The following is a 112585-nucleotide window of genomic DNA, read 5'->3' as shown; positions in this document are numbered from 1 at the left end:
CAGCACCGGGATCAGCGCCAGGATTTCATTCGATTCGCCAGAGTTTGATAGCGCGATGACAATATCCTGGGCCGAAACCATTCCAAGGTCACCGTGCGCCGCTTCGCCAGGGTGAACGAAAAAGGCGGTGGTGCCAGTACTGGCGAAGGTGGCCGCCATTTTACGGCCAATGTGCCCGGATTTGCCCATTCCCATCACCACGACTTTGCCGGTGCAGTGGAAAAGCTTCTCACATGCGAGGCTAAAGTCCTGATTAATATATTGATCTAACTGCGCCAGACCTTCACGTTCTATCTCCAGAACTTGTATTCCTGCTTTCTGAAAGTCAAAACCCGGCTGCAATTCTATTTGCGACATAATACGTTTCCGTTACCCAGAGAGAAGAGGCGAGAGCCAGTACAGCATCGCCATCCATACGATAAATCCCACCGTCAGCAGCGCGCCAGCACCCTGACCAATCTGTCTTTTACGCCGCCAGCAGAGGAGTGCGAAGATGGCGCTGACTAACACCATCACCCCATAATCCCGGCTGAACGCCAGCGGATTAAACGCGCCGGGGGCGATCAGAGCCGGCAGGCCCAGCACAATGGCGATATTGAAAATATTGGAACCGATGATATTGCCAATCGCCATGTCATCTTCGCCTTTACGCGCGCCAGCAATCGCCGTGGCCAGCTCAGGCAGACTGGTGCCGATGGCAATCACCGTCAGGCCGATGGTTAATTCGCTCATGGCGAAGTAATTGGCCAGCACCGTGGCATTATCAACAATCATCTGCGTCGCCATCGGCATGATGATTAACGCCACGCCCAGCCAGAGCAGCGCAACGGGTAAATTCCCCTCGCGCGGCAGTTCGGCAACCTGCTCGAGGGTTAATGTATCATTGCCCTGCTTTTCCGCCGCCCGGGCCAGCTTCACGATGTAAAACAGCCAGATGACCGCCAGCGCCAGCAGAAAAATGCCGTCGCTGAGGGTTAACTCCCCGTCATATAACACGTAACCGGCCAGCAGACTGACAATTAACATTAGCGGCAATTCGCGCCGTAGAACATCAGAATGCACGCGAAATGGATGCAGCAGTGCAGCAAGCCCCAGGATGAGTAAGATATTGACGATGTTGGAGCCAATGGCTGTCCCGACGGCGAGATCAACCTGACCGTGCAGCGAGGCGGCGACGGAGACAATTATCTCCGGCAGGGAGGTACCAACGCTGACCACCGTCATCCCAATAATTAAGGGGGGAATACCTAATAAACGACACAGGATTGATGCGGAGAACACCAGACGGTCGGCACTGTAGACCACCAAAAGTAAACCAATTATTAACAGTGCCGTTGCAAGAAGCATCAAAAGTCCTTTCTTCAGGTATACTCGCCGGTCCACCGAGAAAAAATCTCTGCCGCTGCATACTGTCTGTAGACGTAACGTATTCCTAATTTTGACTTTATGCGTTGTAAAAGTAAAACAAATGCCAGCTTTCGCTTACCTGCAGAGGTAATATTCTGTAAAAATGTTGGGTTTGCGGCGAAATCAGGCATCAAGCTGATCCTGAACCGGCAATAGAAAGGAAATGTACATGAGCCTGAATGGGGCGAATATAGTCGATGTCCGTGGCGTCAGCTTCACGCGCAGCAGCCGGGTCATTTTTGACAACATCTCTCTCACCGTGCCTCGCGGTAAAATCACCGCCATCATGGGGCCCTCCGGCATTGGTAAAACGACGTTGCTGCGCCTGATTGGCGGGCAGATCCCCCCAAGCCAGGGCGAGATCCTCTTTGACGGTGAAAATATCCCGGCGATGTCCCGCTCGCGCCTCTATACCGTGCGTAAACGCATGAGCATGCTTTTTCAGTCCGGGGCGCTGTTTACTGACATGAATGTCTTCGATAATGTCGCCTATCCGCTGCGTGAGCACACTCACCTGCCGCCGGAACTGTTGAAAAGTACCGTAATGATGAAGCTCGAGGCCGTCGGCCTGCGTGGCGCAGCTAAACTGATGCCTTCCGAACTCTCTGGCGGGATGGCCCGTCGTGCGGCCCTGGCGCGCGCGATCGCGCTGGAACCCGACCTGATCATGTTCGATGAGCCGTTTGTCGGCCAGGATCCCATCACCATGGGCGTGCTGGTCAAACTGATCTCGGAACTGAACAGCGCGCTGGGCGTGACCTGTATCGTGGTTACCCACGACGTACCCGAAGTGCTGAGCATTGCCGATTACGCCTATATCGTGGCGGATAAAAAAATTGTGGCGCACGGCAGCGCACAATCATTACAGAGCAACAGCGATGCGCGTGTCCGTCAGTTCCTCGACGGCATTGCAGATGGCCCCGTGCCGTTCCGTTATCCGGCGGGCGATTATCATAAAGATTTATTGGGAATAGGGAGTTAAGCCACTCATGCTGTTAAATGCGTTGGCCGCTCTCGGACACCGTGGCATAAAAACCATCAGGACGTTCGGGCGTGCCGGGTTGATGTTATTCAATGCGCTGGTCGGGAAACCGGAATTCCGCAAACATGCCCCTCTGCTGGTTCGCCAGCTGTATAATGTCGGCGTGCTGTCGATGCTCATTATCATCGTTTCCGGCGTCTTCATCGGAATGGTGCTGGGGCTGCAGGGATATCTGGTCCTCACCACCTACAGTGCGGAAACCAGCCTGGGTATGCTGGTGGCGCTCTCCCTGTTGCGTGAGCTGGGCCCGGTGGTCGCTGCGCTGTTGTTCGCCGGGCGTGCCGGTTCGGCGCTGACGGCGGAAATTGGCCTGATGCGCGCTACCGAGCAGCTCTCCAGTATGGAAATGATGGCCGTGGATCCGCTGCGTCGGGTGATCGCCCCGCGCTTCTGGGCGGGCATGATCTCGCTGCCGTTGCTGACTATCCTGTTTGTTGCGGTCGGGATCTGGGGCGGATCGATGGTTGGCGTGCACTGGAAAGGGATCGATGCCGGTTTCTTCTGGTCAGCGATGCAAGGTGCGGTTGACTGGCGTCTGGATCTGGTTAACTGCCTGATTAAAAGCGCGGTATTTGCCGTGACGATCACCTGGATTGCGCTGTTCAACGGCTACGATGCCATCCCGACGTCTGCCGGTATCAGCCGGGCAACCACCCGCACTGTTGTTCATTCGTCGCTGGCCATACTGGCTCTGGATTTTGTGCTCACCGCACTGATGTTTGGGAAATGAGTTCATGCAAACGAAAAAAGTAGAAATTTGGGTAGGCGTATTTGTCTTGCTGGCACTGCTGGCCGCACTGTTTTTAAGCTTCAAAGTGGCGGATGTCACGACGATCCGCACCGAGCCGACATACCGCGTTTATGCCACCTTCGATAATATCGGTGGCCTGAAAAGCCGTTCTCCGGTGCGCATTGGCGGGGTAGTGGTTGGGCGTGTGGCTGATATCACCCTCGATGAGAAAACCTATCTGCCGCGCGTCGCGCTGGATATTGAAGAGCGTTACAACAACATCCCGGATACCAGCTCCCTGTCTATCCGTACCTCCGGCCTGTTAGGTGAACAATACCTGGCGCTGAACATCGGTTTTGAAGATCCCGAACTGGGAACGACTATCCTTAAGGACGGTGGCGTAATTCAGGATACGAAGTCAGCCATGGTGCTGGAAGATATGATTGGTCAGTTCCTTTACAACAGCAACAGTAAAGGGGGTGACGAGAATCAAGCTGCTCAGACACCTGCGCAGAGTGACATTACGCCGCCTGTTGGCACGACGAATTCATCTCAGGAGAAGTAATTCATGATTAAACGACTGTTAATGGTTGCCATGCTGATGATTGCCCCTTTGACTGCCGCTAACGCAGCCGATCAGAGCAATCCTTATCAACAGATGAATGAGGCAGCTAAGAAAACCTTCGATCGTCTTAAAAACGAGCAGCCGAAAATTCGCTCCAATCCCGACTACCTGCGCGATGTGGTCGATCAGGAGCTGCTGCCGTATGTGCAGGTAAAATATGCCGGGGCCCTGGTGCTGGGGCGTTACTACAAAGACGCAACGCCAGCGCAGCGTGATGCCTATTTTGCTGCGTTCCGTGAATACCTGAAGCAGGCTTACGGTCAGGCGCTGGCGATGTACCACGGCCAGACGTATCAGATTGCCCCGGAACAGCCGCTGGGCTCAGCCACCATCCTGCCTATTCGCGTCACCATCGTCGACCCGAACGGTCGTCCGCCAGTGCGTCTGGATTTCCAGTGGCGTAAGAACAGCCAGAACGGTAACTGGCAGGCTTACGACATGATTGCCGAAGGCGTCAGCATGATTACCACCAAGCAGAACGAATGGAGCGACCTGCTGCGTACCAAGGGCATTGATGGCCTGACGGCTCAGCTGAACAGCATCTCGCGTCAGAAAATCACCCTGGATGAGAAAAAATAATGACGTCGCAGCTCAGCTGGACCCGTGAGGGTGAGACATTGTTACTCACTGGCGAGCTGGATCAGGATTATCTGAATCCGCTGTGGGATGCGCGTCATGAAGCCATGCAGGGGATCGCCTGTATCGACCTCAGTGGCATTTCTCGCGTGGACACGGCGGGCGTCGCGCTGCTGGTGCATCTGGTGGCGGCAGGCAAAGGGCAGGGCAAGCAGGTTACGCTTGCAGGCGTCAGCGACAACGTCGTCACTTTAGCTCAGCTCTATAATCTGCCGGAAGACGTATTGCCTCGCTAATTTTTTCAGTACGTTACTATCAAAAGCCCCGACTGTTTCATCGTCGGGGCTTTTTGCTTGTTTAAGACCGCGCTACTTTGCTCTAAGATGTTGGGCTTGTTTTCACTACCAGATGATATAGATCCCATGGAAAATCATGAAATCCAGACCGTGCTGATGAACGCACTCGCCCTTCAGGAAGCCCACGTCTCCGGCGACGGCAGCCACTTTCAGGTTATTGCTGTGGGAGAGATCTTTGACGGCATGAGCCGGGTGAAAAAACAGCAGGCTGTCTATGCGCCGCTGATGGAATATATCGCGGATAATCGCATCCATGCCCTGTCGATCAAAGCGTTCACCCCAACAGAGTGGGCACGCGATCGCAAACTAAACGGTTTTTGAGCTGAGGGTGATTTGCCCGCAGCACGGTTGAATTCATACAGAGAGTAAATCATGGACAAATTTCGTGTTCAGGGGCCTACGCGTCTCCAGGGCGAAGTCACAATTTCCGGCGCCAAAAACGCCGCGCTGCCGATCCTCTTCGCCGCACTGCTTGCGGAAGAGCCGGTAGAGATCCAGAACGTCCCGAAACTGAAAGACATTGATACCACCATGAAGCTGCTCGGCCAGCTGGGTACCAAGGTTGAGCGTAACGGATCCGTGTGGATCGACGCCAGCAACGTGAATAACTTCTCCGCACCGTACGATCTGGTGAAAACCATGCGTGCTTCCATCTGGGCGCTGGGTCCGCTGGTGGCCCGTTTTGGCCAGGGTCAGGTCTCTCTGCCGGGCGGCTGCGCTATTGGCGCGCGTCCGGTCGATCTGCATATTTTCGGCCTTGAGAAGCTGGGTGCCGAAATCAAGCTGGAAGAGGGTTACGTCAAAGCCTCCGTCAATGGCCGCCTGAAGGGCGCGCATATCGTGATGGATAAGGTGAGCGTCGGCGCAACCGTCACCATCATGTCTGCGGCAACGCTGGCAGAAGGTACCACCATCATCGAGAACGCCGCGCGCGAGCCGGAGATTGTGGATACCGCGAACTTCCTGAATACGCTGGGGGCGAAGATCACCGGCCAGGGTACTGACCGTATCACCATCGAAGGCGTTGAGCGCCTGGGCGGCGGTGTGTATCGCGTCCTGCCTGACCGTATCGAAACCGGGACCTTCCTGGTCGCGGCGGCTATCTCTGGCGGTAAGATCGTCTGCCGTAACGCCCAGCCTGATACCCTGGATGCGGTACTGGCTAAGCTGCGTGATGCCGGTGCGGACATCGAAATCGGTGAAGACTGGATCAGCCTGGATATGCACGGTAAGCGCCCTAAGGCTGTGAACGTGCGTACTGCTCCGCATCCGGCATTCCCGACCGATATGCAGGCGCAGTTCACGCTGCTGAACCTGGTGGCAGAAGGGACTGGCTTCATTACCGAAACCATTTTCGAAAACCGCTTTATGCACGTACCGGAACTGATCCGTATGGGCGCGCACGCTGAGATCGAAAGCAACACCGTAATCTGTCATGGCGTGGAAAAACTGTCCGGTGCGCAGGTGATGGCGACGGATCTGCGTGCATCTGCGAGCCTGGTGCTGGCGGGCTGTATTGCGGAAGGTACGACGCTGGTGGATCGTATTTATCACATCGATCGCGGCTATGAACGCATCGAAGATAAACTGCGTGCACTGGGTGCAAATATTGAGCGTGTGAAAGGCGAGTAATCGTTAAGGCAGCCCCCTGCCATTTCGACCGGGGGGTTGCTATTCCCGTTTAGAGGAGCGTCATTGTTGGCGCTCTTTTTGTTGTCTTCTCTGGCGCATCATGCGCGTTCTGTCGACAAACTCATGGGTTATCGGGTCATGGTAACGTGATGGCCAAATCACCCAGGGATCGGTACCTATCGCCGTCGCAATGATGAGTTCTCCCTTTGGCCAGGGGCGCGTCAGCGCGTTTGCAAGGGTGGATGAACTCAGTCCATTACGGCGGGATTCTGCAGCCAGTGATGTTCCCTTTTTGCGCAGCGCGGCAATAATATCGGCCGAGTGCCAGTCGATAAATTTCTTATCCATTCAGCGGTCCCTCTGTTCTGGTACGTTCACGTCATTTCAGTTAAATGACGTAATTACTATACCTTCTTCGAACAGCGGTTCTAAAAAGTTCGCGTTACTGGAAGCAACATTCAGATTTTGCCAGGGCTTTAATCATGCGGCCTGTAAGCGGATTCTTTAACAACGTTATGGATATTTTTTGGAACTTAAAGGAACTCTATTTTCATGAAAAAAAGAGTTCCCCCGGTCCTTATCGATCGCGCTGAACAGCAATGTGCGCGAGGCCGATCAGGGCATCTCGCCATGGGCTGTCAGGAATGACCTGAAGTGCGACTATGGCTTTATCGGCTTCTTCCTCTGCACGCTGACGCGTCCATTCCAGAGAACCGCAGGTTGCCATTGCTTCCAGTACGGGTTCCAGAAGGTGTCGGCCGTTTCCTTGCTCAATCGCTTCACGGATCAGATTTGCCTGCTCAGGGGTGCCGTTACGCATGGCATGCAGCAGTGGAAGCGTCGGTTTGCCCTCATTGAGGTCGTCACCAACGTTTTTGCCCAGCGTTTCGCCATCGGCACTGTAATCGAGCAGATCGTCGATGAGCTGGAAGGCGGTGCCAAGGTAGCGGCCGTAATCCTGCAGGCCACGTTCCTGCTCCTCAGAACAGCCAGCCAGAATACCGGAGCACTGGGCAGCCGCTTCAAACAGACGTGCGGTTTTGCTGTAAATCACCCGCATGTAGTTCTCTTCGGTGATATCCGGATCATTGACGTTCATGAGCTGCAGAACTTCGCCTTCCGCGATAACGTTCACTGCTTTGGACATCACTTCCAGTACCTTCAGCGAGCCGAGGCTGGTCATCATCTGGAAGGCGCGCGTATAGATAAAGTCCCCTACCAGCACGCTGGCAGCATTGCCAAACGCCGCATTGGCGGTGGCTTTGCCACGACGCATATCAGACTCATCGACAACGTCATCGTGCAGCAACGTGGCGGTATGGATAAATTCGATCAGCGCCGCGATCGTGACGTGCGCATTACCCTCATAACCTACCGCGCGCGCGGCCAGCACCGCGATCATCGGACGGATGCGTTTGCCCCCGCCGCTGACGATGTAGTAACCCAACTGATTGATTAGGGAAACGTCAGAGTCGAGCTGTTCCAGGATCGCTGCATTTACACCCGCCATATCTTGCGCGGTTAACTCATTGATTTTTTCTAAATTCATCGCAAAAGCCGGGCTTGTAGTCCTGTTTTCCACATTTCAAATGGGCTAACGAAGGGTTCGGTTTATCAATAGTAGCGCTGATTGTACTGAAAAAACGGCTCAGATAAACGTTACCGTACGTGTTGTGTTTTTTTTCTTCATGTATTGACGGTAGCACTTGTCAAAGGCTCGCGTTTTGCGTAATATTCGCGCCCTATTGTGAATATTTATAGCGCACTCTGAATCACACGAGGATGTGCGCGGAAGCGGAGTTTATATGTACGCGGTTTTCCAAAGTGGTGGTAAACAACACCGAGTAAGCGAAGGTCAGACCGTTCGCCTGGAAAAGCTGGACATCGCAACTGGCGAAGCTGTTGAGTTCGCTGAAGTTCTGATGATCGCAAACGGTGAAGAAGTCAAAATCGGCGTTCCTTTCGTTGATGGCGGCGTTATCAAAGCTGAAGTTGTTGCTCATGGTCGTGGCGAGAAAATTAAGATCGTTAAGTTTCGTCGTCGTAAACACTACCGTAAGCAGCAGGGCCACCGTCAGTGGTTCACTGATGTGAAAATTACTGGCATCAGCGCCTAAGACCTGAGGAGAGATTTAAATGGCACATAAAAAGGCTGGCGGCTCCACACGTAACGGTCGCGATTCAGAAGCTAAACGCCTCGGCGTTAAGCGTTTCGGTGGCGAAACCGTTCTGGCGGGTAGCATCATCGTTCGTCAGCGTGGCACCAAATTCCACGCGGGCAACAACGTAGGTTGCGGTCGTGACCACACTCTGTTTGCTAAAGCAGACGGTAAAGTGAAATTTGAAGTTAAAGGCCCGAACAACCGTAAATACATCAGCATTGTTGCTGAGTAAGGTTTTCTCGGTCCGGTAACGGATTAAAGCCCCGCAACGTGTTGCGGGGCTTTTTACATTGGAAACCCGGTAATTTTTTCTGTAGGGAAAACGGGCATGAAGCAGCAGGCCGGCATTGGTATTCTTTTGGCGCTCACCACCGCTATGTGCTGGGGTGCTCTGCCAATTGCAATGAAGCAGGTACTGGAAGTGATGGAGCCGCCGACGGTGGTGTTCTACCGCTTCCTGATGGCCGGTATAGGGCTGGGGACGATCCTTGCGATAAAAGGTAAGCTTCCCCCTCTGCGTATCTTTCGTAAACCGCGCTGGCTGGTGATGCTGGCGATTGCGACAGGTGGCCTGTTCGGCAACTTCATTCTGTTTAGTTCTTCTCTGCAGTACCTCAGTCCTACGGCCTCGCAGGTTATCGGCCAGCTCTCACCGGTCGGCATGATGGTGGCCAGCGTCTTTATCCTCAAAGAGAAGATGCGTGGCACGCAGATTATCGGGGCACTGATGCTGCTTTGCGGTCTGGTGTTGTTCTTCAATACCAGCCTGATAGAGATATTTACTCGCCTGACGGATTACACCTGGGGTGTGATTTTCGGCGTGAGTGCAGCGGCGGTGTGGGTGAGTTATGGCGTCGCGCAAAAGGTGTTATTGCGCCGTCTGGCCTCACAGCAGATCCTGTTTTTGCTGTACACTTTATGTACTATTGCACTGCTGCCGTTGGCGAAGCCGGGAGTGATTACCCAGTTAAGCGACTGGCAGCTGGCGTGTCTGATCTTTTGTGGTCTGAATACGCTAGTCGGTTATGGCGCGCTGGCAGAAGCGATGGCGCGCTGGCAGGCAGCTCAGGTAAGCGCACTGATTACGCTGACCCCGCTGTTTACGCTGTTATTTTCAGATTTATTATCAATGGCCTGGCCCGATTTCTTCGTCAAACCGATGTTAAACCTGTTGGCTTATCTCGGTGCGTTTGTCGTGGTTGCGGGCGCGATGTATTCCGCCATTGGTCATCGTCTTTGGGGACGCTGGCGCAAAAATGAAGCGGTTGTAGTGATCCCCCGCTCAGGCGAATGATTTACGGAGAGTAAAATGAAGTTTGTTGATGAAGCAACGATCCTGGTCGTGGCAGGTGATGGCGGTAATGGTTGCGTAAGCTTCCGCCGTGAAAAATATATTCCGCGTGGCGGCCCTGACGGCGGCGACGGCGGTGACGGCGGTGACGTATGGCTTGAAGCCGACGAGAACCTTAACACGCTGATCGACTATCGTTTCGAGAAAGCTTTCCGCGCAGAGCGTGGCCAGAACGGCCAGAGCCGCGACTGTACCGGCAAACGCGGTAAAGATGTCAGCGTGAAAGTGCCGGTCGGGACGCGCGTTATCGATCAGGGTACGGGCGAAACCATGGGCGATATGACCAAACACGGTCAGCGCCTGATGGTGGCAAAAGGCGGCTGGCACGGTCTGGGCAACACCCGTTTCAAATCCTCTGTGAACCGTTCCCCGCGTCAAAAAACGATGGGTACACCGGGCGACAAACGCGATCTGCAGCTTGAGCTGATGCTGCTGGCTGACGTTGGGATGCTGGGGATGCCGAACGCCGGTAAATCTACCTTCATCCGCGCGGTCTCTGCGGCCAAACCGAAAGTGGCTGATTATCCGTTTACCACCCTGGTGCCAAGCCTCGGTGTGGTGCGTATGGATACCGAGAAAAGCTTCGTCGTGGCGGATATCCCGGGTCTGATCGAAGGCGCCGCGGAAGGGGCTGGTTTAGGGATCCGCTTCCTGAAACACCTTGAGCGCTGCCGTGTTCTGCTGCACCTCATCGATATCGATCCGATCGACGGTTCCGATCCGGTGGAAAACGCCCGTATCATTATTGGCGAGCTGGAAAAATACAGCGACAAGCTGGCTGCGAAGCCGCGCTGGCTGGTCTTCAACAAGATCGACCTGATGGACAAAGAAGAAGCCGAAGCGAAGGCGAAAGCCATTGCTGAAGCGATGGGCTGGGAAGATAAATACTATCTCATCTCCGCTGCAAGCCAGATGGGCGTGAAAGATCTGTGCTGGGACGTGATGACCTTTATCATCGAGAACCCGGTTACTCAGGCAGAAGAAGCGAAACAGCCTGAAAAAGTCGAATTCATGTGGGATGACTACCACCGTCAGCAGCTTGAAGAGCAGACGGAAGAAGAAGACGACGAAGACTGGGATGATGACTGGGACGAAGACGACGAAGAAGGCGTCGAATTCATCTACAAGCGTTAAGACCGTCGAAGGCCCCCTTAATAAGGGGGCTTTTTTTAATTCAGTTTTGTCGGTATCCAGCAGCCGACCGTCAGCCCGCCTTCGGGACGGTTTTCGAGCGTCAGTGTGCCGCGGTGTAGCTGCACGATACGCTGCACAATGCTTAACCCCAGCCCGCTGCCGCCATAGCGCTGATCGATACGGCGAAACGGCTCGGTAATGGACTGGCGATGGGCCTCATCAATGCCAGGTCCCTGATCGCAGACGCTCACCAGCGTGCCATCGTCGACTTCCTGCATCCGGACTTCAATGGTGGTTCCCGCCGGGCTATAACGCACCGCGTTCTCCAGCAAATTACGCAGCATAAGACGTAGCAGGGTCGCATCACCCTGGACGCTCTGAGGGCCCGTCTGCGGCCAGATCAGGGTGTGATCCCTGGGCTCATTCTCCAGCGCCAGCGGCGCAAAAATGGATTCGCTCCAGTTAACGGTATCGTAATGGCCGCTGGCCAGAGCCTGACCCGCACGGGCCAACATCAAAAGCTGTTCCACGGTATGCATCAGCTGGTCGATACGGGCAATCAGCGTCGTCGCCTGAGGCGAACCTGACTGCGCCATCAGCTCCAGGTGCAGGCGAATGCCAGCCAGCGGCGTACGCAGCTCGTGAGCGGCGTCAGCGGTGAACAGGCGCTCCTGCTGAATGGTTTGATCCAGCCGGGCAAGAAGCTGATTCAGCGAGGTGGTGACGGCGCCAATTTCTTCCATGTCGGAATACATCGGCAGCGGGGAGAGGTTATCCGCAGAACGGTTTGCCAGACTGGAGCGGAGCTGGTTGAGCGGACGGGTGATCCAGGTGACCGCCCAGAAGGAGAACAGCAGCGTAAAACCGACCATCACCAGCGAAGGCACCAGTAACGAGGCGATCGCCTCGCGGATCTCTTTCTCTACATGCTGGTTGCGCGCTTTGGCGGAAAGGGTCTCGCTGACCAGAAAACTGATCTGCTCCCGACTTTCATGCCAGAGCCAGATAACGCTGACCAGTTGAAAAAACAGTAAAATGACTGCCAACAGCACCATCAGACGACGGCGCATGCTGTTCATTTTTGACTCTCCAGACGATAGCCTACGCCGCGCACGGTTTTGATCCGATCTTTGCCCAGCTTACGCCGCAGGTTATGGATATGGACCTCCAGGGTGTTCGAGCCGGGATCGTCCTGCCAGGAGTAGATATCCTGCTGTAAGGTCTCGCGGTGAACGGTCTGCCCGGTGCGCATGATCAGCCGCGTCAGCAGGGCGAACTCTTTCGGCGTGACCTCTACCGGCTGGGACTGCTGTAACACCTGCTGTGTTTGCAGATTCAGCGTCAGATCCCCGTCGCTGAGCAGGTTATCACTGTGCCCCTGGTAGCGGCGGATCAAGGCTCTGACCCGTGCCTGCAGTTCCGCCAGGGCGAAGGGTTTCACCAGATAGTCATCGGCGCCGGAGTCCAGGCCGTTGATCCTGTCTTCCAGCGCATCGCGCGCCGTCAGGATCAGTACTGGATTATCTACTCCGCGACGACGCCACTGGCTGAGCAAGGTGGCTCCGTCTTTATCCGGCAGACCAAGATCGAGGATTACCAGGCTATATTCGCCGCTCTGGATAAGGCCATCAGCCTCGGCGGCAGTGCCTGCACAATCGAGTGTATAGCCCTCGGCAGAGAGTGCCAGGGCCAGTCCTTCCTGCAGCAGCAGATCGTCTTCGACAATGAGTAATTTCATCGCTAGTTATTCTGATAGATGTCCTTGTAAAGCCGGCTCTCAAAGCGCACCAGCGGGATACGGCGATTGCGTTGGTCTGCAGGTTCAACCGCGTAGCCTGAAAGATACTGCACAAATGCCATCCGCTGCCCGCTGGCAGTGGTGATAAACCCGGCAAGGTTATACACCCCCTGCAGTGAGCCTGTTTTAGCGGAGACTTTGCCATCCACGCCCGCGGCATGCAGGCCGGCCCGGTACTGCAGGGAGCCGTCATAACCGGCGAGCGGCAGCATCGAGATAAAGTTTAGTTCAGTGTCATGCTGAGCAATGTACTGAAGGACCTGCATCATGGTAGCAGGCGAGATCAGGTTGTGGCGCGAAAGACCGGATCCATCCACTGCGATGGTATTCCCGAGTTCGATACCCGCCTGCTGACGCAAAATCTGCCGAACCGCATCCGACCCGGCACGCCAGGTGCCGGGTACGCCGAAGCGGGCGTGGCCAATCATGCGAAACACGGTGTCAGCGATCATGTTGTCTGATTTTTTCAGCATGATCTTCAGCAGATCGTGCAGCGGCGCAGACTGCTTACTGGCAATCACGTTGCCCGGCTCGTTGCTCTGCGTCTGGCGTAAAAGCGTGCCGCTGTAGGTGATATTGGCCTGCTTCAGTTCGTCTTTCAGGATCGCACCGGCATAACCTGCGCCATCCTGAATGGCGAAGGCCAGCGGCAGCGGATCGGCGCGTTGCGTCAGGCAACCGGTCAGCGTAAAGCGGTTGAGATCGCCCGGTACCACATCCAGCTCGCAGTACTGCGCTTCCGGCGATCCTTTTGCCAGAGTACGCACCTGGCTAAACATGGTGACCGGATAGTAGGACGCCACCCGGATAAAGGCTAAATCATTGGGCTTTGGCGCGCTGTACAACGAGATGGAGAAGCAGTTGCGATCGACAATCGCGGCCGCAGGCGGCGCGCTAAAGCACTGGGTCATGTCGTTCCACGGCCAGCCTGGGGCTTTATCGTGGCTGGCGAAGATGGACGTGTCGATAAGCACATTGCCTTCAATGCGCTGCACGCCTGACTTCTTTAGCACAGCGACCATATTGCGGATATCCTGACGCTTAAATGTCGGATCGCCGCCAAAACGAGCGATAAGATCGCCTTTCAGCACGCCGCTCTCTACGTTGCCTTTACTCTCAAGTGTGGTGGTGAAACGAAAATCGGGCCCCAGCTGCAGCAGGGCGGCGAGCGCCGTGATCACCTTTTGCGTACTGGCGGGCAGGGCCATCTGTTGGCTGTGATAATCAATTTCAGGCGCCTGGGCACCAACCTTCTGCACGATCAGGGCAAGGTTGGCACCATCGGGCAGCTGATTAATATACTCGTCAACGTTCGCTGCCTGGACAGTGAACGCAATCGTGGTGGTCAATCCGATGATAAATCTGGAAAATCGCATAATCTCGCGCTAACAACCCGGAAACAAACCGCCATACTACGGCCCAACGCCCTGTAAAGTAAACGATGACCCATACTGAACTTCGCGTTAAAATGCGTATCAAATTGAAAAATTGCTGCTGTCCTGGAACTTTGCTTCCGGGTCAGTTTTCTTTTGCTTCTGACCTGTGCCAGGCTGTGATGCCTGCGGGGCCAGTCGTCGGGTCGGTTACCCGTACCCAACAGGAATGTCAAAGAGGTATAACAAATGCAAGCTATTCCGATGACCTTACGTGGGGCTGAAAAACTGCGCGAAGAACTGGATTTTCTTAAATCTGTTCGCCGCCCTGAAATCATTGCCGCTATCGCGGATGCGCGTGAGCATGGCGATCTGAAAGAGAACGCCGAGTACCACGCTGCGCGTGAGCAGCAGGGTTTCTGCGAAGGGCGTATCAAAGATATCGAAGCCAAGCTGTCGAATGCTCAGGTGATTGATATTACAAAAATGCCAAACAACGGGCGCGTCATTTTTGGCTGCACCGTTACGGTGATCAATCTGGATAACGATGAAGAGGTTTCTTACCGCATCGTGGGTGATGACGAGGCCGATTTTAAGCAGAATCTGATCTCGGTAAATTCACCGATTGCTCGCGGCCTGATTGGCAAAGAGCAGGACGATGTGGTCACCATTCGTACCCCGGGTGGGGAAGTGGAGTTCGAAATTATTAAGGTTGATTACCTGTAATTCGCATCTCCCGCCAGATGTTGATACATTGTAAAGATAGGAAAAAGGCCGCATAGCGGCCTTTTATCAACTCAAGGAGCATGGCATTTTGCTCACCTGCTTAAGAAAAAACCCTCGTTTTACACAGAAAATGTGTTCAATTCAGGATAATCTTAGCGTGGCAGCGAGATTTTACGCTCTTTAGATGGGCGGTAGAGCACCAGCGTTTTACCGATGACCTGTACGTTACAGGCGCCGGTTTCGCGCACGATTGCTTCCACGATCAAAGTCTTGGTCTCTCTGTCTTCAGAGGCGATTTTCACTTTGATTAATTCGTGGTGCTCCAGCGCTTGTTCAATCTCGGCCAGTACCCCTTCGGTCAAACCATTGTTGCCAAGCATAACTACAGGCTTGAGCGGATGTGCCAGACCTTTAAGGTGCTGTTTTTGTTTAGTACTCAGATTCATCGTATATTTTTGCTTACGTTGGGATTGAAAACGGTTCATTCTACCGCCATCTCCCTAATATCGCCAAATTGCTGAGTGGAAATTTACACCACAGGCTACGATGAACCAGGACGGAAAGTTAAATGACAGGTAAAAAGCGTTCTGCAAGCTCGAGCCGCTGGCTCCAGGAACACTTTAGCGATAAATATGTTCTACAGGCACAGAAAAAGGGGTTACGTTCCCGTGCCTGGTTTAAACTTGATGAAATACAGCAAAGTGACAAACTCTTTAAGCCGGGGATGACGGTAGTCGACCTCGGTGCAGCGCCCGGTGGATGGTCGCAATATGCGGTGACACAAATCGGCGGAACCGGCCGAATCATCGCCTGCGATCTTTTGCCTATGGATCCCATCGTTGGTGTGGACTTCCTTCAGGGCGATTTTCGTGATGAATTAGTACTGAAAGCGTTACTTGAACGTGTAGGTGACAGTAAAGTTCAGGTTGTCATGTCCGATATGGCGCCAAATATGTGCGGAACACCGGCGGTGGATATCCCTCGCTCCATGTATCTGGTAGAACTGGCGTTAGAAATGTCCCGTGATGTATTAGCGCCGGGTGGTAGTTTTTTAGTGAAGGTGTTCCAGGGCGAAGGTTTCGAGGAGTATCTGAAGGAAATTCGCTCCCTGTTTGCGAAGGTCAAAGTTCGTAAGCCGGACTCTTCACGTGCGCGTTCACGTGAAGTGTATATTGTAGCGACCGGGCGAAAATGATAGCCGGTGGATTTCAGGCGAAAGTTTGAAATAAATCGGATACAGAGTATCCTGACGCTGTTTTTAACACAGTTGTAATAAGAGGTTAATCCCTTGAGTGACATGGCGAAAAACCTAATACTCTGGCTGGTCATTGCCGTTGTGCTGATGTCAGTATTCCAGAGCTTTGGGCCCAGCGAGTCTAATGGCCGTAAGGTGGACTACTCTACCTTCCTGCAAGAGGTCAACCAGGATCAGGTTCGCGAAGCGCGTATCAACGGACGTGAGATCAACGTTACCAAGAAAGATAGTAACCGTTACACGACTTACATTCCGGTGAACGATCCTAAGCTGCTTGATAACCTTCTGACTAAAAACGTCAAGGTGGTAGGTGAGCCGCCGGAAGAGCCAAGCCTGCTGGCTTCTATCTTCATTTCCTGGTTCCCGATGCTGCTGCTTATCGGCGTCTGGATCTTCTTTATGCGTCAAATGCAGGGCGGCGGTGGCAAAGGTGCCATGTCGTTCGGCAAGAGTAAGGCGCGTATGTTGACGGAAGACCAGATCAAAACCACTTTTGCTGACGTGGCAGGTTGCGACGAAGCAAAAGAAGAGGTGGGTGAGCTGGTTGAATACCTGCGTGAGCCGAGCCGCTTCCAGAAACTGGGCGGTAAGATCCCGAAAGGCGTCCTGATGGTCGGCCCTCCGGGTACCGGTAAAACCCTGCTGGCGAAAGCCATCGCCGGTGAAGCGAAGGTACCGTTCTTTACCATTTCCGGTTCTGACTTCGTGGAAATGTTCGTTGGTGTCGGTGCATCCCGTGTGCGTGACATGTTCGAACAAGCCAAGAAAGCGGCACCGTGCATCATCTTCATCGATGAAATCGACGCCGTGGGCCGCCAGCGTGGCGCAGGCCTGGGCGGTGGTCACGATGAACGTGAGCAGACCCTGAACCAGATGCTGGTTGAGATGGACGGCTTCGAAGGTAACGAAGGTATTATCGTTATCGCGGCAACTAACCGTCCGGACGTTCTTGACCCTGCACTGCTGCGTCCAGGCCGTTTCGACCGTCAGGTTGTGGTCGGTCTGCCAGATGTTCGTGGTCGTGAGCAGATCCTGAAAGTGCATATGCGTCGCGTACCGCTGTCTCCGGACATCGATGCGGCAATTATTGCGCGCGGTACCCCGGGCTTCTCGGGCGCGGATCTGGCTAACCTGGTGAACGAAGCTGCACTGTTTGCTGCTCGCGGCAACAAGCGTGTGGTTTCGATGGTGGAGTTCGAGAAAGCGAAAGACAAAATCATGATGGGTGCGGAACGTCGCTCCATGGTGATGACGGAAGCGCAGAAAGAGTCCACGGCTTACCACGAAGCAGGCCATGCGATTATTGGTCGTCTGGTACCGGAACACGATCCGGTGCATAAAGTGACGATTATTCCGCGCGGTCGTGCGCTGGGTGTGACGTTCTTCCTGCCGGAAGGCGATGCCATCAGTGCCAGCCGCCAGAAACTGGAAAGTCAGATTTCAACCCTCTACGGTGGTCGTCTGGCAGAAGAGATAATCTACGGTGTGGAACATGTTTCGACCGGTGCGTCCAACGACATTAAAGTCGCGACCAACCTGGCACGTAACATGGTGACCCAGTGGGGCTTCTCCGACAAACTCGGTCCGCTGCTGTATGCAGAAGAAGAGGGTGAAGTGTTCCTGGGCCGTTCTGTGGCGAAAGCGAAACATATGTCCGATGAGACGGCACGTATCATCGATCAGGAAGTAAAATCTTTGGTTGAGCGTAACTATGCACGTGCTCGCCAGATCCTGAACGACAATATGGACATCCTGCATTCGATGAAAGATGCACTCATGAAATATGAAACCATCGATGCACCGCAGATCGACGACCTGATGGCACGCCGCGAAGTGCGTCCGCCAGCGGGTTGGGAAGATCCAGGTACCTCCAACAACTCTGACAACAATGGCACGCCACGTGCGCCGCGTCCGGTCGATGAACCGCGTACGCCAAACCCGGGCAACACCATGTCAGAACAGTTGGGCGACAAATAAGTCACCGCTGTCGATGATGTTTTCTTTACCTGAAACCCTGGGGCTTGCCCCGGGGTTTTTCTTGTCTGCTTAACCAAAAAACCAGGGATTTGCTATGAAACTCTTCGCCCAGGATTCTTATCTCGATCTGACTCATCCACATGTGATGGGGATCCTGAACGTCACGCCAGACTCCTTCTCCGACGGCGGCACGCATAACACGCTGATTGAGGCGGTCAGGCATGCGAATCTGATGATTAACGCCGGGGCGACTATCATTGATGTCGGTGGGGAGTCGACGCGACCGGGCGCGGCGGATGTCAGTGTTGACGAAGAGTTGTCCCGGGTGATCCCGGTGGTCGAAGCCCTTGCGCAGCGTTTCGAGGTCTGGATTTCGGTGGATACTTCTAAACCAGAGGTAATTCGCGAATCAGCGAGAGTGGGCGCTCACATTATTAATGACATCCGCTCCCTCACCGAGCCGGGGGCACTTGAGGCGGCGGCTGAGACCGGGTTGCCGGTCTGCCTGATGCACATGCAGGGTCAGCCGAAAACCATGCAGGATGCGCCGAAATATGATGACGTGTTTGCTGATGTGAACCACTATTTTGTTGAGCATATTGCGCGTTGTGAACGTGCCGGTATCGCAAAAGAGAAATTGCTGCTCGACCCGGGATTCGGTTTCGGTAAAAATCTCTCTCATAACTTCGAGCTTCTTGCGCGCTTATCAGAGTTTCACCATTTTGGCCTGCCGCTGTTGGTCGGAATGTCACGAAAATCAATGGTAGGTCAGCTGCTTAACGTTGGGCCCTCAGACCGCCTGAACGGAAGTCTGGCCTGCGCGGTGATTGCAGCAATGCAGGGAGCGCATATTATTCGCGTCCATGACGTAAAAGAGACAGCAGAAGCCATGCGAGTGGTGGAAGCCACACTGGCAGCTAAGGAAAACAACCGCTATGAGTAATCGTAAATTTTTTGGTACCGACGGCATTCGTGGGCGCGTGGGCGATGCGCCAATCACACCTGAGTTTGTGCTGAAGTTAGGCTGGGCGGCAGGCAAAGTGCTGGCCAGCCACGGTTCGCGTAAAATCATCATTGGCAAAGATACGCGTATCTCTGGCTATATGCTCGAATCGGCGCTGGAAGCGGGTCTTTCCGCTGCGGGCCTCTCTGCCTCCTTTACCGGTCCAATGCCGACGCCAGCTGTAGCCTACCTCACTCGTACGTTCCGTGCAGAAGCGGGGATTGTTATCTCTGCCTCGCATAACCCGTTCTACGATAACGGCATCAAATTCTTCTCTATCGATGGCACCAAACTGCCGGATGAAGTGGAAGAAGCCATCGAAGCGGAAATGGAAAAAGAGCTGACCTGCGTTGACTCCGCTGAGCTGGGTAAAGCCAGCCGTATCGTCGATGCTGCAGGTCGCTACATTGAATTCTGTAAAGGCACCTTCCCGAACGAGCTGAGCCTGAGCCATCTGAAAATTGTGGTCGACTGCGCGAACGGTGCAACTTACCACATCGCCCCAAACGTGTTCCGCGAACTGGGTGCGCAGGTAGTGGCTATTGGCTGTGAGCCTAACGGGCTGAACATTAACGCCGAAGTGGGCGCTACCGATGTTCGTGCTCTGCAGGCGCGCGTGCTGGCAGAGAAGGCCGATCTGGGCATCGCCTATGACGGCGACGGCGACCGCGTAATCATGGTTGACCACGAAGGCAATAAGGTCGATGGGGATCAGATCCTCTATATCATTGCCCGGGAAGGTCTGCGCCAGGGTCAGCTGCGCGGCGGTGCTGTCGGTACGCTGATGAGCAACATGGGCCTGGAGCTGGCGCTCAAACAGCTGGGTATCCCGTTTGTGCGCGCGAAAGTGGGCGATCGCTACGTGCTGGAAAAACTGCAGGAGAAAGGCTGGCGCATCGGCGCGGAAAACTCCGGCCACGTGATCCTGCTCGACAAAACCACTACCGGTGACGGCATTGTGGCAAGTCTGCAGGTGGTGGCAGCGATGGTGCGTAACCATATGTCCCTGCACGATCTGTGCAGCGGCATGAAGATGTTCCCCCAGATCCTGGTTAACGTCCGCTTCACGGCCGGCAAAGGCGATCCGCTGGAAAATGAGAACGTAAAAGCGGTGATGGCTGAGGTAGAAGCGGCGCTGGGCTCCCGTGGCCGCGTCCTGCTGCGTAAGTCTGGCACCGAGCCGCTGATCCGCGTGATGGTAGAAGGGGAAAACGAAGCGCAAGTGACTGAGTTTGCGCATCGCATTGCGGATGCCGTTAAAGCGGCGTAACTGCCGTTAAGTGTCTAAAAAGGCGGCGCTTGCCGCCTTTATTTTGCTCAATGGCTGCGGTTTTGCTGTTTTTTTCCGCACTTGATACAATGAGCTGAAATTGCCCTTGCGAAGGTCATTCGCTTTGGTTAGTATTCACACCCGCTTCAGTGGGAAAGAAAAACTCCTGCTTATTGGTCGAAGCATTGGTATGCGGCAAATCCGCAAGGAACAGGTTGATTATGTACGAAGCTCTTTTAGTAGTTTTCCTTATTGTAGCCATCGCTCTGGTAGCGCTGATCATGCTGCAGCAAGGTAAAGGCGCTGATATGGGGGCCTCTTTTGGAGCAGGCGCTTCTGGTACGCTGTTCGGTTCAAGTGGTTCTGGTAACTTCATGACCCGCGCAACGGCGATTCTGGCAACGCTGTTTTTCATCATCAGTCTGGCGCTTGGCAATATCAACAGCAACAAGACCAGTAAAGGAAGCGAGTGGGAAAATCTGAGCGCACCGGCGAAATCCGAGCAGACTCAGCCAGCTGCACCGGCTAAGCCGACCAGCGATATCCCGCAGTAAGAGTTGTATCAGTGCTGAGGTGGTGGAATTGGTAGACACGCTACCTTGAGGTGGTAGTGCCCTAACGGGCTTGTGGGTTCGAGTCCCATCCTCAGTACCAATATTCCGAAGAAAAGACGTCGCAAGACGTCTTTTTTTTCGTCTGCACTTTTTCTTTTTCGTAGGCCCACAAGCGTCGTGCCGCCGGGCGAAAAGACAGCGGGGGCGCTGCGTTTGTCTGCCCCACATGCTACAGCCATTAAAAAAGGCGCCCTCAGGCGCCTTTTGCATTTCTTATTCGCGATTACTGCTTATCGCTGCTTTCCAGATTCTCGACCTGCGGCAGGCCATTACCTGTTGATACGGAGAGCAGACCGTTCTCAGTATAGGTGAACAACTTGGCACGAGTATCGGTGATATCCAGATTGCGCATGGTCAGCTGACCAATACGATCGTCAGGAGAGAAGACGGACTCGCCTTTTTCCATGGTCAGACGCTCTGCCTGGTAGGTCAGGTTGTCAGACACAGTATTCAGAATCGAATAGTCGTTACCGCGACGCAGTTCCAGGGTCACTTCACCTGTAATCGCGCTTGCCACCCAACGCTGCAGAGCATCACGCAGCATCAGCGCCTGCGGATCGAACCAGCGGCCCTGATACAGCAGTTTACCTAACTGACGGCCATGAGAGTGATACTGCTCGATGGTGTCTTCGTTGTGAATACCGGTCAGCAGACGCTCGTAAGCGATGTGCAGCAGCGCCATCCCCGGGGCTTCGTAGATGCCACGGCTTTTCGCTTCGATGATACGGTTTTCGATCTGATCGCTCATGCCCAGACCGTGACGGCCGCCGATGCGGTTGGCTTCCAGCATCAGTTCCACATCATCAGTAAAAGTCTGACCGTTCAGTGCAACCGGGTGGCCGCGTTCAAAACGCACGGTCACTTCTTCTGCCTGAATTTTGACGTTTTCATCCCAGAACTTCACGCCCATGATCGGGTTGACGATCTTCACGCTGGAGTTCAGGAATTCCAGGTCTTTGGCTTCGTGCGTCGCACCCAGCATGTTGGAGTCGGTGGAGTAGGCTTTCTCGACCGACATTTTGTAGTCAAAGCCACAGGCGATCATAAATTCGGACATTTCGTGACGGCCACCGAGTTCGTCGATGAAGTCAGTATCCAGCCACGGCTTGTAGATCTGCAGTTCGGCGTTGGTCAGCAGGCCGTAACGGTAGAAACGCTCGATGTCGTTGCCTTTATAGGTGCTGCCATCACCCCAGATGTTGACGCCATCGTCTTTCATGGCGGCAACCAGCATGGTGCCGGTAACAGCACGGCCCAGCGGGGTGGTGTTGAAATAGGTCAGGCCACCGGTGGTGTTATGAAATGCGCCACACTGAATGGCAGCGATACCTTCGGCAACCAGCTGCTTACGGCAGTCAATCAGACGTGCGTTCTCTGCACCGTACTCCATGGCACGACGAGGGATCGCATCATAATCGTCCTCATCCGGCTGACCCAGGTTCGCAGTATATGCATAAGGAACCGCTCCCTTCTGGCGCATCCACAGCAGTGCAGCGCTGGTATCCAGGCCGCCTGAAAAAGCGATGCCAATACGTTGTCCTTGCGGAAGATGCTTGAGAATCGTCGTCATAAAATAAAACCCTGCTTGATTGACTGATGAGTGATCGCTTTCACCCTAAATGCATTTTTATGCAGAATAAGTGAGTTTTCATTTAATCATCTTTTGGCTAGTACCGAAAGTGATTCGTGTATTTTTTGTAAAAATTTCCCGCCTGAATCGCTGCGGTTCACAGGCTTGACAGGCGGCGTCCACTATCAATATACTGTACGCCGATTTTACGTCCCGTCCTCGGTACCAAATCCCAGCATTATTTGCATTTTTTACCCACAGCGAGTAGAATTTGCCACGTTTCAGGCGCGGGGTGGAGCAGCCTGGTAGCTCGTCGGGCTCATAACCCGAAGGTCGTCGGTTCAAATCCGGCCCCCGCAACCACTTTCCTATAAAGTCCTTTTTCAAATATACTGTGAAGACTTAGCGCCTTCGTAGCTGGATTTGAAAAAATTCTTTTTGAAAGTGCTCCAGGCCACTGTTGTGGCTATAGGGTTCAGTTATCTAAAGCCCCGATTTATCGGGGTTTTTTGTTATCTGACTACAGAATAACTGGGCTTTATGCCCTTTTTTTACGTCTTGGGGGTGGGCTTGTCCACATTAGACCAAAAATTAACAGAGATGATTAAAGCACCAGTCGAAGCACTGGGCTACGAACTGGTCGGCATCGAATTCATTCGCAGCCGTACATCCACGCTGCGCATCTATATTGATAGTGAAGATGGCATCAATGTTGATGATTGTGCTGATGTTAGCCACCAGGTGAGTGCGGTTCTTGATGTTGAAGATCCTATTACCGTCGCCTATAACCTGGAAGTTTCCTCGCCTGGTCTGCATCGCCCACTGTTCACTGCTGAACACTACACGCACTACATTGGTGAAGAAGCGGCTCTCGTTCTGCGTATGGCTGTACAAAACCGCCGTAAATGGCAGGGCGTTATTAAGGCCGTTGATGGTGAGATGATCACAGTAACAGTCGAAGGCAAAGATGAAGTGTTCGCGCTGAGTAATATCCAGAAGGCGAACCTGGTTCCCCACTTTTAACAGTCTGGATGAGGTGAAAAGCCCGCGATGAACAAAGAAATTTTGGCTGTTGTCGAAGCCGTTTCCAACGAAAAATCACTGCCGCGCGAGAAGATTTTCGAAGCGCTGGAAAGTGCACTGGCTACGGCAACCAAGAAAAAATACGAACAAGAGATCGATGTCCGCGTTGAAATCGATCGCAAAAGCGGCGACTTCGATACTTTCCGTCGTTGGGTTATCGTTGAAGAAGTAACCCAGCCAACAAAAGAGATCACTCTGGAAGCGGCGCGTTACGAAGACGAAAGCCTGAACCTCGACGACTACGTTGAAGATCAGATCGAATCCGTGACCTTCGACCGTATCACCACCCAGACTGCTAAACAGGTTATCGTCCAGAAAGTACGTGAAGCTGAGCGCGCCATGGTTGTTGACCAGTTCCGCGAGCACGAAGGTGAGATCATTACCGGCGTGGTGAAGAAAGTTAACCGCGACAACATCTCCCTGGATCTGGGTAGCAACGCCGAAGCTGTCATTCTGCGTGAAGATATGCTGCCGCGTGAAAACTTCCGTCCGGGTGACCGCATTCGTGGCGTACTGTATTCAGTGCGTCCAGAAGCGCGTGGCGCACAGCTGTTCGTAACCCGTTCTAAACCTGAGATGCTGATCGAACTGTTCCGCATTGAAGTGCCAGAAATTGGCGAAGAAGTGATCGAGATTAAAGCCGCTGCCCGCGATCCGGGTTCCCGTGCGAAAATCGCGGTGAAAACCAACGACAAGCGTATCGACCCGGTCGGTGCATGCGTCGGTATGCGTGGCGCACGCGTTCAGGCGGTTTCGACTGAACTGGGCGGCGAGCGTATTGATATCGTACTGTGGGACGATAACCCGGCGCAGTTCGTGATTAACGCGATGGCACCGGCTGATGTTGCGTCTATCGTAGTAGACGAAGACAAGCACACCATGGATATCGCCGTTGAAGCAGGTAACCTGGCACAGGCTATCGGCCGTAACGGTCAGAACGTCCGTCTGGCTTCGCAGCTGAGCGGTTGGGAACTCAACGTGATGACCGTTGACGACCTGCAGGCTAAGCATCAGGCAGAAGCCCATGCAGCCATTGATACCTTCACTAAGTACCTGGACATTGACGAAGACTTCGCCACCGTTCTGGTTGAAGAAGGTTTCTCAACGCTGGAAGAACTGGCCTACGTGCCAATGAAAGAACTGCTGGAAATTGACGGCCTGGATGAAGCCACCGTTGAAGCCCTGCGTGACCGCGCTAAAAACGCACTGACCACCCTGGCACTGGCTCAGGAAGAAAGCCTTGGTGATAACAAGCCGGCTGATGACCTGCTGAATCTGGAAGGTCTTGATCGTGCGATTGCGTTCAAGCTGGCTGCCCGTGGTGTTTGTACGCTGGAAGATCTCGCTGAACAAGGCGTTGATGACCTGGCTGATATCGAAGGTTTAACCGACGAGAAAGCCGGCGAGCTCATCATGGCCGCACGTAATATTTGCTGGTTCGGCGACGAAGCGTAATAAACTGTAGCAGGAAGGAACAGCATGACTGATGTAACTGTAAAAACGCTGGCTGCTGAGATTCAGACTTCCGTGGACCGCCTGGTACAGCAATTTGCTGATGCAGGGATCCCGAAGTCCGCTGATGACTCAGTGACCGCGCAAGAGAAACAAACCTTATTATCGCACCTGAACCGCGAACACGGTTCAGCGCCTGATAAACTGACGTTACAGCGTAAAACGCGCAGTACGTTAAATGTTCCAGGTACCGGTGGCAAAAGCAAATCGGTACAAATCGAAGTCCGCAAGACGCGCACCTTTGTAAAACGTGATCCGCAAGAGGCAGAACGCCTTGCTGCGGAAGAGCAGGCACAGCGTGAAGCGGAAGAACAAGCTCAGCGTGAGGCAGAAGCAACTGCCAAACGTGAGGCAGAATTAAAAGCTGAACGTGAGGCCGCAGAAAAAGCGAAGCGCGATGCCAGTGATAAAGCGAAGCGTGACGCGGCGGAAAAAGACAAAGTGAGCAATCAACAGACTGACGAAATGACCAAAACAGCCCAGACGGAAAAAGCCCGTCGTGAAAATGAAGCTGCTGAACTGAAGCGTAAAGCCGAAGAAGAAGCACGCCGTAAGCTGGAAGAAGACGCACGTCGTGTTGCTGAAGAAGCGCGCCGTATGGCAGAAGAAAACGAGAAGAACGGTGTTAATCCTGTCGAGCAGACAGAAGACACCAGTGATTACCACGTAACGACTTCTCAGCACGCGCGCCAGGCAGAAGACGAAAACGACCGCGAAGTTGAAGGCGGCCGTGGCCGTACCCGCACCGCGTCGAAAACGGCTCGTCCTCAGAAGAAAGGCAACAAGCACGCTGAATCCAAAGCCGATCGCGAAGAAGCTCGCGCAGCGGGCCGCGGTGGTAAAGGTGGCAAGCGTAAAGGTTCCGCGCTGCAGCAGGGCTTCCAGAAGCCAGCTCAGGCCGTTAACCGTGACGTTATCATTGGCGAAACCATCACCGTTGGCGATCTGGCGAACAAGATGGCCGTTAAAGGTTCTCAGGTCATCAAAGCGATGATGAAGCTGGGTGCCATGGCGACCATCAACCAGGTTATCGATCAGGAAACCGCACAGCTGGTTGCCGAAGAGATGGGCCACAAAGTTATCCTGCGTCGTGAAAACGAGCTGGAAGAAGCAGTAATGAGCGACCGTGACACCGGCGCTGCGGCAGAGCCGCGTGCACCGGTTGTGACCATCATGGGTCACGTTGACCACGGCAAAACCTCTCTGCTCGATTACATTCGTTCTACTAAGGTTGCATCTGGCGAAGCGGGTGGTATTACCCAGCACATCGGTGCCTACCACGTAGAAACCGACAACGGCATGATCACCTTCCTGGATACCCCGGGCCACGCCGCATTTACCTCCATGCGTGCTCGTGGTGCGCAGGCAACGGATATCGTTGTTCTGGTGGTGGCAGCAGACGATGGCGTGATGCCGCAGACAATCGAAGCTATCCAGCACGCGAAAGCAGCGCAGGTGCCTCTGGTTGTTGCAGTGAACAAAATCGATAAGCCAGAAGCGGATATGGATCGCGTTAAAAACGAACTGTCCCAGTACGGTGTTATGCCGGAAGAGTGGGGCGGTGAGTCTCAGTTCATCCCGGTTTCTGCAAAAGTGGGTACCGGTATCGATGACCTGCTGAACGCTATCCTGCTGCAGGCTGAAGTTCTGGAACTGAAAGCGGTTCGCAATGGTATGGCGAGCGGCGCGGTGATCGAATCCTTCCTGGACAAAGGTCGTGGCCCGGTTGCTACCGTTCTGGTACGTGAAGGTACCCTGAACAAAGGCGACATCGTGCTGTGTGGCTTCGAATATGGCCGTGTTCGTGCAATGCGTGACGAACTGGGTCGTGAAGTGCTGGAAGCAGGTCCATCCATTCCTGTGGAAATCCTGGGTCTGTCCGGCGTTCCGGCTGCCGGTGATGAAGTGACCGTTGTGCGTGACGAGAAGAAAGCGCGTGAAGTTGCGCTGTACCGTCAGGGCAAATTCCGTGAAGTTAAACTGGCTCGCCAGCAGAAATCTAAACTCGAGAACATGTTTGCCAACATGACCGAAGGCGAAGTTCACGAAGTGAACGTCGTTCTGAAGGCAGACGTTCAGGGTTCTGTGGAAGCGATCTCCGACTCTTTACTGAAACTGTCTACCGACGAAGTGAAAGTGAAGATCATCGGTTCTGGCGTAGGTGGTATCACCGAAACCGACGCAACCCTGGCTGCAGCGTCCAACGCGATTCTGGTTGGCTTCAACGTTCGTGCCGATGCTTCTGCGCGTCGCGTGATCGAATCTGAAAGCCTGGATCTGCGTTACTACTCCGTCATCTATCACCTGATCGACGAAGTGAAAGCGGCGATGAGCGGTATGCTGTCTCCGGAACTGAAACAGCAGATCATCGGTCTGGCTGAAGTACGTGACGTATTCAAATCACCGAAATTCGGCGCTATCGCGGGCTGTATGGTTACCGAAGGTAACATCAAGCGTCACAACCCAATCCGCGTCCTGCGTGACAACGTGGTTATCTATGAAGGCGAGCTGGAATCCCTGCGCCGCTTCAAAGATGACGTTAACGAAGTCCGTAACGGCATGGAATGTGGTATCGGCGTGAAGAACTACAACGACGTTCGCGTTGGCGATATGATCGAAGTGTTCGAAATCATCGAGATCCAACGCAGCATCGACTAATCCCCACGGATTGGTCCACATGTAAGCCGGGATCGCCTCGCGCCACCCGGCAAGAATTATCAAAAGGGGCTAAGAGCCCCTTTTTTGTCTGGAGAATTTATTATGGCGAAAGAATTTGGTCGCCCACAGCGCGTTGCTCAGGAGATGCAAAAAGAGATCGCAATCATCCTGCAGCGCGAAATTAAAGATCCTCGCCTGGGCATGATGACGACGGTATCCGGTGTTGAAGTGTCCCGCGATCTGGCCTATGCCAAAGTATTCGTGACCTTCCTGAACGATCAGGATGAAGCCGCGGTTAAGCTGGGCATCAAAGCCCTGCAGGATGCCTCCGGTTTTATCCGCTCTCTGCTGGGCAAAGCTATGCGCCTGCGTATCGTGCCGGAACTGACCTTCTTCTACGACAACTCACTGGTTGAAGGGATGCGCATGTCCAACCTGGTCACCAGCGTGGTGAAGCAGGATGATGAGCGTCGTGTGAACCCGGACGATAAAAAGGAGGACTGATGAGTCGTCCTCGTCGTCGCGGCCGCGACGTGCACGGCGTGCTGCTGCTGGATAAGCACCAGGGTGCTTCCAGCAACGACGTGCTGCAAAAAGTTAAGCGTCTCTACAATGCTAACCGTGCCGGTCATACCGGTGCGCTGGATCCGCTGGCGACCGGCATGCTGCCGGTTTGCCTGGGTGAAGCGACGAAGTTTTCCCAGTATCTGCTGGACTCTGACAAGCGCTATCGCGTGATTGCGAAGCTGGGCCAGCGCACGGATACCTCCGATGCGGATGGTCAGGTAGTGGAAGAGCGCCCGGTCACGTTCAGCGCTGAACAGCTTGAGTCGGCACTGGAGAGTTTCCGCGGCGACACCGAGCAGGTGCCATCAATGTATTCCGCACTGAAATACCAGGGCAAAAAACTCTACGAGTATGCGCGCCAGGGTATCGAGGTGCCGCGCGAAGCCCGCCCGATTACGGTGTATGAGCTGCTGTTCATTCGTCACGAAGGTGATGAGCTGGAGCTGGAAGTTCACTGCTCAAAAGGCACTTACATCCGTACCATCATTGACGATCTGGGTGAGAAGCTGGGCTGTGGCGCGCACGTGATTTATCTGCGTCGTCTGGCGGTGAGTAAGTACCCGGCAGAACGAATGGTGACGCTGGAGCAGCTGCAGGCGCTGGTTGAGCAGGCACAGGAGCAGGGTATTGAGGCTGCCGACCTGCTGGACCCGCTGCTAATGCCGATGGACAGTCCAGCTTCGGACTATCCGGTGGTCAATCTGCCGTTAACCTCGTCCGTTTACTTTAAAAACGGTAATCCGGTGCGCACCACTGACGTCCCTCATCAGGGGCTGGTTCGCGTTACGGAAGGCGATGACAACACCTTCATCGGCATGGGTGAAATTGACGACGAAGGTCGTGTTGCACCGCGCCGTCTGGTGGTCGAATATCCGGCATAAGCTGACGCCTTACCTTGCGATAAGCAGGGGAGGCGGGTAGAATATTGCCGCTTAACGTCTGGTGAATTGTTTAACAATTGGCAAGCGTTATACATGGGATAGCTGAATTAGAGATCGGCATCCTTTCATTCTTTATACTTTGGAGTTTTAAAATGTCTCTAAGCGTTGAAGCTAAAGCTAAAATCGTTTCTGAGTTTGGTCGTGATGCTAACGACAGCGGTTCTACCGAAGTTCAGGTTGCACTGCTGACTGCACAGATTAACCACCTGCAGGGTCACTTTGCAGAGCACAAAAAAGATCACCACAGCCGTCGTGGTCTGCTGCGCATGGTTTCTCAGCGTCGTAAACTGCTCGACTACCTGAAACGTAAAGATGTTGCACGCTACACCGCGCTGATCGAGCGTCTGGGCCTGCGTCGCTAAGTCTTGCGAGTTTCAGAAAAGGGGGCCTTATGGCCCCTTTTTTCAACCAGACCGCAGCAATTCACTGGAAACTAATGTATTGTTGCTATAAATGATCTTCATTGCAGAGGTTCGCGCGGCTAATGAGAGGCTTCACCCATGGGGGTGTCGGTTGTCATTAGTCGCGAGGATGCGAAGAAGGTCCGGTTAAACGTCAGCACGCCTCTGGTGTGCTGTCATTCATTTAAGAAAGGACAGAATCTTGCTGAATCCGATCGTTCGTAAATTCCAGTACGGTCAGCACACCGTTACGCTGGAAACCGGCATGATGGCGCGTCAGGCCACTGCTGCCGTTATGGTAAGCATGGATGACACCGCGGTATTCGTAACCGTGGTTGGCCAGAAAAAAGCAAAACCAGGTCAGGACTTCTTCCCTCTGACCGTTAACTACCAAGAGCGTACCTACGCTGCCGGTAAAATCCCGGGTGGCTTCTTCCGTCGTGAAGGCCGTCCAAGCGAAGGCGAAACTCTGATTGCGCGTCTGATTGACCGCCCGGTTCGCCCGCTGTTCCCGGAAGGCTTCGTTAACGAAGTTCAGGTTATCGCGACCGTTGTTTCCGTTAACCCACAGGTTAACCCGGACATCGTGGCGATGATCGGCGCATCTGCAGCCCTTTCCCTGTCTGGTATTCCATTCAATGGTCCAATCGGTTCTGCACGCGTAGGTTACATCAACGACCAGTACGTTCTGAACCCGACTCAGGACGAGCTGAAAGAGAGCAAGCTGGACCTGGTTGTTGCCGGTACCGAAGCGGCAGTACTGATGGTTGAATCCGAAGCAGAACTGCTGAGCGAAGACCAGATGCTGGGTGCAGTGGTATTTGGCCACGAGCAGCAGCAGATCGTTATCCAGAACATCAACGACCTGGTGAAAGAAGCCGGTAAACCACGTTGGGACTGGCAGCCAGAAGCCGTGAACGAAGCCCTCAACGCACGCGTTGCTGCCCAGGCTGAAGCACGTCTGAGCGATGCTTACCGCATCACCGACAAGCAAGAGCGTTATGCTCAGGTTGACGTCATCAAATCTGAAACCATCGCTACGCTGGTTGCAGAAGATGAGTCCCTGGACGCGAACGAGCTGAGCGAAATTCTGCACGCTATCGAGAAAAACGTTGTTCGTAGCCGCGTTCTGGCAGGCGAGCCGCGTATCGATGGCCGTGAAAAAGACATGATCCGTGGTCTGGATGTGCGTACTGGCGTTCTGCCACGTACTCACGGTTCCGCACTGTTCACCCGTGGTGAAACTCAGGCGCTGGTTACCGCGACCCTGGGTACTGCCCGTGACGCACAGAACATCGACGAACTGATGGGCGAGCGCACTGACAGCTTCCTGTTCCACTACAACTTCCCTCCGTACTCCGTAGGTGAAACCGGTATGGTTGGTTCGCCTAAGCGTCGTGAAATTGGTCACGGTCGTCTGGCGAAGCGCGGCGTTCTGGCTGTTATGCCAGATGCTGATAAATTCCCGTACACCGTTCGCGTGGTTTCTGAAATCACCGAATCTAACGGTTCTTCATCCATGGCGTCCGTGTGTGGTGCCTCTCTGGCACTGATGGATGCAGGTGTTCCGGTGAAAGCTGCCGTTGCGGGTATCGCGATGGGTCTGGTGAAAGAAGGCGACAACTACGTTGTGCTGTCTGACATCCTGGGCGACGAAGATCACCTGGGTGATATGGACTTCAAAGTTGCGGGTTCCCGCGAAGGTATCTCTGCGCTGCAGATGGATATCAAAATTGAAGGCATCACCAAAGAGATCATGCATGCTGCGCTGAATCAGGCGAAAGGTGCACGTCTGCACATCCTGAGCGTGATGGAACAGGCGATTAACGCGCCACGTGGCGACATTTCTCAGTTCGCTCCACGTATCCACACCATCAAGATCAGCCCGGACAAGATCAAAGACGTTATCGGTAAAGGCGGTTCTGTTATCCGTGCTCTGACCGAAGAGACCGGCACCACCATCGAAATCGAAGATGACGGTACTGTGAAGATCGCAGCGACCGACGGTGAGAAAGCGAAATTCGCTATCCGTCGTATCGAAGAGATCACCGCAGAGATCGAAGTGGGCCGCATCTACAGCGGTAAAGTGACCCGTATCGTTGACTTTGGCGCATTCGTTGCCATCGGTGGCGGTAAAGAAGGTCTGGTTCACATCTCTCAGATCGCTGACAAGCGCGTTGAGAAAGTGACCGATTACCTGCAGATGGGTCAGGAAGTTCCGGTTAAAGTTCTGGAAGTTGATCGCCAGGGCCGTATCCGTCTGAGCATCAAAGAAGCGACCGAGCAGTCCTCTGCCGCTGCACCGGAAGCTCCGGCAGCAGAACAGGGCGAGTAAGGTTGCCGTTTGCCCTCCGCGTCAGCGGGGGGCTTATTATCAGGCAGGACGCCTTGTTAAGCCGCCGGGGGACAGGACGTTCATCCAATTGTTGTCTTCGGGAGTGGGAAATGAAGCCTTTTCTGCGCTGGTGTTTCGTTGCGACAGCTTTGACGCTGGCAGGATGCAGCAACTCTGCCTGGCGTAAAAGTGAAGTCCTCGCAGTGCCACTGCAACCGACTTTGCAGCAGGAAGTGATTCTGGCACGCATGGAACAAATTCTTGCCAGTCGGGCTTTAACCGATGACGAACGCGCACAGCTTTTATATGAGCGCGGAGTGTTGTATGATAGTCTCGGTCTGAGGGCACTGGCGCGAAATGATTTTTCACAAGCGTTGGCGATCCGACCGGATATGCCTGAAGTATTCAACTACTTAGGCATTTATTTAACGCAGGCAGGCAATTTTGATGCTGCCTATGAAGCGTTTGATTCTGTACTTGAGCTTGATCCAACTTACAACTACGCGCACTTGAATCGCGGAATCGCCCTGTATTACGGCGGTCGTGACAAGTTAGCGCAAGATGATCTGCTGGCGTTTTATCAAGACGATCCTAACGACCCTTTCCGTAGCCTGTGGCTTTACCTTGTCGAGCAGAAGCTCGATGCGAAGCAGGCCAAAGACGCGTTAAAGCAACGCTTCGACAAATCGGACAAGGCACAGTGGGGATGGAATATTGTCGAGTTCTACCTGGGCGACATCAGCGAAGCAACGCTGATGGAAAGGCTTAAGGCAGACGCAACGGATAACACCTCGCTCGCTGAGCATCTCAGTGAAACCAACTTCTATTTAGGTAAGTACTACCTAAGTCTGGGGGATATGGACAGCGCCACGGCACTGTTCAAATTAGCGGTTGCTAATAACGTTCACAACTACGTTGAGCACCGTTATGCATTGTTGGAATTATCGCTCTTGGGCCAGGAGCATGACGACCTGGCAGAATCGGACCAGCAATAGCTGACGACATAACATCAGCCCGTAATCTTTTTGATTGCCATCATCTTAACGGGTGAGGGCGTTGTTGTTCGTCAATACACCTACTTTGAGCCGGTTCACACTTTCAATGAAAATTACCGAAAATTTTCACGATGAGTTATGTAGACTGGCCGCCATTAATATCGAGGCACTTGTACTACATGGCTGAATTCGAAACCACTTTTGCAGATCTGGGCCTGAAGGCTCCTATCCTTGAATCCCTTAACGATCTGGGTTACGAAAAACCATCTCCGATCCAGGCAGAATGTATCCCACATCTGCTCGCGGGTCGTGACGTGCTGGGCATGGCCCAGACTGGTAGCGGTAAAACTGCAGCGTTCTCGCTGCCGCTGCTGAACAACATCGATCCGGACCTGCGTGCACCGCAGATCCTCGTCCTCGCTCCGACCCGTGAACTGGCTGTTCAGGTTGCGGAAGCGATGACTGAATTCTCTAAACATATGCGCGGCGTAAACGTGGTTGCCCTTTACGGCGGCCAGCGTTATGACGTGCAGTTACGCGCCCTGCGTCAGGGTCCACAGATCGTCGTCGGTACCCCGGGTCGTCTGCTGGATCACCTGAAACGCGGTACGCTGGATCTCTCAAAACTGAGCGGTCTGGTACTGGATGAAGCTGACGAAATGCTCCGCATGGGCTTCATCGAAGACGTAGAAACCATTATGGCGCAGATCCCGGAAGGTCATCAGACCGCTCTGTTCTCTGCAACCATGCCAGAAGCGATCCGTCGTATTACCCGTCGCTTCATGAAGGATCCGCAGGAAGTGCGTATCCAGTCCAGCGTCACTACTCGCCCGGACATCAGCCAGAGCTACTGGTCTGTCTACGGCATGCGTAAAAATGAAGCGCTGGTTCGTTTCCTGGAAGCAGAAGATTTTGATGCGGCGATCATCTTCGTTCGTACCAAAAACGCGACCCTGGAAGTGGCTGAAGCGCTGGAACGTAGCGGCTACAACAGCGCCGCGCTGAACGGCGACATGAACCAGGCCCTGCGTGAGCAGACTCTGGAACGTCTGAAAGACGGTCGTCTGGATATCCTGATTGCAACCGACGTGGCAGCACGTGGTCTGGACGTTGAGCGTATCAGCCTGGTTGTTAACTATGACATCCCGATGGACTCCGAGTCTTACGTTCACCGTATCGGCCGTACCGGTCGTGCAGGTCGTGCGGGCCGTGCGCTGCTGTTCGTTGAGAACCGCGAGCGTCGTCTGCTGCGTAACATCGAACGCACCATGAAGCTGACCATTCCAGAAGCCGACCTGCCTAACGCAGATCTGCTGGGCAAACGCCGCCTGGAGAAATTCGCCGCGAAAGTACAGCAGCAGCTGGAAAGCAGCGATCTGGATCAGTACCGTGCGCTGCTGGCGCAGATCCAGCCGACCGCTGAAGGCGAAGAGCTGGATATGGAAACGCTGGCTGCCGCTCTGCTGAAGATGGCTCAGGGTGAACGTTCTCTGATCGTGCCACCTGATGCACCGATGCGTCCTAAGCGTGAATTCCGTGACCGTGACGATCGTTTCGAACGTCGTGGCGACCGTAATGACCGCAACGACCGTGGCCCACGTGGCGACCGTCCAGAGCGTGGTGGTGAAGACCGTCCACGTCGCGAACGTCGTGACGCTGGCGAAATGGAACTGTACCGCATTGAAGTGGGCCGTGATGATGGTGTTGAAGTTCGTCATATCGTTGGCGCGATCGCTAACGAAGGCGACATCAGCAGCCGTTACATCGGTAACATCAAGCTGTTCGGTACCCACTCCACTATCGAGCTGCCAAAAGGTATGCCGGGCGACGTGCTGCAGCACTTTACCCGTACCCGCATCCTGAACAAGCCGATGAACATGCAGCTGCTGGGTGATGCTCAGCCGCGTCCGGACCGTGGTCCGCGTCGTGAGGGCGATCGTCCTGCTGGCCGTGGCTTCGGTGGCGGTGAGCGTCGTGAAGGCGGTCGTGGTCCTCGTCGTGAAGGCGCTGCACCAGGTGCAGGTCGTTTCAGCGGTGAGCGTCGTGAAAGCCGTGGCCCACGTCGCGAAGATGGCGGTGCACCTACCCGTCGTCGTGACGCGTAAGCCTTACGCTTCAGTCGTAAAGTAATATATACAGCCCCGATAGCGATATCGGGGCTTTTTTTATTCCCTTTGTACTATTGTACTGGTACAGTGCAGCACATTAAGATGCAGGTCCCAAATTATTGACTGGAGAATAGGCTGTATGGCGACACTAACCACCACCCAAACGTCACCCTCACTGCTCGGCGGTGTGGTGATCATCGGCGGTACCATCATTGGCGCAGGGATGTTCTCCCTGCCGGTGGTGATGTCCGGGGCGTGGTTCTTCTGGTCGCTGGCGGCGCTGGTCTTCACCTGGTTCTGTATGCTGCACTCCGGCCTGATGATCCTTGAAGCTAACCTCAACTACCGCATTGGTTCGAGCTTCGACACCATTACCCGCGACCTGCTCGGCAAACGCTGGAACATCATCAACGGCATCTCCATTGCCTTTGTGCTCTATATCCTGACGTATGCCTATATCTCGGCGAGCGGTTCGATTCTGCATCACACCTTTGCGGAGATGTCGCTGGACGTTCCACCGCGGCTGGCAGGGTTGTGCTTCGCGCTGGGCGTGGCGTTTATCGTCTGGATGAGCACCAAAGCGGTCAGCCGGATGACGGCCATTGTGCTGGGTGCCAAGGTTATTACCTTCTTCCTGACCTTCGGCAGCCTGCTGGGGCACGTCACGCCTGCTACGCTGTTTAACGTGGCGGAGAGCAACACCTCGTACTCGCCGTATCTGCTGATGACCCTGCCGTTCTGTCTGGCGTCGTTTGGCTATCACGGCAACGTCCCGAGCCTGATGAAGTATTACGGCAAAGATCCGCGGACCATCACCCGCTGCCTGGTCTACGGCACGCTGCTGGCGCTGGGGCTGTATGCGATCTGGCTGCTGGGGACGATGGGCAACATTCCGCGTCCGGAATTCATCGGCATCGCGCAGAAGGGCGGTAACATTGATGTGCTGGTGCAGGCCCTGAGTGGGGTGCTGAACAGCCGCAGCCTGGATCTGCTGTTGGTGATCTTCTCCAACTTTGCCGTAGCGAGTTCGTTCCTCGGCGTGACTCTGGGTCTGTTTGACTATCTGGCCGATCTTTGTGGTTTTGATGATTCGGCGCTGGGTCGTCTGAAAACCGCGCTGCTGACCTTCCTGCCGCCGGTAATCGGTGGCCTGTTGTGGCCGAACGGTTTCCTGTATGCCATTGGCTATGCAGGGCTGGCGGCAACCATCTGGGCGGCGATTGTACCGGCACTGCTGGCGCGTAAATCACGTAAACGCTTCGGCAGCCCAAAATTCCGCGTCTGGGGCGGCAAGCCGATGATTGCGCTGATTCTGGTGTTCGGGATTGGCAACGCGCTGGTGCACGTGCTGTCGAGCTTTAATCTGCTGCCTGTTTACCATTAAACCGTGCGGCCTGATCCCCTCACCCCGCCCCTCTCCCGAAGGGAGAGGGAGAAAACCGTAGGCCGGATAAGGCGAAGCCGCCATCCGGCAAAAAACTACCCCACCAACTCTTCTTTCACCTGCATCGCCAGATCGAACGAATGCAGCCGCGCCTGGTGATCGAAAATCTGCCCGTTCACCATGATCTCATCGGCCTGGGTTTCACGCAGCACTGCTTCCAGCCCGTGACGTACTTTCGTCTTATCCCCCACCAGCGACATGCTCAGCGCCTGCTGGACGCCATACTGCTCTGAAGCGGACCACAGCTGATGCATATTCTCCACCGGCGGCGGCAGTTGCCCCGTTTCGCCGCGGCGCAGCTTCATAAACGCCTGCTGCATGGAGGTAAACAGGAATTCCGCGTCGCGATTGCTGTCGGCGGCAATGATGTTGATACACACCATCGCGTACGGTTTTTCCAGCCGCGCGGAGGGTTTGAAGTTCGTGCGATAGAGATGCAGCGCCTGATGCAGCATATCCGGTGCAAAATGCGACGCGAAGGCAAACGGCAGACCCAACTGGGCAGCCAGTTGAGCACTGTACAGGCTGGAGCCCAACAGCCAGACCGGGATCTGCTCGCCATAGCCCGGCACCGGACGCACCTGCGGGTTCGGATCCTGGGCGTCGAACCAGTCCACCAGCTCCGCCACATCGCGCGGGAAGTTATCGATATCACCACTCATGTGACGGCGCAGCGCGCGCATGGTCGGCTGATCGCTGCCCGGCGCACGGCCCAGCCCCAGATCGATGCGGCCAGGGTAAAGGGTGTTCAGGGTGCCAAACTGCTCGGCAATCACCAGCGGGGAGTGGTTCGGCAGCATTACGCCACCCGAGCCTAAATGCAGGGTGGAGGTGTTGGCCGCCAGATAGCCGAGCAGCACCGAGGTGGCCGCGCTGGCGATCCCGACCATATTGTGGTGCTCCGCCAGCCAGTAGCGATGATAGCCGCGCTGTTCAGCCAGACGGGCGAGATCCAGAGAGTGGGTAAAGGCAACGCGTGCCGAGGAGCCTTCAGGGATCGGTGCCAGGTCCAGCACCGAAAACGGAATGGATTTAACAGTCATAACAGCTCACTTTGTCGACGGTGAATCTTTTAATAGTGCATTAAAAATGAATACACGTTGTTAACAAAGTGAGCTTTTTTTAAACCTGCAACTCCAGCCCCGCCAGACGTCGCCAGTAGCCGTTGCACTCGCTGTTGGCGGTAAGCGGCAGCGGGGCTGCGCCATTCTCGTTGGCGCGGAAGGCGTCAATCATCGCGAACACGCTGTTATCCAGCGGCGACAGACGCACCATATCCACCAGACCCTGCATCGAGGCCAGCTCGTTGCCGAGGTTGTAAACATAACCGCTCATGGTCTGAATACCGTTCAGGACAAACACCTGCTGATTCTCCTGCGACAGCACGCTGCGCCCGTTCGGGTATTTGATGCAGCAGGTTTCGCACTCGTCTTTCGGCAGGTTCTCGGAGCGGGCGGTAAAGCAGCGGGCGGAGTACGCCAGCGGCAGATGGCCATAGCTCAGCACCTCCACCTCAAACTGATTGCGGATCCTCAGCTCGTCGCACTGCGCCAGCACGTTAACCAGCCAGTCGCGGGACAGCTCCACCGGCATACACCAGCGCGTCATGCCCTGTTTAAGAAGCAGGCGCAGGGTAACGGCGTTGTAGCAGTTCAGCGCATGCCCGGCGACAAACGGCAGTTTGCGCTCGGCGCACAGATTTACCACGCCTAAATCGCTGGCTTCCAGCAGGAACTCGCCGTTATCGACGTAGCGCTTCAGCTCGTTCAGCTCTGACGAAGCCTGTACCAGCGCCAGGGTGGAGAGCACCACCTGCTTGCCGCTGTCGGCCAGGCTTTTCGCCATATCCAGCCAGTCGCCCACCTTGGTGGCGCGACGCTTACTGCATACCGCCTCACCCAGATAGATCACGTCGGCCTGGCTGGTTGCCGCCTGCTGATAAAACGTTTCCAGCGTCTCTTTTGACCAGTAGTAGAGCACCGGTCCTAATGAATATTTCATGCGTTATCTCACTGCCATTTACGGTGATACGCGCCCAGCGTGGTCTGGGTACCTTCGGACATGGCGCCCAGGGTCTCCATCCATGCCGGCTGCGGGGCATATTGCTTCGGATCCGCCATGCAGCGATCGATCGCCTGACGCCATACTTTTGCCACCTGGCTGACGTACGCCGGGCTGCGCTGACGGCCTTCGATTTTCACCGAAGCGATATTGGCGGCCAGCAGCTCCGGCAGTAGCTCCAGCGTGTTGAGGCTGGTGGGCTCCTCCAGCGCATGGTAGCGTTCGCCATCCACCAGATAGCGGCCTTTACACAGCGTCGGATAGCCGGCGTTCTCATCGTCCTGATAGCGGTCGATCAGCACCTCGTTCAGACGCGACTCCAGCCCCTGCGGCGTTTGCTGCCAGCGCACGAAGCGGGCCGGAGAGCAAGCGCCCACGGTATTGGGGGACTCACCGGTTAGGTAGGAGGAGAGATAGCAGCGTCCTTCAGCCATAATGCACAGGCTGCCAAAAGCAAAAACTTCCAGCGGAACTGGCGTGACGCGCGCCAGTTGCTTAACCTGATGAATAGAAAGCACACGCGGCAGCACCACGCGCGCCACGTCGAAGTTGCGGTGGTAAAAGCGAATGGCCTCTTCGTTGGTGGCCGAAGCCTGAACCGAGACATGGCGCTCAATATGGGGATAGCGTTCGGCGGCATACTCCAGCATGGCGAGGTCGGCAAGGATCAGCGCGTCAGCGCCAAGCTGTGCCGCCATATCCACCGCATGCTGCCAGCGTTGATAGCCGTCGGGGTGGGCAAAAGTATTGATGGCGATATGCAGCTTGCGGCGGTGCTGATGCACGAAGCTCACCGCTTCCTGCAGCTTTTTCTCGGTAAAATTGAGACCAGCGAAGTGACGGGCATTGGTATCGTCCTTCAGCCCGATATAGACCGCATCGGCGCCGTTTTCGATGGCCGCCTTAAGCGCCGGTAAATTTCCGGCAGGGCAGAGCAGCTCCATAATTTATCCTGTCGTTTGCAGCCCCAGAGAGATGCAAAATTGTTATCGAACAGCGATTTTAATTAACCACCCGGCGACAATTTTTGATTTAAGGCAGCTAATGGCGTATTGATGGCACCAATAATGGATTACGCCGGACGTCAGTTTGTTGATTTACGCCGCTATACCAACGACTGGATATGGCAAAATATCAGGACTATAGATATCAGGGAGTAATGCTCGTGCTGGATAAACTGCGTTCACGTCTCGTACAATTTGGCCCATCGCTGCTGAGCGTGCCGGTGAAGCTGGCACCCTTTGCGCTGAAGCGCCAGGTGCTGGAGCAGGTATTAAGCTGGCAGTTCCGCCAGGCGCTGGCGGAGGGCGAGCTGGAGTTTCTGGAAGGGCGCTGGTTAAGTATCGAGGTGCGTGACATCGGCCTGCGCTGGTACACCTCCGTCGAAAATGAACAGCTGGTGGTACGCGAATCCGCGCAGGCAGATGTCAGCTTTAGCGCGGATGCCAGCGATCTGCTGATGATCGCGGCGCGTAAGCAGGATCCCGACACGCTCTTTTTCCAGCGCCGTCTGGTGATTGAAGGTGATACCGAGTTAGGTCTGTATGTCAAAAACCTGATGGACGCCATTGAGCTGGAACAGATGCCGAAGCCGCTGCGCGTGTCGCTGCTGCAGCTGGCCGATTTTGTCGAGGCGGGTCTGAAAACTCCGCCTGAAAGTAAACACACTTCTGTAGGTGAGCCATGTTGATTCGAGTAGAGATTGGGATCGATGCGCCGGGTATCGATGCCTTATTACGCCGGACCTTCGAAGGGGACGGTGAGGCGCAACTGGTTCAGGACCTTCGTGAAGATGGCCTGATTACCCTGGGCCTGGTGGCTACCGACGACGAGGGTCAGGTTGTGGGCTACGTCGCCTTTAGCCCGGTCACCGTGCAGGGCGAAGAGCTGCAGTGGGTCGGCATGGCACCGCTGGCGGTGGATGAAAACTACCGCGGACAAGGCCTGGCGCGTCAGCTGGTCTACGAAGGGTTGGATTCGCTCAATGAGTTTGGCTATGCCGCGGTGGTCACGCTCGGCGATCCGGCGTTCTACAGCCGTTTAGGCTTCGAGAAAGCGGCACATTACGATCTGCGCTGCCGCTGGCCGGGTACCGAATCGGCTTTCCAGCTGCACCCTCTGGCGGATGATGCGCTTAACGGCGTCAGCGGCCTGGTCGAATACCACGACCACTTCAATCGCTTTTAATCAGCGGCGTTTGCAGGCTCTCGCGTAGCGCCTCAAACGTTCCATCTCCGCTGACGAGGCGCTCTTTCTGGCGCTTCGTCAGCTGTTTGATCCGGTACTCCATCCGCAGCGCCAGCGATCGATCCCCTACGACGGCGGAAAACGCCAGCGTCAGCTCCCCTTTGCCGCGTAACGCTTTCGCCCCTTTTCCGGTTTGATGTTGCAGGAAGCGGCGCGGGACATCGGTCGTGATGCCCGTATAGAGCGCATTATCAGCGGTTCGAACAAGATAGAGAAACCAGCACACGGCGAAAGATTCAGTATGTTAAGGTGAACGCACCTTAGCACGAGAGAGAAGCGAAATGGAAACTCTGGCCGCCATCAACCGCTGGCTGGCGAAGCAGCACGTCGTCACCTGGTGCGTTCACCAGGACGATGATCTGTGGTGCGCAAATGCCTTTTACTATTACGACCCGCAGCGCGTGGCCTTTTACGTCTTAAGCGAAGATAAAACCCGTCATGCCCAGATGAGTGGCAGGCAGGCCAAAGTGGCGGGCACCGTCAACGGGCAGCCGAAAACCGTGGCGTTGATCCGCGGATTACAGTTTAAAGGGGAAATTCGTCGTCTGGAGGGGGAGGAAAGCGACGCGATGCGCAAGCATTACATTCGCCGCTTTCCGGTTGCCGCCGCCATGCCAGCTCCCGTTTGGGAGATCCGTCTGGATGAACTCAAGTTCACTGACAACACGTTAGGCTTTGGCAAAAAACATCACTGGTTACGCGCCGAGTAAGCGCAGTGCCTCACGGTTAAAGGCGATAAGATCTTCCGGCGTCCGGCTGGTGACCAGCTGATCCTTATCGACTACCACCTCCTGATCGTGAAAATCCGCCCCGGCGTTTTTCAGATCGATGGCGATCGATTTCACGCCGGTCAATTTGCGACCACGCACCACCTCGGCGCTGATCAGCAGCTGCGGGCCGTGGCAAATGGCGAAGACCGGTTTACCAGACGCGACAAAATCTTTGGTAAAGGTCACAAAGCGCGAGTCGCTGCGCAGCGAGTCCGGGGAGTGGCCGCCTGGCAGCAGCAGAGCATCAAAGTCTGCGGGCCGCACCTCGTCGATGGCCTTATCAATAGCAACGCTGGCCTCGCCTTTATGGCCTTTCACCGTTTTTCCCGCCTGTTTTTCGATCGTAATCACCTCATGCCCCGCTTTGCGAAACGCCTCGGCAGGCGAGGTGAATTCTGAATCTTCAAACTCGTCGGTGATCAAGACTGCAATTTTCTTGCTCATGCTTCCTCCGTTGTTTTGGCTTCAGACAGCTTTTTCTTCGCTTGTGGTAGATACTTAGCGATGAGACTACTAAGTGTGGTCGAGGGATATGAAATCGCATACGGACTAATCTGCAAAGGAGGGGTCATGAGTCAGGTTTTAATTACCGGCGCAACCGGTCTGGTGGGCGGGCACCTGCTGCGTATGCTTATTCAGGAGCGGAAGGTCAACTATATCGCCGCCCCGACGCGTCGCCCGCTGGGCGATATCGAGGGGGTATTTAATCCGCACGATCCGCAGCTGACCGATGCCCTGGCACAGGTTCAGGATCCGGTGGATACCGTATTTTGCTGCCTGGGCACCACGCGGCGTGAGGCTGGCAGCAAAGAGGCTTTTATCCATGCCGACTACACCCTGGTGGTAGACACGGCTCTGACCGGTAAACGACTCGGGGCGAAGCATCTGCTGGTGGTCAGCGCGATGGGTGCCAACGCGCACTCGCCGTTTTTCTACAACAAGGTGAAAGGCAAAATGGAAGAGGCCCTGATCGCCCAGAAGTGGGAGCGGCTGACCATCGTACGTCCGTCAATGCTGCTGGGGGAGCGGGAGAAGCATCGCTTCAGCGAATCGCTGTTTGCGCCGCTGTTTAGCCTGCTGCCGGGCAACCTGAAGTCGATAGACGCGCGGGACGTGGCGCAGGTGATGCTGCAGCAGGCGCTGGGTGCGTCACCGGCTGGCGTCAATATTATTCCGTCAGCGAAGCTCAGGGAGATGGCGCAAGGCGAGGGGTAATCGCCCTCTGCCAATGGCAGAGGGCAGGAGAGAGCTACTTCAGGTAGGTAAAGGCGGTGGTGACGTGCTTCACGCCGCTCACCCGGCTGGCGATATCCGCTGCCGCTTTCCCTTCACGATCGGTCACCAGGCCGAGCAGGAACACTTCCCCGTTTTCGGTGGTTACTTTCACGTTAGAGGATTTCACCTGATCGCTGCCCAGCAGCTGGGAGCGCACTTTGGTGGTGATCCAGGTGTCATTGGATGCATCGCCCAGACCAATTGGCTGGCCCTGACGCACTTCGTTAAACACCTCGGTGGTCCCTTCTACGCCCATGGCGATCTGCTTCGCACGGGCGGCGAGTTCGGTGTTCGGCGCCTGGCCTGCCAGCAGGACTTTGCCCTGATAAGCGGTGACGTTGATGCGCGCTTCTTTCTTGATCTGTTGGTCTTTGGACAGGGCGCTGTTCACGCGCAGCTCCAGGGTGCCGTCATCAACCTGTGTGCCCACGGTACGCGGGTCAGTCGCGGCTTTAGTGCTTACGGCGGCGGTACCCACTACCGCTGCAGCCACACATCCCTGAAGCAGCAGCGCAGAAATAAGGACTGCGAGGGGCGAAAATGCCTTCATGTATACTCCTTAATCATCCTGGTGAGGGAAAAGCGTGTTATCGATCAGATCGCATAAACAGTTCACCGTCAGCATGTGCATCTCCTGAATGCGCGCGCTGCGGTGGGAAGGAATGCGGATCTCAACATCATGAGGACCTAACAGCCCCGCCAGCTCGCCGCCATCGTAGCCGGTCAGGGCGACGATGGTCATATCGCGCGTGACGGCAGCTTCAACGGCCTTGACGATGTCGCGGCTGTTGCCGCGCGTAGAGATGGCCAGCAGCACATCGCCGGCATGCCCTAACGCACGTACCTGTTTGGCATAGATCTCATCATGAAGACGATCGTTGGCAATCGCCGTTAAGACCACGTTATCGGTATTAAGTGCAATGGCAGGTAAACTGGGGCGCTCTGTCTCAAAACGATTGATCATACTGGCAGCAAAATGCTGTGCGTTGGCGGCCGAGGTGCCGTTGCCACAACAGAGGATTTTGTTGCCGTTAAGCAGGGATTGCACCAGCGTCATCGCCGCACGGGAGATGGCGTCCGGCAGCGCTTCTGCCGCTGCGATCTGAGTCTGAATGCTTTCGGTGAAGCACACCTTAATTCTTTCGAGCACGGTATCCCTTAACGATCTGATTTACGCATCTGCGCCGAAGGCGTTTTTGAACCATTCGATGGCGTTTCCGGTGAAGGCTACCACATCGAACCGGCAATCCACAGTATCAAAGCTGCCATTATGCCGGGCAAGCCACAACTGGGCGGTGAGTAATAATTTTTGTTGCTTGGCCCGGGTCACGCTGGCAGCGGCCCCGCCATAGCGGGATGTCTGACGGTAGCGCACCTCGATGAAGACGAGGGTCGGGCCGTCCTGCATGATAAGGTCAATTTCACCGCCGCGTGCGCGAACGTTCGCGGCGATAAAGCGCAGTCCTTTGCGCTCAAGCCAGCGACGCGCCTGAAGCTCGCGCGCGTCGCCGGTCTGTTTGCGGGTTAACTGGCCGGAACGATCTGTCCCTGCTGGTATTTGAGCCATGATAACTTCCTGTTAATCACGCAGTCCTGAGTGGCGGTCAGATCGCCGGTATTGCCGCTAATTTCAAAGCCTGGCACCTGGCGCATCTGGGTGAAGTGATTTGCCAGCGTCCAGGCGTCCACGCCCATGGCATACAGACGCGCCAGCGAGTAGTCGTTACGTACGCTGCTCAGCGCCTGCTGCATCAGCGCCGGGTTGCTGCCCGCCAGCATCGGGATCTCGCTGTACTGCAGGCCTTCCATTTCGAGACGGAAGTCCGGGCCGGCGGTGCCCTGCGCGCTGCGCGAGCTGGCATACAGCGACACGCCAGCCTGGCTGCCGTTACGCATGGCGATCATCGGTTTGATAAAGCCGATCTCTTCCGGGGTGGCGACGATGTACGCCGCATCGACGTTACCGCCGCCGCCGATCTGCGCGTCCGTTGGCGGGGCCGGGATGGTCAGGCCGCCGATGGTCACGCCCTGCTGCTGTGGCAGGCTGGAGGTGACCGGGCTACCGGTCAGGGCAATGCCCGATCCGCCGTTAACGCCCGCGCGCAGTTCAGCGCTGGAGCCAAACTTCTGCTGCAATACGATGCCACCGCCGAGCTGTTGCCACTCCTGGGCAAAGGCGGTAGCGACACGATCCCCCAGCTGGCTGCGTGGGATCAGCAGCAGAGGAGCCTGCTTACCTTGCTCGTGAATATGACGGGCGGCATCGCGGGCTTCGTCTTCCGGCGACAGGGCGAAGTAGCAGACGTTCGGGCGATTCTGCACCTGCTCCGGCTGGTTCAGGGCCAGCACGTTCAGCGTGGTGTTGCTCTTCATCAGCTCTTCTACGTTATTTTTCAGCAGCGGGCCGACCACGATGCTGGCACCATCCTGCTGAACCTGATTCAGTACCTGGTCGAGTGGCTGGGCGCTGGTGTCATACACCTTCACCTCGGCGGCCGGGTTGGCGATGGCCGTGGCCTGAGGCGCTTGCGCGGTGGCAGGAGCCTGCGCCGGATCCTGCGCAGTGCTATCCGGTGCGGCGACAGGTTGCGTGGTGCTATCCGGTGCAGCGACAGGTTGCGTGGTTTCAGGCGCCTGAACCGGGTCCTGCATTGTGCCTTCCTGCACGGCGACAGGCTGAGCCGTGGTCAGGTCATTGGTTTCAGCGCTGGACGGGCTCACTACGTCACCGGCGTTAGCCGCCTGGGCGACCTGGGCAGGAACAGCGCTACCCGTAACGGTTGCCGTGCCATTTCTCGCTGCATCAAAACCCTGCTGGATAGCGCGGCCAAAGACGGCGGCCTGGCCATCCAGCGGCAGCAGCAGGGCGATTTTGCTGGTGGAGGCTGGCTTGAAGTTCTGCACATTGACCAGCTGCGTTGGCAGCATGGTCGCCCCCGGGTTGTTCGGGTAGCGGGTCTGCCAGTCTTTGATCCCGGCTTTCAGCATGTTTGGATCGTTGCGGTTATCGAACCAGACGCGCTGCAGATCCAGCCAGCCCTGCAGGACATTTTCGTCGGCGTTGATCACCAGCGCATTAGCTTGATCAGGATTCATGGCGGAGAGCGTCTGCCAGGTGGCGTCGATATTTTTCTGTTTTTCAGCGGCGGCGAGCAGCGGCTCCTGGGCAATCAGCGCCCGCAGCAGCGTCAGGGAAGGACGGCCCTGTTCCGCGGCGATACCGGCCTGCCAGAAACGCGCCTGCTGGTTTTTATCCAGCGTGCTGATGTCGATATTGCCGAGGATCTTCTTCGCACCGGCAACGTCGTTCTGCGCGATTTTCAGTTCAGCGGCCAGCAGCGACTGCTCGCGGCGCTGGGTGTCGCTCAGGTTCTGTGGCAACTGGTTAAACAGCTCGGAGGCCCGCTGGGTTTTACCCTCTTTCAGCAGTGCACGAATGGCGAGTAATTGCCAGTTGATCCGGGTATCATCTGAGCTCTGCTCCATCTGGTGCAGATAAAAGCCGGAGTCGGCCTGCGCTGCACCCTCCATATGGGCAGCACTTTGATCGGGCGCCTGAGTACCGCAGCCAGCAAAGATCAGGGCTGCCAGCACCAGCGGAAGGCTGCGCGTGACTTTATTCTGAAGAAACGTTAAGGGTACCATACTGTATCCAGTGATATTTTTTACGCAATGCTCAATATTAAATCGGCAATACGGATGAAACAATGAAACAACACGAAACGGCAGATAATTCTCAGGGTCAGCTTTATATTGTACCTACTCCTATCGGGAATTTATCTGATATTACCCAACGTGCGCTCACCGTGTTGCAAAGCGTTGATCTTATTGCAGCTGAAGATACCCGCCACACCGGTCTGCTGCTGCAACATTTCGCCATTAACGCCCGCCTGTTTGCCCTGCACGATCATAACGAGCAACAAAAAGCAGCCATGCTGGTGGCCAAACTGAAAGAGGGGCAGAACATTGCCCTGGTCTCAGATGCCGGGACGCCGCTGATCAACGATCCGGGCTATCACCTGGTCCGCACCTGCCGCGAGGCCGGTATTCGCGTCGTGCCGCTGCCGGGGCCGTGCGCTGCCATTGCGGCGCTGAGCGCGGCGGGCCTGCCATCGGATCGTTTCTGCTACGAAGGTTTCCTGCCCGCCAAATCCAAAGGCCGTCGCGACGTGCTGAAGGCGCTGGAAGCTGAACCCCGCACCCTGATCTTCTACGAATCTACCCACCGCCTGCTGGAAAGCCTGGAGGACATGGTGGCGGTCTGGGGCGAAGCCCGTTACGTGGTGCTGGCGCGCGAGCTGACCAAAACCTGGGAGACTATCCACGGCCTGCCGGTTGGCGAGCTGCTGGCCTGGGTGAAAGAGGACGAAAACCGCCGCAAGGGCGAGATGGTGCTGATTGTCGAAGGGCACAAAGCGACAGAGGACGCGCTGCCTGCCGATGCGCTGCGCACCCTCGCGCTGCTACAGGCCGAGCTGCCGCTGAAAAAAGCCGCCGCGCTGGCGGCGGAGATCCACGGCGTGAAAAAGAACGCGCTGTATAAATATGCGCTGGAGCAGCAGGGGGAGTAACCTGGTGAGCCGTTATCAACCCCCTTTTACGATTACGTCTGCAATCCTAAATCTGGTGGTTGAGACGGGAGAATTGCTGGGTCACTGGGCTGCGTATACGGGGCGAGCTTCACCTTTGCTGCGCAAAGAGAATCGTATTCGCACCATCCAGGCATCCTTAGCCATTGAACATAATTCGCTGACAACCGGACAGGTTACAGCGATTATGGAAGGTAAGCGGGTGTTGGCCCCGGCGAAGGATATTCAGGAAGTCAGAAATGCCATCCAGGCCTATGAGCACCTGAATATCTGGCAAGCCAGTCGTCTGAAAGATTTGTTAAGTGCTCATCGACTTCTTATGAAGGGGCTTGTAGATGACCCCGGACAACTGCGTCGGGGGGATGTTGGGATCTACCGCGGTAATCAGCTGGTACATATGGCACCTCCTGCGTCTCAGGTCCCTCGTCTGGTGGGTGAGCTGCTTGGCTGGCTGAGCACCACAGACCTGCATCCGTTGATTGCCAGTTCCGTATTCCACTATGAATTTGAATTTATCCATCCTTTTGCCGATGGCAATGGCCGTATGGGTCGTCTCTGGCAAACTCTTATCCTCAGCCACTGGCGTGCCGAGCTAGCCTGGCTGCCCGTAGAAACGCTGATCCATTTTCAGCAAGAGCGGTACTACGCCATCCTTGGGCAGTGTGATAAAGCCAGTGACTGCACGGTTTTTGTGGAGTTTATGCTACGGAATCTAGCCGATGCGCTGCGCGAAAGCATCTCGACCCCGCATGGCATGTCGGAAGAAATGTCGGAAGAAATGTCGGAAGAAATGTCGGAAAAAGAGGGGGCTATCCTGCAACTTCTGATTGCCCAGCCAAAGATGACAGCCTCCGCGCTGGCCTCAATGCTTGGCGTAACTTCCCGTACGGTAGAGCGCTATCTCAGCGCCTTACAAAGCAAGGGCAAGGTACAACGAGTCGGTGCCAGAAAAGGGGGATACTGGCAGGTCTTAAGATAGCCTGCCTGTGCCTTGTCAGACGATAATCACCTCAGCGTCGCATTTGCTGAGCAACTCTTTATCCTGTCGGCTGATTCCCTGGTCCGTAATCACACAGTCAATGTCCGCCATCGGCAGCACCTGGTTAAACCCGCGACGGTTGAACTTACTCGCGTCCAGCACGGCAATGACCTTATGCGCCGCTGCGGCCATCACGCTGCTGATAGAGTAGCCTTCGTTGAAGGTAGTGATGCCGTTGGTGGTGTCGATCCCGTCGGCTCCGACAAACATCAGGTCGGCACTGATACCCGCCAGCGAGCGTTCTGCGATAGTGCCGTGCATGGAGTGGGTCTTATGGCGCACCGTGCCGCCGCAGACTACCAGCGTGATGTCTTTGTTGTCCGACAAGGCGAAAGCGGCGGGCAGGCTGTTAGTGATCACCGTGATGTTAGCTTTTTTCGCCAGCGCTTCAGCGATCAGCATGGTGGTACTGCCGCTATCCAGAATCACCGTCATCCCCTCTTCAATCATCGCCACCGCCGCCAGGGCGATGCGTTTTTTCGGGTCGCTGGCGAGGCTGTAGCGATCTTCCAGCAGCACTTCCTGGTTTTCGTTTTCAGCCAGATTACTGCCTGGCCTGGCGGCTCCGCCGTGGAAACGGGTCACCAGTCCTTTCTCTTCCAGCAGACGCAGGTCGGCCCGGATGGTGACTTCGGAGATGCCAAAAGAATTCGAAAGGTCGAGTACTAACACACTGCCGTTGGCATTCACCAGATCGACGATTTTGTTCCTTCGCTCAAATGAGTTCATTTTGTTTTGCCTGATAATTAACTTACTCCAGTTTAATCGAAGGGATGCGAAAGGTGAACGCTAGCGTTCGAAAGGAAATGTGAGCCAGCTCCGGTTGCTGGCCCTTCAACTTAGTCCAGACGCAGCAGGATTTTGCCCTGCATCGGTGAGCCATTCAGTGCCTGAATGGCACGAGCAAAACTCTCGCTGTCGCCCATATGGGCAATCAGCGGCTCCAGCTGTAATTTTTTCTCCGTTAGCAGTCGGGCAGCGGTCTGCCACTCCACGCCTGGCCATGGCGCGGAGTAGTTCATCCAGCTACCCAGCAGGGTCAGCTCTTTGCGCAGGATCTTGCCAAATGTCGCGGCAGATAAATTCAGGTCGTGATGGAGGGTTCCCACCAGCGCCAGCTGGGCACGGGGCCCGGCGATGTTGATGGCAAGGGCGACGGTTTGTGGCGTACCGGCTGTCTCGAGCACCAGTTGATCAAAACGTGTCTCCTGAAGAGCGGTCAGCATCGCCTCCGCGTTCAGGGCTTTGCTGTTAAATACCCGGGTTGCGCCCAGCGAGGTCGCCAGCGCCAGCTTGTCGTCGTTGATATCGATGGCGGTCACGCTTGCCGCGCCCAGCGCCAGCGCGCACTGCATAGCCAGCAGCCCTATGGTGCCCGCCCCTACGATAATCACGTTTTTGCCCTCGCAACCCTTAGCAAGATGGAACGCGTGTAGCCCCACGGTGATGGGCTCGATAAAGGCACCGTCCTCGATGGTCATTTCCGCAGGCAGACGGAACAGATTGGCGCGCTTCACCACGATGTACTCCGCATTTCCCCCTTCGCTGCGGGAACCGACAAACTGGTACTGCTTACACAGTGAGAAGTAGCCTTTTTCACACTCCGGGCAGGAGAAGCAGGGGAGCAGCGGGACGCAAGCGACCGCATCGCCTGTCTCCAGGTCATCGACGCCAGAACCGCACGCTTCCACGTAGCCGCTAAATTCGTGCCCCAGGGTGATGGGATAATAGTGGGCCCCTTTGGCGAAAATACGCGGAATATCTGAACCGCATAATCCCGAGCAGACCACGCGCACGCGCACGTCATCCGCAGCCTGAATATCCGGGACGGGACGCTCTTCAACGCGCACCTGGCCCTCAGCATGAATTACCACTGATTTCATGATTCACTCCAGAAAAAAGAGGGGAGCAGTGCTCCCCGGTTATTAAGAAGCCGTCTGGCTCTGTGGGGCCTCAGCGCGTTTTTCTGCTGCGCTAAAGGCACGGGCACGACGCCAGGTGAGCAGCACGCCGGTGGCGTAGATAACGCCAATCACCACGAACCCCACCAGGTTTTGCCAGGTAAAGAGCTGGATCAGCAGCCAGGTGACGGGCGAGCCGCCCTGGTCCATGGAGGCCACCATCCCACCCGCTTTCAGCGCTCCGGCATTCTCGGCCAGCTGCGTGTGCAGACCGATAGTCTGGGTGGCGATCCACAGGGTGATGCCCATGATAATGACGCCGGAGATCAGGGTGCGGAACAGGTTGCCCTGATGCACCGCCACGGCCATGGCGACGAAGAAGCCGATGGTGGCGAGGTCACCAAACGGCAGGACCTGGTTTCCCGGCACCAGCACCGCTATCAGGATGGTCAGCGGGATGAAGATCAGGCTGGCGGAGACCACCGACGTATGGCCCAGCAGCAGCGCCGGATCGAGGCCAATTAAGAACTCCTGGCCACCAAACTTCGCCTGCAAACGCTTACGCGCATGTTTAGCAATCGGCGTCAGGCCGTCCATGATCGGCTTGATGACCCGCGGCATCAGCAGCATCACTGCGGCGGTTTTTACCGCCAGCTGCAGTACGTTTTTCGCGTCATAACCAGCCAACAGGCCGATGACCAGCCCCATCACGAAACCGACGGTGACCGGCTCGCCAAACGGGCCAAAGCGTTTTTGCACGTCGTCGGCGCTAAAGTGGATGCGATTGAGTCCCGGGATCTTTTCGATGAGCGTGTCGACCAGCACCGCAATCGGGCCCAGGTAAGCGGAGGAGCCGTGCGGGATGGCAATCCCTTCGAGGCCGAAGAAGTTACGCGTGTCTTTAGCAAACCAGTCGCCCAGCTTGTAGACAAAGGCCGCATGGACTACCACGCCGAGGATCCCGAGCCAGTAAGAGCCGGTTGCCAGATGCAGCATCGCGCCGGTAAAGGTCATATGCCAGATGTTCCAGATATCGACGTTCACCACACGTGTCATGCGGGTGACCAGCATCAGCACGTTGACGCCAATCGCCACCGGGATCGCCACCAGCGCAATCTGCGAGGCCCAGGTCATTGGCGATGAGCCCGGCCAGCCGACGTCCACCACGTGGAGATTAATCTGGAACTGTTCCGCCATCGCTTTTGCTGCCGGACCAATAGAGTCGAGCATCAGGCCGATAACCAGCCCTATCCCAACAAAGCCAATCCCGATATGCAGGCCGGATTTAAAGCAATCGCCCAGCTTCATCCCCAGCAGCTTCGAGAAGATGATAATAACGATGGGCAGCATGACCGTCGGCCCCAGGTCGAGGATATACCGCATGATTTCGGTAAACATGATCTTACCCCTCGAGGATGGTCAGAATTTTTTGCTGCAGGGCTTCAATACCGACGCCCGACACAAACGGCATGCCGTGTACGACCGGTATATCGCCAAAAGTACGGTCGACTTTCGCGGTGGTGCAAATCAGGTCTGCGCCGTCCATATAGGTTTCTATTTCGGTGACCCGACACTGGACCAGATCCAGGGTGATGTTATGGGCGTCACACAGCTCTTTGATCTCTTCGGCGGCCATGGTGGAGGTGGCAACAGCGCCGCCACAGGCAACAATAACTTTGCGTTTCATAGGGTACTCCTTCTTATTATCAGTATGTTATGAGGCCTGCTTGCAGGGTTCGGCCATCAGGATGGCCTCCTCAAACAGAGCCCCCAGCTGGTGGTCCGGCGCGCTAAGTAGCGCCTCCAGCATGGTTGGGTTTTGCAGCTCACTAAATAACCGGCGCAGCAGGGTGAGCTGCGCCGCAGGGTTTTCTACGATCAGCGCGATAATCAGCGACACGGCAATCTCAGCGTCGTCGTCGGCCTGCTGAAAATGCACCGGTCTGTCCGGGCGGATCAGATAAAGTGCCGGTTCTTTGGCGTGAATTGCCTCGCAGTGCGGAATGGCAACCGCATGATGTTCAAGGGCGATGCCGGTTGGGAATACGGCTTCCCGTTCCAGCAGTGCGGCGGGGTACGTTGTATGTACCACTCCCTTCGCCAGCATCTCCTCACCGATATGAGCCAGCGCCTGCTGGCAGGTGGCAAAATCAATGCCGGTACGGACAAACAGTTTGCTCATGGATCCTCCAGGTCTCAGGCGGCGTCAGGCGTACAGCCGTAGCGGTACGCGCGTAACACGTCCTGTATTTTGTCGACGATCAGCGCCTGCGGTGTGGCGTCGAGAGCGCAGGCAGTGACGCGTTCAAACTGCACCGGCAGATACTGGCTGATCAGCCCCAGCGGTAGGGTCAGGGTGTCCAGATTGGCGAGCAGTTTGTCCACGCTCTGACGAATGCGCGGATGCGGCCAGTAGTAGCGGATGCGGTCTGACAGACTAAAGTGAATATCCACCATCGCCTGGCTCCAGGTCGGGCGATAGTATTTTTTCCAGTAATCCGGCTCGTTCAGCATCACCTCGTCGATCACCTCCAGCACGCGGCTGCGGTTCTCCGGGGCGATCAGCGCCGCTTCCATCTGCGCGAGGGCAAAAATTGCCTCTCGCAGGGCGAAGGTGAGGGCCGGGCCGACCTTCAGGATCGCAAAGTGATCCCGCACCAGCGCCCGGTACGCCTGGCGTGACTGGTAATCGGTGGAGTGGGCTTCATAGACCATCGGCATTTGGCGGATCCAGCCTGACAGCGCTTCGGCAGCGAGCGGCTGATAGTGGATGATCTGGGTATGATCGAATTCGACGCCGGGCTGGACCACGATAGCAATCACGCGGGTCATCGCCGCATCCAGCGCCAGCGCGTGGAACGCCGCCTGATGCGTTTCGAGGGTACGGGCGGCGTCCTCCACGCGGGTGACATGTACGCTGTCGATGCTGCTGGCCTCGCCGCCCGGCACCGGTACTTCGGTACCGATCACGTAGGTCAGTGCCGCTTTCTGCGCGTCGGTGGCCATCTCTTCCGCCGCCTGGCACAGTCGTGCCGCCCGCTGGGCCACCACCACTGGATCTAAAGGCACGGGGTCGTCGGCGCAGGACATCGACGCATCGAGATGGATTTTGCTGAAGCCCGCGGCCACATACGCCTTAATCAGCGCCACGGCTTTCTCCATTGCCGTGTCGGCGGGCTCGTTCTGCCAGCAGTTGGGCCCCAGATGATCGCCACCGAGGATCAGCCGTTCGTTCGGGAAGCCAACCTTTTCGGCGATGTTCAGCACGAAATCGCGGAAGTCGGCCGGCTTCATGCCGGTATAGCCACCGTACTGATTGACCTGATTAGATGTGGCTTCGATCAGCACGCTGTTGTTGGTCACCAGATCAAAGCGCAAGGCGGCTTCAATCACCAGCGGGTGCGCTGAACAGACGGAACAGATGCCGAGATGCTCTCCCGCTTTATGGCGGGCAATAATATTTTTCACCGTTTCCTCCGGTTTGTGGGGTTCAGAGTTTGCCTTCGCAGCCGCAGTCATGAATGACTTTGCGGACCACCTCTTTCATGGCGGCTTTGGCGGGGATCATGTAATGACGGGGATCGCTGGCGTCAGGATGAACGGCCAGGTAACTTTTCAGGGCGTCTGAAAACGCAATTTTCAGCTCGGTGGCGACGTTCACTTTGCAGATGCCGAGGCTGATAGCCTGGCGAATGTCGGCGGCAGAAAGACCCGATGCACCGTGCAGCACCAGCGGCACCTCGATCTGATTGCGGATCTCCGCCAGGCGTTCAAAATCGAGTTTTGGCGTGGCGGTATAGAGGCCGTGGGCGGTGCCGATGGCGACGGCAAGAGAGTCGATGCCGGTCAGCGCCACGAACTCGTGAGCCTGCTGCGGATGGGTATAAAGGGCGTCTTTGCTGTCGACCACCAGGTCATCTTCCTGCCCACCCAGCCGTCCCAGCTCCGCCTCAACGCTGACGTCATAGCGATGGCAGTAATCGGTGACCCGTTTCACCAGCGCCACGTTGTCGGCAAACGGCAGGTGCGAGCCGTCGATCATCGCCGAGCGCACGCCTGCCTGTACTTTCTGCGCGATGTCGTCGAATGTTTCGTGATGATCGAGGTGGATCGCCAGCGGCTGGTTATAGGTCTTTGCCAGATCGCCCGCGATAGCCACGATGTTGCCGATCCCGGCATAGCTGAAAGTGCCAGGCGTCCCGGCCACAATCAGCGGCGAGCGTAGCTCGGCAGATGTCTCAACGACCACCTGCAGCGTTTCGAGATTATGAATATTGAAAGCCGGAACCGCGTAGCCGTCTCGCTGAGCCTTCGTGAGCATCGCTTTGGTCGAAATGATGTACATCCTTCCTCCGAAACCTTTCGTTTGTTTTCTTCGAAAGAAGATATAGTGTTTCGGAATGCTTTTTTGTGATTGATCTCGTAAAAACGAAAGAATCGAAAGTGAAAGGAAGGTTGCGAAAGAACGAAAGGCAAAAAAAAAGCATGGCCGAAGCCATGCTAAAAGAGGTTTACTGCAAACTCAGGTCACAGGTGCCGGGTTAAAGACCGCCAGCTGGTTGTGTAATCCCCACTGATCGGAGAAGGTTTTCTTGCGACCGCTGGCCACGTCGAGAATGAAGTGGAACAGCTTCCAGCCCACGTCCTCAATGCTTTCTTCGCCGGTGGCGATAGTGCCCGCGTTAATATCCATCAGGTCAAACCAACGGTTCGCCAGCTCGGTGCGGGTCGCCATTTTAATGACCGGAACTGCCATCAGGCCGTACGGCGTACCGCGCCCGGTGGTGAACACCTGCACGGTGATCCCGGAGGCCACCTGCTGGGTGCCGCAGACGAAATCGCTGGCCGGCGTGGCGGCATAGATCAGGCCGCGTTTGGTTGGACGCTGCCCTGGGGAGAGCACCTCGACAATGGCGCTCTTGCCCGATTTGGCGATAGAGCCGAGGGCTTTTTCCACCACGTTCGCCAGACCGCCTTTCTTATTGCCCGGAGACGGGTTAGCGCTGCGGTCGGTCTTGCCCATATCGAGATAGTTATCGTACCAGGCCATCTCTTCCAGCAGGCGTTTGCCCACCTCTTCGTTGATGGCGCGCGGGGTGAGCAGGTGGATCGCATCACGCACTTCGGTCACTTCGGAGAACATCACCGTGGCGCCGCAGCGCACCAGCAGATCCGAGGCATAACCCACCGCCGGGTTAGCGGTCACGCCGGAGAAGGCGTCGCTGCCGCCGCACTGCATTCCCACTACCAGCTCAGAGGCCGGGCAGGTTTCACGCTTGCGCTGGTTCAGTTTTGCCAGATGGCGCTCTGCAACCTGCAGAATGTCATCGACCATGGAACGGAAGCCGACGTGCTGTTCATCCTGCAAACGCACGATGCTGGCGCTATCCACTGGGATAGCCTGGGTATCTTCGGTACCCTGTAACAATTTCTCTGGTACCAGTTTTTCGCAGCCAAGGCCCACCACCATCACTTCGCCGCCGAAGTTCGGGTTCAGCGCGATATTGTGGATGGTACGGATCGGCACAATCGCCGCCGGGGCGTTGATTGCCACGCCGCAGCCGTACAGGTGGTTCAGACCCACCACGCCGTCGACGTTCGGATATTTTGGCAGCAGGTCGCGCTCGATGATCTTCACGACGAAGTCGACTACCCCCGCCACGCAGTGCACGCTGGTGCTGATGCCGAGCAGGTTTTTGGTGCCGACGCTGCCGTCCGGATTGCGGAAGCCTTCGAAGGTGTAGCCTTCCAGCGCTGGTAGCGGTTCCGGGACGCGGGTCGCCAGCGGCAGGGTATTCAGCGGCGGTGCTTCCGGCAGGGCCACCAGCGACTCGTCAATCCAGCTGCCCTGCGGGATCGCCCGCACGGCATAGCCAATGACTTCGCCATAACGCACGATTTCGCCCTGCGCCGGGATATCAACCAGCGCCACTTTATGACCCTGTGGAATATGCTCGATCAGTTCGAGCCCATCCGGGAAACGCGTTCCGGCTTTTAACCCCTGATCGTTAACAATAATCGCCACGTTATCGGTGTCGTGCACCTTAATATAAAACGCGCCCGGCGACGTTTGTCGAATTTCGATGTCGGCCATTGTCCAGTATTCTCCAGCGAGTGGGGGATAATTAATTCGTAAAAGAGTAACTGTATTTTCTTGTTATCGGAAATAAAGACTCTGCTCAGTGGAATAAAGAATGTCAGGCGCGTGGAATTAAAAACGTGATCGCGATCACTCATTTTTGACCTGAGCCTGCGCATAAGGGGGGCAATCGTGAAATCTGTGCATCAGCGCCCAGGCGGTTGTGCATTTGCTCAAAATATTATTCATATGGATATTCATAATTGAGCGGTTACACAATGCACCTCTCAGGGTGGTTGATTATACTCATTAACGATTCATGGTATCGGATTAATTATCCGCATTTGCCTGCCATTACTGAAATAATCAGGAATGCCTCTTTCTTAAAACAATAAAAATAATTTCATTGATGTACCAGAGGAAATAAAAATGTTGCTGGATACTACCGTTGAAACAAAAAAGGTTGCCCCTACCCGTTATTTAATATTGTTAATAATATTTATTGTTACCGCAGTCAATTATGCCGACCGCGCTACGCTCTCTATTGCCGGTACGGAAGTCGCCAAAGAGCTGCAGTTAAGCGCTGTGTCGATGGGCTACATCTTCTCCGCCTTCGGCTGGGCCTACCTGCTGATGCAGATCCCCGGCGGCTGGCTGCTGGATAAGTTCGGCTCGAAAAAGGTCTATACGTACAGCCTGTTCTTCTGGTCGCTGTTCACCTTTATGCAGGGGTTTGTCGATTTCTTCCCGCTGGCCTGGGCGGGCGTGTCGATGTTCTTTATGCGCTTTATGCTCGGCTTCTCGGAGGCACCGTCCTTCCCGGCCAACGCCCGTATCGTGGCGGCCTGGTTCCCGACCAAAGAGCGCGGCACGGCTTCGGCGATCTTTAACTCGGCGCAATATTTCTCGCTGGCGCTCTTCTCTCCGCTGCTCGGCTGGCTGACCTTCGCCTGGGGCTGGGAACATGTCTTTACCGTGATGGGCGTTATCGGCTTTGTGCTGACCGGCCTGTGGGTGAAGCTGATTCATAACCCAACCGATCATCCACGCATGACTGCCGAAGAGCTGAAGTTCATTAAGGACGGCGGCGCAGTGGTCGACATGGACCATAAAAAGCCGGGCGACAAAGCGGCCAGCGGTCCGAAGCTGCATTACATCAAACAGTTATTGTCCAACCGCATGATGCTGGGCGTATTTTTCGGGCAATACTTTATCAACACCATCACCTGGTTCTTCCTCACCTGGTTCCCGATTTATCTGGTGCAGGAGAAGGGGATGTCGATTCTGAAAGTCGGTCTGGTGGCTTCTATTCCGGCGCTGTGCGGCTTTGCCGGTGGCGTGCTGGGCGGGGTGTTCTCAGATCATCTGATTAAGAAAGGCAAGTCGATTACCGTGGCGCGTAAGCTGCCGATTGTGCTGGGCATGCTGTTGGCCTCCTCAATCATTCTGTGCAACTACACCAACAACACCGCGCTGGTGGTGGCTTTGATGGCGCTGGCTTTCTTCGGTAAAGGGTTTGGTGCCCTGGGCTGGCCGGTGATTTCCGATACCGCACCAAAAGAGATTGTTGGGCTGTGTGGTGGTGTGTTTAACGTCTTTGGCAACGTAGCGTCAATCGTCACTCCGCTGGTGATTGGCTATCTGGTCAGTGAACTGCATTCGTTCAACGCGGCGCTGTTGTTTGTAGGGTGTTCCGCGCTGATGGCGATGTTCTGCTACCTGTTCGTAGTGGGTGACATCAAACGTATGGAATTGCAGAAATAAGCAAAGGTATAAGCGATGAGTAACGATATTTTCCCGAACAAATTTAAAGCGGCCCTCGCGGCACATCAGATTCAGATCGGCTGCTGGTCTGCACTGGCAAGCCCAATCAGTACAGAAGTGTTGGGGCTGGCAGGTTTTGACTGGCTGGTACTGGACGGTGAACATGCGCCGAACGACATCACTACCTTTATCCCGCAGCTGATGGCGCTGAAAGGCAGCCACAGCGCGCCGGTGGTGCGTGTTCCGACTAATGAGCCGGTGATCATCAAGCGCCTGCTGGATATCGGCTTCTACAACTTCCTGATCCCGTTTGTGGAAAACGTCGAAGAGGCGGTGCAGGCGGTGGCCTCCACCCGCTATCCGCCAGAAGGCATTCGCGGCGTGTCGGTTTCCCATCGCGCCAATATGTTTGGCACCGTGCCGGACTACTTCGCCCAGTCGAACAAAAACATCACCATCCTGGTCCAGATTGAGAGCCAGCAGGGCGTGGATAACGTCGATGCCATCGCCGCCACTGACGGCGTGGACGGCATCTTCGTCGGCCCAAGCGATCTGGCGGCCGCCTTCGGTCATCTGGGTAATGCGAATCACCCTGAAGTTCAGCGCGCCATTCAGCACATCTTTGCCCGCGCCAAAGCGCACGGCAAGCCTTGCGGCATCCTGGCACCGGTAGAAGCCGATGCCCGCCGTTATCTGGAGTGGGGTGCGACCTTTGTGGCGGTCGGTAGCGACCTCGGCGTGTTCCGCTCCGCAACGCAGAAGTTAGCGGATTCCTTTAAGAAATAACCACCCCTGAGAGAGAGAAACGTTATGACACTGAAAGTTGGTTTTATTGGCCTGGGTATCATGGGTAAACCAATGAGTAAAAACCTCATCAAAGCAGGTTACTCACTGGTGGTTGCAGACCGTAACCCGGAAGCCATTGCCGAAGTGATTGCCGCAGGCGCAGAAACCGCTGCCACGGCAAAGGCGATTGCTGAGCAGTGCGATGTGATCATCACCATGCTGCCAAACTCCCCGCACGTGAAAGAGGTGGCGCTGGGCGAAGGCGGCATTATTGAAGGGGCTAAACCTGGCACCGTGCTGATCGACATGAGCTCTATCGCTCCGCTGGCCAGCCGTGAAATCAGCGAAGCGCTGAAAGCAAAAGGCATCGACATGCTGGATGCGCCAGTAAGCGGCGGCGAGCCAAAAGCCATCGACGGCACCCTCTCTGTGATGGTGGGCGGCGACAAGGCGATTTTCGACAAATATTACGATCTGCTGAAAGCGATGGCCGGCTCCGTGGTGCATACCGGTGAGATTGGCGCGGGTAACGTCACCAAGCTGGCAAACCAGGTGATTGTGGCCCTGAACATCGCGGCGATGTCCGAAGCCCTGACCCTGGCGACCAAAGCGGGCGTTAACCCGGACCTGGTGTATCAGGCGATCCGCGGCGGCCTGGCGGGCAGCACCGTGCTGGATGCCAAAGCGCCAATGGTGATGGATCGTAACTTCAAGCCTGGCTTCCGTATCGATCTGCACATCAAGGATCTGGCCAATGCCCTGGATACCTCCCACGGCGTAGGTGCCCAGCTGCCGCTGACCGCGGCGGTAATGGAGATGATGCAGGCCCTGCGTGCCGACGGGCTGGGAACGGCCGACCACAGCGCCATCGCCTGCTATTACGAAAAACTGGCGAAAGTGGAAGTCTCTCGCTAACAAAGACGGGCGCGGAAACGCGCCCGCTATTTTTGCCTTAAGCGGTAACAGGCTATAACTATGAAAATCGTAATCGCCCCTGACTCTTACAAAGAAAGCCTGTCTGCCACCGAGGTAGCGCAGGCGATAGAAAAAGGCTTTCGGGAGATCTTTCCCGATGCAGAGTATGTTTCGGTTCCCGTGGCGGATGGCGGGGAAGGAACGGTTGAAGCGATGATTGCCGCCACCAATGGCACGATGCAGCACGCGGTGGTGACGGGCCCACTGGGCGAAAGCGTTAACGCCTGCTGGGGGATCTCCGGCGATGGCGTGACGGCGTTCATTGAGATGGCCGCGGCAAGCGGACTGGTGCTGGTGCCTCCTGCCCAGCGCAACCCGTTGATTACTACCTCCCGCGGCACAGGCGAGCTGATCCTCGCGGCACTCGATAAAGGCGCGCGCAATATCATTATCGGGATCGGCGGCAGCGCCACCAACGACGGCGGTGCCGGGATGGTGCAGGCGCTGGGCGCAAAACTGACCGATGCCAACGGTACCGAAATCGGCCACGGCGGCGGCAGCCTGATGGCGCTCAACAATATTGATATTTCGGCGCTCGATCCGCGCCTGAAACACTGCGCGATCCGGGTGGCCTGTGATGTGAGCAATCCGCTGATCGGCGAGCAGGGCGCATCCCGCATCTTCGGGCCGCAGAAAGGGGCCACGGAAGCCAACATCGTCGAGCTCGACAACAATCTTTCCCACTACGCTGATGTGATTAATACCGCGCTGCGTATTGATGTCAAAAATGTCCCTGGCGCAGGCGCAGCCGGCGGCATGGGCGCTGCGCTGATGGCGTTCCTCGGCGCGGAGCTGAAAAGCGGCATCGAAATCGTCACCCAGGCGTTGAACCTCGAAGAGCATATTCATGACTGCACCTGGGTGGTGACGGGTGAAGGGCGTCTGGACAGTCAAAGTATTCACGGCAAAGTGCCGGTGGGCGTGGCGCGCGTTGCCAGCAAGTACCATAAGCCGGTGATCGGCATTGCTGGCAGCCTGACCAACGACGTCGGCATTGTGCATCAGTACGGTATCGACGCGGTATTCAGCGTCCTGACCAGCATCAGCACTCTGGAAGAGGCGTTCCGCGGCGCGTTTGACAATATTTATCGCGCTTCGCGCAATATTGCCGCCACCCTGCGGGTCGGGATGCTCACCGAAGGGTGACAGCGGGGCGCAAACCCTCTATACTGCGCGCCGAAGCTGACCAGACAGTCGCCGCTTCGTCGTCGTCCCTTTCGGGGGAGACGGGCGGAGGGGAGGAAAGTCCGGGCTCCATAGGGCAGGGTGCCAGGTAACGCCTGGGGGGGAAACCCACGACCAGTGCAACAGAGAGCAAACCGCCGATGGCCCACGCAAGTGGGATCAGGTAAGGGTGAAAGGGTGCGGTAAGAGCGCACCGCGCGGCTGGTAACAGTCCGTGGCACGGTAAACTCCACCCGGAGCAAGGCCAAATAGGGGTTCACATGGTACGGCCCGTACTGAACCCGGGTAGGCTGCTTGAGCCAGTGAGCGATTGCTGGCCTAGATGAATGACTGTTCAACGACAGAACCCGGCTTATCGGTCAGCTTCACCTTCTTTTAAACAAAAACCCCGCTTCGGCGGGGTTTTTGCTTTCAGCACCTCTGCCGACTTTTACATACAAAATTGTTTATATACTTCATCACAGATCGACATCCGTAATTGAAAAATACTCCCGGGGTTCTTCCCTGACAGATAATTAAGGATTGTGAGATGAAAAAGATTTTCCGTATCGCGCTGATGACGGCAGCCCTGACGGGTGTGATGGGTGTTGCGCAGGCGGCAGAGGTCGCCACCGCGCCAGCGCCGACCCAGGATCCGATCGTACAGCAGTTGAAACTCAGCAGTGAGCAGACCGCGAAGATCAAAGCGCTGCACACGCAGCTGGAAGATAACGTCGCTAAGATCCCAACGAACAACGTAAAAAATGGCACCCTGATTAACGTCATTCAGTCAGGCAAGTGGGATGAAAAAGCGGTCAAAGAGCAGCTGGCGGCGTTCAGCCATATTGAAGAGCAGGCGCGTTACTATCGCGTGAAATATTACTTCGATGTGAGCCAGGTTCTGACCCCGGAACAGCGTGCCGAGGTCCGCTCACAAATCGCTCAGGCGATGAGCGAGTAAGGTATTAATGGTTTGCCGGGTAAGCGTACGCCAACCCGGCAGCACCGATTCAGATCGGCAAATCAATCAGCAGCGCCCGCAGCGGCGTATCGGCCACCAGGGTGATGTTCGCCTCGTCGCGAATAAATGCCCCATCCCCGCAGGTCAATGCTTCCCGCTCTTCAGCTGGGGTTAACGCATGCACCGTACCATGAATGGATTGCAGATAGGCGCGCGGACCGTGCAGCTGAAAACTCAGGCGTTCCCCTTTATTCAGCTCGATATGATGCAGCCAAACCTGCTGGCGTAGCTGCAGGCTCCCTGCGCTGCCATCGGGCGAGGCCAGCAGCTGCTGCTTACCCTCCTGCAGATCGATCTTCTGGAGCGGTGGATTTTCACGCTCCGGGCAGGCGTCCAGCCACAGCTGCATCCGCGTCAGCGTCTTATCTTTGCTGAGGTTATGCTCGCTATAGCTAATGCCTGGCTGCGTGGCTATCAGCAATGCTTCACCGGCTTTCGCCTGGACATGGTTGCCCTCGCTGTCACGGTACTCTGCTTCGCCTTCAAGAATCAGGTTCAGGATATCCACTTTCGGATAGGTACGCGGCTGGAACGAGGCCCCGGGTGCGAGTACCTCCTGGTTCAGGACGCGCAAAGAGGCATAGCCCAGCAGTTTCGGGTCAAAGTAGTGTCCAAAGGAAAAGGTGTAGCGGGCCTGCAGCCAACCGAAATCGGCTTGTCCGCACTGTTTAGCTGTTCTTGTCGTAATCATAAAACTGACCTCTCTTTACACTAAAACAATGGTAAAGGTATGGACGCTGCATTGTTAGCCAGATATTCTGCCCGGTATGTTCAAATTTCCTGAATGAGAACGCCATGGCTAAAGAGAGAGCATTGACGCTTGAAGCACTGCGGGTGATGGACGCGATCGATCGACGCGGTAGCTTCGCTGCGGCAGCAGATGAACTGGGGCGCGTGCCATCAGCCCTGAGCTACACCATGCAGAAGCTGGAAGAAGAGCTGGATGTGGTGCTGTTTGACCGCTCCGGTCACCGAACAAAATTCACCAACGTTGGGCGAATGCTGCTGGAGCGTGGCCGCGTGCTGCTGGAAGCGGCGGATAAACTGACCACCGACGCCGAAGCGCTGGCCCGCGGCTGGGAAACGCACCTGACGCTGGTCACCGAGGCTCTGGTACCCACCACGGCGCTCTACCCGCTGGTGGATCGCCTGGCGGAGAAAGCCAATACCCAGCTGTCGATCATCACCGAGGTGCTTGCCGGGGCGTGGGAGCGTCTGGAGCAGGGCCGGGCCGATATCGTGATCGCGCCGGACATGCACTTTCGCTCCTCGTCCGAGATCAACTCCCGCAAGCTCTATAAAGTGTTGAACGTCTACGTCGCGGCCCCGGATCATCCGATCCATCAGGAGCCGGAACCGCTGTCGGAAGTGACCCGCGTAAAATATCGCGGCGTGGCGGTGGCGGACACCGCCCGCGAACGCCCGGTGTTAACCGTTCAGCTGCTGGATAAGCAACCGCGTCTCACCGTCAGTACCCTTGAAGATAAGCGTCAGGCACTGCTGGCCGGGTTGGGCGTGGCTACCATGCCGTATCCGTTTGTTGAGAAAGATATTGCCGAAGGACGCCTGCGGGTCGTGAGCCCGGAGTACACCAGCGAAGTGGATATCATTATGGCGTGGCGTCGTGACAGCATGGGCGAAGCCAAATCCTGGTGTCTGCGTGAGATCCAGAAGCTGTTTACCCAGAAGTAATGTGCATGCCCGGCAAGCGCAGCGCCGCCGGGCAATCTGTCAGTTGTTTAGCAGGGGATCCGGCCCAAAACGGTTTTCACCCACCGTTCCGCGCTGGCAGTTGAAGATCACGATAATTATCCAGCCGAGTATCGGGATCAGCACCAGCAGCAGCCACCAGGCCGATCGATCGGTATCATGCAGCCGGCGAAACAGCACCGCCCAACCCGGCAGAAACACCAGCAGGCCATACACCGTCGTGAGAATCCCTTCGCCGCCAGCACGCTCCCAGCCCAGCATTTTGTCGATCAGCCCCAGCACGCAAATCAGAATGAAGTTCACCAGGGTAAACATCCAGAACTCTTTGCGGCGGGCGCGCCCTTTAAACCCAATATAATTTCGCAGTACTTTCAGATACCAGTCCATTTGTTGTGGCCTCAGTAGCAATTAATCATTTGTTTTCTAAGGGTTCAAATAAAGCATAGACGGGAATAAAAGGGGGGTAAAGGGCGCCAGAGAAGCGCCCCTGAGGCTTAGTCGAAGCGAGCGTCGCGGCCGTGCGGTTCAGTCAGATCCTGCCACGGGCCAATGGAGATAATGCCCGTCGGATTGATGGTTTTATGGCTGCGGTAATAGTGGTTACGGATGTGGTCAAAATCGACCGTCTCCGCAATTCCCGGCATCTGATAGAGGTCGCGCAGGAAACCGTACAGATTGAGATAATCGCTGATCCGACGTTTGTCGCACTTAAAGTGGGTCACGTAAACCGGGTCAAAGCGCACCAGGGTGGTCCACAGGCGAATATCGGCTTCGGTCAGCTGGTTGCCGGTCAGGTAGCGGTGCTGGCCCAGGATCTGCTCCAGACGCTCCAGCGAGGCAAAGACGTTGTTCACGGCTTCGTCATAGGCTTCCTGGCTGGTGGCAAACCCGGCTTTATAGACGCCGTTATTGACGTTGTCGTAGATCCAGCTATTCAGGTCATCAATCTTATCGCGCAGCGCTGGGGGATAATAATCGCCCGCCCGGGCGCCGTGAGCATCAAACGCGGTGTTCAGCATGCGGATGATCTCCGCCGATTCATTGCTGACGATGGTCTGATTTTTCTTGTCCCACAGTACCGGGACGGTGACCCGGCCGGTGTAGTGCGGATCGGCGTGCAGGTAGAGCTGGTAGAGAAAATCGTGGTGATAGAGTGAATCGCCGGTGGCCGCTGGGAAATCGCTGCCGAAGGTCCAGCCGTTCTCCAGCATCAACGGATGCACCACCGAGACGGGGATCAGCGACTCCAGCCCCTTCAGGGCGCGGACGATCAGCGTGCGGTGTGCCCACGGGCAGGCAAGGGAGACATAGAGGTGATAACGATCTTTTTCTGCCGCAAAGCCACCTTCGCCGCTCGGGCCAGGCGCGCCGTCGGCGGTGAGCCAGTTACGGAAGGCAGAAGCGGAGCGCTTAAAGCGTCCCCCGGTGGATTTGGTGTCATACCAGGTATCCTGCCAGACGCCGTCTACGAGTTGTCCCATCTTTTCCTCCTTAGATAGCAAAAGCGAGGAGATATCTCCTCGCTTTTTAATTCAGTATAGCGTGCTTACCACTTCTTATTCAGAACGCGGTCGATGCTGTATGCACCCGGGCCAGTGATGGCCAGCAGCAGGAAACCGCCTGCGATGGTCAGGTTTTTCATGAACATCAGAGAGTTCACGCCTTCTGCAAAGTTGCTGTGGAACAGAAACGCGGTCAGCAGGGTGAAGCCTGCGGTGAACAGCGCCGTGGTGCGGGTCAGGAAACCGAACAGAATGGCCAGACCACCACCAAACTCAAGCAGAATGGTCAGCGGCAGCAGGAACCCTGGCACGCCCATCGCTTCCATATACTGTTGCGTACCGGCGTAACCCCCGATTTTGCCCCAGCCTGCGGTAATAAACAGGATTGGCATCAGGATACGCGCAACCAGTACACCAACATCTTCTAATTTTTTCATCTTACTCTCCAGGGAACCACTTGGGCTGTAAATACTATTTAGTGTGCAAAATCGGGCGGATGCCGCGGTCTCGCTGTCGATGGAGAGAATCATAAACGGGGTGAATCGCGAATGTTAGCAAGGAAAACTGTCAATCTTTTTCAAAGATATTGAGCAAGGCGGGACGGCACAAAAAAGTAAAGCGCCAGAAGGCGCTTTACCGGTTGAGGCAGAGGGTAACGTCAGCGTGCGTCGTATTTACGTAACTGCTGCTGATGAAGCGTCGTTTTAACCAGCCTCCACGCGCTCCAGATACCGAAACCGCGACGTGCCCAGCGGATCAGCATATTTGGATGTCGGACTGCCCGCACCGCCAGAATGCTGCTTCCCACCAGCGCCCAGGCGCGGAGGTTCAGGAGGGCATTCCAGCCACGATCGTAAGCGTGGGTCACCTCCAGCCAGTCACGGCTGCTCGCTGACAGATCAATCCGTTGCTGCTGGATCTGGCTCAGCAAAAAAGCCTTTTCTCGCTGACGTTCTGATCTGCTTCGGCTCACTTTTTGTCATCCTCCAGCAATGACCGATCGTTGGCCAGTTCCTTACGGGTATGAGGTAACAGGGTCGAGCGGCGCACCTTGCGCATCGTCCATATTCCCCCTATCAGGGCGGCGAGCAGCAGTACAGCGGTCGTAGCGATCATCGCGTTGAGGCGATACTGCGGATCGATTGCCCAGATAATTAATACCATCAGGCTCATCAGGCCAAAAGCGGCGAAGAGCATGGTCAACCCCAGCATCAATAGCAGCTGGAAGATATTTGCTTTCTCTTCTTCCAGTTCAACCACCGCCAGCCGAATACGCGTCTCCGCGATACCGACGAGGGTGGTCAAAATCCGCTGTCCGATACCGAGGACGTTTTTTGCGGGCCCTTGTGGTTGACGTGAATCTTCCATAATTAACGTCGCGTCAGGAGCATGCCGATGACGACGCCAACCGCAGCACCGATACCTACCCCGGCCCACGGATTTTCACGTACGTATTCATCGGCGCGCGCAGCGGCTTCACGGGTCTGTTTCGCCAGCACATCGCTGGTTTCGCCCAGACGGTAACGGCTCTCGTGCAGGGCCTTCTCCGCTTTATGGCGCAGTTTACCCAACTCTTCTTTCGACTTATCGCTCGAGGAGCTCAGCACCTCTTCCAGGGTATCCGCCAGGGACTTCAGTTCAGCGCGTAAATGGTCTGACGTAGTATCTTTTGACATGATTCTCTCCTGTTAAGATGTCCATTAATTCAGTAATCGCGAGACTCAAGCGCTTTCAGCTCGTTCTGCGCTTCCAGCAGTTTGTGCTCACGTTTAGTAATCTTATCCGCATCGCCTTTCTCTTTTGCTTCCGCCAGATCCCGGCGGCGCTCAGCAATCTCCTCTTTCTGATCGGCAATCTTGCGCTGATGATCGGCACGCAGCTTGCTGTCTGAACAGTTAGCTTTAACTTCGCTAAGGGCCTTCTGCAGCCCATTGATTCGACTCTGATTGTTATGCTTTTCAGCGTAACTGATCTCGCGTTGGATGTCCTTTTCCTTCTCCTGACACAGAGAAGACGCGAATGATGCTGCGCTTAAAGAAAAAAGGGCGAGGCCCAGGGCGATGCGGTAATTCATTATGAAAACCTTCCATTGTTTGTCGACATAACCTACGGGAATGTCGATTTCCCAGAGTTGTGCGGAGTACGAGTGGGAGGTGCTCCGCGTACTTAAGCATAGTAAGTAAACGGTGATATCACCAAAGTGAGTGAAAAGATTCAGAATAGTGGAAATTTAGCCTAACAGACGCGAGGTATCACGCAGACGCGTCAGCCAGGCAGACGCCTGATTGTCTTCATCCTGTTGGGCAATGATATAACCGTGCGGCAGACTTCGGTCGAGCACCTTCTTCGCTGCGGCGCTCTGCACGCTGGAGTCGAAGGTGATCAGCAGGACGTCGTTCTGCGGCGTAATGCTCTTAAACTGAATGCCGTTCGCATCCAGATGGTGCCAGATGGAGAAGCCATCTGGCATGCTGGTGCCCTGATTAACGGAGCGGATAGCCAGCGTTGATTCCTGTTTTTGCAGCGCCGTCCAGGCAAGCAGCAGGGCGCTGAACATGATCAGCGCAACCATGGCGTAAGAGAGACGACGCAGTGACGGGGTTGAATTGCTCTTCACTTTAACCCTGACTTCCATGTTTTTTCTTCCACAACACCACCAGCGAGCCAATCAGGCCAAACACCAGCAGCACAACGGGCAGCAGCATCAGGCAGGACATCAGCTGGTCTTCGTACTTCAGGAATACCGGGGTTTTGCCGAGCAGGTAGCCGAGGGTAGTCAGGATCAGTACCCACAGCAGGCCGCTCATCCAGTTAAAGAACTGAAAACGGGTGCTGCTGAGACCGGAGAGGCCAGCAATGGTTGGCAGCAGGGTACGGACAAAGGCGATGAAGCGGCCCACCAGCAGCGCAGAAAGCCCGTGCTTATGGAAAAGGTGGTGCGCTCGCTGGTGATAATGCGCCGGGAGATGAGAAAGCCAGTTTTGCACGATGCGCGTGTTGCCAAGCCATCGCCCCTGGATATAGCTCACCCAACAGCCAAGGCTGGCGGCAATGGTCAGCAGCAGGACGGTTTGCGGGAATTGCATTGCCCCTTTTGCGCAGAGCACGCCCACCAGCACCAGCAGGCTATCGCCGGGCAGGAAAGCGGCAGGCAGCAGACCGTTCTCAAGAAACAGGATCATAAACAGGACAAAATAGAGCATGCCAATCATGGAAGGATTGGCCAGCGTTTCGAAATCCTGAGCCCATAAGGCATTCAGTAGTTGGGTCAAAAGTTCCATTCAGTGTTCCTGAAAAACGGTTAACGGCACACCTGTCAACCGGGTCAAACAGCACGGCGACATTTTTTATAATTTCATGATGATCGCTCGCGGACACAATGTGTGGCCAGAACTGTTCCCTGTTAAGTGGCAAAGTAAGCAAGCACTAACTAACAAGCTAAACGGCTAAATGCATCTAATTGTAACAAAGCCTGATGGGATCCGTCACAGTATTTGCATCATTCAGAATTGATTTTGGCTTAACCCAGGGAGAAGACGCGAGGCCTTTTACAAACGCTGACACTCTAGAGGTTTGCTTACCCACCGGAGCCGGAAGGCGCAGCGAAGCGCCTGCCGGAGGAAAGGGGGCTTATTTCGCGTGACTGACGGCGCTATCGAGGTGAACCACCGGATTTTCCGCAAAAAGATAGCGGTCGGCATTGAATTCGAAGTCGTCGCTGGTTTCATTGAATAGCATCTGTTTGGTGTTCTCAAGATGCTGCCACATCGCCAGTTTTGCCGCGTGCGGGTCTTTACGGATCAGGGCCTTAAGGATCTGGTCATGATCGTCGCACCAGTTATCCACGGTACGGGAATCGATGTGATCGTGCAGTTTTTTCCAGTACGGGTTATGAACGCGCTGAGTCCACATTTTTTCAACGATTGCTGCCAGAGCGGTATTTTGCGTGGCGAGGGCCACCTGGACGTGAAATTGCAGATCCCATTCGGAGTCGCGGAAACATTTTTCTTTACGCGCGTTATCCTGGATCTCCATCAGCTTCATGATGTCCTGCTTGGTGACCTGGGTCGCGGCGAACTCGGCGATATTGCTTTCGATAAGCTGACGGGCCTGGAGCAGTTCAAAGGGACCGTAATTGGCAAATTCGAGGTTTTCATCCGGAGCCGGGGAGTGTTTTGCCGAACTGGAGATGACATGAATGCCGGAACCCTTGCGCACTTCAACATAGCCTTCCACTTCCAGCATGATGATGGCTTCACGAACCACGGTGCGGCTTACGCTCTTCTCATCAGCGATAAAACGCTCGGCAGGTAATTTGTCACCCACCAGATAAACGCCTTGCTCAATGCGAGCTTTTAGCTCGGCAGCAAGTTGCTGATAAAGACGGCGGGGTTCGTTGATTTCCATATGCGCTCCAGGCAGGGTATGGCTAATGATTTGTTATACCACTTTTACCCTGTTCTCTCCAGATTTGACCCGTAAAAAAGCCGCTCATGAGCGGCCTTTATATGCCCGGCGGCGCTTCGCTTGCGCGGGCCTCCGGGTGGTGTAGGCCGGGTAAGCGCAGCGCCACCCGGCATTAAACGCTAACTTTGCGTTGCCGGCCTGCCAACGGACTCTTTCAACAACTCCTCTGCGGATTTGTTTTTCAGCACCGTCCAGATAAGCACCGCCCCCATCAGGTCGAAGACAGCCAGTACCGCGAACAGCGGGCTGAAGCCGATGGTGTCAGCCAGCGCACCCACAACCAGAGCAAACATAGTGCTGGCGGTCCAGGCAGCCATCCCGGTCAGGCCGTTGGCGGTTGCCACTTCGTTACGACCGAAGACGTCAGAAGAGAGGGTAATCAGCGCACCGGACAGAGACTGGTGAGCAAAACCACCGATACACAGCAGGCCGATAGCGACGTATGGGCTGGTGAACAGGCCGATCATCCCCGGGCCAATCATCAGCAGGGCACCCATGGTCACCACCATTTTACGGGAGACAATCAGGTTCACGCCAAACCAGCGCTGGAACAGCGGTGGCAGGTAGCCGCCGACGATACAGCCCAGGTCAGCGAACAGCATTGGCATCCAGGCGAACATGGCGATCTCTTTCAGGTTAAAGCCGTAGACTTTAAACATGAACAGCGGGATCCAGGCGTTGAACGTACCCCATGCCGGTTCTGCCAGGAAGCGCGGAAGGGCGATACCCCAGAACTGACGGGTACCCAGGATCTGCAGGACAGACATCTTCTTGCCGTTGTTGGTCTGGTGCTGAGACTCCTGGCCGCCGATGATGTACTCGCGTTCTTCATCAGACAGTTTCTTCTGATCGCGCGGGTGTTTGTAGAAGATCAGCCAGGACATGGCCCACGCGAAGCTCAGTACGCCGGAGAGGATAAACGCCAGCTGCCAGCTGTGCATCACGATAGCCCAGACGACCAGCGGCGGTGCAATCATCGCGCCAATAGAGGAACCCACGTTGAAGTAGCCCACCGCGATGGAGCGCTCTTTCGCCGGGAACCACTCGGATGCCGCTTTCAGACCCGCGGGGATCATCGCTGCTTCCGCCGCACCCACTGCGCCACGGGCCAGCGCCAGGCCGCCCCAGCTGCCTGCCAGCGCGGTTGCGCCGCAGAAGATAGCCCAGGTGACGGCGAACACTGCGTAGCCGACCTTGGTACCCAGGATATCCAGCACGTAGCCTGCTACCGGCTGCATGATGGTATAAGCCGCGGAGTAGGCCGCGATAATATAAGAATATTGTTGTGTGGAGATGTGCAGCTCTTCCATCAGCGTCGGCGCAGCCGCCGCTATGGTGTTACGCGTCAGGTAGCCCAGCACGGTGCCAAGCGTCACCAGTGCGATCATGTACCAACGTAACCCTTTAATTTTACGCATGTAAAACCTCATCGTTATGTTATTGCCGCACCGGAGTACGGGCATCCCTACGCCAGGCGTGAGATGTTTATCAACGGAAGGGCGTTACCGGGATGATTCCCGGAACGGCCCGAACCTTGCCATAAGTAAACGTGCATAAGTCGGTATCCTTACCGCTGAGTCCGATGCCTGAGGCACCGGTAACGCATTCCGTCGGCTTATAATCTGCGACGGCGAAAAGATAACTTGTCATACAACTTTAAAAGGTGAGTGACATCACAAAAGTGTCAATCTTTGTAAGGACAATGTCTGCACTCTGTCAGGCCAGAGCTGGCGCGGGGTTAAGCGGTATTTACCACTTTGGGCGTAGATTATTTGTCGACGTTTATTGATCTAACTCACGAAAAAATCATCGGCCTCTGGAAATTGGTGTGATAACTTTGCAGCATCTGAACAATACTTTTCTGACGCACTCGTAAGCTCGTAAGAGGAAGACGATTATGACCCCGTTTATGACTGAAGATTTTCTGTTAGATACCGAATTTGCCCGCCGCCTGTACCACGACTACGCTAAAGACCAGCCGATTTTCGACTACCACTGCCACCTTCCGCCGCAGCAGGTTGCCGAAAATTACCGCTTCAAAAACCTGTATGACATCTGGCTGAAAGGTGACCACTACAAGTGGCGCGCTATGCGCACTAACGGCGTGGCAGAACGCCTCTGTACCGGCGATGCCTCCGACCGCGAAAAATTCGATGCCTGGGCCGCGACCGTGCCGCACACCATCGGTAACCCGCTGTACCACTGGACCCATCTGGAGCTGCGTCGTCCGTTTGGTATCACCGGCAAGCTGCTCTCTCCGGCCACCGCCGATGAGATCTGGAACGAATGCAACGAGCTGCTGGCGCAGGACAAATTCTCTGCCCGCGGCATCATGAAGCAGATGAACGTCAAGATGGTCGGCACCACCGACGATCCGATTGACTCTCTGGAGCACCACGCCGTTGTCGCAAAAGACACCTCGTTTGACGTCAAAGTGCTGCCAAGCTGGCGCCCGGATAAAGCCTTCAACATTGAGCAGGCGACCTTTGCCGACTATATGGCGAAGCTGAGCGAAGTTTCTGATACCGAGATCCGCCGTTTCGGCGATCTGCAGACCGCGCTGGCGAAGCGTCTGGATCACTTCGCGGCTCACGGCTGTAAAGTGTCTGACCATGCGCTGGACGTAGTGCTGTTTGCCGAAGCGAACGAAGCCGAGCTGGACAGCATTCTGGCCCGTCGTCTGGCCGGTGAAAGCCTGAAAGAACACGAAGTGGCGCAGTTCAAAACTGCGGTACTGGTCTGGCTGGCGGCAGAATATGCCCGTCGCGGCTGGGTGCAGCAGTACCACATCGGCGCGCTGCGCAATAACAACCTGCGCCAGTTCAAACTGCTGGGCGCTGACGTCGGTTTCGACTCCATCAATGACCGTCCGCTGGCGGAAGAGCTGTCCAAACTGCTGAGCAAACAGAACGAAGAGAATCTGCTGCCGAAAACCATCCTCTACTGCCTGAACCCACGCGACAACGAAGTGCTGGGCACCATGATCGGCAACTTCCAGGGCGAAGGGATGCCAGGCAAGATGCAGTTCGGTTCCGGCTGGTGGTTCAACGACCAGAAAGACGGGATGGAGCGTCAGATGACCCAGTTGGCACAGCTCGGTCTGCTGAGCCGCTTCGTGGGGATGCTGACCGACAGCCGCAGCTTCCTGTCTTATACGCGTCATGAATATTTCCGCCGCATTCTGTGCCAGATGATTGGCCGCTGGGTTGCCGCGGGCGAAGCCCCGGCCGACATCCAGCTGCTGGGCGAAATGGTGAGAAACATCTGCTTTAACAACGCGCGCGACTACTTCGCTATTGAACTGAACTAAGGCCGTCTGAGGTTGATATGCAATACATCAAGATCCATTCGCTGGACAACGTCGCGGTCGCGCTGGCCGACCTGAGCGAAGGTCAGGAGGTGACGTTTGATAACCAGACCGTCACGCTGCGCCAGGACGTGGCGCGTGGGCACAAATTTGCCCTGCAACCCATTGCCAAAGGGGAGAACGTCGTCAAATACGGTCTGCCTATCGGCCATGCGCTGGCGGATATCGCGGCGGGTGAATTCATTCACTCCCACAATACGCGCACCAATCTGAGCGATCTGGATGAGTACAGCTATCAACCTGAGTTACAGGCTGAGGCCAGCCAGGCGGCGGATCGTGACGTCCAGATCTACCGCCGCGCCAGCGGGGAGGTGGGGATCCGCAATGAACTGTGGATCCTGCCGACCGTCGGCTGCGTCAACGGCATCGCCCGTCAAATCCAGAGCCGGTTCCTGAAAGAGACCAATCAGGCAGAAGGGACTGACGGCGTTCACCTGTTCAGCCACACCTACGGCTGCTCCCAGCTGGGCGACGATCACATCAACACCCGCACCATGCTGCAAAACATGGTGCGCCACCCGAACGCCGGGGCGGTGCTGGTGATCGGCCTCGGCTGTGAGAACAACCAGGTCGATGCCTTCCGCGAAACGCTGGGCGATTTCGATCCGGCCCGTGTGCACTTTATGGTCTGCCAGCATCAGGACGACGAAGTGGAAGCCGGGCTGGAGCATCTGCACCAGCTGTATGAGGTGATGCGTCACGATAAACGTGAAGCGGGCAAGCTGAGCGAGCTGAAGTTTGGTCTGGAGTGCGGCGGCTCTGATGGGCTGTCCGGTATTACCGCCAACCCGATGCTGGGTCAGTTCTCCGATTACGTCATCAGCAACGGCGGCACCACCGTGCTGACCGAAGTGCCGGAGATGTTCGGCGCGGAACGTATTCTGATGAGCCACTGCCGCGACGAAGCGACCTTTGAAAAGACCGTTACCATGGTCAACGACTTCAAACAGTACTTTATCGCGCACAACCAGCCGATTTACGAGAACCCCTCTCCGGGTAACAAAGCGGGCGGGATCACCACCCTCGAAGAGAAATCTCTCGGCTGCACCCAGAAAGCGGGTGCCAGCCAGGTGGTGGACGTGCTGCGCTACGGCGAGCGGTTGAATACTCCGGGTCTGAACCTGTTAAGCGCCCCGGGCAACGATGCCGTAGCCACCAGCGCCCTGGCGGGTGCGGGCTGCCATATGGTGCTGTTCAGCACCGGTCGCGGCACGCCGTACGGCGGTTTTGTCCCGACGGTGAAAATCGCCACCAACAGCGAGCTGGCGGCGAAGAAAAAGCACTGGATCGATTTCGATGCCGGTCAGCTGATCCACGGCAAAGCGATGCCGCAGCTGTTAACGGAGTTTGTGGATGTGATTGTTGATATCGCCAACGGCAAACAGGCCTGCAACGAGAAAAACGACTTCCGCGAGCTGGCGATCTTTAAGAGTGGTGTGACGCTGTAAGTGTAATTGCCGGGCGGCACTGCGTTTGCCCGGCCTACGCACAAACTTGTAGGCCCGGTAGGCGTAAGCGCCACCGGGCTTTTTTTATCCGCGAACTGCGCTTTTTGCCAGACGCGCGTCTTCCGCCTGACACACGGCGGCAGTAAACATCACATCCGTAGAGGAGTTAATGGCCGTTTCGCAGGAATCCTGCAGCACGCCGATGATAAAGCCCACCGCCACCACCTGCATGGCAATCTCATTCGGGATGCCGAACATATTACAGGCCAGCGGGATCAGCAGCAGAGAACCGCCTGCCACGCCGGATGCGCCACAGGCACACAGGGCGGCAACCACGCTCAGCAGCAGCGCCGTTGGCAGATCCACGGGAATACCCAGCGTATATACGGCGGCCAGGGTCAGGACAGTGATGGTGATCGCCGCACCCGCCATATTGACGGTCGCACCCAGCGGAATGGACACCGAGTAAGTATCACGATCCAGATTCAGCTTCTCGCACAATGCCATGTTCACCGGGATGTTGGCAGCCGAGCTGCGGGTGAAGAAGGCGGTAACGCCGCTTTCACGCAGGCACATCAGCACCAGCGGATACGGGTTGCGACGGATCTGCAGGAACACCAGCAGCGGGTTGATCACCAGCGCCACCACAGCCATACAGCCAATCAGCACCAGCAGCAGCTGGGCATAACCCCACAGCGCGCCAAAACCGGTGGTGGCCAGCGTCGACGCCACCAGTCCGAAAATACCGACCGGCGCAAAACGAATCACCACCTGCACGATAAAGGTCACCGCATTCGACAGATCGTTGATCAGGTTTTTGGTGGTGGCATTGCTGTGGCGCAGGGCAAAGCCCAGGCCGACGGCCCACACCAGGATGCCGATATAGTTGGCATTAATCAGCGCATGAATCGGGTTGGCAACGATGCTCATCAGCAGGCCGTGCATGACCTCAACAATGCCCGCAGGCGGCGTAATATCGGTCGCGCCGGTGGTCAGTTGCAGCGTGGAGGGGAACATAAAGCTCACGACCACGGCGGTCAGTGCAGCGGCGAAGGTGCCGAATAAATAGAGCCAGAGAATAGGGCGGATATTGGTTTTCTGCCCCTGCTGATGGTTAGCGATAGACGCCATGACCAGGGTTAATACCAGCACCGGCGCAACGGCTTTCAATGCGCCGACAAACAACGTGCCGAGCAGGCCGGTGGCTTCGGCGGCAGGTTTAGAGATCAGCGCCAGGGCGATGCCCAGCACCAGGCCCACCAGGATTTGTTTAACGAGGCTGCCTCGCGAGAGACGCGCGAGCAGACCAGAAGATTGTGTGGTCATAGAAAATTCCTTAAGTGAAATTGCGTTCCATCCCGGAGGTGCTCTCAGGCACTTATCATCCCGGTTAGAGGTGTGTGTTTTGCAAGGTTGAGTATATTGAAAGCGCCATGCGTGGGAAGTGTAAAATGCTGGGTTTTACGTGCTACGTCATATTTTTTAACTGCATATTTACATTTTTGTCGGGTGGCTCGAGGTAAAAGTAAAACGGCAACCGAAGGTTGCCGTTTTTAGTGTTTGCACCCTCTCCCTGTGGGAGAGGGCCGGGGTGAGGGCATCAAACCGCACAAACCCTTTACTGGATCTGCCCCTTCTTATCATGCTGGTGATTCACCCAGGCGTTGATAATCAGGGTCAGAACCAGGATACCAAACACCACGCCCAGCGAGATGCCGATTGGGATGTGGTAGAAATCGACGATCATCATCTTGATACCGATAAACACCAGAATCACCGACAAACCGTACTTCAGCATCGAGAAGCGCTCCGCCACGCCCGCCAGCAGGAAGTACATGGCGCGCAGGCCGAGGATCGCAAACAGGTTTGAGGTCAGCACGATGAACGGGTCAGTGGTCACCGCGAAGATCGCCGGAATACTGTCGACCGCGAAGATCACGTCGCTCAGCTCCACGAGGATCAGCACCAGCAGCAGCGGGGTGGCGAACAGCAGGCCGTTCTTACGCACGAAGAAGTGCTCGGTCTCGATCTTGTCCGTCATGCGCAGATGCCCACGGATCCACTTCACCAGCGGACGGTCGCCTATCGCGGAGCCATCTTCTTTCGCCAGCGCCATTTTGACCCCGGTAAAGAGCAGGAACGCGCCGAAGATATAGAGCAGCCATTCGAACTGCGAGATCAGCCAGCTGCCGGCGAAGATCATGATGGTACGCAGGATAATCGCGCCCAGCACGCCATACACCAGCACCCGACGCTGCAGCGCCGCAGGCACGGCAAAATAGCTGAACAGCATCAGCCAGACGAAGACGTTATCCACCGCCAGGGCTTTTTCAATCAGATAGCCCGTCAGGAATGCCAGCGCCTGAGGATCGGCCACCGCGCGGCCTTGCGTAATGGAGAGATACCACCAGAAGGCGGCGCAGAAGAGCAGGGAGAGGGTGACCCACACCAGCGACCAGGCGGCCGCCTGTTTCATGGTCATGCCATGTGCGCCGCGACGCCCCTGTAAAAAGAGGTCTATCGCCAGCATGATGAGCACGACTACCGCGAATCCGCCCCACAGCATTGGAGTGCCGACAGAATGCATACTATTTTCCTTACGCGTAAAAAACAAAAACGGCTAACGTCAGAAGACGATAGCCGTTGCGTTTTTTATGCATAGACCTCGCCTTCCGGCAAGGTCTCACTTACAACAAGAAAGGAATACGTTAATCGCATTCCTTTTTCGTTGCCCGGCGACCGGATGCGGTATTAAACGCATCGTAATGACGATCCACCGACGAAGAAGTTACTCCCCTTTGCAGGTAACAAAATATGTCAGGCCATTGATTTCGTCAATGGCCTGCGCGAATTCATTACACAGCTTTACGCGGTAACTTCGGCGTTCAGGCCATCCGCCGGGAACACCACCCCCGTCTGACGACGGATCTCGGTCTGCAGCTTCGCCGTGGTACGGCTCACCGCCAGGCCCGGATGGTTCACTTCCTGGGTTTCGACCAGACGCGCAAACACCTCTGCCTCATAAAGCATAGTGTTGATATGCTGAGGCTGCGTCAGCTCCTGCGCCTTGCCGCCGCGCGGCACGTAGCTCAGCTTCTGGCACTCGGAGATCTTCTCGACAACCAGCGAGCCGTTCTCGCCCTGGATCTCGCTCGGCAGCACCGAGTCGCTCACCTTGGAGTGTTGCAGCGTGACGCTGAAATCGCCGTAATCCAGCACCACCAGGCCGTGAGCGTCGACACCGCTCTCCAGCAGGCTGGCGGTCGCCTGGACCCGGTGCGGCTCGCCCCACAGCGCCACCGCTGAAGCCAGGCAGTAGAAGCCGATATCCATAATCGAGCCGTTGGAAAATGCCGGATTAAAGGTGTTCGGGTTCTCGCCATCGAGATAACGCTGGTAGCGCGATGAGTACTGACAGTAGTTGATAAAGGCTTTGCGCACTTTGCCGATTTTCGGCAAGGACTGCTGCAGCAGCAGGAAATTCGGCAGGCTGGCGGTTTTGAACGCTTCGAACAGCACCACCTGATTTTCCCGCGCAAGGGCAATGGCCGCTTCCACCTCCTCAATATTGGAGGCCAGCGGCTTCTCGCAGATCACATGTTTTTTGTGGCTGAGGAACAGCGTCGTCTGCGGGAAATGCAGTGAATTCGGGCTGGCAATATAGACCGCATCAATGGCATCGCTTTGCGCCATCGCCTCCAGAGAGGTAAACAGATGCTCGACAAGATAGTCGTTAGCAAAGGCCTGAGCCTGTTCAAGGCTGCGGGAATAGACTGCGGTGAGTTTATATTTGCCGGTCTCATGGGCGGCATCGACGAACTGGCGCGTGATCCAGTTCGTCCCAATGACTGCGAAACGTATCATAAACGTTTACGTACTCCGTAGCGGGGAACCTTTAGCCACTGTAGCACGTCATCATGACAATTCGCGTGCGCTATTCCGCATTACTATTTAACGATAAATGCGTAAGCCATAGCCGGGTATCAAACTCCAGCTGGTGGTACTGCGGCTCCATGTGGCAACACAGGGAATAGAACGCTTTGTCGTGCTCTTTCTCTTTCAGATGCGCCAGCTCGTGCACCACGATCATCCGCAGGAAGGCCTCCGGCGCGTTGCGGAACACGGTGGCCACGCGGATTTCGGCCTTGGCTTTCAGCTTGCCGCCCTGCACGCGGGAGATGGCGGTGTGCAGACCCAGGGCGTTCTTCAGGACGTGAATCTTGTTGTCGTACATCACCTTGTTGATCGGCGGCGCGCTCTTCAGATAGCGGCTTTTCAGATCCTGCGTATACTGCCAGAGGGCTTTATCGGTCGCGAAATCGTGCGTGCCGGGATAGCGTTTTTCCAGCACCGCGCCCAGCTTCTGCTCGGCAATTAATGTACGGACCTGGGAAAGCAGATGCTCCGGATAGCCCTGGAGATATGTCAGCTGGTTCATCAAAACCCCAAAATAATTTGAAAACGGGTATACTCACGCACCCTTTTCAGGGATAACGCCGAAATTTTACCACTCAGGAGGGCCGATGAGCCACTTAGACAACGGTTTCCGTTCACTCGACTTAAAACGTTTCCCGGAAACGGACGACGTTAACCCGCTTCAGGCGTGGGAAGCGGCGGATGAATATCTGCTGCAGCAGTTGGATGAGACAGAAATTAGCGGCCCGGTTCTGATCCTGAATGATGCTTTCGGCGCATTGGGTTGTGCGCTGGTCGAACACACGCCGTACAGCATCGGCGACTCATACTTAAGCGAGCTGGCGACGCGCGTGAACCTGCGCCACAACGAGCTCGATGAAGGCAGCGTTAAGTTCCTCGACAGCACCGCGGAGTACCCGCAGGCGCCGGGCGTGGTGCTGATCAAAGTGCCAAAAACCATGGCGCTGCTGGAGCAGCAGCTGCGCGCGCTGCGTAAAGTCGTGACGCCAGAGACACGTATTATTGCCGGTGCCAAAGTGCGTGATATCCACACCTCCACCCTCGAGCTGTTCGAGAAAGTGCTGGGGCCAACCACCACGACGCTGGCATGGAAAAAAGCGCGCCTGATCAACTGTACTTTCACGGCACCCGAGCTGGCCGACGCGCCAGAGACCCTGAGCTGGAAGCTGGAAGGCACCGACTGGACCATCCATAACCACGCTAACGTGTTTTCACGTACCGGGCTGGATATCGGCGCGCGCTTCTTTATGGAACACCTGCCGGAGAACCTGGAAGGGGAGATCGTTGATCTCGGCTGCGGGAACGGGGTGATCGGCCTGACGCTGCTGGCGAAGAACCCGGAGGCCAGCGTGGTGTTCAGCGACGAATCGCCAATGGCGGTGGCGTCGAGCCGTCTGAACGTAGAAACCAACATGCCGGAAGCGCTGGATCGCTGCGAGTTTATGATCAACAACGCGCTGTCGGGCGTGGAGCCGTTCCGCTTTAACGCGGTGCTGTGCAATCCGCCGTTCCACCAGAAGCACGCCCTGACGGATAATGTCGCCTGGGAGATGTTCCACCACGCGCGCCGCTGCCTGAAAATTAACGGTGAGCTGTACATCGTGGCTAACCGTCACCTGGACTACTTCCACAAACTGAAGAAGATTTTCGGTAACTGCACCACCGTGGCGACTAACAACAAGTTCGTGGTGTTGAAGGCGATTAAGACGGGCCGCCGTCGTTAAGATTGTTATGCCGGGCGGCGCTGCGCTTGCACCGGCCTACGGTTTTGTAGGCCCGGTAAGCGCAGCGCCACCGGGCAAAAAATCAAATCGCTAATGCCAACGTCGTCCCCTGGGCAATCGCCCGCCGGGCATCCAGCTCCATCGCCACGTCACATCCGCCAATCAAATGAACCCTTTTGCCCGCTTCGCGCAGCGGATCCGCCAGATCGCGTTTCGGCTCCTGACCAGCACATAAAATCACATGATCGACAGGTAACAGCTGCGGTTCACCGCCGATCAGCACGTGCAGCCCCTCGTCATCGATTTTCTGATAACTCACCCCCGGGATCATCTTCACGCCGCGCGAGAGCAGGGTGGCGCGATGGATCCAGCCAGTGGTTTTTCCCAGCCCGTCTCCCGGTTTGCTGGCCTTACGCTGCAGCATCACGATCTGGCGAGGGCTTTTCGGTAGCTGCGGCCCCTCCGGTCGCAGGCCGCCCACCTGGTTCAGGCTGGTGTCGATCCCCCACTCCTCGCAGAATTCCGCGATGTTCTGGCTGGTGGGCTCGCCCGCCTGGCTCAGGTACATGGCGGTATCAAAACCGATCCCGCCGCAGCCGATTATCGCCACCCGATCGCCCACCGGTTTTTTGTCGCGCAGCACGTCGAGATAGCTCAGCACTTTCGGATGATCGATGCCGTCGATCTCAGGCGTGCGCGGGGCGATCCCGCTGGCGAGGATCGTCTCGTCAAAGTCGATCAGATCCTGCGCGGTCACCCACTGGTTGAGCCGCAGATCGACCCCGGTGAGGTCGATCATCCGCGCGTAATAGCGCAGGGTCTCGTAAAACTCCTCTTTGCCGGGGATCTGTTTGGCGATATTAAACTGCCCGCCGATCTCCGCTGCGGCATCAAACAGCGTCACGCTGTGCCCGCGCGACGCGGCATTCACCGCAAACGCCAGCCCTGCCGGGCCTGCGCCCACCACCGCCAGCCGTTTTTTGCTTACCGCAGGCGTCACCGGCATTTTCGTTTCATGGCAGGCGCGCGGGTTGACCAGGCAGGAGGTGACCTTGCCAACGAAGATCTGATCCAGGCAGGCCTGGTTGCAGCCGATACAGGTGTTGATCTCATCCGCGCGACCGCTTTGCGCCTTGGAGAGGATCTCCGCATCGGCGAGGAAAGGCCGCGCCATCGACACCATATCGGCATCGCCGTTGGCCAGCAGATCGTCCGCCACCTGCGGATCGTTAATGCGGTTGGTGGTCACCAGCGGGATCGACACCTTGCCTTTCAGCCGGCGCGTTACCCAGCTGAACGCCGCGCGCGGCACCGGGGTGGCGATGGTTGGGATCCGCGCCTCGTGCCAGCCGATCCCGGTGTTAATGATGGTCGCGCCTGCCGCTTCAATGGCCTGCGCCAGCTGGACGGTTTCGTCGAAGGTGCCGCCGCCTTCCACCAGATCGAGCATCGACAGGCGGAAAATAATAATAAAGTCAGCCCCGGCGCGTTCACGCACCGCGCGCACCACTTCGACGGCAAAGCGCATCCGCCGGGCGTAGTCGCCGCCCCATTCGTCCTCACGCTGGTTGGTGCGCGCGGCAAGAAACTCGTTGATCAGATAGCCTTCAGAGCCCATCACCTCCACGCCGTCGTAACCCGCCTCGCGGGCCAGAGCGGCGCAGCGGGCGAAGTCATCGATCAGGATCAGGATCTCATCGTGGGTCAGGGCATGCGGCTTGAAGCGGTTGATCGGGGCCTGGATCGCCGACGGAGCCACCAGGTTCGGCTGATAGCTGTAGCGTCCGGTATGCAGAATTTGCAGGGCGATTTTGCCACCTTCCTGATGGACTGCATCGGTAACGACCCGGTGATGGGGCAGCTGTGCCACATCGTTCAGCACCGCGCCACCCTCCATCCCGACGCCCGAAGGGGCAGGGGCCACGCCGCCGGTGACAATCAGCGCTACCCCGTGTCGGGCCCGCTCGGCGTAAAAAGCCGCCAGCCGCTCCGCGCCGTCCGGGCGCTCCTCCAGACCGGTATGCATCGAGCCCATTAACACACGGTTTTTGAGCGTGGTGAACCCCAGATCAAGGGGGGCGAACAGCGACGGGTAGTGGCTCATAAACGCTTCCATTGTAAAATTATTGTTATGTGGTCGGATGAGTTACTAATTTAGCCAGCGGGGAGTAAAAGGGAAAAGGGGAATTCGGTGATTGTGATGGGATTCAAAGATTAGGTGCGGCCTGTTGCCCTCACCCTAACCCTCTCCCTGAGGGAGAGGGGACTTAATCTCCCTCTCCCTCAGGGAGAGGGCCGGGGTGAGGGGGGTGTCCGCACCAGCCCCGGTGCCTGCCACATCGACGTCGTCAGCCCGCTGTCCACCAGCCCCAGCTGGTCGGCGTACACCGCCTGCCATTTCTGCATCATGCCGTCGTACAGCTCCCGGTGCGCCGGGTTTGGCGTGAACTCCCGGCTCCACTTCACCAGCTTCTCGCCCGTGGCGGCCATATCGCCATACAGCCCGGCGCCGGTTCCGGCGGCAATGGCGCAACCCAGCGCGGTCGCCTCTTTCACCTCCGGCACCCGCACCGGCAGGCCGGTGACGTCGCTTAAGATCTGGCTCCACAGCGCGCCTTTCGCGCCGCCGCCGGCAAATACCAGGCCATCAAAATTGACGCCGGAGAATTGCGATATCTGCGCCAGGTTGCAGGCGGAGACAATCGCCGCATTCTCCTCCAGGGCGCGGAACAGCGTGGCTTTGTTGCATTTTTCCGGGTCGATGGAGAGGTTAATAAACGACGGCGCAGCGTGATACCACTGTTTGAAGTGCATGGCGTCGGAGAAGATCGGCATCACCCCGTGGGAGCCCGCCGGTACCCGGCTGGCCATCTCCTCCATCAGGGCGTAGGTGTCCATCCCCATCCGCTCGGCAATCAGTTTTTCTTCCGCGCAGAAGGCGTCGCGGAACCAGCGCATGGTCAGCCCGGTAAAGAAGCTGATCGACTCCGCCTGGGCCATGCCGGGGATCACGTGCGGGTTCACGCGGATGTTCATCTGCGGATCGGTGCGCACCTGCGGCAGGTTGACCACCTGCTGCCAGAAGGTGCCGCCCAGCACCGCGGTCTGCCCGGCGCGGACCACGCCCAGCCCCAGACAGCCCAGCTGCACGTCGCCGCCGCCCATCACCACCGGGGTGCCTTCCCGCAGGCCGCTCTGCTGCGCGGCCTCTTTGGTGATCGCCCCCAGCACTGTGCCGGTCTCTTTCACCGGGGAGAGAATATCGGCGCGCAGTCCGGCCATATCCAGCAGCGCCGGTCGCCAGTCGCGGGAGAACAGATCCAGCATGCCGGTGGTGCCTGCGTTGGAGGGGTCAACCGCCAGCTCGCCGGAGAGCTTTGCCGCCAGCCAGTCGCTGATCATGGTGATGGTGGCCGCTTTGCGATAGATATCCGGGCGATGGTGCGCCAGCCACAGCAGGCGCGGCATGGCGCTCAGGGCCAGGGTCTGGCCGGAGACGTCATACACTTCGGATTCAAAGCGGAAGTCGTGGATCTCTTTTAGCTCGGCCACTTCACGGCTGGCGCGGGCATCGACGTTGGCGCAGGCCCAGATAGCCTCGCCGTTGCGGTCGTAGAGGACAATCCCTTCGCGCATCGAGCAGCAGGCAACGGACTGGATATCCGCCGCGCTCAGGTGCGCCCGCTCCAGCGCCTGGTGAATACACTGGCAGGCCAGCCGCCAGTTGGTGTCGAGATCGAACTCCATCGAGCCGGGGACGTTCTCGACGCTCAGGTGTTTCCACTCCGCCTGGCCGACGGCGACCTGATTGCCCTGTAAATCGAAAATAACGGCGCGAACGCTTCCCGTCCCTGCATCTAACGCTAAAAGGTAACTCATGAGCTTGCCTCGTGTCAGGCGCAGGGCTGCTCTTATCCGGCCAGAGCCAGCACCGCGCGGGCTGTCGTCTCTTCCGTCACCAGGCCATTGATACGGCGACCGTTCAGTGCGGCATAAATCGCATCGGCTTTCTCTTCTCCTCCGGCGACCCCGACGATGGTGGGCAGCTGCGCCAGTTCATCGAGGGTGACGCCGAGTAACTCCCGGTGGATCTCCAGCTCTTCTACCCGTTCCCCCGCGGCATTAAGGAAATACCCCAGGATGTCACCCACCGCGCCTTTACGGGCAAACATCAACTGCTCGCCCTCGCTGATATAGCCGGAGCGCAGTATGGTGGCGTCCCGGCGCTGGTTCACCGAACCAATTCCGACCACCGCCACGTCGGCAGCGGTGGCGGCAAGGATCACATCCCGCACGCTGGTTTCCCGCTTTAAGATCCCGGCCACTTCCGCCGATGAGACCCGCAGCGGGGCGGGGATCATGCTGATGCTGCACGCGGCATCCAGCTGGCCGATGCCGGTCATATAAGGCCCGACGCCGCCGGAGAGCGTCACCAGCCGCACCTGCTGGGAGCTGATAAAGCCGCTTAAGTGCTGAATGCAGCTCATGGTAGTTTCACCAAATCCCACCGCCAGCAGCTGGCCCGGTTCCAGCACGCCCATTAACGACTGCGCGGCGCCAATTCCCAGGCGCACGCTCATCGGCGGGGTGTTCAGGGCAGGCAGCACGCGGGCCAGCTTCAGGCCGAAGCGCTGCTGGAGCTCGGTCTCCAGCGCCAGACAACCTTCGTAGCGGGAGTTGATCTGCACCCGGATCACCCCGGACTGCCGACCCTTCTCCAGCAGCCGTGAAATCTTGAGCCGCGGTAAGCCCAGCCGCTCGCCGATATCGTTCTGCGTCAGTCCGTCGTGGTAGTAGCACCACGCCACGCGCGCGACCAGTTCCTCTTCCGTCAGCGCCAGTCCGGCAAATCGTCCCTCTTCCGCAACGCGTTTCTCAGCCATATTTGAACTCTTATCAAAATTTAGATCATATGTTCGCTTCGCCGCAGGTTGAATGTGTGAGCCACACGGCAAAACGGATATTCCGGAATGTTTCTGCTTTATCGGGATCATATCCATAAAACTGTGATCCCTGCACGGTTGTAAATATAGTTCACCGTCTACGCTTTTGAACATTATTAATTTTAAAAATCATTTGTTCAATGGCGGAGCGATAATGACAGCACTTATCGAGGCGCGCGGGATCCAGAAGCAGTTCTCCGGCGTTCCTGTATTGAAAAACATTGATTTCACTCTGCTTGCGGGCCAGGTTCACGCCCTGATGGGCGGCAATGGCGCGGGGAAATCCACCCTGATGAAGATCGTCGCCGGCGTCGAAACGCCCGACAGCGGTGAACTTTCTATCGCCGGGCAGCCTTTTGCTCGCCTGAAACCGGGCCAGGCGCACCAGCTCGGTATTTATCTGGTGCCCCAGGAGCCTATGCTGTTTCCCAATCTCAGCGTGCGGGAAAACATCCTCTTCCGTCTGCCGCGTGGGCAGGCCTCCGACCAGCGTCTTGCCGATAAGCTCGAGCAGCTGCAGTGCCAGCTCAACTTAGAGGCCGCCGCCAGTACGCTGGAAGTGGCGGATCAACAGATGGTGGAGATCCTGCGCGGGCTGATGCGCGAGGCGAAGATCCTGATCCTCGATGAGCCCACCGCCTCGCTGACGCCCGGCGAAACCGAACGCCTGTTCCGCCAGATCCGTGCCTTACAGGCCACGGGCGTCGGCATCGTCTTTATCTCCCACAAGCTGCCTGAAATCCGCCAGCTCGCCAGCCACGTCTCGGTGATGCGCGACGGGGCGATCGTCCTCAGCGGCGAAACCGCGCACTTTGATGACAACGCGCTGATCGCCGCGATGACCCCGGTCAGCCGCGACCAGGGGCTGAGCGACACGCAAAAGCTGTGGCTGGCCCTGCCGGGCAATCGCCGCACCCAGGCCCAGGATTTTCCGGTGCTGCGGGTGGAGACGCTGACCGGGGAGGGGTTTATCGATCTGAGCCTCGAGATCTACGCCGGGGAGATCGTCGGCCTGGCCGGGCTGGTGGGGGCCGGGCGCACCGAGTTTGCCGAAACGCTCTACGGTCTGCGCCCGCCGCGCGGCGGCAGGATCTGGCTCGAAAACCAGCAGATCGACAATGATCCGGTCAGCGCCCGACTGGAGAAAGGGCTGGTTTATCTCCCGGAGGACAGGCAGGTGTCCGGCCTGTTCCTCGATGCGCCGGTCCGCTGGAACACGGTGGCGTTGAATGAGCCGTCACTCTGGCAGCAGCGCAAGCGCGAGGCGGCGGTGGTGGAGCGCTACCACCGGGCGCTGGGGATCAAGCTCAACGGCCCGGATCAGACCGTGCGCACCCTGTCGGGTGGCAATCAGCAGAAGGTTTTGCTGGCGCGCTGCCTGGAGGCCAATCCGCTGCTGCTGATCGTCGATGAACCGACCCGCGGGGTGGACGTCTCGGCCCGGGCCGATATCTATCAGCTGATCAAAAGCGTGGCGGCGCAAAACGTGGCGGTGCTGATGATCTCCAGCGACATGGACGAGTTCCCGGGTCTGGCGGATCGGGTCCTGGTGATGCATCAGGGGGTGCTCAGCGGGGAACTGCCGCGCCACGCCGTCAGTCTTGACCGGATGATGGCCCTGGCCTTCGGAGGACAGGCATGAAAACACTGCTGAAAAACCGCGAGCTCAGCGCCCTGCTGGCGATCCTTGCCCTGTTTGTGGTGCTGGTGGCGCTTAACCCGGCCTACCTCAGCCTGCAGACCCTGGGGATGATCTTTGCCAGCGCGCAGATCCTGATCCTGCTGGCGCTCGGGGCGGGGCTGGTGATGCTGACCCGCAATATCGACGTGTCGGTCGGCTCGATTGTCGGGCTCTGCGCCATTGCCGTGGGGGTGGCGCTGAACAATGGCTACGGCCTGCCGGTGGCGATCCTGTTTGCGCTGTCCATCGGCGCGCTGGCGGGCGCCTTTAACGGCCTGCTGGTAGTGGGGCTGCGCATTCCGGCGATTGTCGCCACCCTCGGCACGCTGGGGCTGTGGCGCGGAGCGATGCTGCTCTGGACCGGCGGGAAGTGGATTGAAGGTCTGCCGGTAAGCCTGAAATCGCTCTCGGAGCCGGTGGCGCTCGGGGTGTCGCCGCTGGGGATAGTGGTGCTGGTAATTGCCGCCCTCGAGGCCTGGATCCTGTCGCGCACCGCCTTTGGCCGGGATTTTTACGCCGTCGGGGATAACCTCGCCGCTGCCCGTCAGCTGGGGGTTGCGGTCAACCGCACGCGGATGGCGGCCTTCACCCTCAACGGCGTGCTGGCGGCCTGCGCCGGGATCGTCTTTGCCGCGCAGATCGGTTTCGTGCCGAACCAGACCGGCAGCGGGCTGGAGATGAAAGCCATCGCCGCCTGCGTGCTGGGGGGCATCTCCCTGCTCGGCGGCACCGGCACTCTGATTGGTGCGCTGCTCGGGGCCTTCTTCCTGACCCAGATCGACACCGTGCTGGTGCTGTTCCGCCTCCCGGCCTGGTGGAATGACTTTATCGCCGGCCTGGTGCTGCTGGGGGTGCTGGTGCTCGACGGACGGCTGCGGCAGGCGCTGGCGCGTCATCAGCGCGCGCTGAAGTACAGCCGTTTCCAGCCGGGCAACAAAGGGGGGAAGCACGTCACCCCGTTTCGCAAACGCAACAAAGAGGTGGCGTAAATGAAGCTTAACTGGGAGTGGGCGCTGCTGCTGTTACTGGTGCTGGAGATCCTGCTGTTTGGCACCCTCAACCCGCGGATGCTCGACATCAACATGCTGCTGTTCAGCACCAGCGATTTTATCTGCATCGGCATTGTGGCGCTGCCGCTGACGTTAGTGATTATCAGCGGCGGGATCGACATCTCGCTGGGCTCGACCATCGGCCTGTGCGCCATCGCGCTGGGGGTGATGATGCAGTCCGGCGTGCCGATGATGGCGGCGGTTCCGCTCACCCTGCTGCTCGGGCTGCTGTGCGGCCTGTTCAACGCAGCGCTGATTCACTACACCGGGATCAGCCCGCTGGTGATCACCCTCGGCACGCTGTACCTCTACGGCGGCGGGGCGCTGCTGCTCTCGGGGATGGCCGGGGCCACCGGCTACGAAGGGATTGGCGGCTTCCCGGAGAGCTTCACCGCCTTCGCCAACCTCACGGTAATAGGCCTGCCGATCCCGCTGGTGCTGTTCGCATTTATTACCTTCTTCTTCTGGCTGATCGTCCATCGCGGGCGTTTTGGTCGTCACCTGTTTCTGATTGGGCAAAACCCGCGCGCGGCGCGCTATGCGGCGCTGTCGGTTAACGGCATGCCCTATGCGCTGTATGGCCTGGTGGGCGTGGCTTCGGCGATTGCCGCCCTGGTGATGGTCTCCTATTTCGGCTCGGCGCGTTCCGATCTGGGGCGCGACCTGCTGATGCCCGCCCTGACCGCGGCGGTGCTCGGCGGGGCGAATATCTACGGGGGTTCAGGTTCGGTGCTGGGTACTGCGCTGGCGGCATTGCTGGTGGGGTATCTGCAACAGGGGTTACAGATGGTTGGCATCCCCAATCAGGTGTCGAGCGCGCTGTCAGGGGCGCTGCTGGTTGTGGTGGTCATGGGGCGTTCGCTGAGCTTGCACCGTGAATGGGTGCGGTCTCTTCTCACAAAAAATACCCGGAGCGTATGATGAAAATAAAACTGATGGTGCTGGCCGTAGCGTTAAGCGTGGCGACGGCGCAGGCGGCGGATCGCATCGCGTTTATCCCGAAACTGGTGGGGGTGGGCTTCTTTACCAGCGGCGGTAACGGCGCAAAAGAGGCGGGTAAAGCCCTGGGGGCGGAGGTCACCTACGATGGCCCGACCGAGCCAAGCGTCTCCGGGCAGGTGCAGCTGATCAATAACTTCGTTAACCAGGGCTACAACGCCATCATCGTCTCGGCGGTGTCGCCGGATGGGCTCTGCCCGGCGCTGAAACGCGCCATGCAGCGCGGGGTAAAAGTCCTGACCTGGGACTCCGACACCAAACCGGAGTGCCGCAGCATCTACATCAACCAGGGCACCCCGGAACAGCTGGGCGGCCTGCTGGTGGACATGGCCTCGAAGCAGGTCACCAAACCGGCCGCTAAAGTGGCTTTCTTCTATTCCAGCCCCACCGTCACCGATCAGAACCAGTGGGTGAAAGAGGCGAAGGCCAAAATCGCCAAAGATCATCCCCAGTGGCAGATCGTCACCACCCAGTTTGGCTATAACGATGCCACCAAATCCCTGCAGACCGCCGAGGGGATCTTAAAAGCGTACCCGGATCTGGATGCGATCATCGCCCCGGATGCCAACGCCCTGCCAGCGGCAGCCCAGGCGGCGGAGAACCTGAAGCGGGAAGGGGTGGCGATTGTCGGCTTCAGTACGCCGAACGTCATGCGTCCGTACGTGGAGCGCGGCACGGTGAAAGCCTTTGGTCTGTGGGATGTGGTGCAACAGGGCAAAATTGCGGTCAATGTCGCCGATCGTTTGCTGAAAAAAGGCGATCTTAACGTTGGCGACAGCGTGGATGTGAAAGATATCGGGGCCCTGAAGGTCGAGCCGAACAGTGTCCAGGGCTATCAGTATGAAGCGAAAGGCAATGGCATCGTGCTGCTGCCGGAGCGGGTGGTGTTCACCAAAGAGAACATCAACAACTACGACTTCTGACAGGGGGGAACATGGCTGATTTAGACGACATCAAAGAGGGTAAGAACTTTGGCCTCGACCGACCGCAGCAGAACGTGCCCTTCACCCTGAAGGGCTGCGGGGCGCTGGACTGGGGGATGCAGTCGCGTCTGGCGCGCATCTTCAACCCCGCCAGCAACCGTACGGTGATGCTGGCCTTCGATCATGGCTACTTTCAGGGGCCAACCACCGGGCTGGAGCGCATCGATCTCTCCATTGCGCCGCTGTTCGCTGAAACCGACGTGCTGATGTGTACCCGCGGCATTCTCAGGAGCCAGGTGCCGCCCGCCACCAACAAACCGGTGGTGCTGCGCGCCTCCGGGGGCAACTCGATGCTGGGCGAACTCTCCAACGAGTGCGTGGCGGTGGCGATGGAGGATGCTCTGCGCCTCAACGTCTGCGCGGTGGCGGCGCAGGTCTATATCGGCAGTGAGTATGAGCACCAGTCGATCAACAACATCATCAAGCTGGTGGATGCGGGTAATCGCTACGGTATCCCGACCCTGGCGGTGACCGGGGTCGGTAAGGAGATGGCCCGCGACGCGCGCTATTTCTCACTCGCCAGCCGTATCGCCGCGGAGATGGGGGCGCAGTTCGTCAAAACCTATTTTGTGGAAGAGGGGTTCGAGAAAGTGACCGCCAGCTGCCCGGTGCCAATTGTTATCGCCGGGGGCAAAAAGCTGCCGGAGCACGAGGCGCTGGAGATGTGCTTCCGCGCCATCGATCAGGGCGCGTCGGGGGTCGATATGGGACGTAATATCTTCCAGTCCAGCGCGCCGCTGGCGATGCTGAAGGCGGTGAAGAAGGTGGTACACGAGAAGATGAGCGCCCGCGAGGCGTACCAGTTCTGGCAGGAGGAAAAACAGGGAGAAGGGCAATGAACGTGACGTTAGTGGAGATCAACATCAAGCCGGACAGGGTGGACGAGTTTCTGGACGTGTTTCGCGCCAACCATGAAGGGGCGCTCCAGGAGCCGGGCAACCTGCGGTTCGACGTGCTGCAGGATCCGCGGGTGAAAACCCGGTTCTTTATCTACGAGGCGTACAAGGATGAGGAGGCGGTGCTGGCGCATAAGCAGACCCCGCACTACCTGGCGTGCGTCGAGAAGCTTGAGGACCTGATGTCGGAGCCGCGTAAAAAACGCTGTTTTGTTGGGTTGATGCCGGCGTAGCCATTGTGCGGCCTGGTGGCGCCACCGGGCACCAGGCCGCAAATTCGGGGTCAGTTTGGATATCGAAGATTATTGTACGTCTTAACCACTCGGGTGCGAGAAAACCGCTCTCTGAGCGGATTCTCGTACCTTGATGAGCGATGCTAAGATCTTCTCTAAAACGATCTTAAGAAGATCCTTCTGAATCTTTGATCGTGATAGTATAGGTTTTGTCGAAATCTCCTGATTTTGAAAGCATTCCGCCACCTAAGCCGCCATGTATTCGTACTTTAGCTATACCTGCTTTTGTTGGTGTCCCCCTAATCTGAATGCAATTATTGAATTCATTATCATCACAATACTGTAGGTGGAGACCTAAATTATCTGGATAAATATCTCCTGCAATGACTTGCTTACCATAAATATCATAAGAAAGAACTATTCCACCAAATATATTTATTTGGTTATAATAGGGTACCCCAACAGTTGCGTCATGAAGAGTTTCTCCTTCTGGAGTAAATTCTGCCTGTAACGAACAGGCGGATAATAAAAGCAAAGATAAAATAAAAAATATTTTTCTCATTTTTATTTCAATGGTTTAAAAACCATTCCTCCAAAAAATCTGTTAATGAAAAATTGCAGAGCTCTTTTAGGCTTTATCCAGTTTCTTGTGTTCCCCCAAGAAAATAATTTCAAACTAACATATCCATTATCACCTTGCGTTACAGAACCATCCCATACAACCCAGTGCGTAGGTAATGTTGTGGGATTTGTACTACCTTCAAGTAGTCCATCATTTATTAATGTCACGACTTTATAACCTTGCTCTACATACTTATTTAAATCTCTGATTCCCTGAACACCTGCCTGAGTGATCCCTACATTACTAAAAACTATTTCATAACCGGCCTTTTCAAACCATTCCGTCATTGTTTGCCACATTGTGATGCCTGCAACTGGAGAATCAAGAGCATCAAAGTTCAGTACGGTATTCTCTGAATCCCTGAGTCCAGCTAGTGTCATCCAATCAGTACCGGCTATCTTCGGCCTGCCGTCATCAAAATAAAATGTACCTGTTGGGTGTCGGCAACCTTCACTAGGTGAGATGATTAAGTCACCTATTTTAGTTTTCCCGTACCGCCAAAGTTCACGGGCAGCTTGCGCATACACATCAGGGCGATCCTTTTGCACACAGTAAAAAAATGCAGCAGGTCCACATACACTTGCTGCTATTTGATTAGGGAAATCAAATCCGTTAAATCTTTCATCTATTTGACGTTCTATTAAATTTTTATCAAAAGGGTCTCTGGGGTTGCCAATGGGGTATTCCTTTGCAATAAATTGACGTTCCGGGATGGTGATTTTAATCAGCTTTGTTGCGCCCCCCTGACTCTCAGGTTTCATTGTCCCTTTTGACTCAAAATAACAGGGGTTCTCCCGCTTCACCGGAGACCAGGCTTTGCCTGACGAAAATTCTTCCAGCGTGTACATTTTAGTGAACGGAACAGGTGTTACACAGTGCGTATGCAACATGGTTTTTCGATAAAGTTTCATTTCCATAATATAAATTGTCGAGAGTGACTCTTTTATATTTCCGGTCATGTGACTCTGTGTTTCATAATTGCCCAGAAACGACTGTTGCTTCATATCCACCAAGAGGGATTTATTCCTGCTGGAGTCCATGCGGTAAATACACAGGTCATACAGCAAAGAATCAGCCGGGACATTAGAGTTAATACGGGTACTGAGATGGTAAACAGCCATAATTAATCCATTAATATATGCAGGTTAATATTTTCAGCGGATTCAGCATAATGCCACTCTGTCATCCCCTGGTTATCCGTATTCCCCGTTTCCGTATGCCCGTCCGGGAACATCAGAACATACCGGCAATCCACCATCAGTCGGCTATCATCATCGGCACACTGAAAACGAAGGGTGTTACGTGAAGAAGGTTGTTACCCGGACTGGCTCTGTGCACTGACAATTTTGGTCGTTGACGGATTTCCCGCCGCAATAACGAAGTTCGTTCCGGTCGCACACCCACAGCGTACTGGCGAACCATTGACGGCAGCCGCCCGTCCCTGTGGGTTTGTCTGCCGGAGATCGCCTGAAGCAATCACGCCTGGCTGTCCGCATTTCGGGCAGGGTGACGTTTTATCACCCACGTAAAGCTTTCGCCTTCCGTTTACTGACCAGCCCTGACTTCCGGCATAGCAGACTGCTCCTGTTGACGTTTTATCGCCATCAAGTCCGGAGTTTTTACCGTGTACACCGCTCCATCTGTTGTCAGACATACATGTTTTCCTCAGTCCGTAAGAATATGCAGGCTGATATCGTTTGCCGATTCAGCATAATGCCATCCGGTAAGCCCGTGTTCATCGGTAACACCAGCTTCAGAACGTCCGTCCGGGAACATCAGAGTGTAGCGGCAACCAGCCATTAGCTGGCCATCGTCACCGGTGCACTGAAAGCGAATACAGTTACGGGCACCGGAATCCTGTGCCTGCTGCGCCGGGACAGGCGACTGACTAGTATTGCGGGAGGTCAGAGAGCCGGTGCCTGTGCTGGTAGACTGCGTGGCTGAACCGTACACATAGTGATCTGGGCAACGGCACAGCACTCTGTCACCTGTGGCCGCATACGCTTTGCCTTCTTCTGCCCAGTCCTGCGCGGAGGCCAGAATTTCAAAATACCCGTTACATTTGCTGCACGATGCCTTGTCGCCGGTCCGGGCTATTGCTTTACTTCCTTCAAACCAGGACGCAGTTGCTGAAATGATTTCTCCGTAACTCGTTTTATCACCAAGACAGGCCAATGCTCTTGCCATCATTAATCCCTCAATATATAAGCGGTTATACTCACTGGCATCATACAATAATCACAACTTAACCAAAATTACCCGTTTCTGATTGCCGGTGCAGTGCCTGAATGAGGCATATCTGCGAGGGGCTGTACCCTGTCGCATCTGCCGTTTCACGGATACTCAGTTTCTTGACCTGCCGGAAGTACAGGACTTTCTGATGTCGTTCCTGAACGGCCTGTTTTCCCCGGTATTTTTCCAGTGTATGAGCCCGTTCGATTCCCTGTTTTGCCGCTGGCGGCTCAGCCAGTCCTTATGTGACATTGCGGCCAGTATTACTCGACCACTACACCATGAAGGGGCGCTCCAGGAGCCGGGCAACCTGCGGTTCGACGTGCTGCAGGATCCGCGGGTGAAAACCCGGTTCTTTATCTACGAGGCGTACAAGGATGAGGAGGCGGTGCTGGCGCATAAGCAGACCCCGCACTACCTGGCGTGCGTCGAGAAGCTTGAGGACCTGATGTCGGAGCCGCGTAAAAAACGCTGTTTTGTTGGGTTGATGCCGGCGTAGCCATTGTGCGGTCTGGTGCCCGGTGGCGCTGCGCTTACCGGGCCTACAACGGCCACAACGGTAGGGGTTTTGTAGGCCGGGCAAGCGCAGCGCCGCCCGGCGTTGTTCAGGCCAGCGCCAGCAGCTGAACCCGCGCCGTGGCCCCCGGCATCAGCCGCTGTAGGTTGCTGACCAGCTCATCACCGGCCGCTTCCAGCGCCGCGAGCGGCATGGCGGGCAGGCTTTCGAGAATAAACCACATGGTCTGCGCCTGGCTGTCCAGCCGGGTGCGCACTCCCTGTCGCCAGTTCCAGCGTCGGCAGGTCACTCCCACGTCATCGCGCCAGATAACCTCGCCCACATCGGGATGTTCCACGCCCGGCTGTCCCTCTTTGACGGTGTCAAACGGCTCGCTGCCGTCGGCCAGCGTCAGTCGCGGTGCCCCGGTGTAGGCGGCGAGATTCTCTCCGCCCACCGGAATGGCGTAGCGGATGCTGATCGCATTATAGATATCCACCACCGGATCGAGCGGCGGCAGCGTGCCGTCTTTCAGCACCCGCTTGCGCAGGGCGCTGGCGGAGCAGGGGGTACGTTTCGGTTTCGCGCCGAAGGCCTTAAACGCCTCATCCCAGGCAGCGAGATGGGCCCCGGCCCAGGCAAAATCATCGTTCAACATCTGCTGGCAGGCCTCAGCCAACGCGGCAGAGGCCACCTCGGGAGCGGTAATAGGCGCGGCTTCGACCACGATGCTCAGCGCGCGGAACCCCGGCGCGATCCCGGCAAGACGCGGATCTATTGACGGCGTGAGAAGGGACATAAATAATCCTGTATCGACTGTTTTAGACCATGGTAATGACCAATGACTGATAAAGTCAATATAATGACTACGCAGGGCGCAGACGTGACCCAGGTAAGCCTGGCGGTGGCGAATCGTATCCGCACCTGGCGGAAAGAGAAAAAACTGTCGCTGGATGAGCTGTCCCGTCGGGCCAGCGTCAGCAAAGGGATGCTGGTGGAGATTGAAAAAGGGGCCGCCAACCCCAGCATTGCCATCCTCTGCAAGCTGGCGGCGGCGCTGGGCGTGTCGGTGGCGGATATCGTCAACGTCGCCAGCGAGCCGCAGGTACACATTATCGAGGAAGCCGCCATCCCGGTGCTGTGGCACGGCGAGAAGGGCGGCAGCGCCCGGCTGCTGGCGGGTACCGCGGGCCCGGATATGATTGAACTCTGGCGCTGGGAGATGCAGCCTGGCGAAAGCTTCAGTTCGCCCGGCCATCCGGCAGGCACCTTTGAACTGCTCCACGTCGAGGCGGGGGTATTAACCCTGAAGGTAGAGGAGAGCGTCACCCAGGTGGTGGCCGGGGCATCGGCGGTGGCAAAAACCGACGCGGCGCACAGCTATGCCAATGAAGGGGAGAGCGTGCTGCGGTTCACCATGACGGTGGCGGAGTTTCACCGGTAAATTGTGAGATGCCGGGGGCGCTACGCTTGCCCGGCCTACAAAAACCAACGTCGTTGTAGGACGGGCAAGCATCGCGCCGCCCGGCGGTTTTTACGCTTCGGTCACGCTCACCCGCAGCGCCGCCAGCGCCTTGCGGGCCGCTTTCAGCACCAGCTCACACTGCTCAATGGTCAGCGTCAACGGCGGTTCAATGCGAATGGTCTTCGAGTTGTTGAGCGTGCCTGCCACCAGCACCCGCAGGCGGAACATCTCACTCGCGAAGCTGTAGCCAGTTTCGTTATCAACAAACTCAATCGCCATCAGCATCCCTTTGCCGCGCGCATCCTGTACCAGGTCCGGGTACTCACGCCCCAGCTGGCGGAAGCCATCCAGCAGCATGTCGCCTTTCTGCTCCGCCTGGGCGGGCAGGTTCTGCTCCAGCAGCACGTTGATGGTCGCCAGCGCCGCGGCACAGGCCAGCGGGTTGCCGCCAAAGGTGGTGGTGTGCAGGAACGGATTGTCGAACAGCACCGAGAACACCTCTTCGGTGGCGACGGTGGCCCCAATCGGCATTACGCCGCCGCCCAGCGCTTTGGCCAGACACAGGATGTCCGGCTGCACGTTCTCGTGCTCGCAGGCGAACATCTTGCCGGTACGCCCCATCCCGGTCTGGACTTCATCCAGGATCAGCAGCGCGCCAAACTCATCGCACAGCTTACGCACCGCCGGCAGGTAGCCCACTGGCGGTAGGATCACCCCGCCTTCGCCCTGGATAGGTTCGAGGATCACTGCGGCCACGTCGTCGCCGGTTTTACGGCATTCGGACAGCGCGGAGCGCATGGCGTTGATGTCGCCAAACGGCACGTGGCGGAAGCCCGGCAGCAGCGGCATAAACGGCTTACGGAAGGTGGATTTCGCCGTGGCAGAGAGGGCGCCTAATGACTTGCCGTGGAAGGCGCCGCTGGTGGCAATAAAGGTGAATTTCCCGCGCGGCGACTGGTACGCTTTGGCGAGTTTGATCGCCGCTTCGACCGATTCCGTGCCGCTGTTACAGAAGAAGCTGTATTTCAGTTTCCCTGGCGTCAGCGCAGCCAGCGTTTTTGCCAGCATCGCCCGCAGGGGATCCAGCAGTTCCTGGCTATGAAGGGGTTGTTTCGCAAGCTGATTTTGTACGGCGGAAACCACTACTGGATTACGGTGCCCCACGTTGAAAATACCAAATCCACCCAGGCAATCTACAAACTCCTGTCCCTGGGTGTCGACAAGCGTATTGAGACTTCCCGCCTGCCACTCTACGGCTCCGTAATCCCCGCCTGCTGTTACAGATTTTCTGTATTCCAGGAATCCAGGATTGACATGCTCTTTAAAGTAATCAATCACCTCGCGGTTAAGTTGTTTCATCTCCTCATGATCAAGCGTTCGCTTCTCGATGAGATTCAATGCGTGCGCGGTACAGGCAAGAGCCGACGCGCTGGAAGGTAACCTGTTCAAGATGTGCTCCCGGGAATGGCGTATCACATGATACTGGATTAAGTATTGCAGGCTTTGCGCCACATCCGGTGAGGGGGCAAAAATCGGGATAAACGCCAGGTTAAAATAATGTTACACAATATTTAATCATGCGAAACGGGATTCCGGCGGCAGCGCCCCGGTATTTTCAGAAAGCAGAATGCGCGTTTGCAGTGCATTCGCCCTGTTTTAGTGCGATTCGGTTCTGCCGGGGGAAAAGCGGATCCTCCTTCAGGAGTAATTTCGTTACGAAACCATTTAATTTCAATGAATTAAAAAAGCATACAAAAAATGCGGTTTAGTCCAGTTTTGCGATCCAGAGCATGTTTAACAACTAAAGATAAAACCGTTAACGCCGAAAAATCTTTACGCTACAAAAATAACATTCAAGTAACCTGCAAGGGATGCCTATGTCGCCTCATAAATTTGTCACACAGTGTGAATATCCACTGAAAGATGACACCACTCTCATGTCCACCACCGATCTGCACAGCTACATTACCCAGGCCAATGACACCTTTGTCCAGGTGAGCGGTTACTCTCTGGGCGAGCTGGTGGGCCAGCCGCACAACCTCGTTCGCCACCCTGATATGCCAAAAGCCGCCTTTGCCGACATGTGGTACACCCTGCAACAGGGGGAACCCTGGAGCGGTATCGTCAAGAACCTGCGTAAAAACGGCGATCACTACTGGGTACGGGCGAATGCCGTGCCGATGGTGCGCAACGGCCAGACCACCGGCTATATGTCCATCCGCGTGAAGGCCACCCCGGAAGAGATTGCCGCCGTCGAACCTCTCTATAAGGCGCTCAACGAAGGACGCAGTAAAAAGCGGGTGCATAAAGGGCTGGTGGTGGCAAAAGGCTGGACCGGCAAGCTGCCCGCGATGCCGCTGCGCTGGCGGGTACGCAGCGTGATGGCCGTGCTGTGGCTGGTGCTGGCAGGGACCCTGTTTGCCACCGGTGCTGGCCTGGCGGCGCTGGGCGTCAGCGCGCTGGTGATGCTGCTGGGAACCCTGCTGTTTGAGCAGCAGATCGTGCGTCCGGTGGAGAACGTGGCGCGTCAGGCGCTGAAGGTGGCGACGGGCGAACGCAACAGCGTGGAGCATCTCAACCGCAGCGACGAGCTGGGGCTGACCCTGCGCGCGATAGGGCAGCTCGGCCTGATGTGCCGCTGGCTGATCAATGACGTCTCCAGCCAGGTCGTCAACGTGCGTGACGGCAGCGACCAGCTGGCAAAAGGAAATGACGACCTCAACGATCGCACCCACCAGACGGTGTCGAACGTGAAGCAGACCGTAGAGACCATGAACCAGCTGGCGATGACGGTGCAGAACAACACCCGCACCGCGGTGGACGCCGATAAGCTCTCCATCGCCGCCAGCGACGCCGCCACCGAAGGCGGGCATGCGATGCAAACCGTGGTGAACACCATGGACGAAATTGCCGACAGCACCCAGCGTATCGGCTCCATCACCAAGCTGATTAATGATATCGCCTTCCAGACCAACATTCTGGCGCTGAACGCGGCCGTGGAAGCGGCCCGGGCGGGCGAGCAGGGGAAAGGCTTTGCGGTGGTGGCCGGGGAAGTGCGCCATCTGGCCAGCCGCAGCGCCAGCGCCGCCAACGATATCCGCAAGCTGATCGATGCCAGCGCCAGCAAAGTGATGTCGGGTTCCGAGCAGGTGCATGCCGCCGGACGCACGATGGACGACATCGTCGAGAAGGTACAGAACGTCACCCGGCTGATCGCCGAGATTAGTCTCTCGACTTCTGAACAGGCCTCCGGGCTGTCGGAGCTCACCCGGGCGGTCGCCGAACTCGATTCCATTACCCAGAAAAACGCGGCGCTGGTCGAAACCAGCGCCCAGGTCTCTGCGATGGTGAAACACCGCGCGAAACGTCTGGAAGATGCCGTCACCGTCCTCCATTGAGTCAGTAAGGTTCCAAAAAAGCCGTTTGCTCCTGACAGAGTGAACGGCTTTATTCTTTGTGAGTTGTGATTATTTTTATCTATTACTGTTAATGTAATATTAAATAACTAAATAAACCGCCTCAGTTAATTATTCCTGCCTAAGTCAGTTTTCCCATACGCTCTGTCAAAATACCTCTTCCGGTGGTGACGTAACGATCGATGAGGCGAAATTAATAGCTATCGCCTATCCATTGCCGTGATTATGAAATATAAAAACGATCAAAGTCATAAAGTTAGCGATGAAGTTACCGATAACGCAGATCGTCTGAGAAATAATCACCTTGATGGAGTAAATATGTTCTTACATGACGTAAAAATCGGCACAAAATTATTTCTGGCGTTTGGATTCTTTATCGTCCTGATGGGGATAAGTGCGAGTTTATCTCTGTTGAGCCTGAACCGGGCAAATAACGGGATGCAATCCATTATCTCCAGCGATTATCCCACTACGGTAAAAGCCAACCAGTTAATTGACAACTTCCAGGAATTTATTAGCACCCAGCAGCTCATGTTGCTGGACGATCAGGGCACGTACAGGGAAAAGTCAGAGCAGCAGCTGAAGGCGATCAGCGAGCGTATCACCGGCATCCTCGGCGACCTGGACAAGGCCTTGCAGGATAAGGCCTCCCAGCAGGTGCTGAGCGATATCCGCGGGGTACGCCAGCAGTATCTCGACTCCCGCTATCGCATCCTGCAGGCGGTGCAGAGCAACGATCGGGCGGGGGCGATTCAGGAGATGATGACCAACACCCTCAGCCTGCAGCAGGCCTATAAGGCCAAAGTGCAGGAGCTGATTGCCATTCAGAACAAACAGATGCAACGTGCAGGCGCGGAGGTGGATGGCGATTTCAGAAGCAATCGCCTGCTGCTGATCCTGATCACCCTGTTCAGCGTGGCGGTGGGCAGCCTGATGGGCTGGTTCATCGTGCGCTCGATTACCCGTCCGCTGGGCGAGGCGGTTAATTTTGCCCGGTCCATCGCCGATGGCGATCTCACCGGCAGCATCGCGTCGCACGGTAAAGACGAAACCGGCCAGCTGCTCACGGCGTTAATGGAGATGAAAAACCGTCTGCTGGAGATTGTGCAGCAGGTGCAGTTCGGCTCGGAAAATATCTCCACCGCGGCGGCGCAGATTGTGGCGGGCAACCAGGATCTGGCGGCGCGCACGGAAGAGCAGGCCAGCTCCGTGGAACAGACGGCAGCGTCGATGGAGCAGATCACCGCGACGGTGAAAAACACCGCTTCACATACCGGGGAAGCCACTCATCTCTCCGCGGATGCGGCCAAAGTGGTGAAAAGCAACGGCGAGATGATGAAGCAGGTGACCAGCAAAATGCGCCTGATTAACGAGACCTCCAACCGGATGTCGGACATTATCAACCTGATCGACTCCATCGCCTTCCAGACCAATATTCTGGCGCTGAACGCGGCGGTAGAGGCGGCGCGTGCGGGCGAACACGGTCGCGGCTTTGCGGTGGTGGCTGGAGAAGTCCGCCAGCTGGCCCAGAAGAGCGCCACCTCGGCCAGTGAAATTCGCCAGCTGATTGAGAGCTCAACCAGCCAGACCCAGGACGGGATGGCGCTGGTGGAAAAAGCCAGCGGGTTGATTAACGGCATGGTGGGCAACGTCGAGGAGATGGACGGCATCCTGCGCGAGATCCGCCAGGCAAGCCATGAGCAGACGGAAGGCATCTCGCAGATCAATAGCGCGATTGGTCTGATTGACGCCACCACTCAGCAGAACTCCGCCCTGGTGGAGGAGTCTGTTGCGGCGGCCTCATCTCTTAACGAGCAGGCAATGAACCTGAAAGATCTGGTGAAAGTGTTCCGCGTGCGCGGGGACGCCACCGCTTAATCCAGCTGATTGATCTCCAGCGACGCGCGGTCGATAACCGCAATAATCTGTTTAAGCTGCGCGTCGCTCAATCCTTCCTGATTGACCTTCAAATCCAGTACCGCTTTAAAATTGTCGAGGGCCCGCTTCATCTGCGGGTTTTTACGCAGCTGGAAGCCTACGCAGCGTGCTTTGATGCGCGCCTGGATGTTCTCAAGCTGTTCCAGATTCTCATCCAGCCAGCGCTGCCCGGCGACGGTGATGGCAATCTGTTTGCGCCCGTTCTCTTCTTCGCTGAAGGTGATAAATGCCTGATCCTGCAAGAAATCCAGCGTCGGATAAATCACGCCAGGGCTCGGGGTGTAGTTTCCCTGGGTCATGCTTTCAATGTCTTTAATCAGCTCATAACCGTGGCTGGCATTGCGGGTCAAAAGGTCCAGAATCACCAGCCTTAACTCACCGTGACCAAAAAAGCGCTGACGGCGTCCGCCGCCTTCATGTGCCTGTCGCATAGGATTTTCCTTTAATTTGATATATCTAATTTATATCTAAATTAGTTTTAGATGCAATCTAAAACATCTTGCATTTTTTCTTATTAGCAATCATTATCATTTAACTTTCATTTCCGATATATCGATTTCACTTTCACGAAGGCAAATTATGACCACAACCCGCTACCCCCAACGTGTCCGTAACGACCTGCGCTTTCGCGAGCTGAACGTGCTCCGCGTTGAGCGCGTCAGCGCCGGTTTTCAGCGCATCGTGTTAGGCGGCGAGGCGCTGGAAGGCTTTAGCTCCCGCGGCTTCGACGACCACTCCAAAGTCTTTTTCCCGGAAAAGGGCACGACTTTTGTGCCTCCGGTGGTGACGGACGAAGGCGTGGAGTGGGGTGAGGGTGTGCGTCCGCAGGCGCGGGATTACACGCCGCTGTACGACGCGGCCCGTCACGAGCTGGCGCTCGATTTCTTTATTCACGACGGCGGGGTGGCAAGCAACTGGGCGGTGGAGGCAAAACCGGGAGATACCCTCTCCATCGGCGGCCCGCGCGGTTCGCTGGTGGTGCCGGAAGATTACGCCTGGCAGCTGTACGCCTGCGATGAGTCGGGGATGCCCGCCCTGCGTCGTCGCCTCGAGGCCCTGCGCGCGCTGCCGGTGCGCCCGGAAGTTCACGCCGTGGTGACCGTTGCCGATGCCGCCTGGCAGGACTATCTGGCGCACTTAAGCGAGTTCAATATCAGCTGGGTGGTGGGGCATAACGCGCAGGCGGTCGCGGATCGTCTGGCGACGCTCAGCGTGCCGGCAGAGGATTACTTCATCTGGCTGACCGGGGAAGGGAAGGTGGTGAAAAACCTGAGCCGCCTGTTTGAAACCGATGCTATCGATCAGAAGCTGGTGCGTGCCAGTGCATACTGGCACGCCAAATAATCAGGCCACGTCGTCGAGCTGCGCTTCGCTGACCTGATGTTCGAGCGCGGTGCGCACCTCGTGCAGAGCTCTCTCCTGCTGGGCAAAGTAGGCTTCCATATTGCTCAGCGAGGAGACCAGCAGCCAGGACTCCTCCTTTTCCAGCTCCGCCAGCTCGCTCAACAGGGTGTCGATCTGCTCCCGAACCTGGGCCATCTTTTTGCGAATACGGGTCAGGTCGTTGAGCCTGTCGCTGGCCATCAGCGGCTCCAGCCCCTGATGCAGACGGGCCACCAGAGAGCGGATCGCTTTCACGTCGCCACGCTGCTTCGCCTGGTTCAGCTGCACCATCATGGCGTTGGCCTCTTCCTTCAGATCGTCCGCCACCAGATCCGGGTGACAGAGCTTGCTCGCCTGGCGCCAGAGCCGTTTTAACTCGTTCTGATCCTCTTCGGACAGCTCTTTGCCCTTGCGCAGGCGGATCTCCGCCTCATGCTGCTGCTCGCGGTATTTTTCGTATTCGTCGTTGGCCTCGTCCCGCGCCTGACGGGCGGGCTCCTCTTCACGGGTTAAGCCCGTTTCCAGCTCCTGGGCTTCGGCCAGCAGGTTGGCGATCAGGTTACTTTGCTGCTGCAGATGCTTACGCGCCGTGGCGGCCTGTACCGAGTCGGCGGGCAGATCGCGCCAGTGTCGGGTCAGGGTGGTCAGCACCTCCACCGCCTGGGCGACATACTGCTGACAGCGGCGGTAGTCCGCTTCCCGACGGCGCGCCTCCGCCTGCTGACGGCGCAGATTAAGCTCCGCCAGAGTTTTGCGCAGGGCGAGGATTTGGCTCATCAGCGGGCCGAGACGGGTGAGGTAGAGGTCGTTGAATTCATCCAGCTGCTGAACGCGGGCGTTACGCCTGTCGATCAGATCGCGCAGACGCTCTTCCAGCGCCTTCAGCTCCAGCTTGCTGGCGGCCAGCTGCGGATCGCGCCACGTTGTGACGGCGCGTTGGCTCTGTAACCAGTGGGTAATGGCCGCCATCGCCCCGGTGTAGTTTTTCTGCTCAAGCGCCACGACGATTGCCAGTAGCTCATCGTCAAAGGCTTCGCTTTTTAACCGTGCCAACTGGCTTTCGATGATGTCGTCATCTTCCAGCTCAATGGCATTTTTAATGATTTCCAGCCGTTTGATCAGTGTGCTCATGATGCTTTTCGCTTTTGCGCTTAAGTATTTGAGTTAAGGATAGTTGTCAGGAAAACAACAGGGAATAATACACATGTCTGATGAATGGCGCGACGGGGGAATGCGTTAATTTTGCACCGGGTAATCATATCGCTGCGCATAAGAACAATTCCCTGAGAAGAGCACAAATCTGAAAAAGCCCCGCAACGGAATGTGCAGGTTTACAACATTTACGTTTTGACATAGGTTGCCCCTTTTTTGTACGCCGGTCTGAAACGGATGAAAGACAGGGGAATGCAGTGAAGGTAAGGATCACCAGGATTATCGGTTTTTTTGTCGCTATCACCTTATGGCCGCTCGGTAGCGGTCACGCGGCGCGCCTGTCGCCAGCCGACCGTAGTGCCGTTCAGCAGCAGCAACGGTTGCTGCTGGATCAAAGCCAGCGTCAGCGCGACGATCTGGAACGCAGCACGGTACTCCCAAAGACGCCTTCCTCAACGGCAATTCCTCCCCCTGACGGCCCCTGTTTTATGATTTCGCAGGTTGTGCTCGAGGGTGCCACCATCATGCCGCAGGTTGCCGCGAGCCGCCTTACCGCCCCCTGGCGCAACCAGTGCCTCGATATGGCGGCCCTTAACGCACTGACGCACGCGGTCTCCGACTGGTATATCAGCCGGGGCTATATCACCAGCCGCGCCTTTCTGACCGAGCAGGATTTGAACCACGGCACGCTGCATATTGCGGTGATGGAAGGTAAGCTCCAGCAAATTCAGCTGGAGGGCGTGCCGGAACGCACGCTGAAGATGGCTTTTCCGGGACGAGTAGGCAAAATTCTCAACCTGCGCGATATCGAACAGGGGATGGAGCAGCTGAACCGGGTTCGCCAGACCCCGGTCGAGATTGAGATCCTGCCCGGCGACCGCCAGGGATACTCCATCGTTAACCTGACCGCCGCCCCGGAATTCCCGCTGACCGGCTCGCTCAACGTTGATAACAGCGGGCAAAAGAGCACCGGCACCGGCCAGCTCAGCGGGGTGCTTACCGGCAACAACCTGCTGGGGATCGCCGATAAATGGTTTATCAGCGGCGGGCGCAGCAGTGATTTTTCCAGCAGTAAGGATGCGCAGAACTTTGCCGCAGGCGTCAGCATGCCTTATGGCTATGGCCTGCTCGATTACAGCTACAGCTGGAGCAACTATCTCAGCACCATTGATAACAACGGCTATCACTGGCGCTCGACCGGCGACAACGAAACCCATCGGCTGAACGGCTCCTGGGTGCTGTTCCGCAATGGCGATATCAAGACCAGCGCCGCGGTGGGGCTGACCCATCGCATCAACCACAACTACCTCGACGATGTCCTGCTCGCCACCAGCAGCCGCAAGCTCTCCAGCTTTTCACTGGGCATTAACCACACCCAAAAAATCGCCACCGGCGTGGCGACCTTTAACCCGATCTTCACCCAGGGTGTGCCCTGGCTGGGGGCCGAGGATGATAACGACAAGCGCGGCGATGTGCCGAAAGCGGAGTTTCGCAAGTGGAGCGTCAACGGTAGCTATCAGCAACCGCTGGCCAACAGACTGTGGTGGCTCTCCAGCGTCTATTTCCAGTGGTCGCCCGACCGGCTGTACGGCAGCGAGCGCTTAACCCTGGGGGGCGAGGCCTCGGTGCGCGGCTTTAAAGAGCAGTATCTCTCAGGCGATAACGGCGGCTACTGGCGTAACGAAATCAACGCGTCGCTCTTGACCCTGCCGTGGATCGGGCAGATCGGTGCCATGGCGGCGCTGGACGGCGGCTGGCTGAAAAAAGACGGTTTCGACCGTTACGCCTCTGGCACCCTGTGGGGTGCGGCCATCGGGCTGACCAGCGTGAACCGCGTTTTCTCCAGCCAGTTCATCGTCGGGATGCCGCTGGACTACCCGGACTGGCTGGGGCCGGATCATCTGAATATCTATTACCGCGTGTCGGTGGCGTTTTAAGGGACAGGGACGATGAAAAAGGAACAGGCAAGTTTATCCCGGCGCGTACTGAGCGCCTTACTGAGCGTGCTGCTTGCCACGCAGCCGCTGCTCCCGGCCGTGGCGGCAACCCTCACGCCGACCGGCAATACGCAGCTGGATCACGCCGCCAACGGCGTGCCGGTGGTCAATATCGCTCCGCCGAATGCCGCAGGCATTTCGCACAATAAATATCAGGATTACAACGTCGGCAAAGAGGGTCTGATCCTCAACAACGCCACCGGCAAGGTGAATCAGACCCAGCTTGGCGGTCTGATCCAGGGCAACGGCAACCTGAAGGCGGGTCAGGAAGCGGCGGGCATTATCAACGAAGTTACCGGCACCAACCGCTCGCAGCTTCAGGGCTATACCGAAGTGGCGGGCAAAGCCGCCAACGTCATTGTCGCCAACCCTTACGGCATCACCTGTAACGGCTGCGGGTTTATCAATACCCCCAACGCGACGCTGACCACCGGCAAGCCGGTACTCGACGCCAACGGCAGGTTGCAGTCGCTGGACGTCAGCAAAGGCAGCATCCTGATTGAAGGCCAGGGCCTGGACGGAAGCCAGAGCGATGCGGTGTCGATCATCTCCCGCGCCACCGACATTAACGCCCAGCTGCACGCCAAATCCCTGACGGTGATAACGGGTGCCAACCGGGTGGCGACCGACGGCAGCATCAGCCCGATCTCCGGTGAAGGCGATGCCCCGAAAGTGGCGGTGGATACCGGGGCGCTGGGCGGGATGTACGCCAACCGTATTCGCCTGATCTCCAGCGAGAAAGGAGTAGGCGTCAACCTGGGCAATCTCAATGCCCGCGATGGGGATATTTCGCTGGATGCCAGCGGAAAACTGACGCTGAAAAACAGCCTCGCCAGCGGGGCGCTGATGGCCAGTGGGGAGGACATCGAACTTTCCGGCGACCACAAGGCGGGCGGCGAGCTGGTTATGCGCAGTCAGAATGATATTGGGCTGAATAATAGTACCTTGTTAAGTGACCAGGATGTGCAACTGACGGCCACCGGCAAGCTCACGCAGCGCGGGGGCAAAATGACTGCGGGTCAGGCGTTAACGCTGACAGGCAGTGATATTGCGCTGGACTCGCAGGCGACGGTAGATGCCGCTGGCGATATCGCCCTTACCGCCAGTAATAGTGCTCTTACGCAGGGTGCTATCACCGCTGGCAAACAGCTTTTAGTCACTGGCGGTACGTTAATTAACGACGGCCAATGGCGGACAGGAGAGTCTGCCAGGGTAAAAGCCAACCGCTTTGTTAACCATGCGGCGGTGGTTGCCGATGGGGAGCTAGCGATCGATGCCGACACGCTCCAGCAGAGTGGGGTGTTGAATGCCGCAGGTAACCTGAATCTTAGCGGTAAGACGCTGAATACGCAGGTCGGTTCCCAGACGCAAACCCTCGCTAATCTGGTGATGCGGGGCGATACGCTTGCGCTGAACGGCACCCATGCGGCGAAAGGAGCGCTTGATTTCACGGCAACCGAGCAGTTAACGCACAGCGGGAATAGCACCGCTGCCAGCATGACGCTTATCTCCCCAACGTTGACGAACAGTGGTGTTTTGCTGGCCCCGGAGCTGGCATTGCGTAGTCAGCAGATAACCAACAGCGGGCTGATCCAGGGTAGCCAGAGCCTGTCGCTGATAGCCGGGCTGCTCAATAACCAACAGTCGGGAATGATCTACAGCGCCACCAGTCTGGCACTGGCATCGCCAACAGTCAGCAACAGCGGGGTGATAGCCAGTGACGCTGATCTCACCATAACCGGCGATGTGCTGACCAATAGCGGTAAGATCAGTGCCCGCTCCCTTCACCTCACGCACAACCGTGTGAATAACCACGCGCTGGGGTTACTGCTGACGCAGGAAAGCGCCAGCCTGTCGGCCAATGATGCGTTTTACAACGAGGGGCAGCTACTCACGGGCGGTAAAATGACCGTCACTACCCCGCAGTTTACCAATATCGGCTGGTGGCAAGCCGATCGGCTGGAGCTTAACGCGGCCAGCGCCGTCAACAGCGGGACGCTGTTGAGTAATAGCGCGCTGACAATAAATGCCGATAAGGTCGACCAGCAGCAGGACGGGGCGCTGTTCAGTGCAGGAGACATGCTGGTCAACACTTCAGGCTTTACGTCGCTCGGTCAGGTTGTCGCGCTGGGCAACGTCACCCTGAATCTGATCAACGCCTTTACCGGAACATCGACGCTGGCAGCAGGTAAAACACTCACCATCACCTCTCAAGGGGCGATAACTAACCAGAGCGTGATGCAGGGTAACGCGGTCAATCTCGCCGCTTCCGGGGAATTTACCAACAACGGGAAGATAACTACAGGTAGCGGCGGCAGTCAGATTAGCGGTAGCAAACTGCTATTCAGTGAGAAGGGGTCACTCCAGGGGGGAGGTGATATCACCCTGAACAGCCGGGGCGATGTCACTCTCGCGGGCTTCACAGGCACAGCAGGCTCGCTGACGATCAACGCCGCGGGGACCTTGTTGAATACCGCCCTGTTGTATGCGGCGAACAATATGCAGTTGTTTGCCGAGCGTATTCATAACCGTTATGGCGATATTCTGGCGGGTAATCGTTTATGGATGCAGAAGAATTCGGCAGGTGCGGCGAATACCGAGATAGTGAATACCTCAGGTCATATTGAAACTCAGGGTAGTGATATTACGATTAAAACCCGACATTTGTTGAATGAACGGGATGGTTTAAATGCCACGGAGCAAGCCATTGAGAACCCTGATGCTATTTCTGACCTGGGTAAGTCCACTCTTCGTGTCGCCATTAACCAATTACCTGAAGGCAGCGTTGGACTTTACGAAGTCATTAGAGAGTACACGTTAGGCGGATGCGGCTGGAATGGGTCATGTATTAAGAGAGAGCGCATTTATCATTATTACGCTCCGTATATTGCAGACGCAATTCAACGTTTCAGATGGTCAACAAATTCTGTCAGCGTGGAAGGAAAAGCAGTCGCTGCACGCATTCAGTCTGGAGGAAATCTCTTTGTCTCAGCAAATACGCTGGATAACCATGCCAGTAATATTGTTGCGTCAGGCGATCTATGGATGTCGGGGGAAGAACTCAACAATAAAACCTGGCAATCCGGTACGCAAACAGAGTATCTGGTGTACAAGTACACGGGGCCTTTTGCCACCCTGGCGGAAAGTGAACTCGAGGATGAATCTTATGATTACAAACATCCTGACGATGACACCATTCTTTTTACCCTGACCGGCCGGGAAACCGACACTACCACCGGCAATAGCTATCGCGCCGTCATCCAGGCGGGAGGAAATATCAGTGCTGATTTTACGCGTGATATCAGCAATACGCTCACAACAGCGAATAGCGAAGGTATAAGCAACACCCTTGCAGCACCTGAGCTGGATACCCTCAGCAACCCAACCATACCTCATGCCGACGCGGATCAGGGATTAATCGCCGCTATCAGCGGTGCAGATACCCGCGTTTATCCGCTGCCTTCTGGCAACGACGGTTATTTCATTACCAATAGTGACCCCGACAACCCGTACCTTATCACCGTCAATCCAAAGCTTGATGGGCTGGGACAGCTCGATCCCTCTCTGTTTGGCGACCTGTGGAAACTGCTCGGTGTTAACCCGGGCGCAGCCCCGCGTGAAACGGCCCGCCAATACACGGACCGCAAGCAGTTCCTGGGGTCAGCGTACATGCTTGACCGGATTGGGCTGGATCCAGAGAAAAATTACCGCTTCCTCGGCGATGCCGCATTTGATACGCGGTACGTTAGTAACTACGTGCTGAACCAGACCGGAACCCGCTATCTCAACGGTCTGGGTTCCGACCTCGACCAGATGCGCTACCTGATGGACAGTGCCGCCGATGCACAAACCTCGCTGGGGCTGACGTTCGGCGTGGCGCTGACGGCAGACCAGATAGCCGCCCTCGACCACAGTCTCCTGTGGTGGGAGACCGTCACCGTTAACGGCCAGACCGTGATGGTGCCGAAGGTGTACCTCGCTCCGAAGGATGCGACGGTGCAGAGCGGCAGCGTGATTAGCGGAAATAACGTGCAGCTGGCGGGCGGTAACGTCACCAACAGCGGAAGTTCGCTGCTGGCGCAGAAGGGGCTGTCCATCGACAGCAGCAACAGCATCAGCAACCTTAACGCCGGACTGCTCATCACAGGCGGCGGACTCAATCTGAGCGCGCTGGGTGATATCAACAATATCGGCTCCACCCTCAGCGGTAAAACCGTAGGGCTGGAGAGCGTGACGGGCAGCATTAACAACATCACCCAAACGCAGATGTGGAATGTGGACGCGGGCCGCGTGCGCTTAAGCGGTACGGATGTGGGCGCTACCTCGTCCATCACCGCAACGGACGGGCTGGTGATGCGCGCCGGGCAGGATATCAACATTACCGGGTCGAACGTGGCGGCGGGCGGTAGCCTCGGCATGGCGGCAGGTAACGATATCACTATCACCGCCAACGAGATTGTGCAGAGCGAGACCCGTTCCGCGTACCAGACGGCTTCCGTTACGCAACAGCGCAGCACCCTGACGGCGGGAGACGATCTCACCCTGCTGGCCGGTCACGATCTCAACGCCCGCGCAGCGGGCATCGCCGCCGAAGGGGATGTCGGCATGAGAGCCGGGCGCGATCTGAACCTGCTGGCAGAGGCCACCTCTGAAAGCGCCAGCAGCAAAGCGAAGAAGAAAACCGCCATCGATGCCTCCGTGCGTCAGCAGGGAACGGAGATCGCCAGCGGCGGCAACACGGTCATCATCGCCGGGCGCGACATCAACGCGCAGGCCGCAGAGGTGATGGCGCAGGGCGATATCGGCGTGGCGGCGGGCCGGGACGTCAACCTGACCACCGCCACCGAGAGCGACTATCGCTACCGGGAGAAAACCAAAACCAGCAGCGGGTTCCTGAGTAAAAAGACCACGCATACCATCAATGAAGACAGCGCCACGCGGGAGAAAGGTTCCCTGCTGAGCGGCGATAACGTGGCGGTGCAGGCGGGAAATAACCTGCTGGTGAAAGGCTCGGCGGTAGCAGGCGACGGCGACGTGGCGCTGTCGGCGGGCAACAACGTCGACATCGTGGCGGCCACCAATACCGACACCTCATGGCGCTTTAAGGAGACCAGAAAGTCCGGCCTGATGGGCACGGGCGGGATTGGCTTCACCCTCGGCACCAGCAAATCCACCCACGATCTGCGCGAGCAGGGAACCACCCAGAGCGGGAGCTTCAGCACCGTCGGGTCGACGGGCGGCGACGTCAGCATCACGGCGGGGAAACAGGCTCACATCGGCGGGGCGGATATCATCGCCCAGCAGGATATTACGGTTCGCGGTGACAGCGTGGCGATCGCGCCGGGTCACGATAAACGCACCCGCGATGAGAAGTATGAGCAGAAGAGCAGCGGCCTGACGGTAGCGCTGTCCGGTGCGGCGGGGAGTGCGCTGAACAGCGCGGTCACGATGGCGCGGGATGCCGCAAGCGAGAGTGATGACCGGCTGGCGACCCTGAAGGCCACCAAAGCGGCATTATCCGGCGTGCAGACCTCGCAGGGCGTGGATCTGGCGCAGGCAAAAGGTGAGCCAGACAACGGGATCGGGGTCAGCCTGTCGCTGACGACGCAGAAATCGAAATCTGAGCAGCATGCGCAGCGCGATGCCGTTACCGGCAGCACGCTGAATGCGGGTGGCGACCTGGCGATAACCGCCACGGGTCAGGGCAGAGGCGCCAACAGTGGCGATATTCTGATTGCCGGCAGCCAGCTGAAGGCCGGAGGGGATACCGCCCTCGCCGCGGCAAACGATATTGTCCTGGGCGGTGCCGCGAGCACTGAAAAAACGACGGGGAAAAACAGCAGCAGCGGCGGTGGCGTGGGGGTCAGTGTCGGCGGCGGCCCGGACGGCTACGGTATCGGCGTGTTTGCTAACGTGAATACGGCGAAGGGCCGGGAGAAGGGGAACGGTACTGCCTGGACGGAGACCACCCTCGACAGCGGCGGCACGGTCTCGATGACCAGCGGACGCGATGCCATCCTCGACGGCGCGCAGGTAAGCGGTAACGCCATCGTGGTGGATATCGGGCGTGACCTCCTGATGCGCAGCCAGCAGGACAGCAACGATTATAAATCGAAGCAGACCAGCGTGGCGGCGGGAGGCAGCTTCACCTTCGGCAGCATGACCGGCTCGGGGTATATCAGCGCCAGCCAGGACAAAATGAACAGCACCTTTGATTCGGTGCAGGAGCAGACCGGGCTGTATGCCGGTGACGGTGGGTTCGATATCGCGGTGGGCCGCCACACGCAGCTGGACGGGGCGGTGATAGCCTCCATGGCACAGGCGGATAAAAACCGTCTGGAGACGGGCACCCTGGGCTTCAGCGATATCCATAACAAAGCCGATTATAGGGTCAGCCACAGCGGTATCAGCATGAGCGGGGGCGGCAGCTTCGGCAATGATACGTTCACCGGCACTATGCCGGGGGGAATGGTCTCCGCGGGTGGCAGCAGCGGCCACGCAGAGGGCATCACCCGGGCGGCAGTCGCCAGCGGCACTATTACCGTGCGTGACCCGGCGAACCAGCAGCAGGACGTGGCAGACCTGAGCCGGGATACGGCGCAGGCGAACGGCAGCCTCAGCCCGATATTC

The 112585-nt window shown here is 56.7% G+C and carries 107 protein-coding genes, 2 tRNA genes, 1 other RNA gene and 3 pseudogenes (1 of these 113 cut by a window edge); 59 read left to right on the top strand and 54 right to left on the bottom strand.

Annotated features, from left to right (window positions below; all coding sequences use genetic code 11):
- A protein-coding gene (gene kdsD, locus V7Q49_RS15795; RefSeq protein WP_333853423.1) for an arabinose-5-phosphate isomerase KdsD crosses the window boundary here: on the bottom strand, positions 1-357 show its 5' portion. The gene continues 630 nt to the left of window position 1, outside the view; 357 of the gene's 987 nt are visible here — the first part of the coding sequence; it begins with the start codon at positions 355-357; its stop codon lies off the left edge, out of view.
- Positions 358-369: 12 nt separating this feature from the next.
- Positions 370-1347 (bottom strand): calcium/sodium antiporter, encoded by a 978-nt coding sequence (locus tag V7Q49_RS15790; RefSeq protein ID WP_333853422.1) that lies wholly within the window; start codon positions 1345-1347, stop codon positions 370-372.
- Positions 1348-1576: 229 nt separating this feature from the next.
- Here V7Q49_RS15790 and mlaF point away from each other — a divergent pair, with 229 nt between their 5' ends.
- The 7 genes from mlaF (at position 1577) to murA (ending at position 6368) form a co-directional block, all read left to right on the top strand.
- Positions 1577-2389, top strand: a complete 813-nt coding sequence (gene mlaF / locus V7Q49_RS15785) for a phospholipid ABC transporter ATP-binding protein MlaF (protein ID WP_032614468.1) — start codon at positions 1577-1579, stop codon at positions 2387-2389.
- Positions 2390-2396: 7 nt separating this feature from the next.
- Entirely contained in the window at positions 2397-3179 is a 783-nt protein-coding gene (gene mlaE / locus V7Q49_RS15780) for a lipid asymmetry maintenance ABC transporter permease subunit MlaE (protein WP_333853421.1), read from the top strand.
- Positions 3180-3183: 4 nt separating this feature from the next.
- On the top strand, positions 3184-3744 hold the full coding sequence (gene mlaD, locus V7Q49_RS15775) for an outer membrane lipid asymmetry maintenance protein MlaD (protein WP_333853420.1): 561 nt from the start codon (positions 3184-3186) through the stop codon (positions 3742-3744).
- A gap of 3 nt (positions 3745-3747) precedes the next feature.
- Positions 3748-4383, top strand: a complete 636-nt coding sequence (gene mlaC, locus V7Q49_RS15770; RefSeq protein ID WP_106994829.1) for a phospholipid-binding protein MlaC — start codon at positions 3748-3750, stop codon at positions 4381-4383.
- Positions 4383-4676, top strand: a complete 294-nt coding sequence (gene mlaB / locus V7Q49_RS15765; RefSeq protein WP_333853419.1) for a lipid asymmetry maintenance protein MlaB — start codon at positions 4383-4385, stop codon at positions 4674-4676. Before mlaC ends, mlaB begins: the two co-directional genes overlap by 1 nt.
- Positions 4677-4802: 126 nt before the next feature.
- Positions 4803-5057 (top strand): BolA family iron metabolism protein IbaG, encoded by a 255-nt coding sequence (ibaG, locus tag V7Q49_RS15760; protein ID WP_032614457.1) that lies wholly within the window; start codon positions 4803-4805, stop codon positions 5055-5057.
- Between the two features lie 51 nt (positions 5058-5108).
- The gene (gene murA / locus V7Q49_RS15755; RefSeq protein WP_333853417.1) at positions 5109-6368 is read left to right on the top strand and encodes a UDP-N-acetylglucosamine 1-carboxyvinyltransferase; all 1260 of its coding nucleotides are present in this window, start codon (positions 5109-5111) and stop codon (positions 6366-6368) included.
- Positions 6369-6428: 60 nt separating this feature from the next.
- Here murA and sfsB read toward each other — a convergent pair whose 3' ends face one another.
- On the bottom strand, positions 6429-6716 hold the full coding sequence (gene sfsB, locus V7Q49_RS15750; protein ID WP_333853415.1) for a DNA-binding transcriptional regulator SfsB: 288 nt from the start codon (positions 6714-6716) through the stop codon (positions 6429-6431).
- A 229-nt stretch (positions 6717-6945) separates the two neighbouring features.
- A complete protein-coding gene (gene ispB, locus V7Q49_RS15745; RefSeq protein WP_333853413.1) occupies positions 6946-7917 on the bottom strand; it encodes an octaprenyl diphosphate synthase in 972 nt (323 codons plus the stop codon).
- A 256-nt stretch (positions 7918-8173) separates the two neighbouring features.
- Here ispB and rplU point away from each other — a divergent pair, with 256 nt between their 5' ends.
- The 4 genes from rplU (at position 8174) to cgtA (ending at position 11015) form a co-directional block, all read left to right on the top strand.
- Entirely contained in the window at positions 8174-8485 is a 312-nt protein-coding gene (gene rplU / locus V7Q49_RS15740) for a 50S ribosomal protein L21 (protein ID WP_106994824.1), read from the top strand.
- A 19-nt stretch (positions 8486-8504) separates the two neighbouring features.
- Positions 8505-8762 carry a 50S ribosomal protein L27 gene (rpmA, locus tag V7Q49_RS15735; RefSeq protein ID WP_007673187.1) on the top strand — a complete coding sequence of 86 codons (258 nt, stop codon included), beginning with the start codon at positions 8505-8507 and terminating at the stop codon, positions 8760-8762.
- A 96-nt stretch (positions 8763-8858) separates the two neighbouring features.
- Entirely contained in the window at positions 8859-9824 is a 966-nt protein-coding gene (locus V7Q49_RS15730) for a DMT family transporter (RefSeq protein WP_333853411.1), read from the top strand.
- Positions 9825-9839: 15 nt separating this feature from the next.
- Positions 9840-11015, top strand: a complete 1176-nt coding sequence (cgtA, locus tag V7Q49_RS15725; RefSeq protein ID WP_333853409.1) for an Obg family GTPase CgtA — start codon at positions 9840-9842, stop codon at positions 11013-11015.
- A gap of 35 nt (positions 11016-11050) precedes the next feature.
- On the opposite strand, the gene pmrB is transcribed toward cgtA, so the two are convergent.
- From pmrB to dacB, 3 genes are read right to left on the bottom strand one after another with little or no spacing between them, the layout of a single operon-like run.
- Complete coding sequence (gene pmrB / locus V7Q49_RS15720; RefSeq protein ID WP_333853407.1) at positions 11051-12094, bottom strand: two-component system sensor histidine kinase PmrB; 1044 nt, start codon at positions 12092-12094, stop codon at positions 11051-11053.
- A complete protein-coding gene (pmrA, locus tag V7Q49_RS15715) occupies positions 12091-12753 on the bottom strand; it encodes a two-component system response regulator PmrA (RefSeq protein ID WP_333853405.1) in 663 nt (220 codons plus the stop codon). The genes pmrB and pmrA overlap by 4 nt, the downstream gene beginning before the upstream one ends.
- A 2-nt stretch (positions 12754-12755) precedes the next feature.
- Positions 12756-14189: a serine-type D-Ala-D-Ala carboxypeptidase gene (dacB, locus tag V7Q49_RS15710; RefSeq protein WP_333853403.1), complete on the bottom strand. Its 1434-nt coding sequence runs from the start codon at positions 14187-14189 to the stop codon at positions 12756-12758.
- Positions 14190-14435: 246 nt separating this feature from the next.
- Here dacB and greA point away from each other — a divergent pair, with 246 nt between their 5' ends.
- Positions 14436-14912 carry a transcription elongation factor GreA gene (gene greA, locus V7Q49_RS15705; RefSeq protein ID WP_142487242.1) on the top strand — a complete coding sequence of 159 codons (477 nt, stop codon included), beginning with the start codon at positions 14436-14438 and terminating at the stop codon, positions 14910-14912.
- A gap of 152 nt (positions 14913-15064) precedes the next feature.
- Here the strand turns inward: greA and yhbY are convergent, their stop codons facing one another.
- Positions 15065-15358: a ribosome assembly RNA-binding protein YhbY gene (yhbY, locus tag V7Q49_RS15700; RefSeq protein ID WP_095099897.1), complete on the bottom strand. Its 294-nt coding sequence runs from the start codon at positions 15356-15358 to the stop codon at positions 15065-15067.
- A 122-nt stretch (positions 15359-15480) separates the two neighbouring features.
- Here yhbY and rlmE point away from each other — a divergent pair, with 122 nt between their 5' ends.
- From rlmE to V7Q49_RS15670, 6 genes are all read left to right on the top strand, one after another.
- Positions 15481-16107: a 23S rRNA (uridine(2552)-2'-O)-methyltransferase RlmE gene (gene rlmE / locus V7Q49_RS15695; protein WP_106994817.1), complete on the top strand. Its 627-nt coding sequence runs from the start codon at positions 15481-15483 to the stop codon at positions 16105-16107.
- A 102-nt stretch (positions 16108-16209) separates the two neighbouring features.
- Positions 16210-18144: an ATP-dependent zinc metalloprotease FtsH gene (ftsH, locus tag V7Q49_RS15690; RefSeq protein ID WP_333853399.1), complete on the top strand. Its 1935-nt coding sequence runs from the start codon at positions 16210-16212 to the stop codon at positions 18142-18144.
- Between the two features lie 94 nt (positions 18145-18238).
- Positions 18239-19087, top strand: coding sequence for a dihydropteroate synthase (gene folP / locus V7Q49_RS15685; RefSeq protein WP_333853397.1), 849 nt, complete (start codon positions 18239-18241; stop codon positions 19085-19087).
- On the top strand, positions 19080-20417 hold the full coding sequence (glmM, locus tag V7Q49_RS15680) for a phosphoglucosamine mutase (protein WP_333853395.1): 1338 nt from the start codon (positions 19080-19082) through the stop codon (positions 20415-20417). The genes folP and glmM overlap by 8 nt, the downstream gene beginning before the upstream one ends.
- Before the next feature lie 221 nt (positions 20418-20638).
- Positions 20639-20971, top strand: a complete 333-nt coding sequence (secG, locus tag V7Q49_RS15675; RefSeq protein ID WP_032614427.1) for a preprotein translocase subunit SecG — start codon at positions 20639-20641, stop codon at positions 20969-20971.
- A gap of 13 nt (positions 20972-20984) precedes the next feature.
- Positions 20985-21071 (top strand) — tRNA-Leu (locus V7Q49_RS15670).
- Positions 21072-21254: 183 nt separating this feature from the next.
- Here V7Q49_RS15670 and argG read toward each other — a convergent pair.
- Positions 21255-22601: an argininosuccinate synthase gene (gene argG / locus V7Q49_RS15665; RefSeq protein ID WP_333853392.1), complete on the bottom strand. Its 1347-nt coding sequence runs from the start codon at positions 22599-22601 to the stop codon at positions 21255-21257.
- 286 nt (positions 22602-22887) lie between these two features.
- Here argG and V7Q49_RS15660 point away from each other — a divergent pair.
- The 12 genes from V7Q49_RS15660 to mtr all read left to right on the top strand — a co-directional run bounded on the left by V7Q49_RS15660 (position 22888) and on the right by mtr (position 36585).
- Positions 22888-22964 (top strand) — tRNA-Met (locus V7Q49_RS15660).
- A gap of 207 nt (positions 22965-23171) precedes the next feature.
- Entirely contained in the window at positions 23172-23624 is a 453-nt protein-coding gene (gene rimP / locus V7Q49_RS15655; RefSeq protein WP_142487237.1) for a ribosome maturation factor RimP, read from the top strand.
- Between the two features lie 27 nt (positions 23625-23651).
- Positions 23652-25139: a transcription termination factor NusA gene (gene nusA / locus V7Q49_RS15650; protein WP_333853389.1), complete on the top strand. Its 1488-nt coding sequence runs from the start codon at positions 23652-23654 to the stop codon at positions 25137-25139.
- Positions 25140-25163: 24 nt separating this feature from the next.
- The gene (gene infB / locus V7Q49_RS15645) at positions 25164-27854 is read left to right on the top strand and encodes a translation initiation factor IF-2 (RefSeq protein WP_142487235.1); all 2691 of its coding nucleotides are present in this window, start codon (positions 25164-25166) and stop codon (positions 27852-27854) included.
- A gap of 102 nt (positions 27855-27956) precedes the next feature.
- Positions 27957-28358, top strand: coding sequence for a 30S ribosome-binding factor RbfA (gene rbfA / locus V7Q49_RS15640; RefSeq protein ID WP_039031654.1), 402 nt, complete (start codon positions 27957-27959; stop codon positions 28356-28358).
- A complete protein-coding gene (gene truB / locus V7Q49_RS15635; RefSeq protein WP_333853385.1) occupies positions 28358-29302 on the top strand; it encodes a tRNA pseudouridine(55) synthase TruB in 945 nt (314 codons plus the stop codon). Before rbfA ends, truB begins: the two co-directional genes overlap by 1 nt.
- A 152-nt stretch (positions 29303-29454) precedes the next feature.
- The gene (gene rpsO, locus V7Q49_RS15630; protein ID WP_032614416.1) at positions 29455-29724 is read left to right on the top strand and encodes a 30S ribosomal protein S15; all 270 of its coding nucleotides are present in this window, start codon (positions 29455-29457) and stop codon (positions 29722-29724) included.
- A gap of 241 nt (positions 29725-29965) precedes the next feature.
- Positions 29966-32098 carry a polyribonucleotide nucleotidyltransferase gene (gene pnp / locus V7Q49_RS15625; RefSeq protein WP_106994807.1) on the top strand — a complete coding sequence of 711 codons (2133 nt, stop codon included), beginning with the start codon at positions 29966-29968 and terminating at the stop codon, positions 32096-32098.
- Positions 32099-32208: 110 nt separating this feature from the next.
- Positions 32209-33093 (top strand): lipoprotein NlpI, encoded by an 885-nt coding sequence (gene nlpI / locus V7Q49_RS15620; protein WP_333853383.1) that lies wholly within the window; start codon positions 32209-32211, stop codon positions 33091-33093.
- 106 nt (positions 33094-33199) lie between these two features.
- The gene (gene yrbN / locus V7Q49_RS15615; RefSeq protein WP_098946273.1) at positions 33200-33280 is read left to right on the top strand and encodes a protein YrbN; all 81 of its coding nucleotides are present in this window, start codon (positions 33200-33202) and stop codon (positions 33278-33280) included.
- Complete coding sequence (locus tag V7Q49_RS15610; RefSeq protein ID WP_333853381.1) at positions 33273-35198, top strand: DEAD/DEAH family ATP-dependent RNA helicase; 1926 nt, start codon at positions 33273-33275, stop codon at positions 35196-35198. Before yrbN ends, V7Q49_RS15610 begins: the two co-directional genes overlap by 8 nt.
- Before the next feature lie 142 nt (positions 35199-35340).
- Positions 35341-36585, top strand: coding sequence for a tryptophan permease (gene mtr, locus V7Q49_RS15605; protein ID WP_333853380.1), 1245 nt, complete (start codon positions 35341-35343; stop codon positions 36583-36585).
- Positions 36586-36680: 95 nt separating this feature from the next.
- On the opposite strand, the gene V7Q49_RS15600 is transcribed toward mtr, so the two are convergent.
- The 3 genes from V7Q49_RS15600 to ubiU form a co-directional block, all read right to left on the bottom strand.
- Positions 36681-37688, bottom strand: coding sequence for a luciferase-like monooxygenase (locus V7Q49_RS15600; protein WP_333853379.1), 1008 nt, complete (start codon positions 37686-37688; stop codon positions 36681-36683).
- A 79-nt stretch (positions 37689-37767) separates the two neighbouring features.
- Positions 37768-38646 carry a U32 family peptidase gene (locus tag V7Q49_RS15595; RefSeq protein WP_333853377.1) on the bottom strand — a complete coding sequence of 293 codons (879 nt, stop codon included), beginning with the start codon at positions 38644-38646 and terminating at the stop codon, positions 37768-37770.
- A gap of 8 nt (positions 38647-38654) precedes the next feature.
- Complete coding sequence (gene ubiU / locus V7Q49_RS15590) at positions 38655-39650, bottom strand: ubiquinone anaerobic biosynthesis protein UbiU (protein ID WP_333853375.1); 996 nt, start codon at positions 39648-39650, stop codon at positions 38655-38657.
- 221 nt (positions 39651-39871) lie between these two features.
- Between ubiU and ubiT the strand changes: the two genes are divergently transcribed.
- A complete protein-coding gene (gene ubiT / locus V7Q49_RS15585; protein WP_333853372.1) occupies positions 39872-40396 on the top strand; it encodes a ubiquinone anaerobic biosynthesis accessory factor UbiT in 525 nt (174 codons plus the stop codon).
- A complete protein-coding gene (locus tag V7Q49_RS15580; protein ID WP_106994800.1) occupies positions 40390-40893 on the top strand; it encodes a GNAT family N-acetyltransferase in 504 nt (167 codons plus the stop codon). The genes ubiT and V7Q49_RS15580 overlap by 7 nt, the downstream gene beginning before the upstream one ends.
- On the opposite strand, the pseudogene V7Q49_RS15575 reads toward V7Q49_RS15580, so the two are convergent.
- Positions 40880-41220 (bottom strand): annotated as a pseudogene (locus V7Q49_RS15575) (GIY-YIG nuclease family protein). The gene V7Q49_RS15580 and the pseudogene V7Q49_RS15575 sit on opposite strands and share 14 nt — an antisense overlap.
- Before the next feature lie 14 nt (positions 41221-41234).
- On the opposite strand from V7Q49_RS15575, the gene V7Q49_RS15570 reads away from it, so the two are divergent.
- Positions 41235-41663, top strand: a complete 429-nt coding sequence (locus V7Q49_RS15570; RefSeq protein WP_333853370.1) for a YhbP family protein — start codon at positions 41235-41237, stop codon at positions 41661-41663.
- Here V7Q49_RS15570 and V7Q49_RS15565 read toward each other — a convergent pair.
- Positions 41649-42167 carry a type 1 glutamine amidotransferase domain-containing protein gene (locus V7Q49_RS15565; protein ID WP_333853368.1) on the bottom strand — a complete coding sequence of 173 codons (519 nt, stop codon included), beginning with the start codon at positions 42165-42167 and terminating at the stop codon, positions 41649-41651. The two genes, V7Q49_RS15570 and V7Q49_RS15565, sit on opposite strands and share 15 nt — an antisense overlap.
- 126 nt (positions 42168-42293) lie before the next feature.
- Here V7Q49_RS15565 and V7Q49_RS15560 point away from each other — a divergent pair, with 126 nt between their 5' ends.
- Positions 42294-42938 carry an NAD(P)H-binding protein gene (locus tag V7Q49_RS15560; protein WP_333853366.1) on the top strand — a complete coding sequence of 215 codons (645 nt, stop codon included), beginning with the start codon at positions 42294-42296 and terminating at the stop codon, positions 42936-42938.
- Positions 42939-42972: 34 nt separating this feature from the next.
- On the opposite strand, the gene dolP is transcribed toward V7Q49_RS15560, so the two are convergent.
- The 4 genes from dolP to V7Q49_RS15540 are packed head-to-tail and all read right to left on the bottom strand — an operon-like array spanning position 42973 to position 46643.
- The gene (gene dolP / locus V7Q49_RS15555) at positions 42973-43548 is read right to left on the bottom strand and encodes a division/outer membrane stress-associated lipid-binding lipoprotein (protein WP_333853364.1); all 576 of its coding nucleotides are present in this window, start codon (positions 43546-43548) and stop codon (positions 42973-42975) included.
- 9 nt (positions 43549-43557) lie between these two features.
- Positions 43558-44148, bottom strand: coding sequence for a DnaA initiator-associating protein DiaA (gene diaA, locus V7Q49_RS15550; RefSeq protein ID WP_032614385.1), 591 nt, complete (start codon positions 44146-44148; stop codon positions 43558-43560).
- Between the two features lie 21 nt (positions 44149-44169).
- Entirely contained in the window at positions 44170-44565 is a 396-nt protein-coding gene (locus V7Q49_RS15545; protein WP_333853362.1) for a YraN family protein, read from the bottom strand.
- Positions 44523-46643: a penicillin-binding protein activator gene (locus V7Q49_RS15540; protein ID WP_333853359.1), complete on the bottom strand. Its 2121-nt coding sequence runs from the start codon at positions 46641-46643 to the stop codon at positions 44523-44525. Before V7Q49_RS15540 ends, V7Q49_RS15545 begins: the two co-directional genes overlap by 43 nt.
- Before the next feature lie 62 nt (positions 46644-46705).
- Between V7Q49_RS15540 and rsmI the strand changes: the two genes are divergently transcribed.
- Positions 46706-47569, top strand: a complete 864-nt coding sequence (rsmI, locus tag V7Q49_RS15535) for a 16S rRNA (cytidine(1402)-2'-O)-methyltransferase (RefSeq protein ID WP_333853357.1) — start codon at positions 46706-46708, stop codon at positions 47567-47569.
- A 4-nt stretch (positions 47570-47573) separates the two neighbouring features.
- On the top strand, positions 47574-48566 hold the full coding sequence (locus tag V7Q49_RS15530) for a Fic family protein (protein WP_333853355.1): 993 nt from the start codon (positions 47574-47576) through the stop codon (positions 48564-48566).
- Positions 48567-48581: 15 nt separating this feature from the next.
- Here V7Q49_RS15530 and V7Q49_RS15525 read toward each other — a convergent pair whose 3' ends face one another.
- The 8 genes from V7Q49_RS15525 to garD form a co-directional block, all read right to left on the bottom strand.
- The gene (locus V7Q49_RS15525) at positions 48582-49355 is read right to left on the bottom strand and encodes a DeoR/GlpR family DNA-binding transcription regulator (RefSeq protein WP_333853353.1); all 774 of its coding nucleotides are present in this window, start codon (positions 49353-49355) and stop codon (positions 48582-48584) included.
- 110 nt (positions 49356-49465) lie between these two features.
- The gene (gene gatD, locus V7Q49_RS15520; protein ID WP_333853351.1) at positions 49466-50509 is read right to left on the bottom strand and encodes a galactitol-1-phosphate 5-dehydrogenase; all 1044 of its coding nucleotides are present in this window, start codon (positions 50507-50509) and stop codon (positions 49466-49468) included.
- A 42-nt stretch (positions 50510-50551) separates the two neighbouring features.
- A complete protein-coding gene (locus V7Q49_RS15515) occupies positions 50552-51925 on the bottom strand; it encodes a PTS galactitol transporter subunit IIC (protein WP_333853350.1) in 1374 nt (457 codons plus the stop codon).
- A gap of 4 nt (positions 51926-51929) precedes the next feature.
- Positions 51930-52214, bottom strand: a complete 285-nt coding sequence (gene gatB, locus V7Q49_RS15510; RefSeq protein ID WP_032614370.1) for a PTS galactitol transporter subunit IIB — start codon at positions 52212-52214, stop codon at positions 51930-51932.
- A gap of 27 nt (positions 52215-52241) precedes the next feature.
- On the bottom strand, positions 52242-52709 hold the full coding sequence (gene gatA, locus V7Q49_RS15505) for a PTS galactitol transporter subunit IIA (RefSeq protein WP_333853348.1): 468 nt from the start codon (positions 52707-52709) through the stop codon (positions 52242-52244).
- 14 nt (positions 52710-52723) lie between these two features.
- Positions 52724-53995: a tagatose-bisphosphate aldolase subunit GatZ gene (gatZ, locus tag V7Q49_RS15500; RefSeq protein ID WP_333853346.1), complete on the bottom strand. Its 1272-nt coding sequence runs from the start codon at positions 53993-53995 to the stop codon at positions 52724-52726.
- Between the two features lie 22 nt (positions 53996-54017).
- On the bottom strand, positions 54018-54872 hold the full coding sequence (locus V7Q49_RS15495; RefSeq protein ID WP_333853344.1) for a tagatose bisphosphate family class II aldolase: 855 nt from the start codon (positions 54870-54872) through the stop codon (positions 54018-54020).
- A 177-nt stretch (positions 54873-55049) separates the two neighbouring features.
- A complete protein-coding gene (gene garD / locus V7Q49_RS15490; RefSeq protein ID WP_333853342.1) occupies positions 55050-56621 on the bottom strand; it encodes a galactarate dehydratase in 1572 nt (523 codons plus the stop codon).
- Between the two features lie 414 nt (positions 56622-57035).
- On the opposite strand from garD, the gene V7Q49_RS15485 reads away from it, so the two are divergent.
- From V7Q49_RS15485 to V7Q49_RS15460, 6 genes are all read left to right on the top strand, one after another.
- Entirely contained in the window at positions 57036-58370 is a 1335-nt protein-coding gene (locus V7Q49_RS15485) for an MFS transporter (RefSeq protein WP_333853340.1), read from the top strand.
- Between the two features lie 15 nt (positions 58371-58385).
- Positions 58386-59156 (top strand): 2-dehydro-3-deoxyglucarate aldolase, encoded by a 771-nt coding sequence (gene garL / locus V7Q49_RS15480; RefSeq protein ID WP_333853338.1) that lies wholly within the window; start codon positions 58386-58388, stop codon positions 59154-59156.
- A gap of 24 nt (positions 59157-59180) precedes the next feature.
- Positions 59181-60071 (top strand): 2-hydroxy-3-oxopropionate reductase, encoded by an 891-nt coding sequence (garR, locus tag V7Q49_RS15475; RefSeq protein WP_285111637.1) that lies wholly within the window; start codon positions 59181-59183, stop codon positions 60069-60071.
- A gap of 60 nt (positions 60072-60131) precedes the next feature.
- Entirely contained in the window at positions 60132-61277 is a 1146-nt protein-coding gene (gene garK / locus V7Q49_RS15470) for a glycerate 2-kinase (protein ID WP_333853336.1), read from the top strand.
- 32 nt (positions 61278-61309) lie between these two features.
- Positions 61310-61687, top strand: an RNA gene (gene rnpB, locus V7Q49_RS15465) — RNase P RNA component class A.
- Positions 61688-61845: 158 nt separating this feature from the next.
- Complete coding sequence (locus V7Q49_RS15460; RefSeq protein ID WP_333853334.1) at positions 61846-62256, top strand: Spy/CpxP family protein refolding chaperone; 411 nt, start codon at positions 61846-61848, stop codon at positions 62254-62256.
- Between the two features lie 49 nt (positions 62257-62305).
- Here V7Q49_RS15460 and V7Q49_RS15455 read toward each other — a convergent pair whose 3' ends face one another.
- Positions 62306-63007 (bottom strand): pirin family protein, encoded by a 702-nt coding sequence (locus V7Q49_RS15455; RefSeq protein ID WP_333853332.1) that lies wholly within the window; start codon positions 63005-63007, stop codon positions 62306-62308.
- A 104-nt stretch (positions 63008-63111) separates the two neighbouring features.
- Between V7Q49_RS15455 and V7Q49_RS15450 the strand changes: the two genes are divergently transcribed.
- The gene (locus V7Q49_RS15450) at positions 63112-64008 is read left to right on the top strand and encodes a LysR family transcriptional regulator (RefSeq protein ID WP_333853330.1); all 897 of its coding nucleotides are present in this window, start codon (positions 63112-63114) and stop codon (positions 64006-64008) included.
- A gap of 39 nt (positions 64009-64047) precedes the next feature.
- Here V7Q49_RS15450 and V7Q49_RS15445 read toward each other — a convergent pair whose 3' ends face one another.
- The 11 genes from V7Q49_RS15445 to V7Q49_RS15395 form a co-directional block, all read right to left on the bottom strand.
- A complete protein-coding gene (locus V7Q49_RS15445; RefSeq protein ID WP_333853328.1) occupies positions 64048-64413 on the bottom strand; it encodes a DUF805 domain-containing protein in 366 nt (121 codons plus the stop codon).
- 107 nt (positions 64414-64520) lie between these two features.
- Positions 64521-65507, bottom strand: coding sequence for a glutathione S-transferase family protein (locus V7Q49_RS15440; RefSeq protein ID WP_333853326.1), 987 nt, complete (start codon positions 65505-65507; stop codon positions 64521-64523).
- Between the two features lie 65 nt (positions 65508-65572).
- Entirely contained in the window at positions 65573-65965 is a 393-nt protein-coding gene (locus tag V7Q49_RS15435) for a DoxX family protein (RefSeq protein ID WP_181247303.1), read from the bottom strand.
- 221 nt (positions 65966-66186) lie between these two features.
- Positions 66187-66501 (bottom strand): YqjK-like family protein, encoded by a 315-nt coding sequence (locus V7Q49_RS15430; RefSeq protein WP_333853323.1) that lies wholly within the window; start codon positions 66499-66501, stop codon positions 66187-66189.
- Positions 66498-66896, bottom strand: a complete 399-nt coding sequence (locus V7Q49_RS15425; RefSeq protein WP_333853321.1) for a phage holin family protein — start codon at positions 66894-66896, stop codon at positions 66498-66500. The genes V7Q49_RS15430 and V7Q49_RS15425 overlap by 4 nt, the downstream gene beginning before the upstream one ends.
- 2 nt (positions 66897-66898) lie before the next feature.
- The gene (locus tag V7Q49_RS15420) at positions 66899-67204 is read right to left on the bottom strand and encodes a DUF883 family protein (protein WP_333853319.1); all 306 of its coding nucleotides are present in this window, start codon (positions 67202-67204) and stop codon (positions 66899-66901) included.
- A 29-nt stretch (positions 67205-67233) separates the two neighbouring features.
- The gene (locus V7Q49_RS15415; protein WP_333853317.1) at positions 67234-67602 is read right to left on the bottom strand and encodes a DUF1090 domain-containing protein; all 369 of its coding nucleotides are present in this window, start codon (positions 67600-67602) and stop codon (positions 67234-67236) included.
- Positions 67603-67758: 156 nt separating this feature from the next.
- The gene (mzrA, locus tag V7Q49_RS15410) at positions 67759-68163 is read right to left on the bottom strand and encodes an EnvZ/OmpR regulon moderator MzrA (protein ID WP_333853315.1); all 405 of its coding nucleotides are present in this window, start codon (positions 68161-68163) and stop codon (positions 67759-67761) included.
- Entirely contained in the window at positions 68147-68809 is a 663-nt protein-coding gene (gene yqjA, locus V7Q49_RS15405; protein WP_333853313.1) for a DedA family general envelope maintenance protein YqjA, read from the bottom strand. Before yqjA ends, mzrA begins: the two co-directional genes overlap by 17 nt.
- Positions 68810-69158: 349 nt before the next feature.
- Positions 69159-69935: a transcriptional regulator ExuR gene (exuR, locus tag V7Q49_RS15400; RefSeq protein WP_333853311.1), complete on the bottom strand. Its 777-nt coding sequence runs from the start codon at positions 69933-69935 to the stop codon at positions 69159-69161.
- 179 nt (positions 69936-70114) lie between these two features.
- A complete protein-coding gene (locus V7Q49_RS15395; RefSeq protein ID WP_333853309.1) occupies positions 70115-71413 on the bottom strand; it encodes an MFS transporter in 1299 nt (432 codons plus the stop codon).
- 479 nt (positions 71414-71892) lie between these two features.
- Between V7Q49_RS15395 and uxaC the strand changes: the two genes are divergently transcribed.
- The gene (gene uxaC / locus V7Q49_RS15390; RefSeq protein ID WP_333853307.1) at positions 71893-73305 is read left to right on the top strand and encodes a glucuronate isomerase; all 1413 of its coding nucleotides are present in this window, start codon (positions 71893-71895) and stop codon (positions 73303-73305) included.
- Positions 73306-73322: 17 nt separating this feature from the next.
- The gene (locus tag V7Q49_RS15385; RefSeq protein WP_333853305.1) at positions 73323-74810 is read left to right on the top strand and encodes a UxaA family hydrolase; all 1488 of its coding nucleotides are present in this window, start codon (positions 73323-73325) and stop codon (positions 74808-74810) included.
- Positions 74811-74894: 84 nt separating this feature from the next.
- On the opposite strand, the gene sstT is transcribed toward V7Q49_RS15385, so the two are convergent.
- From sstT to V7Q49_RS15365, 4 genes are all read right to left on the bottom strand, one after another.
- Positions 74895-76136, bottom strand: a complete 1242-nt coding sequence (gene sstT, locus V7Q49_RS15380) for a serine/threonine transporter SstT (protein ID WP_333853303.1) — start codon at positions 76134-76136, stop codon at positions 74895-74897.
- A 292-nt stretch (positions 76137-76428) separates the two neighbouring features.
- Positions 76429-77397, bottom strand: coding sequence for a TerC family protein (locus V7Q49_RS15375; RefSeq protein ID WP_333853301.1), 969 nt, complete (start codon positions 77395-77397; stop codon positions 76429-76431).
- Positions 77398-77675: 278 nt separating this feature from the next.
- Entirely contained in the window at positions 77676-78674 is a 999-nt protein-coding gene (locus V7Q49_RS15370; RefSeq protein ID WP_333853299.1) for a Gfo/Idh/MocA family protein, read from the bottom strand.
- 70 nt (positions 78675-78744) lie between these two features.
- Complete coding sequence (locus V7Q49_RS15365) at positions 78745-79248, bottom strand: YgjP-like metallopeptidase domain-containing protein (RefSeq protein ID WP_010435864.1); 504 nt, start codon at positions 79246-79248, stop codon at positions 78745-78747.
- Positions 79249-79333: 85 nt separating this feature from the next.
- Here V7Q49_RS15365 and rlmG point away from each other — a divergent pair, with 85 nt between their 5' ends.
- Positions 79334-80470, top strand: a complete 1137-nt coding sequence (gene rlmG / locus V7Q49_RS15360; RefSeq protein WP_333853296.1) for a 23S rRNA (guanine(1835)-N(2))-methyltransferase RlmG — start codon at positions 79334-79336, stop codon at positions 80468-80470.
- A gap of 82 nt (positions 80471-80552) precedes the next feature.
- On the opposite strand, the gene V7Q49_RS15355 is transcribed toward rlmG, so the two are convergent.
- The 3 genes from V7Q49_RS15355 to lsrR all read right to left on the bottom strand — a co-directional run bounded on the left by V7Q49_RS15355 (position 80553) and on the right by lsrR (position 85353).
- Positions 80553-82574, bottom strand: a complete 2022-nt coding sequence (locus tag V7Q49_RS15355) for an NADPH-dependent 2,4-dienoyl-CoA reductase (protein ID WP_333853294.1) — start codon at positions 82572-82574, stop codon at positions 80553-80555.
- A 179-nt stretch (positions 82575-82753) separates the two neighbouring features.
- Entirely contained in the window at positions 82754-84349 is a 1596-nt protein-coding gene (gene lsrK / locus V7Q49_RS15350; protein WP_333853292.1) for an autoinducer-2 kinase, read from the bottom strand.
- Between the two features lie 32 nt (positions 84350-84381).
- Positions 84382-85353 carry a transcriptional regulator LsrR gene (gene lsrR / locus V7Q49_RS15345; RefSeq protein WP_333853290.1) on the bottom strand — a complete coding sequence of 324 codons (972 nt, stop codon included), beginning with the start codon at positions 85351-85353 and terminating at the stop codon, positions 84382-84384.
- A gap of 214 nt (positions 85354-85567) precedes the next feature.
- On the opposite strand from lsrR, the gene lsrA reads away from it, so the two are divergent.
- Genes lsrA through lsrG form a run of 6 tightly spaced genes read left to right on the top strand, consistent with a single transcriptional unit; the run spans position 85568 to position 91254 of the window.
- Positions 85568-87055, top strand: a complete 1488-nt coding sequence (lsrA, locus tag V7Q49_RS15340; protein WP_333853288.1) for an autoinducer 2 ABC transporter ATP-binding protein LsrA — start codon at positions 85568-85570, stop codon at positions 87053-87055.
- A complete protein-coding gene (lsrC, locus tag V7Q49_RS15335) occupies positions 87052-88083 on the top strand; it encodes an autoinducer 2 ABC transporter permease LsrC (RefSeq protein WP_333853286.1) in 1032 nt (343 codons plus the stop codon). Before lsrA ends, lsrC begins: the two co-directional genes overlap by 4 nt.
- The gene (lsrD, locus tag V7Q49_RS15330; RefSeq protein ID WP_333853284.1) at positions 88084-89064 is read left to right on the top strand and encodes an autoinducer 2 ABC transporter permease LsrD; all 981 of its coding nucleotides are present in this window, start codon (positions 88084-88086) and stop codon (positions 89062-89064) included.
- Positions 89064-90065 carry an autoinducer 2 ABC transporter substrate-binding protein LsrB gene (lsrB, locus tag V7Q49_RS15325; protein WP_333853532.1) on the top strand — a complete coding sequence of 334 codons (1002 nt, stop codon included), beginning with the start codon at positions 89064-89066 and terminating at the stop codon, positions 90063-90065. Before lsrD ends, lsrB begins: the two co-directional genes overlap by 1 nt.
- An 11-nt stretch (positions 90066-90076) precedes the next feature.
- Positions 90077-90964, top strand: a complete 888-nt coding sequence (lsrF, locus tag V7Q49_RS15320) for a 3-hydroxy-5-phosphonooxypentane-2,4-dione thiolase (RefSeq protein WP_333853282.1) — start codon at positions 90077-90079, stop codon at positions 90962-90964.
- Positions 90961-91254, top strand: a complete 294-nt coding sequence (gene lsrG / locus V7Q49_RS15315) for a (4S)-4-hydroxy-5-phosphonooxypentane-2,3-dione isomerase (RefSeq protein WP_333853280.1) — start codon at positions 90961-90963, stop codon at positions 91252-91254. Before lsrF ends, lsrG begins: the two co-directional genes overlap by 4 nt.
- Positions 91255-91420: 166 nt before the next feature.
- Here lsrG and V7Q49_RS15310 read toward each other — a convergent pair whose 3' ends face one another.
- From V7Q49_RS15310 to V7Q49_RS15295, 5 genes and pseudogenes are all read right to left on the bottom strand, one after another.
- Positions 91421-91816: a hypothetical protein gene (locus tag V7Q49_RS15310; RefSeq protein ID WP_333853279.1), complete on the bottom strand. Its 396-nt coding sequence runs from the start codon at positions 91814-91816 to the stop codon at positions 91421-91423.
- A gap of 2 nt (positions 91817-91818) precedes the next feature.
- Positions 91819-92997: a hypothetical protein gene (locus tag V7Q49_RS15305; protein WP_333853277.1), complete on the bottom strand. Its 1179-nt coding sequence runs from the start codon at positions 92995-92997 to the stop codon at positions 91819-91821.
- Positions 92998-93191: 194 nt separating this feature from the next.
- A complete protein-coding gene (locus V7Q49_RS23560; protein ID WP_442913072.1) occupies positions 93192-93530 on the bottom strand; it encodes a PAAR domain-containing protein in 339 nt (112 codons plus the stop codon).
- Positions 93531-93541: 11 nt separating this feature from the next.
- Positions 93542-94066 (bottom strand): PAAR domain-containing protein, encoded by a 525-nt coding sequence (locus V7Q49_RS15300; protein WP_333853275.1) that lies wholly within the window; start codon positions 94064-94066, stop codon positions 93542-93544.
- A gap of 55 nt (positions 94067-94121) precedes the next feature.
- Positions 94122-94372 (bottom strand): annotated as a pseudogene (locus V7Q49_RS15295) (recombinase family protein); the annotation flags it as partial.
- Between the two features lie 13 nt (positions 94373-94385).
- Between V7Q49_RS15295 and V7Q49_RS15290 the strand changes: the two are divergent.
- Positions 94386-94607: pseudogene (locus V7Q49_RS15290) on the top strand (antibiotic biosynthesis monooxygenase); the annotation flags it as partial.
- 106 nt (positions 94608-94713) lie between these two features.
- On the opposite strand, the gene V7Q49_RS15285 reads toward V7Q49_RS15290, so the two are convergent.
- Positions 94714-95403: a B3/B4 domain-containing protein gene (locus tag V7Q49_RS15285; RefSeq protein WP_333853273.1), complete on the bottom strand. Its 690-nt coding sequence runs from the start codon at positions 95401-95403 to the stop codon at positions 94714-94716.
- Positions 95404-95445: 42 nt separating this feature from the next.
- Between V7Q49_RS15285 and V7Q49_RS15280 the strand changes: the two genes are divergently transcribed.
- The gene (locus tag V7Q49_RS15280) at positions 95446-96048 is read left to right on the top strand and encodes a helix-turn-helix domain-containing protein (RefSeq protein ID WP_333853271.1); all 603 of its coding nucleotides are present in this window, start codon (positions 95446-95448) and stop codon (positions 96046-96048) included.
- Positions 96049-96138: 90 nt separating this feature from the next.
- Here the strand turns inward: V7Q49_RS15280 and ygjG are convergent, their stop codons facing one another.
- Positions 96139-97518 (bottom strand): putrescine aminotransferase, encoded by a 1380-nt coding sequence (ygjG, locus tag V7Q49_RS15275; RefSeq protein WP_333853269.1) that lies wholly within the window; start codon positions 97516-97518, stop codon positions 96139-96141.
- A 428-nt stretch (positions 97519-97946) separates the two neighbouring features.
- On the opposite strand from ygjG, the gene V7Q49_RS15270 reads away from it, so the two are divergent.
- Both V7Q49_RS15270 and V7Q49_RS15265 read left to right on the top strand, forming a co-directional pair.
- Positions 97947-99467, top strand: coding sequence for a methyl-accepting chemotaxis protein (locus V7Q49_RS15270; protein WP_333853266.1), 1521 nt, complete (start codon positions 97947-97949; stop codon positions 99465-99467).
- Positions 99468-99803: 336 nt separating this feature from the next.
- Positions 99804-101363, top strand: a complete 1560-nt coding sequence (locus tag V7Q49_RS15265) for a methyl-accepting chemotaxis protein (RefSeq protein WP_333853264.1) — start codon at positions 99804-99806, stop codon at positions 101361-101363.
- Here the strand turns inward: V7Q49_RS15265 and V7Q49_RS15260 are convergent.
- Positions 101360-101854 carry a PadR family transcriptional regulator gene (locus V7Q49_RS15260; RefSeq protein ID WP_333853261.1) on the bottom strand — a complete coding sequence of 165 codons (495 nt, stop codon included), beginning with the start codon at positions 101852-101854 and terminating at the stop codon, positions 101360-101362. The genes V7Q49_RS15265 and V7Q49_RS15260 overlap by 4 nt on opposite strands.
- A 148-nt stretch (positions 101855-102002) precedes the next feature.
- Here V7Q49_RS15260 and V7Q49_RS15255 point away from each other — a divergent pair, with 148 nt between their 5' ends.
- Positions 102003-102767 carry a siderophore-interacting protein gene (locus V7Q49_RS15255; RefSeq protein WP_333853259.1) on the top strand — a complete coding sequence of 255 codons (765 nt, stop codon included), beginning with the start codon at positions 102003-102005 and terminating at the stop codon, positions 102765-102767.
- Here the strand turns inward: V7Q49_RS15255 and V7Q49_RS15250 are convergent, their stop codons facing one another.
- Entirely contained in the window at positions 102768-103937 is a 1170-nt protein-coding gene (locus V7Q49_RS15250; RefSeq protein WP_333853257.1) for a DNA repair protein, read from the bottom strand. It lies immediately after the preceding gene.
- A 302-nt stretch (positions 103938-104239) separates the two neighbouring features.
- Between V7Q49_RS15250 and V7Q49_RS15245 the strand changes: the two genes are divergently transcribed.
- A complete protein-coding gene (locus tag V7Q49_RS15245) occupies positions 104240-105895 on the top strand; it encodes a ShlB/FhaC/HecB family hemolysin secretion/activation protein (RefSeq protein WP_442913075.1) in 1656 nt (551 codons plus the stop codon).
- A gap of 12 nt (positions 105896-105907) precedes the next feature.
- A partial coding sequence (locus V7Q49_RS15240; RefSeq protein WP_333853255.1) for a hemagglutinin repeat-containing protein occupies positions 105908-112585 on the top strand: 6678 nt, incomplete at its 3' end.

Source organism: Leclercia sp. (assembly GCF_036780805.1).
GTDB lineage: Bacteria > Pseudomonadota > Gammaproteobacteria > Enterobacterales > Enterobacteriaceae > Enterobacter.
This window is presented reverse-complemented; position numbering and strand designations above follow the sequence as displayed.

Bases quoted from the DNA above. Each gene is read 5' to 3' on its own strand.
- V7Q49_RS15790 (WP_333853422.1), bottom strand. From the start codon at position 1,347: ATGCTTCTTGCAACGGCACTGTTAATAATTGGTTTACTTTTGGTGGTC.
- mlaF (WP_032614468.1), top strand. From the start codon at position 1,577: ATGAGCCTGAATGGGGCGAATATAGTCGATGTCCGTGGCGTCAGCTTC.
- mlaE (WP_333853421.1), top strand. From the start codon at position 2,397: ATGCTGTTAAATGCGTTGGCCGCTCTCGGACACCGTGGCATAAAAACC.
- mlaD (WP_333853420.1), top strand. From the start codon at position 3,184: ATGCAAACGAAAAAAGTAGAAATTTGGGTAGGCGTATTTGTCTTGCTG.
- mlaC (WP_106994829.1), top strand. From the start codon at position 3,748: ATGATTAAACGACTGTTAATGGTTGCCATGCTGATGATTGCCCCTTTG.
- mlaB (WP_333853419.1), top strand. From the start codon at position 4,383: ATGACGTCGCAGCTCAGCTGGACCCGTGAGGGTGAGACATTGTTACTC.
- ibaG (WP_032614457.1), top strand. From the start codon at position 4,803: ATGGAAAATCATGAAATCCAGACCGTGCTGATGAACGCACTCGCCCTT.
- murA (WP_333853417.1), top strand. From the start codon at position 5,109: ATGGACAAATTTCGTGTTCAGGGGCCTACGCGTCTCCAGGGCGAAGTC.
- sfsB (WP_333853415.1), bottom strand. From the start codon at position 6,716: ATGGATAAGAAATTTATCGACTGGCACTCGGCCGATATTATTGCCGCG.
- ispB (WP_333853413.1), bottom strand. From the start codon at position 7,917: ATGAATTTAGAAAAAATCAATGAGTTAACCGCGCAAGATATGGCGGGT.
- rplU (WP_106994824.1), top strand. From the start codon at position 8,174: ATGTACGCGGTTTTCCAAAGTGGTGGTAAACAACACCGAGTAAGCGAA.
- rpmA (WP_007673187.1), top strand. From the start codon at position 8,505: ATGGCACATAAAAAGGCTGGCGGCTCCACACGTAACGGTCGCGATTCA.
- V7Q49_RS15730 (WP_333853411.1), top strand. From the start codon at position 8,859: ATGAAGCAGCAGGCCGGCATTGGTATTCTTTTGGCGCTCACCACCGCT.
- cgtA (WP_333853409.1), top strand. From the start codon at position 9,840: ATGAAGTTTGTTGATGAAGCAACGATCCTGGTCGTGGCAGGTGATGGC.
- pmrB (WP_333853407.1), bottom strand. From the start codon at position 12,094: ATGAACAGCATGCGCCGTCGTCTGATGGTGCTGTTGGCAGTCATTTTA.
- pmrA (WP_333853405.1), bottom strand. From the start codon at position 12,753: ATGAAATTACTCATTGTCGAAGACGATCTGCTGCTGCAGGAAGGACTG.
- dacB (WP_333853403.1), bottom strand. From the start codon at position 14,189: ATGCGATTTTCCAGATTTATCATCGGATTGACCACCACGATTGCGTTC.
- greA (WP_142487242.1), top strand. From the start codon at position 14,436: ATGCAAGCTATTCCGATGACCTTACGTGGGGCTGAAAAACTGCGCGAA.
- yhbY (WP_095099897.1), bottom strand. From the start codon at position 15,358: ATGAATCTGAGTACTAAACAAAAACAGCACCTTAAAGGTCTGGCACAT.
- rlmE (WP_106994817.1), top strand. From the start codon at position 15,481: ATGACAGGTAAAAAGCGTTCTGCAAGCTCGAGCCGCTGGCTCCAGGAA.
- ftsH (WP_333853399.1), top strand. From the start codon at position 16,210: ATGGCGAAAAACCTAATACTCTGGCTGGTCATTGCCGTTGTGCTGATG.
- folP (WP_333853397.1), top strand. From the start codon at position 18,239: ATGAAACTCTTCGCCCAGGATTCTTATCTCGATCTGACTCATCCACAT.
- glmM (WP_333853395.1), top strand. From the start codon at position 19,080: ATGAGTAATCGTAAATTTTTTGGTACCGACGGCATTCGTGGGCGCGTG.
- secG (WP_032614427.1), top strand. From the start codon at position 20,639: ATGTACGAAGCTCTTTTAGTAGTTTTCCTTATTGTAGCCATCGCTCTG.
- argG (WP_333853392.1), bottom strand. From the start codon at position 22,601: ATGACGACGATTCTCAAGCATCTTCCGCAAGGACAACGTATTGGCATC.
- nusA (WP_333853389.1), top strand. From the start codon at position 23,652: ATGAACAAAGAAATTTTGGCTGTTGTCGAAGCCGTTTCCAACGAAAAA.
- infB (WP_142487235.1), top strand. From the start codon at position 25,164: ATGACTGATGTAACTGTAAAAACGCTGGCTGCTGAGATTCAGACTTCC.
- rbfA (WP_039031654.1), top strand. From the start codon at position 27,957: ATGGCGAAAGAATTTGGTCGCCCACAGCGCGTTGCTCAGGAGATGCAA.
- truB (WP_333853385.1), top strand. From the start codon at position 28,358: ATGAGTCGTCCTCGTCGTCGCGGCCGCGACGTGCACGGCGTGCTGCTG.
- rpsO (WP_032614416.1), top strand. From the start codon at position 29,455: ATGTCTCTAAGCGTTGAAGCTAAAGCTAAAATCGTTTCTGAGTTTGGT.
- nlpI (WP_333853383.1), top strand. From the start codon at position 32,209: ATGAAGCCTTTTCTGCGCTGGTGTTTCGTTGCGACAGCTTTGACGCTG.
- yrbN (WP_098946273.1), top strand. From the start codon at position 33,200: ATGAAAATTACCGAAAATTTTCACGATGAGTTATGTAGACTGGCCGCC.
- V7Q49_RS15610 (WP_333853381.1), top strand. From the start codon at position 33,273: ATGGCTGAATTCGAAACCACTTTTGCAGATCTGGGCCTGAAGGCTCCT.
- mtr (WP_333853380.1), top strand. From the start codon at position 35,341: ATGGCGACACTAACCACCACCCAAACGTCACCCTCACTGCTCGGCGGT.
- V7Q49_RS15600 (WP_333853379.1), bottom strand. From the start codon at position 37,688: ATGACTGTTAAATCCATTCCGTTTTCGGTGCTGGACCTGGCACCGATC.
- V7Q49_RS15595 (WP_333853377.1), bottom strand. From the start codon at position 38,646: ATGAAATATTCATTAGGACCGGTGCTCTACTACTGGTCAAAAGAGACG.
- ubiU (WP_333853375.1), bottom strand. From the start codon at position 39,650: ATGGAGCTGCTCTGCCCTGCCGGAAATTTACCGGCGCTTAAGGCGGCC.
- V7Q49_RS15580 (WP_106994800.1), top strand. From the start codon at position 40,390: ATGTTGATTCGAGTAGAGATTGGGATCGATGCGCCGGGTATCGATGCC.
- V7Q49_RS15570 (WP_333853370.1), top strand. From the start codon at position 41,235: ATGGAAACTCTGGCCGCCATCAACCGCTGGCTGGCGAAGCAGCACGTC.
- V7Q49_RS15565 (WP_333853368.1), bottom strand. From the start codon at position 42,167: ATGAGCAAGAAAATTGCAGTCTTGATCACCGACGAGTTTGAAGATTCA.
- V7Q49_RS15560 (WP_333853366.1), top strand. From the start codon at position 42,294: ATGAGTCAGGTTTTAATTACCGGCGCAACCGGTCTGGTGGGCGGGCAC.
- dolP (WP_333853364.1), bottom strand. From the start codon at position 43,548: ATGAAGGCATTTTCGCCCCTCGCAGTCCTTATTTCTGCGCTGCTGCTT.
- V7Q49_RS15545 (WP_333853362.1), bottom strand. From the start codon at position 44,565: ATGGCTCAAATACCAGCAGGGACAGATCGTTCCGGCCAGTTAACCCGC.
- V7Q49_RS15540 (WP_333853359.1), bottom strand. From the start codon at position 46,643: ATGGTACCCTTAACGTTTCTTCAGAATAAAGTCACGCGCAGCCTTCCG.
- rsmI (WP_333853357.1), top strand. From the start codon at position 46,706: ATGAAACAACACGAAACGGCAGATAATTCTCAGGGTCAGCTTTATATT.
- V7Q49_RS15525 (WP_333853353.1), bottom strand. From the start codon at position 49,355: ATGAACTCATTTGAGCGAAGGAACAAAATCGTCGATCTGGTGAATGCC.
- gatD (WP_333853351.1), bottom strand. From the start codon at position 50,509: ATGAAATCAGTGGTAATTCATGCTGAGGGCCAGGTGCGCGTTGAAGAG.
- V7Q49_RS15515 (WP_333853350.1), bottom strand. From the start codon at position 51,925: ATGTTTACCGAAATCATGCGGTATATCCTCGACCTGGGGCCGACGGTC.
- gatB (WP_032614370.1), bottom strand. From the start codon at position 52,214: ATGAAACGCAAAGTTATTGTTGCCTGTGGCGGCGCTGTTGCCACCTCC.
- gatA (WP_333853348.1), bottom strand. From the start codon at position 52,709: ATGAGCAAACTGTTTGTCCGTACCGGCATTGATTTTGCCACCTGCCAG.
- V7Q49_RS15495 (WP_333853344.1), bottom strand. From the start codon at position 54,872: ATGTACATCATTTCGACCAAAGCGATGCTCACGAAGGCTCAGCGAGAC.
- garD (WP_333853342.1), bottom strand. From the start codon at position 56,621: ATGGCCGACATCGAAATTCGACAAACGTCGCCGGGCGCGTTTTATATT.
- V7Q49_RS15485 (WP_333853340.1), top strand. From the start codon at position 57,036: ATGTTGCTGGATACTACCGTTGAAACAAAAAAGGTTGCCCCTACCCGT.
- garL (WP_333853338.1), top strand. From the start codon at position 58,386: ATGAGTAACGATATTTTCCCGAACAAATTTAAAGCGGCCCTCGCGGCA.
- garR (WP_285111637.1), top strand. From the start codon at position 59,181: ATGACACTGAAAGTTGGTTTTATTGGCCTGGGTATCATGGGTAAACCA.
- garK (WP_333853336.1), top strand. From the start codon at position 60,132: ATGAAAATCGTAATCGCCCCTGACTCTTACAAAGAAAGCCTGTCTGCC.
- V7Q49_RS15460 (WP_333853334.1), top strand. From the start codon at position 61,846: ATGAAAAAGATTTTCCGTATCGCGCTGATGACGGCAGCCCTGACGGGT.
- V7Q49_RS15455 (WP_333853332.1), bottom strand. From the start codon at position 63,007: ATGATTACGACAAGAACAGCTAAACAGTGCGGACAAGCCGATTTCGGT.
- V7Q49_RS15450 (WP_333853330.1), top strand. From the start codon at position 63,112: ATGGCTAAAGAGAGAGCATTGACGCTTGAAGCACTGCGGGTGATGGAC.
- V7Q49_RS15445 (WP_333853328.1), bottom strand. From the start codon at position 64,413: ATGGACTGGTATCTGAAAGTACTGCGAAATTATATTGGGTTTAAAGGG.
- V7Q49_RS15440 (WP_333853326.1), bottom strand. From the start codon at position 65,507: ATGGGACAACTCGTAGACGGCGTCTGGCAGGATACCTGGTATGACACC.
- V7Q49_RS15435 (WP_181247303.1), bottom strand. From the start codon at position 65,965: ATGAAAAAATTAGAAGATGTTGGTGTACTGGTTGCGCGTATCCTGATG.
- V7Q49_RS15425 (WP_333853321.1), bottom strand. From the start codon at position 66,896: ATGGAAGATTCACGTCAACCACAAGGGCCCGCAAAAAACGTCCTCGGT.
- V7Q49_RS15420 (WP_333853319.1), bottom strand. From the start codon at position 67,204: ATGTCAAAAGATACTACGTCAGACCATTTACGCGCTGAACTGAAGTCC.
- V7Q49_RS15415 (WP_333853317.1), bottom strand. From the start codon at position 67,602: ATGAATTACCGCATCGCCCTGGGCCTCGCCCTTTTTTCTTTAAGCGCA.
- mzrA (WP_333853315.1), bottom strand. From the start codon at position 68,163: ATGGAAGTCAGGGTTAAAGTGAAGAGCAATTCAACCCCGTCACTGCGT.
- yqjA (WP_333853313.1), bottom strand. From the start codon at position 68,809: ATGGAACTTTTGACCCAACTACTGAATGCCTTATGGGCTCAGGATTTC.
- exuR (WP_333853311.1), bottom strand. From the start codon at position 69,935: ATGGAAATCAACGAACCCCGCCGTCTTTATCAGCAACTTGCTGCCGAG.
- V7Q49_RS15395 (WP_333853309.1), bottom strand. From the start codon at position 71,413: ATGCGTAAAATTAAAGGGTTACGTTGGTACATGATCGCACTGGTGACG.
- uxaC (WP_333853307.1), top strand. From the start codon at position 71,893: ATGACCCCGTTTATGACTGAAGATTTTCTGTTAGATACCGAATTTGCC.
- V7Q49_RS15385 (WP_333853305.1), top strand. From the start codon at position 73,323: ATGCAATACATCAAGATCCATTCGCTGGACAACGTCGCGGTCGCGCTG.
- sstT (WP_333853303.1), bottom strand. From the start codon at position 76,136: ATGACCACACAATCTTCTGGTCTGCTCGCGCGTCTCTCGCGAGGCAGC.
- V7Q49_RS15375 (WP_333853301.1), bottom strand. From the start codon at position 77,397: ATGCATTCTGTCGGCACTCCAATGCTGTGGGGCGGATTCGCGGTAGTC.
- V7Q49_RS15370 (WP_333853299.1), bottom strand. From the start codon at position 78,674: ATGATACGTTTCGCAGTCATTGGGACGAACTGGATCACGCGCCAGTTC.
- V7Q49_RS15365 (WP_010435864.1), bottom strand. From the start codon at position 79,248: ATGAACCAGCTGACATATCTCCAGGGCTATCCGGAGCATCTGCTTTCC.
- rlmG (WP_333853296.1), top strand. From the start codon at position 79,334: ATGAGCCACTTAGACAACGGTTTCCGTTCACTCGACTTAAAACGTTTC.
- V7Q49_RS15355 (WP_333853294.1), bottom strand. From the start codon at position 82,574: ATGAGCCACTACCCGTCGCTGTTCGCCCCCCTTGATCTGGGGTTCACC.
- lsrK (WP_333853292.1), bottom strand. From the start codon at position 84,349: ATGAGTTACCTTTTAGCGTTAGATGCAGGGACGGGAAGCGTTCGCGCC.
- lsrR (WP_333853290.1), bottom strand. From the start codon at position 85,353: ATGGCTGAGAAACGCGTTGCGGAAGAGGGACGATTTGCCGGACTGGCG.
- lsrA (WP_333853288.1), top strand. From the start codon at position 85,568: ATGACAGCACTTATCGAGGCGCGCGGGATCCAGAAGCAGTTCTCCGGC.
- lsrC (WP_333853286.1), top strand. From the start codon at position 87,052: ATGAAAACACTGCTGAAAAACCGCGAGCTCAGCGCCCTGCTGGCGATC.
- lsrD (WP_333853284.1), top strand. From the start codon at position 88,084: ATGAAGCTTAACTGGGAGTGGGCGCTGCTGCTGTTACTGGTGCTGGAG.
- lsrB (WP_333853532.1), top strand. From the start codon at position 89,064: ATGAAAATAAAACTGATGGTGCTGGCCGTAGCGTTAAGCGTGGCGACG.
- lsrF (WP_333853282.1), top strand. From the start codon at position 90,077: ATGGCTGATTTAGACGACATCAAAGAGGGTAAGAACTTTGGCCTCGAC.
- lsrG (WP_333853280.1), top strand. From the start codon at position 90,961: ATGAACGTGACGTTAGTGGAGATCAACATCAAGCCGGACAGGGTGGAC.
- V7Q49_RS15310 (WP_333853279.1), bottom strand. From the start codon at position 91,816: ATGAGAAAAATATTTTTTATTTTATCTTTGCTTTTATTATCCGCCTGT.
- V7Q49_RS15305 (WP_333853277.1), bottom strand. From the start codon at position 92,997: ATGGCTGTTTACCATCTCAGTACCCGTATTAACTCTAATGTCCCGGCT.
- V7Q49_RS23560 (WP_442913072.1), bottom strand. From the start codon at position 93,530: ATGTCTGACAACAGATGGAGCGGTGTACACGGTAAAAACTCCGGACTT.
- V7Q49_RS15300 (WP_333853275.1), bottom strand. From the start codon at position 94,066: ATGATGGCAAGAGCATTGGCCTGTCTTGGTGATAAAACGAGTTACGGA.
- V7Q49_RS15285 (WP_333853273.1), bottom strand. From the start codon at position 95,403: ATGTCCCTTCTCACGCCGTCAATAGATCCGCGTCTTGCCGGGATCGCG.
- V7Q49_RS15280 (WP_333853271.1), top strand. From the start codon at position 95,446: ATGACTGATAAAGTCAATATAATGACTACGCAGGGCGCAGACGTGACC.
- V7Q49_RS15270 (WP_333853266.1), top strand. From the start codon at position 97,947: ATGTCGCCTCATAAATTTGTCACACAGTGTGAATATCCACTGAAAGAT.
- V7Q49_RS15265 (WP_333853264.1), top strand. From the start codon at position 99,804: ATGTTCTTACATGACGTAAAAATCGGCACAAAATTATTTCTGGCGTTT.
- V7Q49_RS15260 (WP_333853261.1), bottom strand. From the start codon at position 101,854: ATGCGACAGGCACATGAAGGCGGCGGACGCCGTCAGCGCTTTTTTGGT.
- V7Q49_RS15255 (WP_333853259.1), top strand. From the start codon at position 102,003: ATGACCACAACCCGCTACCCCCAACGTGTCCGTAACGACCTGCGCTTT.
- V7Q49_RS15250 (WP_333853257.1), bottom strand. From the start codon at position 103,937: ATGAGCACACTGATCAAACGGCTGGAAATCATTAAAAATGCCATTGAG.